Origin of the sequence: Chryseobacterium wanjuense (assembly GCF_900111495.1) — a bacterium.
GTDB classification, from domain to species: Bacteria; Bacteroidota; Bacteroidia; order Flavobacteriales; family Weeksellaceae; genus Chryseobacterium; species Chryseobacterium wanjuense.
In genome coordinates this window covers 230,687-346,029 of record NZ_FOIU01000002.1, presented here as the reverse complement: position 1 = coordinate 346,029, position 115,343 = coordinate 230,687, and the positions used below count along the sequence as shown (strand labels likewise).

Annotated in this window: 97 protein-coding genes, 3 tRNA genes and 2 riboswitches (2 of these 102 running past the window's edge); of the genes, 39 read left to right on the top strand and 61 right to left on the bottom strand. The window is 35.5% G+C overall.

All coding sequences use genetic code 11. The features are described 5' to 3' along the window. The 21 genes from BMX24_RS13305 to BMX24_RS13205 all read right to left on the bottom strand — a co-directional run. A protein-coding gene (locus tag BMX24_RS13305) for a glycosyltransferase family 2 protein (protein ID WP_089793482.1) crosses the window boundary here: on the bottom strand, positions 1 to 375 show its 5' end (the start). It extends 567 nt beyond the left edge of the window; 375 of the gene's 942 nt are visible here — the first part of the coding sequence; it begins with the start codon at positions 373 to 375; its stop codon lies off the left edge, out of view. Positions 376 to 377: 2 nt separating this feature from the next. After that, positions 378 to 1,313, bottom strand: a complete 936-nt coding sequence (locus tag BMX24_RS13300; RefSeq protein WP_089793480.1) for a glycosyltransferase family 2 protein — start codon at positions 1,311 to 1,313, stop codon at positions 378 to 380. Continuing rightward, positions 1,313 to 3,109: an asparagine synthase (glutamine-hydrolyzing) gene (gene asnB / locus BMX24_RS13295; RefSeq protein ID WP_089793478.1), complete on the bottom strand. Its 1,797-nt coding sequence runs from the start codon at positions 3,107 to 3,109 to the stop codon at positions 1,313 to 1,315. The genes BMX24_RS13300 and asnB overlap by 1 nt, the downstream gene beginning before the upstream one ends. Position 3,110: 1 nt before the next feature. Further along, positions 3,111 to 4,709, bottom strand: a complete 1,599-nt coding sequence (locus BMX24_RS13290; protein ID WP_089793476.1) for a hypothetical protein — start codon at positions 4,707 to 4,709, stop codon at positions 3,111 to 3,113. Between the two features lie 7 nt (positions 4,710 to 4,716). Next, positions 4,717 to 5,502 (bottom strand): class I SAM-dependent methyltransferase, encoded by a 786-nt coding sequence (locus BMX24_RS13285; protein WP_089793474.1) that lies wholly within the window; start codon positions 5,500 to 5,502, stop codon positions 4,717 to 4,719. Between the two features lie 24 nt (positions 5,503 to 5,526). Then, the gene (locus tag BMX24_RS13280) at positions 5,527 to 6,450 is read right to left on the bottom strand and encodes a glycosyltransferase family 2 protein (protein ID WP_089793472.1); all 924 of its coding nucleotides are present in this window, start codon (positions 6,448 to 6,450) and stop codon (positions 5,527 to 5,529) included. A 36-nt stretch (positions 6,451 to 6,486) separates the two neighbouring features. Beyond that, positions 6,487 to 7,407, bottom strand: a complete 921-nt coding sequence (locus tag BMX24_RS13275) for a glycosyltransferase family 2 protein (RefSeq protein WP_089793470.1) — start codon at positions 7,405 to 7,407, stop codon at positions 6,487 to 6,489. A gap of 12 nt (positions 7,408 to 7,419) precedes the next feature. Then, positions 7,420 to 8,088: an NAD-dependent epimerase/dehydratase family protein gene (locus BMX24_RS13270; protein WP_089793469.1), complete on the bottom strand. Its 669-nt coding sequence runs from the start codon at positions 8,086 to 8,088 to the stop codon at positions 7,420 to 7,422. A 27-nt stretch (positions 8,089 to 8,115) separates the two neighbouring features. Beyond that, positions 8,116 to 8,988: a glycosyltransferase gene (locus BMX24_RS13265; protein ID WP_089793467.1), complete on the bottom strand. Its 873-nt coding sequence runs from the start codon at positions 8,986 to 8,988 to the stop codon at positions 8,116 to 8,118. A 6-nt stretch (positions 8,989 to 8,994) separates the two neighbouring features. Further along, a complete protein-coding gene (locus tag BMX24_RS13260; protein ID WP_089793465.1) occupies positions 8,995 to 10,158 on the bottom strand; it encodes a glycoside hydrolase family 99-like domain-containing protein in 1,164 nt (387 codons plus the stop codon). Between the two features lie 19 nt (positions 10,159 to 10,177). Next, entirely contained in the window at positions 10,178 to 11,674 is a 1,497-nt protein-coding gene (locus tag BMX24_RS13255) for a glycosyltransferase family protein (protein ID WP_089793464.1), read from the bottom strand. 2 nt (positions 11,675 to 11,676) lie between these two features. Then, positions 11,677 to 12,777, bottom strand: coding sequence for a DegT/DnrJ/EryC1/StrS family aminotransferase (locus BMX24_RS13250; protein ID WP_089793462.1), 1,101 nt, complete (start codon positions 12,775 to 12,777; stop codon positions 11,677 to 11,679). 3 nt (positions 12,778 to 12,780) lie between these two features. Continuing rightward, entirely contained in the window at positions 12,781 to 13,713 is a 933-nt protein-coding gene (locus BMX24_RS13245) for a hypothetical protein (RefSeq protein WP_089793460.1), read from the bottom strand. Position 13,714: 1 nt separating this feature from the next. Further along, entirely contained in the window at positions 13,715 to 14,581 is an 867-nt protein-coding gene (locus BMX24_RS21485; protein WP_089793458.1) for a GNAT family N-acetyltransferase, read from the bottom strand. Continuing rightward, positions 14,571 to 14,972, bottom strand: a complete 402-nt coding sequence (locus tag BMX24_RS13235) for a sugar 3,4-ketoisomerase (RefSeq protein ID WP_089793456.1) — start codon at positions 14,970 to 14,972, stop codon at positions 14,571 to 14,573. The genes BMX24_RS21485 and BMX24_RS13235 overlap by 11 nt, the downstream gene beginning before the upstream one ends. Next, positions 14,969 to 16,228, bottom strand: a complete 1,260-nt coding sequence (locus BMX24_RS13230; protein ID WP_089793454.1) for an ABC transporter ATP-binding protein — start codon at positions 16,226 to 16,228, stop codon at positions 14,969 to 14,971. The genes BMX24_RS13235 and BMX24_RS13230 overlap by 4 nt, the downstream gene beginning before the upstream one ends. A gap of 35 nt (positions 16,229 to 16,263) precedes the next feature. Next, complete coding sequence (locus BMX24_RS13225; protein WP_089793452.1) at positions 16,264 to 17,112, bottom strand: ABC transporter permease; 849 nt, start codon at positions 17,110 to 17,112, stop codon at positions 16,264 to 16,266. Positions 17,113 to 17,291: 179 nt separating this feature from the next. Continuing rightward, positions 17,292 to 18,155 carry a glucose-1-phosphate thymidylyltransferase RfbA gene (gene rfbA / locus BMX24_RS13220; RefSeq protein WP_089794683.1) on the bottom strand — a complete coding sequence of 288 codons (864 nt, stop codon included), beginning with the start codon at positions 18,153 to 18,155 and terminating at the stop codon, positions 17,292 to 17,294. Between the two features lie 40 nt (positions 18,156 to 18,195). Then, positions 18,196 to 18,576 (bottom strand): GxxExxY protein, encoded by a 381-nt coding sequence (locus BMX24_RS13215; RefSeq protein ID WP_089793450.1) that lies wholly within the window; start codon positions 18,574 to 18,576, stop codon positions 18,196 to 18,198. 18 nt (positions 18,577 to 18,594) lie between these two features. Beyond that, positions 18,595 to 19,686 (bottom strand): dTDP-glucose 4,6-dehydratase, encoded by a 1,092-nt coding sequence (gene rfbB, locus BMX24_RS13210; protein WP_089793448.1) that lies wholly within the window; start codon positions 19,684 to 19,686, stop codon positions 18,595 to 18,597. A 93-nt stretch (positions 19,687 to 19,779) separates the two neighbouring features. After that, a complete protein-coding gene (locus BMX24_RS13205; protein ID WP_089793446.1) occupies positions 19,780 to 21,093 on the bottom strand; it encodes a UDP-glucose dehydrogenase family protein in 1,314 nt (437 codons plus the stop codon). A 217-nt stretch (positions 21,094 to 21,310) separates the two neighbouring features. Between BMX24_RS13205 and rimP the strand changes: the two genes are divergently transcribed. The 3 genes from rimP (at position 21,311) to infB (ending at position 26,121) form a co-directional block, all read left to right on the top strand. Further along, entirely contained in the window at positions 21,311 to 21,778 is a 468-nt protein-coding gene (rimP, locus tag BMX24_RS13200; protein ID WP_089793444.1) for a ribosome assembly cofactor RimP, read from the top strand. Between the two features lie 17 nt (positions 21,779 to 21,795). Continuing rightward, a complete protein-coding gene (nusA, locus tag BMX24_RS13195) occupies positions 21,796 to 23,031 on the top strand; it encodes a transcription termination factor NusA (RefSeq protein ID WP_089793442.1) in 1,236 nt (411 codons plus the stop codon). A 78-nt stretch (positions 23,032 to 23,109) separates the two neighbouring features. Beyond that, complete coding sequence (gene infB, locus BMX24_RS13190) at positions 23,110 to 26,121, top strand: translation initiation factor IF-2 (protein ID WP_089793440.1); 3,012 nt, start codon at positions 23,110 to 23,112, stop codon at positions 26,119 to 26,121. Between the two features lie 57 nt (positions 26,122 to 26,178). Here infB and BMX24_RS13185 read toward each other — a convergent pair whose 3' ends face one another. Beyond that, positions 26,179 to 26,757, bottom strand: coding sequence for a hypothetical protein (locus tag BMX24_RS13185; protein ID WP_139176845.1), 579 nt, complete (start codon positions 26,755 to 26,757; stop codon positions 26,179 to 26,181). 297 nt (positions 26,758 to 27,054) lie between these two features. On the opposite strand from BMX24_RS13185, the gene BMX24_RS13180 reads away from it, so the two are divergent. The 8 genes from BMX24_RS13180 (at position 27,055) to pckA (ending at position 40,609) form a co-directional block, all read left to right on the top strand. Further along, the gene (locus tag BMX24_RS13180; RefSeq protein WP_089793436.1) at positions 27,055 to 29,856 is read left to right on the top strand and encodes a SusC/RagA family TonB-linked outer membrane protein; all 2,802 of its coding nucleotides are present in this window, start codon (positions 27,055 to 27,057) and stop codon (positions 29,854 to 29,856) included. Positions 29,857 to 29,870: 14 nt separating this feature from the next. After that, entirely contained in the window at positions 29,871 to 31,343 is a 1,473-nt protein-coding gene (locus tag BMX24_RS13175) for a RagB/SusD family nutrient uptake outer membrane protein (RefSeq protein ID WP_089793434.1), read from the top strand. 136 nt (positions 31,344 to 31,479) lie between these two features. Beyond that, on the top strand, positions 31,480 to 33,417 hold the full coding sequence (locus BMX24_RS13170) for a putative porin (protein WP_089793432.1): 1,938 nt from the start codon (positions 31,480 to 31,482) through the stop codon (positions 33,415 to 33,417). Between the two features lie 15 nt (positions 33,418 to 33,432). Continuing rightward, the gene (gene bshC, locus BMX24_RS13165) at positions 33,433 to 35,019 is read left to right on the top strand and encodes a bacillithiol biosynthesis cysteine-adding enzyme BshC (protein ID WP_089793430.1); all 1,587 of its coding nucleotides are present in this window, start codon (positions 33,433 to 33,435) and stop codon (positions 35,017 to 35,019) included. Between the two features lie 37 nt (positions 35,020 to 35,056). Beyond that, positions 35,057 to 36,994 carry a LysM peptidoglycan-binding domain-containing protein gene (locus BMX24_RS13160; RefSeq protein ID WP_089793429.1) on the top strand — a complete coding sequence of 646 codons (1,938 nt, stop codon included), beginning with the start codon at positions 35,057 to 35,059 and terminating at the stop codon, positions 36,992 to 36,994. Positions 36,995 to 37,064: 70 nt separating this feature from the next. Further along, positions 37,065 to 37,940: an ACP S-malonyltransferase gene (gene fabD / locus BMX24_RS13155; RefSeq protein WP_089793427.1), complete on the top strand. Its 876-nt coding sequence runs from the start codon at positions 37,065 to 37,067 to the stop codon at positions 37,938 to 37,940. Between the two features lie 15 nt (positions 37,941 to 37,955). After that, positions 37,956 to 38,861, top strand: coding sequence for a GYDIA family GHMP kinase (locus tag BMX24_RS13150; protein ID WP_089793425.1), 906 nt, complete (start codon positions 37,956 to 37,958; stop codon positions 38,859 to 38,861). A 128-nt stretch (positions 38,862 to 38,989) separates the two neighbouring features. Continuing rightward, positions 38,990 to 40,609, top strand: coding sequence for a phosphoenolpyruvate carboxykinase (ATP) (pckA, locus tag BMX24_RS13145; protein ID WP_089793423.1), 1,620 nt, complete (start codon positions 38,990 to 38,992; stop codon positions 40,607 to 40,609). 241 nt (positions 40,610 to 40,850) lie between these two features. Here the strand turns inward: pckA and BMX24_RS13140 are convergent, their stop codons facing one another. After that, positions 40,851 to 41,261 carry a type II 3-dehydroquinate dehydratase gene (locus BMX24_RS13140; RefSeq protein WP_089793421.1) on the bottom strand — a complete coding sequence of 137 codons (411 nt, stop codon included), beginning with the start codon at positions 41,259 to 41,261 and terminating at the stop codon, positions 40,851 to 40,853. Between the two features lie 490 nt (positions 41,262 to 41,751). Next, positions 41,752 to 41,848: riboswitch (SAM riboswitch) on the top strand. Positions 41,849 to 41,931: 83 nt separating this feature from the next. Here BMX24_RS13140 and BMX24_RS13135 point away from each other — a divergent pair. From BMX24_RS13135 to BMX24_RS13070, 14 genes are all read left to right on the top strand, one after another. Next, positions 41,932 to 44,841 (top strand): SusC/RagA family TonB-linked outer membrane protein, encoded by a 2,910-nt coding sequence (locus BMX24_RS13135; protein ID WP_089794681.1) that lies wholly within the window; start codon positions 41,932 to 41,934, stop codon positions 44,839 to 44,841. 17 nt (positions 44,842 to 44,858) lie between these two features. Further along, positions 44,859 to 46,352: a RagB/SusD family nutrient uptake outer membrane protein gene (locus tag BMX24_RS13130; protein WP_089793419.1), complete on the top strand. Its 1,494-nt coding sequence runs from the start codon at positions 44,859 to 44,861 to the stop codon at positions 46,350 to 46,352. A 116-nt stretch (positions 46,353 to 46,468) separates the two neighbouring features. Then, positions 46,469 to 46,792, top strand: coding sequence for a DUF6660 family protein (locus BMX24_RS13125; RefSeq protein ID WP_228404843.1), 324 nt, complete (start codon positions 46,469 to 46,471; stop codon positions 46,790 to 46,792). 263 nt (positions 46,793 to 47,055) lie between these two features. Beyond that, positions 47,056 to 51,420, top strand: a complete 4,365-nt coding sequence (locus BMX24_RS13120) for a CusA/CzcA family heavy metal efflux RND transporter (RefSeq protein WP_139176866.1) — start codon at positions 47,056 to 47,058, stop codon at positions 51,418 to 51,420. A 1-nt stretch (position 51,421) separates the two neighbouring features. Continuing rightward, positions 51,422 to 52,645, top strand: coding sequence for an efflux RND transporter periplasmic adaptor subunit (locus BMX24_RS13115; protein WP_089793415.1), 1,224 nt, complete (start codon positions 51,422 to 51,424; stop codon positions 52,643 to 52,645). Positions 52,646 to 52,656: 11 nt separating this feature from the next. After that, positions 52,657 to 53,076 carry a Fur family transcriptional regulator gene (locus BMX24_RS13110; RefSeq protein ID WP_089793413.1) on the top strand — a complete coding sequence of 140 codons (420 nt, stop codon included), beginning with the start codon at positions 52,657 to 52,659 and terminating at the stop codon, positions 53,074 to 53,076. A gap of 45 nt (positions 53,077 to 53,121) precedes the next feature. Further along, a complete protein-coding gene (locus BMX24_RS13105) occupies positions 53,122 to 55,074 on the top strand; it encodes a heavy metal translocating P-type ATPase (RefSeq protein WP_089793411.1) in 1,953 nt (650 codons plus the stop codon). A 296-nt stretch (positions 55,075 to 55,370) separates the two neighbouring features. Further along, positions 55,371 to 55,733, top strand: a complete 363-nt coding sequence (locus BMX24_RS13100; RefSeq protein ID WP_170835712.1) for a hypothetical protein — start codon at positions 55,371 to 55,373, stop codon at positions 55,731 to 55,733. Between the two features lie 211 nt (positions 55,734 to 55,944). Further along, a complete protein-coding gene (locus tag BMX24_RS13095; protein ID WP_089793409.1) occupies positions 55,945 to 56,217 on the top strand; it encodes a YHS domain-containing protein in 273 nt (90 codons plus the stop codon). Beyond that, positions 56,204 to 56,884 (top strand): SCO family protein, encoded by a 681-nt coding sequence (locus BMX24_RS13090; RefSeq protein WP_170835711.1) that lies wholly within the window; start codon positions 56,204 to 56,206, stop codon positions 56,882 to 56,884. Before BMX24_RS13095 ends, BMX24_RS13090 begins: the two co-directional genes overlap by 14 nt. Before the next feature lie 124 nt (positions 56,885 to 57,008). Continuing rightward, a riboswitch (cobalamin riboswitch) is annotated at positions 57,009 to 57,193 on the top strand. A gap of 111 nt (positions 57,194 to 57,304) precedes the next feature. Beyond that, complete coding sequence (locus BMX24_RS13085; RefSeq protein ID WP_089793407.1) at positions 57,305 to 59,323, top strand: TonB-dependent receptor plug domain-containing protein; 2,019 nt, start codon at positions 57,305 to 57,307, stop codon at positions 59,321 to 59,323. Next, the gene (locus BMX24_RS13080; protein ID WP_089793405.1) at positions 59,320 to 60,456 is read left to right on the top strand and encodes a YncE family protein; all 1,137 of its coding nucleotides are present in this window, start codon (positions 59,320 to 59,322) and stop codon (positions 60,454 to 60,456) included. The genes BMX24_RS13085 and BMX24_RS13080 overlap by 4 nt, the downstream gene beginning before the upstream one ends. A 13-nt stretch (positions 60,457 to 60,469) precedes the next feature. Then, positions 60,470 to 61,666: a cell surface protein gene (locus BMX24_RS13075; RefSeq protein ID WP_089793403.1), complete on the top strand. Its 1,197-nt coding sequence runs from the start codon at positions 60,470 to 60,472 to the stop codon at positions 61,664 to 61,666. A 32-nt stretch (positions 61,667 to 61,698) separates the two neighbouring features. Continuing rightward, on the top strand, positions 61,699 to 63,336 hold the full coding sequence (locus tag BMX24_RS13070; protein WP_089793400.1) for a T9SS type A sorting domain-containing protein: 1,638 nt from the start codon (positions 61,699 to 61,701) through the stop codon (positions 63,334 to 63,336). Positions 63,337 to 63,719: 383 nt separating this feature from the next. Here BMX24_RS13070 and BMX24_RS13065 read toward each other — a convergent pair. The 7 genes from BMX24_RS13065 to BMX24_RS13035 form a co-directional block, all read right to left on the bottom strand. Next, positions 63,720 to 63,791: transfer RNA gene (locus BMX24_RS13065), tRNA-Glu, on the bottom strand. 89 nt (positions 63,792 to 63,880) lie between these two features. Continuing rightward, positions 63,881 to 63,952: transfer RNA gene (locus BMX24_RS13060), tRNA-Glu, on the bottom strand. A gap of 11 nt (positions 63,953 to 63,963) precedes the next feature. After that, on the bottom strand, positions 63,964 to 64,218 hold the full coding sequence (gene rpsT / locus BMX24_RS13055; RefSeq protein WP_076391798.1) for a 30S ribosomal protein S20: 255 nt from the start codon (positions 64,216 to 64,218) through the stop codon (positions 63,964 to 63,966). Positions 64,219 to 64,285: 67 nt separating this feature from the next. Continuing rightward, complete coding sequence (locus tag BMX24_RS13050; RefSeq protein WP_089793399.1) at positions 64,286 to 64,606, bottom strand: hypothetical protein; 321 nt, start codon at positions 64,604 to 64,606, stop codon at positions 64,286 to 64,288. Between the two features lie 602 nt (positions 64,607 to 65,208). Continuing rightward, positions 65,209 to 66,219 (bottom strand): hypothetical protein, encoded by a 1,011-nt coding sequence (locus BMX24_RS13045; protein WP_089793397.1) that lies wholly within the window; start codon positions 66,217 to 66,219, stop codon positions 65,209 to 65,211. A 594-nt stretch (positions 66,220 to 66,813) separates the two neighbouring features. Next, positions 66,814 to 66,885, bottom strand: a tRNA-Glu gene (locus BMX24_RS13040). 56 nt (positions 66,886 to 66,941) lie between these two features. Continuing rightward, positions 66,942 to 68,228: an N-acetylmuramoyl-L-alanine amidase family protein gene (locus BMX24_RS13035; protein ID WP_089793395.1), complete on the bottom strand. Its 1,287-nt coding sequence runs from the start codon at positions 68,226 to 68,228 to the stop codon at positions 66,942 to 66,944. Positions 68,229 to 68,293: 65 nt separating this feature from the next. Here BMX24_RS13035 and BMX24_RS13030 point away from each other — a divergent pair, with 65 nt between their 5' ends. The 3 genes from BMX24_RS13030 (at position 68,294) to BMX24_RS13020 (ending at position 71,783) form a co-directional block, all read left to right on the top strand. After that, positions 68,294 to 70,882, top strand: coding sequence for a putative LPS assembly protein LptD (locus tag BMX24_RS13030; protein WP_089793393.1), 2,589 nt, complete (start codon positions 68,294 to 68,296; stop codon positions 70,880 to 70,882). A 68-nt stretch (positions 70,883 to 70,950) separates the two neighbouring features. After that, on the top strand, positions 70,951 to 71,331 hold the full coding sequence (locus tag BMX24_RS13025) for a RidA family protein (protein ID WP_089793391.1): 381 nt from the start codon (positions 70,951 to 70,953) through the stop codon (positions 71,329 to 71,331). After that, a complete protein-coding gene (locus BMX24_RS13020) occupies positions 71,331 to 71,783 on the top strand; it encodes a hypothetical protein (RefSeq protein ID WP_089793389.1) in 453 nt (150 codons plus the stop codon). The genes BMX24_RS13025 and BMX24_RS13020 overlap by 1 nt, the downstream gene beginning before the upstream one ends. Positions 71,784 to 71,936: 153 nt before the next feature. On the opposite strand, the gene BMX24_RS13015 is transcribed toward BMX24_RS13020, so the two are convergent. From BMX24_RS13015 to BMX24_RS12930, 16 genes are all read right to left on the bottom strand, one after another. Further along, positions 71,937 to 72,317, bottom strand: a complete 381-nt coding sequence (locus tag BMX24_RS13015; RefSeq protein ID WP_089793387.1) for a hypothetical protein — start codon at positions 72,315 to 72,317, stop codon at positions 71,937 to 71,939. Positions 72,318 to 72,361: 44 nt separating this feature from the next. Next, on the bottom strand, positions 72,362 to 72,775 hold the full coding sequence (locus BMX24_RS13010; protein ID WP_089793384.1) for a hypothetical protein: 414 nt from the start codon (positions 72,773 to 72,775) through the stop codon (positions 72,362 to 72,364). 2 nt (positions 72,776 to 72,777) lie between these two features. Next, on the bottom strand, positions 72,778 to 73,893 hold the full coding sequence (locus BMX24_RS13005) for an RHS repeat-associated core domain-containing protein (protein ID WP_262485645.1): 1,116 nt from the start codon (positions 73,891 to 73,893) through the stop codon (positions 72,778 to 72,780). A gap of 373 nt (positions 73,894 to 74,266) precedes the next feature. After that, the gene (locus BMX24_RS12995; RefSeq protein ID WP_089793378.1) at positions 74,267 to 74,509 is read right to left on the bottom strand and encodes a hypothetical protein; all 243 of its coding nucleotides are present in this window, start codon (positions 74,507 to 74,509) and stop codon (positions 74,267 to 74,269) included. 5 nt (positions 74,510 to 74,514) lie between these two features. Continuing rightward, the gene (locus BMX24_RS12990) at positions 74,515 to 75,552 is read right to left on the bottom strand and encodes an RHS repeat-associated core domain-containing protein (protein WP_262485644.1); all 1,038 of its coding nucleotides are present in this window, start codon (positions 75,550 to 75,552) and stop codon (positions 74,515 to 74,517) included. A gap of 182 nt (positions 75,553 to 75,734) precedes the next feature. Then, positions 75,735 to 76,142 (bottom strand): hypothetical protein, encoded by a 408-nt coding sequence (locus BMX24_RS12985; RefSeq protein WP_089793374.1) that lies wholly within the window; start codon positions 76,140 to 76,142, stop codon positions 75,735 to 75,737. 362 nt (positions 76,143 to 76,504) lie between these two features. Continuing rightward, positions 76,505 to 76,783, bottom strand: a complete 279-nt coding sequence (locus tag BMX24_RS12975; RefSeq protein WP_089793370.1) for a hypothetical protein — start codon at positions 76,781 to 76,783, stop codon at positions 76,505 to 76,507. Between the two features lie 21 nt (positions 76,784 to 76,804). Then, positions 76,805 to 77,884 carry an RHS repeat-associated core domain-containing protein gene (locus BMX24_RS12970; protein ID WP_262485643.1) on the bottom strand — a complete coding sequence of 360 codons (1,080 nt, stop codon included), beginning with the start codon at positions 77,882 to 77,884 and terminating at the stop codon, positions 76,805 to 76,807. A 151-nt stretch (positions 77,885 to 78,035) separates the two neighbouring features. Continuing rightward, positions 78,036 to 78,509 carry a DUF6896 domain-containing protein gene (locus BMX24_RS12965; protein WP_089793366.1) on the bottom strand — a complete coding sequence of 158 codons (474 nt, stop codon included), beginning with the start codon at positions 78,507 to 78,509 and terminating at the stop codon, positions 78,036 to 78,038. Between the two features lie 10 nt (positions 78,510 to 78,519). Then, positions 78,520 to 78,831, bottom strand: coding sequence for a ParB N-terminal domain-containing protein (locus BMX24_RS12960; protein WP_139176844.1), 312 nt, complete (start codon positions 78,829 to 78,831; stop codon positions 78,520 to 78,522). Next, positions 78,753 to 78,959, bottom strand: coding sequence for a hypothetical protein (locus BMX24_RS21520; protein WP_089793362.1), 207 nt, complete (start codon positions 78,957 to 78,959; stop codon positions 78,753 to 78,755). Before BMX24_RS21520 ends, BMX24_RS12960 begins: the two co-directional genes overlap by 79 nt. A 28-nt stretch (positions 78,960 to 78,987) precedes the next feature. After that, complete coding sequence (locus BMX24_RS12950; RefSeq protein WP_089793360.1) at positions 78,988 to 79,470, bottom strand: hypothetical protein; 483 nt, start codon at positions 79,468 to 79,470, stop codon at positions 78,988 to 78,990. Position 79,471: 1 nt separating this feature from the next. Then, the gene (locus BMX24_RS12945; protein ID WP_170835710.1) at positions 79,472 to 83,569 is read right to left on the bottom strand and encodes a DUF6443 domain-containing protein; all 4,098 of its coding nucleotides are present in this window, start codon (positions 83,567 to 83,569) and stop codon (positions 79,472 to 79,474) included. A 10-nt stretch (positions 83,570 to 83,579) separates the two neighbouring features. Continuing rightward, positions 83,580 to 86,567, bottom strand: coding sequence for a hypothetical protein (locus BMX24_RS12940; RefSeq protein ID WP_089793358.1), 2,988 nt, complete (start codon positions 86,565 to 86,567; stop codon positions 83,580 to 83,582). Between the two features lie 9 nt (positions 86,568 to 86,576). After that, positions 86,577 to 88,121 (bottom strand): T9SS type A sorting domain-containing protein, encoded by a 1,545-nt coding sequence (locus BMX24_RS12935; protein WP_089793356.1) that lies wholly within the window; start codon positions 88,119 to 88,121, stop codon positions 86,577 to 86,579. Between the two features lie 459 nt (positions 88,122 to 88,580). Further along, positions 88,581 to 90,113, bottom strand: a complete 1,533-nt coding sequence (locus BMX24_RS12930) for a trypsin-like peptidase domain-containing protein (protein ID WP_089793354.1) — start codon at positions 90,111 to 90,113, stop codon at positions 88,581 to 88,583. A 373-nt stretch (positions 90,114 to 90,486) separates the two neighbouring features. Here BMX24_RS12930 and trhO point away from each other — a divergent pair, with 373 nt between their 5' ends. Both trhO and BMX24_RS12920 read left to right on the top strand, forming a co-directional pair. Continuing rightward, the gene (gene trhO, locus BMX24_RS12925; RefSeq protein ID WP_089793351.1) at positions 90,487 to 91,863 is read left to right on the top strand and encodes an oxygen-dependent tRNA uridine(34) hydroxylase TrhO; all 1,377 of its coding nucleotides are present in this window, start codon (positions 90,487 to 90,489) and stop codon (positions 91,861 to 91,863) included. Positions 91,864 to 91,898: 35 nt separating this feature from the next. Next, the gene (locus tag BMX24_RS12920; protein WP_317040890.1) at positions 91,899 to 92,444 is read left to right on the top strand and encodes a 5-formyltetrahydrofolate cyclo-ligase; all 546 of its coding nucleotides are present in this window, start codon (positions 91,899 to 91,901) and stop codon (positions 92,442 to 92,444) included. Here the strand turns inward: BMX24_RS12920 and BMX24_RS12915 are convergent. Continuing rightward, a complete protein-coding gene (locus BMX24_RS12915; RefSeq protein WP_089793348.1) occupies positions 92,393 to 92,974 on the bottom strand; it encodes a hypothetical protein in 582 nt (193 codons plus the stop codon). The genes BMX24_RS12920 and BMX24_RS12915 overlap by 52 nt on opposite strands. Then, positions 92,958 to 94,139: a hypothetical protein gene (locus BMX24_RS12910; protein WP_089793346.1), complete on the bottom strand. Its 1,182-nt coding sequence runs from the start codon at positions 94,137 to 94,139 to the stop codon at positions 92,958 to 92,960. The genes BMX24_RS12915 and BMX24_RS12910 overlap by 17 nt, the downstream gene beginning before the upstream one ends. 184 nt (positions 94,140 to 94,323) lie before the next feature. On the opposite strand from BMX24_RS12910, the gene BMX24_RS12905 reads away from it, so the two are divergent. Then, entirely contained in the window at positions 94,324 to 94,662 is a 339-nt protein-coding gene (locus BMX24_RS12905; RefSeq protein ID WP_089793344.1) for a hypothetical protein, read from the top strand. A gap of 136 nt (positions 94,663 to 94,798) precedes the next feature. Here the strand turns inward: BMX24_RS12905 and BMX24_RS12900 are convergent, their stop codons facing one another. The 7 genes from BMX24_RS12900 to BMX24_RS12870 form a co-directional block, all read right to left on the bottom strand. Next, entirely contained in the window at positions 94,799 to 95,566 is a 768-nt protein-coding gene (locus tag BMX24_RS12900) for a TrmH family RNA methyltransferase (RefSeq protein WP_089793342.1), read from the bottom strand. Positions 95,567 to 95,641: 75 nt separating this feature from the next. Then, entirely contained in the window at positions 95,642 to 97,174 is a 1,533-nt protein-coding gene (gene rmuC, locus BMX24_RS12895) for a DNA recombination protein RmuC (protein WP_089793341.1), read from the bottom strand. An 83-nt stretch (positions 97,175 to 97,257) separates the two neighbouring features. Beyond that, positions 97,258 to 98,013, bottom strand: coding sequence for a DUF5995 family protein (locus BMX24_RS12890; protein WP_089793339.1), 756 nt, complete (start codon positions 98,011 to 98,013; stop codon positions 97,258 to 97,260). 31 nt (positions 98,014 to 98,044) lie between these two features. Further along, complete coding sequence (locus BMX24_RS12885; RefSeq protein ID WP_089793337.1) at positions 98,045 to 98,644, bottom strand: hypothetical protein; 600 nt, start codon at positions 98,642 to 98,644, stop codon at positions 98,045 to 98,047. A gap of 2 nt (positions 98,645 to 98,646) precedes the next feature. Beyond that, a complete protein-coding gene (locus BMX24_RS12880; protein WP_089793335.1) occupies positions 98,647 to 99,111 on the bottom strand; it encodes a YciI family protein in 465 nt (154 codons plus the stop codon). A gap of 5 nt (positions 99,112 to 99,116) precedes the next feature. After that, positions 99,117 to 100,295, bottom strand: coding sequence for a nicotinate phosphoribosyltransferase (gene pncB, locus BMX24_RS12875; protein WP_089793333.1), 1,179 nt, complete (start codon positions 100,293 to 100,295; stop codon positions 99,117 to 99,119). Positions 100,296 to 100,390: 95 nt separating this feature from the next. Continuing rightward, on the bottom strand, positions 100,391 to 100,867 hold the full coding sequence (locus BMX24_RS12870; RefSeq protein ID WP_089793331.1) for a Dps family protein: 477 nt from the start codon (positions 100,865 to 100,867) through the stop codon (positions 100,391 to 100,393). Between the two features lie 111 nt (positions 100,868 to 100,978). On the opposite strand from BMX24_RS12870, the gene BMX24_RS12865 reads away from it, so the two are divergent. The 6 genes from BMX24_RS12865 (at position 100,979) to BMX24_RS12840 (ending at position 107,140) form a co-directional block, all read left to right on the top strand. Continuing rightward, entirely contained in the window at positions 100,979 to 102,568 is a 1,590-nt protein-coding gene (locus tag BMX24_RS12865) for a hypothetical protein (RefSeq protein ID WP_139176842.1), read from the top strand. A gap of 109 nt (positions 102,569 to 102,677) precedes the next feature. Beyond that, the gene (gene rpsL, locus BMX24_RS12860) at positions 102,678 to 103,091 is read left to right on the top strand and encodes a 30S ribosomal protein S12 (protein WP_002983146.1); all 414 of its coding nucleotides are present in this window, start codon (positions 102,678 to 102,680) and stop codon (positions 103,089 to 103,091) included. A 23-nt stretch (positions 103,092 to 103,114) separates the two neighbouring features. Beyond that, positions 103,115 to 103,591 (top strand): 30S ribosomal protein S7, encoded by a 477-nt coding sequence (gene rpsG, locus BMX24_RS12855; RefSeq protein WP_089793327.1) that lies wholly within the window; start codon positions 103,115 to 103,117, stop codon positions 103,589 to 103,591. A 6-nt stretch (positions 103,592 to 103,597) separates the two neighbouring features. Next, on the top strand, positions 103,598 to 105,715 hold the full coding sequence (fusA, locus tag BMX24_RS12850; RefSeq protein ID WP_089793325.1) for an elongation factor G: 2,118 nt from the start codon (positions 103,598 to 103,600) through the stop codon (positions 105,713 to 105,715). Between the two features lie 17 nt (positions 105,716 to 105,732). After that, entirely contained in the window at positions 105,733 to 106,038 is a 306-nt protein-coding gene (gene rpsJ / locus BMX24_RS12845; RefSeq protein WP_002661363.1) for a 30S ribosomal protein S10, read from the top strand. A gap of 262 nt (positions 106,039 to 106,300) precedes the next feature. Further along, entirely contained in the window at positions 106,301 to 107,140 is an 840-nt protein-coding gene (locus BMX24_RS12840) for a carbonic anhydrase family protein (RefSeq protein ID WP_170835709.1), read from the top strand. A gap of 63 nt (positions 107,141 to 107,203) precedes the next feature. On the opposite strand, the gene BMX24_RS12835 is transcribed toward BMX24_RS12840, so the two are convergent. Next, the gene (locus BMX24_RS12835; protein WP_089793321.1) at positions 107,204 to 108,214 is read right to left on the bottom strand and encodes a terpene synthase family protein; all 1,011 of its coding nucleotides are present in this window, start codon (positions 108,212 to 108,214) and stop codon (positions 107,204 to 107,206) included. A gap of 166 nt (positions 108,215 to 108,380) precedes the next feature. Between BMX24_RS12835 and BMX24_RS12830 the strand changes: the two genes are divergently transcribed. Beyond that, on the top strand, positions 108,381 to 109,205 hold the full coding sequence (locus tag BMX24_RS12830; protein WP_089793320.1) for a GLPGLI family protein: 825 nt from the start codon (positions 108,381 to 108,383) through the stop codon (positions 109,203 to 109,205). A gap of 87 nt (positions 109,206 to 109,292) precedes the next feature. After that, entirely contained in the window at positions 109,293 to 109,787 is a 495-nt protein-coding gene (locus BMX24_RS12825; protein ID WP_089793318.1) for a low affinity iron permease family protein, read from the top strand. A gap of 19 nt (positions 109,788 to 109,806) precedes the next feature. Here the strand turns inward: BMX24_RS12825 and BMX24_RS12820 are convergent, their stop codons facing one another. The 5 genes from BMX24_RS12820 to BMX24_RS12800 all read right to left on the bottom strand — a co-directional run. Next, a complete protein-coding gene (locus BMX24_RS12820) occupies positions 109,807 to 112,512 on the bottom strand; it encodes a hypothetical protein (protein ID WP_089793316.1) in 2,706 nt (901 codons plus the stop codon). A gap of 206 nt (positions 112,513 to 112,718) precedes the next feature. Next, on the bottom strand, positions 112,719 to 113,693 hold the full coding sequence (locus BMX24_RS12815) for a hypothetical protein (RefSeq protein WP_089793314.1): 975 nt from the start codon (positions 113,691 to 113,693) through the stop codon (positions 112,719 to 112,721). After that, complete coding sequence (locus BMX24_RS12810; RefSeq protein WP_089793312.1) at positions 113,693 to 114,106, bottom strand: hypothetical protein; 414 nt, start codon at positions 114,104 to 114,106, stop codon at positions 113,693 to 113,695. The genes BMX24_RS12815 and BMX24_RS12810 overlap by 1 nt, the downstream gene beginning before the upstream one ends. 199 nt (positions 114,107 to 114,305) lie before the next feature. After that, positions 114,306 to 115,106: a hypothetical protein gene (locus BMX24_RS12805; RefSeq protein ID WP_089793311.1), complete on the bottom strand. Its 801-nt coding sequence runs from the start codon at positions 115,104 to 115,106 to the stop codon at positions 114,306 to 114,308. A gap of 18 nt (positions 115,107 to 115,124) precedes the next feature. Further along, positions 115,125 to 115,343, bottom strand: partial view of an MIP/aquaporin family protein gene (locus BMX24_RS12800; RefSeq protein WP_089793309.1) — the end only. 513 nt of this gene lie beyond the right edge of the window; only the last 219 of its 732 coding nucleotides appear in the window; the start codon falls outside the window, past its right edge — the gene reads right to left on this strand; the stop codon is at positions 115,125 to 115,127.

The following is a 115,343-nucleotide window of genomic DNA, read 5'->3' as shown; positions in this document are numbered from 1 at the left end:
AGAATAAAAATGAACGCCCATCGCTCCATAAACACCCTCCACTTTGGGATCTTTGAAAAGTTCTTTTTCCGCATCGAAACGGTTGGGGAGGTAATAATCATCCGCATCAAGAAAAGCGATAAAATCTCCCGTTGATTTTTCGATTCCCAAATTCCTAGAAGTCGAAGCTCCGTGATTTCCTTTGTCCGGATGCTGGAAGAGTTTTACCCGGTCATATTTTTGCGTCAGCTCTTCACAAATGATCAATGCATTGTCTGGAGATTTGTCTTCAATTAAAATAACTTCATAGACCTCCTCAAACTGAAGAGCAGATTCTACAGCCTGGGCAACATATTTTTCCGCATTGTACACGGGAATGATCACGGAAATATTCATCTTTATTTATAATAATTAAAGCGATATTTTGTCTTCAATATTTCCGGGTTTTTGAGTCCTTCCAATACAATATTGCTGTATTTTGCCAATCCTTTTTTCTGAGAAAGGTCAAAAGATTTATAACTTAAATAAATTCTTTTCTGATATTCCGCAGGCAGCCCTTTCGAACTTGCCCAGTCATACAGCGACTTCCAGTAAAGATATTGTCTTTGGTTGTACTGTGGAGAATACTGAACGATTTTTGTAATTCTGTTGTCATCATGAATTCCACGGATTGCAATGGCTTTATCAATAATCCCGGATTTCAAATGACAGTGATACGCCAGCTTGATATTAAAATCAGAATCCTGATGCACCCGCAGATCTTTGTTGAAACGCAGCTGTGCCCGATCAAGGGCAGATTTTCTGATGGTTAATGCATTCAGGTGAAAAAAAGTGCCGAAAGCTTTAGGCGTTAAGCTCAGCAGTCCTCTGAAAACTTCTTCTCCTTCAGCGGGATAATTTACCGTCGTAAGAGCAGCATCTTTAAATTTTGTCTGATACTCCTGCTTGCCTTTTTCTGTAAGATATTCTACACCGATCGCTCCGAAAACGCCTTCAATTTTAGGATCATTAAAAATTTCCTTTTCCGCATCGAATCGGTTGGGAAGGTAATAATCATCGGCATCTAAAAAAGTAATAAAACTTCCTGTTGCCTTTTCTATTCCCAGATTTCGGGTTGCTCCGGCTCCATGATTTCCCTGATCAGGATGCTGAAACAGTTTTATTTTCGGATTTTCGGAAGCTAATTTCCGGCAGATTTCCAATGAATTGTCTGTGGATTTATCTTCAACTAAAATAATCTCCTTTACTTCATCAAAATGTACGGCAGATTCTACAGATTTTTCTAAAAACTGACCTGCATTATAAACCGGAATGATTACAGAAATATCAAGCATTATAAAACATTTTGGTTATTATGAGCCCAAAGGGCCAATTGCAATAGATTCCAGTGCTTGTGATCCTTATTCAGGAACTTTTGTGTGGCTTTAAAATCAATATAATTAAAAACCTTCTGATTCGGATTTTTCAATAAATCGTTGGAAAGACTGATGAGGTTTTCTTCTTCAAACCAACTTTTCACACTCATTCCAAAGCCTTGCTTGTGGCGGTTTCGGATGGTTTCCGTCCAGTAAGACCCCATCGCTTCACGAAGGATGATTTTGTCGTTTTCGTTATCCAGTTTCAACTGTTCCGGAAGCTGGATGCAAAATTCTGCAAAATCGATATCAAGAAAAGGTGTTCTCACTTCCAGTGAATTGGCCATAGCCATTCTGTCGGATTTTACCATCATATTTCCGGGAACATAGCCTTCTAGGTCAACCCTCATGATGTCGTTTAAAGAATGCGGATCCGGGGTGAAACTATAAGGTTGCTCGTAAGCCGCCGTAATTCCCAGCGCATTTTTTTCTTCTTTATTAAATGAATTTCTCACAAAATTCTGATGGAAATCCAGGATATTTTCATGAGCCAGATTCTTTTGGGTAATAAATGAAACCGGCTTTAATTTCTGATATAATTGTAACCCAAACTTAGCCACAATATTTTTATAGCTGAAATGATTTCTTAGCTGATTTTCAACACGATAAAAATTGTACCCTCCGAATAATTCGTCTCCGACATCTCCGGAAAGCACGACGGTAAGGTTTTTCCTTGCATTCCTGCAAATCTCAAAATGCGGAATAAAAGAAATATCAGCAAAAGGCTCATCAAAAAATGGAGAAATCTTTAACAGGGAAGTTGCCAGATCTTCTTTCTTTTCGTGTACTTCAACATGATTGGTCTGATATTTATCGGCAATTTCTTTGGCATATTTTAGTTCGCTGTCTTCATGATCGTAGCCAAAACTGATGGTGGTCTGTCTCGGTAAAAACTCTGCCACCAAAGCCACAATCGAAGAAGAATCCAGTCCGCCACTTAGAAAACTACCCACTTCTACGTCGGCAATAAGCTGTTTCTGAACGGCATTTTTTAATAAATATATAAATTCATCCTTAGCATCAGAAAGGCTTAAAACCCGGTCTTTTGCTGGGAGACTGTAATATCTTGAGATATTAATTTTCCCGTTTTTCCAGATCAGCTGATGAGCCGGAGGAAGGGTGTAAATATTTTCGTAAATACTGTGATAGGTACTCACATATCCGTACTGTAGATAATAGGAAATTGCTTCCTGATTCACTTTCGGCTGAATGAGCCCTGAAGCTAAAATAGCTTTAATTTCAGAGGCGAAAATAAATTCGTTGTTTTTCCCGATGGCGTAAAAGAAAGGCTTTTCACCAAAACGGTCTCTTGCGCAGAATAACTCCTGTTTTTCGTTGTCCCAGATGGCGAATGCAAACATTCCCGGAAGATCATGGATCAGGTTTTCTTTTTTTCTCTGATACATTGCAAGAATGACTTCTGTGTCAGAAGTTCCGCGATAGGGATATTCGGGATATTGGGCTTTAATGTTTTGATAGCCGTAGATCTCGCCATTCAGAACGATACATTCATTTTTTGTACTGGAAAGCATGGGTTGTTTTCCCGTATCGGAAAGATCGATAATGGAAAGTCTGCGATGCCCCAATGCTGCATTTTCATAAAATTCAAAATCGGCAGAATCCGGACCGCGATGTGCGATGGAGTCTGTCATTCTTTTGAGTTCTTCCTGGTAATTTCTAGCGTTATTAGCTATTATTCCGGCTATTCCACACATTTTATTTTTTTTTAAAGTTTGAGGGAAGGTATATTGTAAATCTTCCGGTTTTTACGACTTTGTAATTTTCCGGATGGCTTACGAACTTTAAAGGTACAATTTCTTTAGGATAGAAAGGGTAATCGTTACTTTCAATATAGATAAAATCATCGGGAGTTTTCCCAACTTTTTTGATGATAAACCTGATGTAATCTTTCAGGGTAAAGTAATAATAAATAGGCGGATTTGCTTTTAAAATATACAAATAGCCCATCAGGTGATTGCTAGAGTAGATCACATTGTCCTGATTTTCCAGATAAGGGCGGAGATCTTCAAGGTCTTTTTTTCTTCCTTTATCCAAATATAAATCGTAGCCGTTTACTTTTACTTTTTCGGTTTGCTCGGTGAATACGAAATCTTTCCAGCCTTTGTCGTGGATAATTCTGGGAAAAATGATCGTCATTGTTACAATATGCACCAGATATCCGATCATCCACAAATTATTTTTATAAAGCTTTACCAAACAAATAAAAATAAGAAGGAAATAATAAAATTTATAAGCATTCAATCTTAAATGAAACCATGTCTGTGAGCCAAAAGCCAGACAATAAGGTATGATCAAAAGTAAAATAATAATGTATTTGCTATTCTTGGTTTCAGTCTTCTCGACCCAGAATCTTAAAGCTAATAAGTGAGTAAAGATGATAAAAGAAAAAATATAATATTCATAATAAAAGTAAAATGACAACACTGTAATAATGCCTATTACTGCTAGAATTTTATCTAAAACTTTTAAAGATGACTCAGAAAATTTAGCTCTCCATAATAAAAAATAAGCTATGGCAACGGGTAAAATAGCATTGAGGAAAAGATACACACACCATAAAACCATAAAGGATTTTGAGTGCTGTTTTCTATGGAAGCTAAGATATTCTTTGAGAAATTTAAATTGATAAATAAAATTATCAAAAGTGTCCAGAAAGGTGAAATACACAACAATTCCGGCTATAAATCCCATAAAGAAATACAGTAGGTTTGATCTCCTGTTTTTAGCATCACTTAGTATAAAAAATGCCAGTATCGGAAAAATAATAATACTGTGCGAGTTTCCGTTGAAAAGCACAAATGATAAGACAAAACCCGAAAGTACGATGAAAAATTGTTTCCTGACAATCAGAGAAATAAGCATGAGTGAGACTCCGATATTAACAAGAATTGTATTACCAATGTATTGCTGGATAATCAGATTGCTGATGCTCCAGCTTTCAAATCCTATGAAAATACCCAATAAGCTGTATAAAACAAGATAATTATTGAATCTCAGATATTTAAAGGTAGAATAGCAAAGTAAAAAATTGCTTACAACGAGAGTTGTGATAGAAATAACTCTGAAATGATAAATATTCGGAGTGTATAAAAACCTGAATATTCTGAAAAAATTAGTTCTGTCAAAACTCAGATAGCCTCCATTATTGCTGTAATAAGACAAATAATAGGCTTCGTCGTTGAAAATAAATCCTTTATCGAGATTGCTGTATGTAAGATATGCCAAAAATGCTGTTGCAATAAGAAATATCAGACAAGACAAAAAATAAACAGGATTCTGAAGTACTTTCTTCATAACACTATTATTTTTCACATTCAAAAATAAAGGCAGATGCGATGTTTTTACTCAGAGGGTGATACTGCAGAATAACATCTAAAAATTTGATCGGAAAAGTAAGACACATGACAATGATCAGTAAGATATTATGCAAAGGTCTGATTCCAAAAGAAAATAACATCACAAACCATTCCTGCAAAGGCCAAAGCATTCCGCCGGTCGGACTGATAGAATGGATTTTTAAATTATTAAAATCTTTAAACTGTACTTTTATCCCTTCATATGTATATCTCTGAAAATCATATGGGGAAGCATGGAAAGCCTGCATAAAAGGAATTTCACATAAAAGCTTTCCTCCCGGTTTTAAAACCCTGTGGATTTCTGCGATTACAGCCTGAGGATTGGGAACGTGCTCCAATACGGCGATATTAATGATCTGGTCTACAGAATTATCTTTAAAAGGTAATTTTGTGATGTCACAAAGTACATTAACGGGACTATAAGGAATAAGGTCTACATTAATGATATCATCCCTCAGATCCGTATAACCACTCCCAAGGTTCACTACAATTTTATCCGTATTCTTCGTTTCTTTCAAGACTTTTTTCAGATAGAAATATCTTGAAGGGTAAAGCGGGGCTATGATATAAATGAGCAGCTCATACAGCCAGATGTATTTTTTAAAAAAAGTTTTTATTTTATCGAGAGAGTCGGAAACGATTTCTTCATCAAATTCAAGGAAAACAAATTTTCCGTCTTTGTATTCGTAAGTAAAATGGGGATCGATAATGGACTGGATTTTTTCTTTCATTTTTAGGTGGGATAAGTTTGTGTCTTAATTAATTGTTTTTTCTATAATTGTATGAGGTCTATTTCTTACTTCGTTATAAATTCTGTAAATATATTCGCCAATAATTCCTAAGCTAATCAGCAAGACTGAGCTAAAGAACATCATCAGGATAATAATAGTGGTATAACCTGCCACTTCAATTTCGTTATTAAAATATCTGAAAATAGTGAAGAGCGTGAATAATATTGAAATCAGAAGACCTGTATTTCCGAGTAAGCTGATAATCTGCAGGGGAAGGGATGAAAAAGAAAATATCCCATCCTTAGCTATCTTGATAAGCTTTTTCAGAGAATATCCGGATTCGCCTTCTATTCTTCCGCTTCTTTCGTATTCCAGGCCGATCTGTTTGAAGCCAACCCACGCTCTGATACCTCTTAAATAAGGGTTTTGTTCGTGAAGAGTAAGCATTTTGTCTTTCACATTTTTCGTCATCACACAGAAATCTCCTGAATCCAATGGAATTTTGGTATCACTGATCATATTTAAAAACCTGTAGAAACTTACATAGGCAATTTTTTTGAGCCGGTCTTCCTTTCTTTTTTTTCTGATACCATAGGCAACTTCATAGCCCTGATCCAGCTGCTCAAAAAACCTGGGAAGTAAGGATGGAGGATCCTGCAAATCATCATCAATGATTGCGATATAGTCTCCCGTAGCGTAGCTTAGCCCTGTTCTTACTGCAATCTGATGCCCAAAATTTCTCGATAATTTGATGCCTTTGATGTAATGATACTCTTCTGCAAGTTTTTCGATCACTTCAAAGCTGTTGTCGGGGCTGCCATCTTCAATTAAAATTAATTCAAGATCCCAGTTCGATTCTTTTTTCTGGTCATCAACTGCCTTTACTGTTTTATGAAGGAACTGTGATGAGTTATAAACAGGAATAATAAGGCTTATTTTTCTATCCATACATTTGCTTTGTGATTTTCAAAAATACATAATAAATTATGTTTTTAAGAATGTGGTATCTTTTTTCCTGACCTTGTTTATTATATCTTGGAAAATGTCAGATTTTTTTGATATATCTTGATATTTGCTAAATAATTTTTTCGATTTTTTAATATTTAATAGAATAAAATTCTTTATCATGCTTTGTAATAATGCTTTTTTTTCCAGTTGGAAAGCATTGGGTAAATTAGGATTCATGATATTGGTTTCAATTCTTAAATCTGCATATTTATTGTAATCTACTTTTTGTAAAGACTGCTTCCCATCGTGTACCACCTTGCTTTTGGGAGCCAATAAAACTTTTTTCTTGTGAAAATGTACTCTGTTTACATACTCGTTGTCTTCGCCGTAGTGAAAGAAAAAAGGATTAAAGCCACCCACCGTTTCAATGGTATTTCTCGGTAAAAGCCAGTGTGCAGCATTGATAAAATCAAGTTCGTAGAAAGGTTTCAGGGTCTGAAAATACAGATCGGAAATCAATCTCGTTTTGTCGCAGTTGTAAGAAATGTATTTATCCAGGAAAATATCCAGCTTTTTTTCTGATCCGTCAATATGCATCGGACTGATAATTCCGATTTCATCTTTATTTGGATAGGCATTGAAGGCCTCCAGCAGTTTTTCGAGACTGTCTTCATACAGCCAGGCATCCTGATTCATCAAATAAAAGAAATCTGCCCCCTCTTTGTATGCTTTTTCTATTCCGATATTATTGGCTTTTCCGAAGCCCAGATTGCTGTCGGACTGAATAAAATCTACTTCAGGGAAATGTGTCTTTATATATTCCTGAGTGCCGTCTGTAGAACCATTATCTATTACGATAGAATGCAGGGGGACAGAAGATTGTCTTAAACTTGTAAAACATCTTTCTGCCCATTTCATGGCATTGTAGGTGACGATAATAAAATAAATTTTAGGCATTTGTGTTTTTGTTTAAATATATTTATCAGTCAAAATTTTCAAATATTCATTAGGCTGTATTCCTGTGAAAAACTCATTGGCAGTTTCCTCAAATGCTACCTTATAAAAATCTCCTTCATCGGATTTTTCGTATTGAGCTTTTTTTTCCATTTTAGCTTCAATCGCATTTATAATTTCATTTAAATCATAATAGTAAGGATAAGCGAAATTAATGGTTTCATTTTTTACGGCAGCGCAACTCGATGTCAGAAACTTTGAAATATCGTCAATATCCAGTAATAATCTTCGGGCCTTAGTATGCACGACAAATTTTTTATCTTGCATAATCTGATTTTTAAGAAAATTGAATAAAGTATTCGGGTTTCCGCCTTTTCCTACAATATTTCCGATTCTTAGGATCAGATATTTTTCGCAGTTGTTTTTTATATAGTCTTCAAGGCGTAATTTGTGCAAGACATACGGGCTTTCCTGTTTCGACAGGTCATTTACACTTAAAGTAGAAAAGTAAATAAACTTGCTTCCATTATTGTTTTCAAGGTTATTTTTGAGAAGAGTAAATTCTCTCTCGAATTCTGAGTCTTTTGTTTCAAGGGAATTGGAAACCCCTGAAGCAAAAAAAAGATGGTCTTCAGAATCGATATTTTTTAATGAATTTGCAATAAGTCCGCTTCCTACTATCATATTGTTAAATATTCTGGATAATAAATTTTAATAATTTGTGTTGAATTTTTTATTGATATTGTTGGAATATCTTATATAATTAAAATATTTTTTTACAATTTTTAAATGATCCTTAAAATTAAGTTTTTTAGGATAAAATTTTAAAGTTAACAAAATGTTTTTTCTACTGACAGGATAATGTTGAAAGAAATTATACAAAAACCCCAAAAATACCTTTTTTTCTACTTCAGGATCGATTTGCTTGCCGAATTGAGAACCCAGCTTTTCTTTAACCTTCACATTGGCATCAAACCAGACTTTATCCAGATTTCCTCCCGAAAAATGCTGAATTAAAATATCATCAACAACATAATTCTGATACTTTTTGGATACCCTTAAGCTAAAATCAAGATCGTATCCGTGAAATCCGGGCAGGTTTTCATCAAATTTAAATTGAATAAAATTCTCTTTTTTAATTGCCAGAAAAACACCATCCACGGCAAAGACTTTCGTCTTATTTGCTTTGGTAGATTGGATGTGAAAAAAATCTGTGTTTTGTTTATTTCCCTGTAAAATATTTGCAAAATTATATTTCTCATCCACCGTCCAGCTTGATGGTGCAGCAGGAACATATGAGGATCCTGCTACACCGATGATTCCGGTGTTTTCTTTATCTAGATGGTCTGATAATTTCTCACCCCAGCCTTTAGTATGAAAAACTATATCCTCATGTAGAAACAAGAGATTTTGGAACTTGGATTTTTCTGCCCCCAAATTGTAAGCTTTGGTAATACTCATCAAATTGGGATTCCACATCTGGATAATTTCGTACTGAAAACCATCGCCAATCGTCTCATTAATATTCTTAACAAGCTGATCGTAATAGTTTTGCTGATATGATGAAATGATAATCGAAAGCACAAGATTCTATTTAAAAATGTCTTTAACGGCTTCCAGATATGCGCGTCCCCATTTCCTGTTGGGTTCCATGTAGTTGCCCTCTGCCCACTCATTCCATGCATTGATGAAGAAAAGATTTTCTTCTTCGCTGTAAGGGGTAAACAGTTTTATTTTTTCTTCCACCCAATGTTTGAATAATTCGGGTGTAGAATCTTTTAAAATAACGTAATTTTTAGATTTTCTAGCGGTATTATCAAATCCGGGACAAGCGCATTTATAAAACTTATGGTATACTTTTTCAGATTTACCATGTTCAATATCAAACTCTATAAAATCTGAATATTCTATAATTTTTCCGTCGGAGTTTTCCGCTTCGGCGGTGTTTTTTAGTTTTAATTTTTTAGACCAGTGATCATAGCTTTGTTTAATAGTTGCCATACTGATCTCGTCTCTTAACGATTTATGACTTTGCTTACTCGCCAAAGATTTTTGATATTCTTTATCATTAAAAACCTTTAATCCGGAATGAGGCTGAAATTCTATGCTGGCATCAATGTTTTCAGACATAAACTCTTCTCCTCTTTCTCCAAAGCTCTCAAATCTAGTGATGTACAATTCTACGCCATTTTTTTTTGCTTCCTGTTTCCAGATTTCAGCGACTTTATCAAATTCGGGGATTTTAGTCGTTCGATACACTGCAAAAACGGCTTTCCCATCGATCTTTATGTATCTTTCATCTTTAAAGAAAGGCATTAAATAATTGATATGGGCAATATGATCTTCCATATTGTAATCCTGAGCCATTAAGATATTATTTTCTCCTCCGTCCCAGATTCTCGTCCAGTTTTCGTTTGCCCAGCAAAGCATGAAAGGAAAATCTTCCTTAGGGTTATTTAACTTCTCTTCAAGAGGTCTTTCCATTAAAAGTTTTCCGTTAAACCAATAATGATAATAACAGAACCCGTAAAAACCATATTCTTTGGCAAGCTTTTCCTGCTCCAGCCTGCAATCTGCAAGGCGAAGGTCATAAAATCCCAGATCAGCGGGAAGCTGAGGCTGATAATGCCCTTCGTACAGAGGTTTTGCCTTGGTCACATTCGTCCATTCCGTAAAGCCTTTTCCCCACCATTCATCATTTTCCGGGAACGGATGAAACTGTGGTAAATGTATGGCGATTGGTCTTAATTTCATATTTGGTTTATTTATAATATTATTTGCCTAATAAATAGCCAAGTGTTCTTTTTTTAGATAAAACTTTCACCCAAGAAGGATTATCAAAGGATAAAGCTACAACTTTCAGTTTTGATACTATTCCGAGATTTTCGGTGAATGTATAATGGTTTACATTTTTGATTTCAATTAATGAAACAATTTTTTCATCTGTGCCCTCTACATAAGTTTCATTTTGAGGGATGGCTCTTACCTTGTGTGTCTTGTTTTTTGTATTTTCTTTGCAATTCTTCAGCTTATTTTTCCAGGCTTGTAAAGAAAAATTATTTTTAAGATAAGATTCTTGTTTTGTATTTATTTCATGTCTATAGCTTTCATCGGAAATCATTTTTCCAACAGTTTCGTGCCAGTTTTCTAAATTTTCAGGATAAAAAATGCCGTTTTCTCTGTCTTCTTCAAAGACTTTATAAATATCCGAAGGATTATAATGCAATACAAACGGAATACCCGCCATTGCCGGCTCCAGCAGTGATGTAAACGACGGAACAGGAAAGCCTTCCAGATACAAATCTGTATTTTCTATAAAGCCTTTGATGTCACGTGTTGGCTCTACAAAAACCAGTCTGTCATGTTCATAGATCTTTCTGTTCGGATTATTTTGTGAAATACCAACGATTGTGAAAACAACATGATCGAATTCTTTTACAATATTCAACGCTGCTTCGTAAAAATTGTACTCCACATTCGGCTCGTATTTTGACTCTCTTCCGATGGATAAAATATTAAAAGTTTCTTTTTCTTTTTTATTTAAACTAAAAGATTCGTCGACCGGGATCGGTAGAAAAAATTGATATTCAACGGGAATATTCCTGTTTTTAGAATCTTTTTTAATATTTGATTCCCGGATTTGTAATAAATAATCAATGACAGGAGCTCCAAGCCAATACGTATGCTCAGCATGGTTGAGAAAGAAAACTGGACTTGTCAACCGGTCTGAAGAAAATACTAAAGATGGAATTGCATCATGAGGATGGATATGTAAAACAATTCTGCTGAAATTTTTTTCCGCGAGAATATCTATAATTTTTTGGGCTTTACTCAGATGGTTCGATTCTTTGTTAAAAGTGTACAGACGATCATCAATATTACAATTATAAGATGTTGCAATGTCTGTAATTTCCTTAGCATCCTGCCACGTACTTAGAAGATAATGCTTACTGTCCCGGTCATTTTCTATCCAGTTAAATAACAGCTTTGTATGACCGCCGACCTGATTTATTTCTGAAAAAATATGCAGTGTCGTATCTTCTTTTTCTGAAATAATCTGATCTTTAAAATGTAATGACTTTGCAGCAATATTCCTGATAATGGATTCAAAGTGATTTAATGTATAATATCCTGCAAAATTATACCAGGCTGAATAAGAGATTTTTTCAATATACTTCAGACAATCATCATACTTTCCGCTGTTATACAGAAGAGTAGCGATTTTCAATGTTTTCAGTAAATATTTTTTATTTTCTAATAGCCTGGACATGACTAAAATTTGTTTACAACTTCAATAATCTGTTTAATTTCATCCTCACTCATTACCGGAGAAATCGGGAAGCTTAAAACTTCATCATGAATCTTTTCACTAATAGGGAAGGATAGCTCGTTCCATTCTTTATAAGCCTGCTGCTGATGAGGTGGAATAGGGTAGTGAATCAACGTCTGGATGCCATTTTCTGTAAGGTAAGCCTGCAGCTCATCTCTTTTTTCCGAACGAATAACGAAAACATGCCATACATGCTCATTTTCATCAGAAGGATATTCCGGAAGGACGATCGTGGGATTGTTTATTTCATTAATGAAACGTTTTGCAATCTCTCTTCTGATCTTATTTTCCTGATCGATATATTTAAGTTTAACATCCAAAACAGCAGCCTGAATCTCATCAAGCCTTGAATTTAAACCTTTATAAATGTTTACATATTTTTGATTAGAACCGTAATTTGCTAAAGCTCTAATTGTTTTTGCCAGCTCATCATCATTGGTAGTCACTGCACCGGCATCACCAAGCGCTCCCAGATTTTTACCTGGATAAAAACTGAAACCTGATGCATCTCCCAGATTTCCTGTTTTTTTACCATTCCATTCTGCACCGATTGCCTGAGCATTATCTTCAATGATTTTTAATTGGTATTTTTCAGCAATTTCTTTTAATTGATCAGAAAAAACAACTCTTCCCTGAAGGTGGACGATAAGGATGCCCTTCGTTTTTGAAGTTATCTTTTCTTCAATTTTAGAAATATCGATATTGTAAGTTTCAATTTCCGGCTCTACCAGCACAGGAACAAGCCCATTATCTGATATGGCCAAAATAGAAGCAATATAGGTATTCGAAGGAACGATAATTTCGTCTCCCGGATTCATGATTCCTAGCTCGATATAACCGCGTAAAATAAGACGTAAAGCGTCTAGCCCGTTCGCTACACCAATGCTGTGTTTTGCACCAATATAATCGGAAAGATTTTTTTCAAAATTTGAAAGCTGGCTTCCCATCAGGTACCATCCAGAGCGGAATACTTCTAAAAGCTTTGCTTCAATTTCGTTTTGATATTGTAAGTTGATCTTTTGTAAATCAAGAAATTTAATCATAATTTAAAGTTTAATAGAGTAAAAATCTAAGGCAATTCCTCTTGCTCCCATGTTTTCTTTCTGCTGAATTAATCCTTCATTTAAAAATGTGCCCTGGTTTTCCGTAGAAATTCCAAAGCTGTAATATTTTCTGTCTTCGAACTTGTGTAAGAGTGTATGATTGATAAAGTCTAAAGCTCCCAGCTTTCTTCCTTCCTGAGAAGCGGCCATATATTGTGTATGAACAACATTTTCGAAATCGAAAATGACAATTCCGGCGAAAAGAATATTGTCTTTTCTGGCTTCAAATAATCTTATGTTTTCCGGAAATTTTTCTTTTAATAAAGAGATTTCCGTTACTGTATGTACGGGTTTGGTATCAAACTTCTGAAGAACTTCTGAAAGTAATGTCCAATATTCTTCAAAATTTTCGTTTTCGGAAACGATGATTTGCTTTTCTTCACATTTTCTCACCAGCTGTCTCTTGGTTTCTGAGAATCGAATCGGGCTCGAAAGATCGATGACGGACGAAATATCTCTCCTGAAAAGACTTGCCTGGCTACGGAACAGCGCATATAGATCTTCTTCCGAAGGATATTTATGAAAAATATGCGGAACAGCTTTGTAAATTATCTCATGAAAGGAAAGTTTTTGATAATATTTTTTTATTTCTTCAAAAATTTCTAGCACCTCACTGGCTTTTACATAATGAGACAAAACCAATGAGCCGAAGGTAAGCCCGCCATGAGAAATTATTTCTTTTCCGGACTCATTAGCCGGAAATACGGCTGCAATTTTATTGTTATTAAAAATTAAAAGGGAATGATCCTGAAACCGATCCGAATGATATTCCATGAAATCCCGATCAAAAAAGAAAAGTCCGTTTTTACTTTCTTTTATAAACTTATTCCAATCATCGAAATATTCTTGTGTATATTTTTTGATTTCAAAATTCATACTATAAATTTATTGACATCATCACGTTAGAATCTGTGTTTTCAGATATTGTAAATCCTGCTTTTTCGTAGGCTTTTATTGCTCTGATATTTTCCGGAATTACATTAAGATAAAGGCTTTTTAAATCAAACTGATTTTTTGCAATAGTAAAAATGAGTGTAAAGAGATCTGAGCTTAAGCCTTTTCCCCAATATTCTTTCTCTCCTATATATCCAAAATATTCTGCAGTTTTATTATCTGTGTCGATCTTTTTCAAACCGGCAACACCAATAGTTTTATTATTATATTGAATACCTTTAACCCAATATTTTGTATTATTTTCTAATCCTGAAAACCATTTTTGCTGATCTTCTTTTGAAAAATCCGGAGTACTTGTAAGGTGTTTTATTTCCGGGTCATTCAGCCAGTTCCAAGACTTTTCAAGAATACTTTCGGTATAGTCGACTATTTGTAGTTTGTTGAGGCTTAAAAAGTCGTCATAATTCCTTACATAATCCTCTTCATTGTAAGTATGAGAGGCTAAAACCAAACATATGGCTCCTGATGAAAAATTAATTTCCGAAGCCCAGATTCCCGGAGGAATATGTAACCCGATATCCGGACGATTAAGAAAAACCTGTCTTTTGAATTTTCCATCATCCAAAGAAACTTCAAAGCTTCCACTTGCTGCAATCAAAAATTGGTGGCATTCTTTGTGCGAATGTGCTCCTCTGCTTTCTCCACCGGCAATGTCGTATAAGTAAAAAACTCTTTTTACATTAAAAGGAAATGAAGAATTGTTTTCAACTACTGTAAGATTTCCTTCATCGAAACTGATTTTACCCAAATCGATGACGCTGCAATCGAATACAGAAATGCTATTTTTCATTTGCGAGAGTTTTAAATTCTTCAAAGTCTCTTATATAATCATTCTCATTGTATGGCTTATCAGATACAATAAGGGCTAATGAATTGGTGGAAAAATTTTCTAACCTTCTCCAATACATTTTCGGTACATACAATCCATAATATGATCTGTTCAGCGAAAAAGATTTTTCTTCCTTACCATCATGAATGATCACATCAAAACTTCCTGAAAGTGCAATGATAAATTCCTGCTGCTCTTTGAAGGCATGACTGCCTCTTTTTTCACCGCCGGGAACGTCATAGACCCAATATGTTCTTTCAATCTCAAAAGGAAGATTGGAAGGATATTGAAAAAAGGAGAGATTTCCTCTTTTATCATATATTTTTGGAAGTTCTATTATTTTTGGAATCATGGTGTTTGTATATTGTAATCAAAATGAGGTCTTGTAACTCCGGGGTAAATATGCATTTTGCTTCCAACTTTTACATTTTCAACCTCAAAGCCAACGAAATTGTCAATACCATATAAAAGTATGGTCTGATCTTTTCCAAAGAATAATTTGAAATAATAATTTCCGGCATTCAGTAATCCGGCCGGAATATCATATTCTACAGTGTATTCTCCTACTTTCGAATTATTACTATCTGCTACAAAAGTCCCCACATGGAAAATGACAAGTTCTTCATAGTTTTTTAACTCAAAAGTTGTATCTAAAGTAATATCCGGACAGTAATTTTCAAAAACCAATTTCACATGTACTCCCGAATCTATATCGAGGAGGTCTCCGTGAATCGGAGTTACGGAAAATTCTTTTATTCTGATATTTTCGTTTCCTAAAGCTTCATTAATATTACCATTATAACGATAAGAGCTTGCAGTAGCGCTGCTTTTTTGATATTCAATAATAGTACTCAGCATATCACCCTGATATTCTAGCATACCTTGATTGAGAAGAATCCCTTTGTTGCAAAGTTCCTTTACAGCGGTCATATTATGACTTACAAAAAGAATAGTTCTTCCTTCTCCTTTTGCAACGTCATTCATTTTTCCCAAACACTTTTTCTGGAAATCTGCATCACCAACCGCCAAAACTTCATCTACGATTAGAATTTCAGATTCGAGGTGGGCTGCCACAGCAAAGGCAAGACGTACGTACATCCCCGAAGAATATCTTTTTACGGGAGTGTCAATATATCTTTCAACACCGGAGAAGTCGACAATCTCATCAAACTTACGTTTAATTTCTTTTCTTGTCATTCCTAAAATGGCACCGTTCAGGAAAACATTTTCGCGACCCGTCATTTCAGGGTGAAACCCGGTTCCGACTTCCAACAGAGAAGCAATTCTTCCGTTGGTGTATATCTGTCCTGTGGTAGGTTTGGTTACTTTACTTAAAAGTTTTAGAAGAGTAGATTTTCCGGCACCGTTTCTTCCGATAATTCCTATGGCATCTCCTTGTTCGATTTCAAAATTGATATCGCGAAGCGACCAAACGTATTCGGAGGTTCCTTTTTTAGTCCTGTCATTAGCCTCTCCGATTTTAAGATAAGGGTCTTCTTTACCTCTTACTCTGTGCCAGAATCTGTTGAGGTCATGAGACAAAGTACCTGTACCGACCTGTCCCAGACGGTATTGTTTTGATATGTTTTCTGCTTTTAAAGCCAGCATTTTTTTAATTTAATTAGGGAAATTAATAAATTTTTTTAAACTGTATCCATAAATGTTTTTTCAACCTTGTTGAAAATAACGGTACCAATGGCTAAAAGTATTAGGATAATAGCGGTACTTATAACCAGCATCATAGGAGAAAAATCTCCCACGCCAAGCCATGCATATTTGAAGCATTCAAAAATACCTGTCAATGGGTTATAGAAAGCCAATTTTTTAAAGAATCCCGGCAAAGCTGAGGTTGGATAAATAACAGGTGTTGCATACATATATAAACTTACACCAAATCCCAAAAGCATGCTCAGGTCTTTATATTTTGTTGTGAGTGCCGAGAAGATCATTCCCACTCCGAGAGCGAATAAGGCCATTAATATAATTAAAAAAGGTGTTGCCAAAATCCAGATATTCGGCTGGATGTCTCCCTGTGAGTAATAATATGCCCAACCAAGAATGAATAATAAAAACTGTACCCCAAAACGCATCAAGTTCGAAAGAACAATGGATAAAGGAGAAACTAATCTGGGAAAATATACTTTCCCGAAAATACTGGCATTTCCTATAAATGTGGAAGATGTTCCCAGAAGACATGCAGAAAAGTAATTCCAAAGGGTCACTCCGGCAAGATAGAAAAGCAATGGCGGCGCTCCGTCTGTAGGGAGATTAGCAATTCTTCCGAAAACTATTAGATAAACAATAGTTGTAAGAATGGGATTTACAAAAAACCAGATTGGTCCTAAAATCGTTTGCTTAAAACTGGAGACGAAATCTCTTTTTACAAACATGTAAACTAGATCTTTGTATCTCCATACTTCTTTTAGTTTTAAATCGAATAAAGAATGGTTGGCTTCAATTGTTTCAGTCCACTTTTGTTGTGGTTCATTCATCTGTGTGAAAATTTTAATGCAAATTTATAATATTTAATCTATTTGATATTTTCTGTGTTATGAATTATTATTCACATAAAACAGGAAAATAACAACTAATATATTAATATTTGTTGTTACAAACAAAAACTATTAGTCATAAAGGTAATAGTTTTAAAATTTATTAATATTAAGGCTGCTTATTTGTTAATTAATTGTTTTAAGTATTCACCGTATCCGCTCTTTCCATATTTGGTAGCAGTTTCCAGGAGCTTTTCTTCATTAATGAATTTATTTCTGAAAGCGATTTCTTCAATACATCCGATTTTGAAGCCTTGCCTTTTTTCAATGACTCTTACAAATTCTGAAGCGTCGTTCAGGGAATCGAAAGTTCCCGTATCGAGCCAGGCCGTACCTCTGTCGAGAACGCCCACTTCCAGTTTTCCTTTTTGAAGGTAAACGTTGTTTACATCAGTGATTTCGAGCTCTCCTCTTGCAGAAGGCTTGATGTTTTTAGCGATTTCCACTACTTCATTGTCGTAAAAATAGAGTCCGGGAACGGCGTAATTTGATTTTGGTGTTAAAGGTTTTTCTTCAATAGAAACAGCCTTAAAATCATCATCAAATTCCACAACTCCATATCTTTCCGGATCTGAAACGTGGTAGGCAAAAACAACGCCTCCATCAGGATTTGTTTTGTCTTTAAGTAAAGTTCCCATTTCGGAACCGTAAAAAATATTATCACCCAAAACCAATGCCGCAGCATCGTCACCAATGAATTTGTCTCCCAAAATGAAAGCCTGCGCGAGACCATCTGGACTTGGCTGAACTACATACTCAATATTGCAGCCGATTTGGGAACCGTCTCCTAATAATTTGACGAAACCGGGCTGGTCATGCGGTGTGGTGATAATTAAAATGTCTTTTATTCCCGCTAACAATAAAGTTGACAACGGGTAATAGATCATGGGTTTGTCGTAAACAGGCATTAATTGCTTGCTGACTGCGATGGTAAGAGGGTAAAGTCGGGTTCCGGAACCTCCGGCTAATATTATTCCTTTCATTTTTTTTTCAAATTTCACGAATATTTCGAATTCGCGGTGTTTATAAATTTATGATACGCTTGTATTTTAATGACTTTTCTCCAAAGTTAATAAGAATGCCTAGTTTTTTATTAGTTGCTTTCAGGTAATTAAGAAGCTGACTGGAAAAATTATCGTGTAAAAATGTTGCTGATTTCAGTTCTATTATAATTTCATTATAACATACATAATCAGCCTTGTACTTTTTACTCAATTCTTCACCTTTAAAAAATATTTTAAGCAATTTTTCTTTTTCGTAAGGAATATTATTTTTTATAAATTCCTTTTCAAGAATTTCACTATACACTGCTTCTGCAAAACCATTTCCTAATGTGTTGTGGATCTCCATACAAATTCCGATTATTTTATAACTTTCGTCTTTGTAAAGAATTTTTTCGTTCATTAATTAGTAAAATTCGTTTTAATTCGGCTCATTTGTATATTGCGAAGCATAATATTTCTGATAATCTCCGCTGGTTACATGCTCAAGCCATTCCTTGTTTTCAAGATACCAGTCGATGGTTTTTCCTAAACCTTCTTCGAAAGTTACAGACGGTTTCCAGCCTAACTCTTGATTTAGTTTTGTGGCATCAATGGCGTAGCGTTTGTCGTGACCCGGTCTGTCTTTTACAAAGGTGATCAGTTTTTCAGAATAGCCTTCCGGTCTTCCTAACTTGGCGTCCATCTGCTTGATCAATTCCTTTACCAGATCAATATTCTGCCATTCGTTGAAACCTCCGATGTTGTAGGTTTCACCGGTTTTAGCTTCATTAAAAATTTGGTGAATACCTTTTGCGTGATCGATTACAAATAACCAGTCTCTTGTATATTTTCCGTCACCATAAATAGGCAAAGGTCTTTCATTAATGATATTTGAAATACAAAGCGGAATCAGTTTTTCAGGGAAATGATTCGGTCCGTAATTGTTTGAACAGTTTGAAATGATGAACGGCATTCCATAAGTATTTCCGTACGCTCTCACCAAGTGGTCGGAAGCCGCTTTTGAAGCCGAATATGGAGATTGCGGATCGTAAGAAGTCGTTTCTAAAAAGAATCCCGTTTCGCCTAAACTTCCGTATACTTCATCGGTCGAAACATGATAGAAAAGATTTGTTCTCTTCTCATCCGGAAATCTTCCGTGGGTGTGATCCGGATTTAATGTCCAGAATTCTTTACAAAGATTCAAAAGATTGGCTGTTCCGTTTACGTTGGTATTAATAAATGCCATCGGATCTGTGATGCTTCGGTCTACATGACTTTCGGCAGCCAGGTGTACAACTGCATCAGGATTATATTTTTCGAATACTTTTCTTAATTCTTCAGGTTTTGTAATGTCTGCTTTTTCGAAAACATAATTGGGTTCGTTTTCAATGTCCTTTAAGTTTTCAAGATTTCCTGCATAAGTAAGAGCGTCAAGATTGATGATCGTTGTATTCGGATTGTTTTTTACAAATTCTCTTACAACGTGGGAACCAATGAATCCTGCTCCTCCTGTAATGATTATATTTTTCATAAATTATGCTTTTGGCCATCTGCTCATAGCTTTTGGCTTTTGGTTAAAGTTTAAAATTAATGATAAATTTTTAAAGCTAATAGCAAATCGTGTTTATCTGCCAATTGTTCTTCGCCCGATACTCTTATAAAAGAAGCCATTTTGTTCCGGAATTTCCAGTGGATACATATTTCTTCCGTCAAAAATAACCTTATTCTTCATTTTTTCAGCCATCAGACTAAAATTCGGGTTTTTAAATTCAGGCCATTCTGTTGCAATGAATAGAGCATCTGCATTTTCCAATGCTTCGTACATACTTTTTGCATACTGGATTTTATCTCCTAAAATCTTTTGTACATTGTCTTCTGCAATGGCGTCGTACGCTACGATTTTTGCTCCTTTCTTTAATAAAAGATCAATATTGTCTAGTGAAGAGGCTTCACGGATGTCGTCTGTATTTGCTTTAAAGGCCAATCCCCACATCGCGATGGTTTTTCCTTCAATATTTCCGCCGAAATATTTTTCAATTTCAGAAACAAGGATTACTTTCTGGGCGATATTTACATTTTCTGTCGCTTCCAAAATCTGGAAATTAAAATCTTCCTGCTTCCCAGACTTGATCAACGCTTTTACGTCTTTCGGAAAACAGCTTCCGCCATATCCGATCCCCGGAAATAAAAATCTGTGCCCGATTCTGTCGTCACTTCCCATCCCCAGTCTTACTTTATCTACGTCTGCACCTACTTTTTCGCAGTAGTTGGCAATTTCATTCATAAACGTAATTTTTACCGCTAAGAATGAATTGGCAGCATATTTTGTAAGCTCAGAAGATTTTTCGTCCATGAAAATAATCGGAACACCGGTGTTGGTAAATGGCTGATAAATTTTTGCCATAATCTCTTTTGCCTTGTCAGAGCTGCATCCTACAACGACTCTTGCAGGATTCATAGAATCTTCCACAGCAAAACCTTCCCTTAAAAATTCCGGATTGGAAACTACGTCAAAAGGAATTTGAGTCTTTGAAGCAATAACTTCTCTTACTTTGTCTGCTGTACCTACGGGAACTGTACTTTTGTTGACCACAACTTTATATCCGGTCATCATTTCTCCGATATCGTTGGCTACCTTTATCACATAAGAAAGGTCTGCAGATCCGTCTCCTCCCGGCGGAGTAGGCAAAGCCAGGTAAATAACTTCGCTTTTGTCTAATGCTTCTTTTAAATCAGTAGTAAAGAATAATCTTTCTGCCTGAATGTTTCTCAGGAACATTTCTTCAAGGTTCGGCTCATAGATGGGAACAACGCCGTTTTTCATACCTTCTACTTTTTTCTCATCAATATCTACACAGTATACTGAATTGCCAAGTTCTGCTAAGGTAGTTCCTGTAACTAATCCTACATAACCTGTTCCTACAATAGTAATATTCAAAATGTATGTTTTTAAAAATTCATGACAAAAATAATAAAAATACCATCACAACGACTTTTAATTTAATGTAAATAAAAATTAACTTATCCGCTTGATAATAAGATGATTTTGCTTTTTTAATAAAAATTCGTATATTTGCATTGGATTTACGGTAAAACATGCGAAGGCCTTCGGAAGAAAGCCTTTTTTCGTACAGTAAATCAAGATTAAGTAAGATATGGAGTTTAGAAAAAGAATTGAAGAATTATTAAATGAATTCCTTGAAACCAGAAAAGATTTATTTCTTATAGATTTAAAAATTTCTGCGGGGGATGACATCACAGTGATTTTAGATGGTGACAACGGGGTTTCTTTGCAGGACTGCCTGGATGCAAGCCGTGCAATAGAATTCAATATGGATCGTGAAGAGCACGATTTCAGCCTGCAGGTAATGTCTGCAGGATTGAGCGAGCCTCTTTCAACTCCGAGACAATTTGCCAAAAATATGGGAAGAGAGATTGAGGTTTTACTCAATGACTCTACGAAAATTGAAGGGGAACTGGCAAAAATAGATGAAGAAAAAATCACGCTTATCCTGCGTTATCGCAAGCCGAAAGATATTGGCAAAGGAAAAGTAGATGTGGAGGAGGAAAAAGAAATTCCGTACTCTGAGATTAAGAAAGCACTAGTAACAATTAAATTTTAAAAAAGAAAAAAGAATAAATGGACAATATAGCGTTGATTGAATCCTTTGGTGATTTTAAAGACGAAAAAGGGATCAGTAAGATTGATCTTATGGCAATTATTGAAGATTCACTGAAGACACTTTTGAGAAAAAGATACGATTCGGATGATCATTTTGATGTGATTGTAAACCCTGATAAAGGAGATTTTCAGATATTTTTAAATAAAACGATTGTAGAAGACGAGATGTCGGAAGATGATGATTTGGAAATCGAAATCTCTGAGGCTAAGAAAATCGACCCTACTTTTGAAGTGGGAGAAGACTTTACAATGGAAATTCCTGTTGCTCAGTTGGGAAGAAGAAATATCCTTACTTTGAAACAGATTTTAGCTACAAAACTACAAGAGCACAACAATGCAATGTTGTACGAGCAGTTTAAAGACAGAATCGGGGAGATCGTAGTGGGAGAAATCCACCATATCCGTCACAAGCACGTGATTTTGCTGGATGATGAAGGAAATGAATTTATTTTGCCTAAAGAAAATCAGATTCCATCCGATTTCTTTAAAAAGGGTGAGAATATCAGAGCTATTGTGGAGACAGTAGACTTCAAAGGTTCAAAACCGCAGATTATTATTTCCAGAACTGCACCTAAATTCCTAGAGAAATTATTAGAGCTGGAAATTCCTGAAATCCAAGATGGTACTATCATGTTGAAAAAGGTAGTGAGAATTCCTGGTGAAAAGGCGAAGATTGCAGTAGATGCTTACGACGACAGAATCGATCCTGTAGGTGCTTGTGTGGGTGTGAAGGGATCAAGAATTCACGGCGTGGTAAGAGAATTGAGAAATGAAAACATCGATGTTATTCAGTGGTCGAAAAACCCTGAGATTTTGGTGAAGAGAGCTTTAGGAAATGTGACGATCAATAAAATTGATATCAACGAGCAGCAAGAATATGCTTTGGTATATACGCCTGTTGAAGAGATTTCTAAAGTAATCGGAAAACAAGGTCAGAATATTAGACTTGCTTCTTGGTTGACAGGTTATGAAATTGATGTGCATAGAGAATCCAACGAAGATGACGATGTTGAACTTACAGAATTCAACGATGACATCGAAGAATGGATTTTGGATGAGTTTAAGAAAGTAGGTCTTACTACTGCGAAATCAGTATTGGATAAAGAAACGGAGAGTCTATTGAATATGGTTGACCTTGAAGAGGAAACTATTGAAGAAGTTAAGCGTATTCTTAGAGAAGAATTTGAAGATTAAGATTTTTAAATAAATTTTAATAAACAGTAAAAAAGAAATACTTTAATTTTAAGAATTAAAAAACAGTAAATAATATAGATGCCAAAAATTAGATTAAATAAAGCGGTAAAGGAATTCAACATTTCGATGTCCAGATTAGTAGAGTTTTTACAATCAAGGGGTTTCGAGGTTGAAAGCAATCCTAACGCTCAATTGGAAGAAGCGGCATATTCTGCATTGGAAGCTGAGTTTGCTAAAGACGGCGAACAACGCAAGGCTTCCCATGAGGTGGTGATCACAAAAGTTCCCGAAGAAAAACTGGAAATTGAAGAAAAGAAAACCCCTGAAGTAATAAGAGCTAAAGCAAATAAACCAGAAACTAAAATTTTAGGTAAAATAGACCTTGAGCCTAAGGCACCTGAAGTGGAAGAAACTCCTGCTCCTGAACCTGCTCCACAACCAAAACCAGAGACAACACCGGTAGTGGAAGAGAAGAAAGAAGAAGCAGCGCCTGCTCCTGAAGTAAAGGCGGCTCCTGAAAAACAGGAATTCAAAGTTCTGGATAAAATAGATTTGTCTCAAATAGAATCTAGAAACAGACCTGTGAAAAAAGACAAACCAAAAGTAGAGGAGAAAAAAGCAGAGGAAAAACCAACTGCAGAGCCTGTAAAAGAAGCTCCAAAACCGGTTGTGGAAACTCCGGCTAAACCTGTAGAGGTAAAAGCTGAGCCTGCAAAAGCTGAGGAAGTATCTCAGGAACCTCAAAAAATTGAAACAGTTTATCAGAAACTAGACGGCCCGAAAATCGTCGGTGAAAAAATTGACTTAAGCCAATTTGCTGATAAATCTAAAGGCGCCGGTGCTAAAAAGAAAAGAAAGAGAATTGAAAAACCTGGAGGTCAAAACAACCAACAAGGTGGTAACAATAATCAGCAAGGCGGAAATAACAACAATAACCAAGGTGGAGGCCAAGGAAACCGTCCGAATAACGGTGGACAAGGCGGAAACAGAAACCAGGGACAAGGCGGCCAAGGAAACCGTCCTCAAGGTCAGGGTGGACAAGGCGGCGGAAACCGTTTTGGAAATAATAACCAAGGAAACCGTCCACCAGGTCAGGGAGGAAATCGTCCTCCAGGACAAGGCGGCGGAAACCGTTTCGGAAACAACAGACCGGGGCAAAGAACCATGCCTGTTGAATTAACGGATGAGCAAGTTAAAAACCAGATCAAGGAAACCCTTGAAAAATTAACCAATAAAGGAGGTAAATCTAAATCTGCTAAACACAGAAAAGATAAGAGAAACTTCCGTAGAGAACAGGACGAACGCCAGCAAGAGCTTGAAGCACAAGACAGAACGCTGAAAGTAACGGAATTCATCACGGTTGGTGAATTGGCGAGCTTAATGAACGTTTCTCCGACAGAAGTAATTTCTGCTTGTTTCTCACTGGGTGTAATGGTTACGATGAATCAAAGACTTGAAGCTGATACCTTATTATTAGTAGCTGATGAATTTGGATATAAAATCGAATTCTCGGATGCTGATCTTGAAGAAACAGACGCTGAAGAAGAAGTTGATACTGAAGAAAGCTTATTGCAAAGAGCTCCTGTAGTTACTGTAATGGGACACGTTGACCACGGTAAAACCTCATTATTGGATTACATTAGAAAAACTAACGTAATTGCAGGTGAATCCGGAGGTATTACTCAGCATATCGGTGCTTATAACGTGAAACTGGAAAATGGACAAAGAATTACATTCTTAGATACTCCAGGTCACGAAGCGTTTACAGCGATGAGAGCCAGAGGTGCTCAGATCACGGATATTGCAATTATTGTAATTGCTGCTGATGATGATGTGATGCCACAAACAAAAGAAGCTATTGCTCACGCTCAAGCTGCACAAGTTCCAATGATTATCGCAATCAATAAAGTTGATAAACCTAATGCGAATCCTGATAACATCCGTCAACAGCTTTCAGGCTTAAACCCTCCGGTTTTAGTAGAAGAGTGGGGTGGAAATGTTCAGGCACAAGAGATCTCAGCTAAATTCGGTAATAATGTAGATGTATTGTTGGAAAAAGTTCTATTACAAGCTGAAATGCTGGAATTAAAAGCAAATCCTGAGCGTTCAGCAAATGGAGTTGTTATTGAAGCATCTTTAGATAAAGGTAGAGGTTATGTGGCAACAATGCTGGTACAAACCGGAACTTTAAGAGTTGGAGACTATGTGGTAGCAGGTAAAAATCACGGTAAAGTAAAAGCTTTGCTTGATGAAAGAGGAAAAAATCTTACAGAAGCGGGTCCATCAATTCCTGCAACGATCTTAGGATTGGACGGGGCGCCTACTGCAGGTGATAAATTCCGTGTATATGCTGATGAAAGTGAAGGTAAGGCTATTGCCAATAAGAGAGAACAATTACAGAGAGAATTATCAATCAGAACTAAAAAACATACGACACTTGAAGAATTGGGTAGACGTATTGCTTTAGGAGAATTCAAAGAATTGAATATTATCCTGAAAGGAGACGTGGATGGTTCTGTAGAAGCTCTTTCTGATCAGTTACAAAGATTATCAACAGAAGAAATCAGTGTTAAAATTCTTCACTCCGGAGTAGGTCAGATTACTGAATCTGATATCAACCTGGCTGCAGCGTCAGATGCAATTATCATCGGATTCAACGTAAGAGCTGGTGCTAATGCAAAAGAACTTGCAGACCGTGAAGAAATTGAAATCAGAACATATTCTGTAATCTATAAAGCAATCGATGAAGTAAAAGAAGCGATGGAGGGAATGCTTTCTCCGGAAATTCAAGAGCAGGTAATTGGTAACGTGGAAATCAGAGAAGTATTCAAGATTTCTAAAGTTGGAACAATTGCAGGTTGTATGGTTCTTTCAGGAAAAGTAACAAGAAATTCTAAAGTAAGAGTACTAAGAGACGGTATCGTAAAATTCGACGGAGAGCTGGAAAGCTTGAAGCGTTTCAAGGACGACGTTAAAGAAGTAACAAAAGGTTACGAATGCGGATTGAACTTGAAAGGATACAATGACATCGAAATCGGAGATATTCTTGAAGTATATGAAGAGGTAGCTGTTAAAAAGAAATTGAAATAACTCTACTTTTTTGAGATAAATAAAACCCCACTTGTTTTTTAAGTGGGGTTTTTGTTTTTAGTTTTGATTTATAAAGTTTGTTAATTTTATTAAATCTTCATCTCTATCAAATTTAATTTTATTAGATTTAAAGAAAGTACTTAAAACTTCTTTTTTATCTGGAAACTGTTCAAGGGTTTCTTTTTGATTTTTCAATTTCTTAATAGAGCCATCTTCTTTTTTTATGAAATAAATGGGATCTTGGGTTTTAAAAGAAGCGGGGGTATCGCTCGCATAGGAATTTGCTGCAGAAACAAAATCTTTAAAAACTGTTTTTATTTTTTTGTAAAGCGAGTTTTTTCCATTTACAAGTTCAATAGAGTATCCACCTAAATCATCTTTGTTTTCGAACAATATAAAAGTCTGTTTTGGGGACTTTATTTCAATTCTCGAAAATTTGCTTTCTTTTGGAAGGACAAGTATTTTCCCTTCTTTTTGAAATTCAATTTCGTCTTTATAGCTATTATATCTTACGGGAACTTCTTCATAATCATTAGCTACTTTTGCTTTATAAAAAGCTTTATCAAGATACGGGGAGCCTTTTATCTCATCATAAGTAAGGCTTATGAAATTGAATATTATATGTTTGTCAACCAATTTATAACATGACAACATTGTTGATTTAATTTCTTCCTTTTGTTAAGATTGATTCAAAAAATACGTTAAATTTAGAATTGTTATAAATAATTAAAAATTTAATAATTAAAATTAGTTAAATGACCATTAGATAGTAAATATTTAATTGTTATTTAAAAATAATTTTTGATATTGTTATTTTTTACTATAAAGAGTTAAATTTTATTTTAAATGTAATATAATTTAAAGGTTAAAAAAGTTGCTAGTGTTAATATTTATTAACATATTTGCTTTCTTAAAATATTAAAATTTGTTAATATGAATGTGAAATTACGTGTATTGAGTGCTGGAGTTTTGTTCTTCTTAGGACAAACAACTTTTGCACAAAAAACAAAAACAGATACTCTTCCAAATGAAAAACAAATAGAAGAGGTTGTAGTTACTGGTTATCGAACTAAAAAGGCGGATGAAATTACTCAAGCCCAATCTGTTATTGGTAGCGAAGAGATGAAACAACAGTCGAATACTTTGTCTTTAACAAACATGTTACAAGGGAAAGCTCCGGGTGTATTTGTCCAAACACTAAGTGGCCAACCTGGTAGTGCTGGGTCAATTACAATTAGAGGATTTTCAAACTTTTCTAATACAGGTGCTTTAGTTGTTATTGATGGTCAGTATTCATCCTTTGCACAATTAAATGCTTTAAATCCTAGTGACGTAGAATCACAAGTAATTCTAAAAGATGCTGCTGCAACTGCTCAATATGGTTCTAGAGCTGCTGGAGGGGTTATTGTAGTAACTACGAAAAGAGGAACAAGAGGAAAAACTAATTATAGTTTTGAATCGAGATACGGAACATCATGGAAGGTTTCAGATAAAGAGATGAATTTCCAAATGATGGATGCTGGTCAAAAACTAGCATGGGAAAATGCAATAGCCCCTCAGGTAGGTAATACTCCATGGACTGATGCTGAAGTAGCTGAATTGACTGCATTGAACCATAATTGGGAAAAGGATGTTCTAAGAAACTCTAGTGAAGAATCATATTTCTTTACTGCAAATGGAGGAACGGATAAAAGTTTATTTTATTATTCATTAGGATATGATAGTAATACAGGTATCATCCAACATTTGAATGCCTTGAAAAGATATAGTGCAAGATTTAATTTTGAAAACCAATTGAGTGATAAAATTAGAATAGGAATTAATTCTTCTGTGCAGTATCAGCAAACTCAAAATCAAAGAGATTTAAATAATGCTCAGAATCCATTCAATTTTATGTATTCTGCGAATCCTTATGAACCTGTTTTCTTAGCAGATGGTAGTTATAACCCTACAAGTGCGGGCTTCCCTGTTCTAGAAGCGCTACAAAGAAACAGATCTAACAATAGTAATCTTAGGATAAATGCTAATATTTTTGGAGAATATAAATTTACTGATTGGTTGAAATTTAGATCTTCATTATTCAATACATTCGCACAATTAAAGGGTAAATCAATATTAGAACCAGGTTCATATCTAGATGTTATTTTAGGTTTGAATGGTCAGGTTAGCCAATCTAACAATGATTTATACTATCTTACAGCAAATCAAAGATTAGATTTTGATAAGAAATTTGGATTGCATAAAGTTAGTGCAACAGCATTCTTTGAATATAGTACTGAAGATACTAACACAATGACGGCAACAGGCAGGAATTATAGAACTCCTGGTCTAGATATTTTAAGTAACATGGTTACTCCTTTCGCAACAACTGGTGGAAGAACTCAGACTAGAAGAACATCTTTGGCAATGTTAGCTGATTATAATTATGATTCAAGATACATATTAAGTGGATCTATTAGAAGAGATGGTAGTTCAAGGTTTGGTTTAGATAACCAGTATGGTGTTTTTTGGAGTGCAAGTGCTGCATGGAATATTGCTAAAGAATCATTTATAAATATTCCTAATTTAAATGCTTTGAAGTTGAGAGCTTCTTATGGTATTGCCGGAAATGATGCTCCAATTCCTGACTATGTAAATCAACCTTATGTAGGATTTGGGTTATATGGTCCTGGAGCAACTACAGTAGTGCCTACAACTGTAGGGAATAAATTATTGGAATGGGAAAAAGTTAAAATCACAAACTTTGGTTTAGATTTTAATTATCTTAATAGATTTAGAGGATCTGTGGAATACTTTATTAATAAAAGAAGTGATTTCTTACAGCTAATTCCAAATGCAACAGTACAGGGTAGTTATACAGTATATGATAATGCAGGAGAGTTAGAGAATAAAGGTATTGAAGTAGATCTTTCTGCAGATGTTATTAGAAAACAAGATTGGGGTTTCCAATTAAGAGGAAATTACTCTAACATCAAAAATAAAATTTTAGCACTAAGAGAAGGTGAGACGTCTAGAAATATTGGAAATAACAACAAACTTGAAGTAGGTGAAATGCCATATTACTTCAGAATGGTAAGAAATGCTGGCGTTAATCCTGATACTGGTGAGGCATTATATTATACAACTCGTACTACAGCCAATCCTGGTGAAACTTTCTATGATTTGCCGGGAGGTAGAGCTACAAACGTATACTCAACAGCAGATATTCAAGATATTAAAGATAAATCACCTTATCCTAAATATTTTGGTGGATTTGGAGCAACATTTACTTATAAGAAGTTTAGTGTTATCGCAGACTTTACATATAAATTTGGAGGATATGCTGTAAATAATGAAGCTCTTAATAGACTTGATCCATCGCAGTATAATACTAATAAGTCGGTTGATGCTATAAACTATTGGAGAAATCCAGGAGATACGAATGTTCTTCCTGCTCCTACTCCAGATGGAATATGGATGACAGATTATTTCTTACAAAAAACAGATTATATCAGATTTAGAAGTTTAAATGTAGGATATACTTTTGATAAAGATTTTCTAGGAGAAAAAATTCCATTAAACTCTATTAGAGTTTATGCTCAGGCCCAGAACTTAGTTTTGTGGACAAAATTCCAAGGCGATCCGGAGGTTGCTGTAGGTTCTGGAGAAGGTAATACAGATGTGCCGGGATCTTATACATTATATACATATCCAACTCAAAAAACTGTAACTTTTGGTGTTGAATTACAATTTTAAACTTAGTTAAGATTATGAAAAATAAAATATTAAAAATAACAATATTAAGTGTTTTTACATTAGGAATTTTGTCTTCTTGTGAAAGAGAGCTAGACCAAGCATCTTATAGCCAAATTCCACTTGATGAAGCGATGGATGGTAGTAGCCAAGCTAACTTTACTCAGGCTATTAATGGTGCATATACTGCAATTAAAGGGACAGGTTATTTTTCAGTAGATACTGGAAATCAAATTATTGTTCCTGATTTAACAACTGATAATTTAATTTATAACCCACAGGGCAGATCTTCAAACTTTACTGCATATAACTGGAGTTTTTCTCCAAATAACGGTTCTGTAACGGGATTATTCACTCAAGCATATTTTGTTATTTCTAGAGCAAATATGCCATTAAGTTATATAAATAATCTTCCTGTTGGAGCATTCAGAAATAATATTGAAGGTCATGCTAGAGCAGTAAGAGCAGCAGCTCATTTTGATTTAGTAAGAGCATATTGTAAAATACCTACCCAATCTGCTGATGCAAATACTTCTTTAGGAATTCCTTATATCACACAGTTTAATCCTCTTGATAATTCTGTAACAAGAAACCTTACTGTGGCGCAAGTTTATGATAACATTATTAATGATTTGAATTTTGCTGTAAATAATATTACTGATACACCTGCTGACAAGTCTAAATTTTCTAAAGCTGCGATTTACGGACTTTTATCTAGAGTATATCTATATAAAGGAGACTATAACAATGCGGTTTCTGCTGGAAACTCAAGCATTGCTTTGTCACCAAGCGTTGGCGCAATAGGAACATTTACAAATATTTGGGCATCTAATAATGTTGATGGAGTTCTTTTTAAAGTTCTTAATTCAACTCAGGAAAATATTACCGTAGGTGTTGCTTATCAACAAGGAGCAACCGCAACAGGAGGAAACATAAGATCTGAATATGTAGTGCCAAAATCTTTAAATGATTTGTACACGGCAAATGATATTAGAAAAACAGCTTACATTAGAACAAGTGCTTATCAAGGTGTTCAAAGAAATCACGTTATTAAATGGGCGTTTAATACTGGAGGAGCTACTCCTTTAAATGTTGTAGAAGTTAAGTATTTAAGAACTGCTGAAGTATATTTGAATGTTGCTGAAGCTGCTTACAAATTAGGAAATGAGACATTAACAAACACTGTATTGAATACATTGAAAACTCAAAGATATTCAGGATATGCTCCTGTAACATTAACAGGTACTGCTCTTTGGAATGAAATTATGTTGCAAAGAAGACTAGAATTAGCTTTTGAGAATGATAGATATTATACTTTCAAGAGATTAGGCCTTACTATGCAGAGAACGGGTGAAGGACCAAATATTGATGGTTCTGGTACAGCTTCTGTTGTTCAGACTATTTTGCCGAGTGATACAAGATGGCAATGGCCAATCCCTCAGTCAACAATTAATGTTACTCCAACATTCCAACAAAACCCTGGTTACTAATTAAAAAACAACCATACAACAACCCCGTCTCAAGACGGGGTTTTTTATTCCCCATTATTTCTTATTTTTGCTTTACAAAATTTGATAATGAAACCTTTGGGTTGCATGTGATCTTTTGGATAATATAAATTAGCGCATGAAGTACATACTTTCAATAATACTCTTCCTCAGTCTCACGGCTCAAGCACAGGTTGTAAACAAAACAGACTCCAACAAGCTTCCAAAAGAAGGGGATACTTTGGTGATTGATTCCGGGAAAAAAGACTCTCTGAAAATATTTAAACCAACTATCAATGACTATCAGTATCAGACACAGTTTTCTGAAAAAAAGGTGTTTGATACGGTGATGACATTTGATAAAACCTATATCTTTTCACAGTACAACAACAAAGACAACTTTGGGAAAGCCCAGGTTGCCAATATCGGGGCAGGCTTCAATCCACTGTCGTATGAAGTGAATGCTGAACAAAATTTAGCATTATTGCCAACCAATAAATCGTATGGGATTTTAGGCGTTAATGACATTCATTATTATGATGTAAAAACACCGACTGCCACATTCATTTATCATAATGCGATGAAAAACGGTGCGGCTTTAAGGTCTTCATATACTCAGAATATCGGAAAAAGATTCAATTTTGCGTTGGAATATATGGGATTACGTTCTCAGGGGATGTACAGAAATTCTTTGGCTTCTAATAATAATACGTTGTTTTCCGGGCATTATGTTTCAAAAAGTGGCAATTATGAATTATTTGCACATTACTTACATCAAAACGTAAACAATCAGGAAAACGGGGGGATTTCGGTTGACAGCTTGTTCCAAAATGGCGACAGCAATTCCAGAAACAGGCAGAATATGCAGGTAAATCTGGCAGGGTCAAGTTCCCAGTTTTCTTACCGGAGATATTATTTGACGCATCAGTTTGCTCCATTTAAATCAGAAAAAATACCTTTCAAAATCAGACATACCATTTCTCATCAGGGAAATAAATATTATTACACAGAAAATTCACCCGAGCCCTATTGGTATAATACGCCCGCAGAGTTGATCAATACAGGGTCGGCACTTCCAACCAAAAAATATTCCGATAATTTTAGCAATACCGTAAGTTTGGTTTGGGACAATGAAAAGTTCAAACTGGACGCGGGAGTTCGTTATCAAATGTTAAAATTCGGGGCGACTGAAGTTGCAGTTCCGAACCTTACAATTCCTGCAGAAATTAAGGAAAACAGAATCGGAGCGGTGGGAAATCTACAGATTAAACTTTTTGATAAAGTTCAGGTAAACTCATTCTTGGAATTTTCAAACGGAAGCGAATTTGGAACCTATTTAAAAACAACAAACAATTTGAAATTCGAGCCCATCAAAGATTATTTTGTAAATGCTAAAGTGAATTTTCAAAGCGTTTATCCGTCTTTCAATTACCTGATTAATACTTCAAATTATACCAATTTCAACTATTATCTTCAAAATGCCAAGAACCAGGCAATTACAGAAATTGGAGGAAGCATCAACTTAAAATGGTTCAAAACAGAGTTATTTGCCAATTATTTCAGAATCGACAATTATACGTATTTTGATGCGATGGCAATGCCGAGACAAAGCGATAGTTCAGTCAATATTTCTCAAATCGGAGGTGACGCGACATTCAGTTATGGGAATTTTCATTTGAATACAAGATTACAGTTCCAGAATGTACTCACGAACAAAGATCTTCTTCCGATGCCGGATTTTATCGGTCGTGCGAATATCTTCTATCAGTCTAAAGCGTTTAAAAATGCTGCCGAAATTCAGGCGGGGATAAAGGTGTATTATTTCTCAAAGTTCGCTTCGAGAGAATATTTCCCGATTCTTAACGAATATATTTTACCAAATGCCAATTCATTTTCTATTGGCGGACAGCCGATGATTGATCTTTATTTTAATATGAAGGTTAAAAAAATGTTCTTCTTCATCGAAGGACAGCAGATCGGAACTGTTCTTTCACATAATAAAGCTTACGCATTTCCAAGTTATCCGGTCTATGATTTTAGATTAAATATTGGAATTGTGTGGTATTTGTTCAACTAAAATTTTTAACCAAAGTTGAAAACAATTAATAAAATTTCATTTCACGGTATAGAAAGCATTCCTCAATTAATTAAGGATTTTTTGAATCACAACATTGAGGGATTTGAAGAAAGCACATTTTCTTTAGAGCATTTTAGAAAACAGATTCATGTAAAGCAAAATTCTTTCACTTCAGGGCAGAGGAATATTTTGGCGGATACTTTTGAAAGCCAGCTTTCGGGTCTTAAACTTTCTTCCGGGCAAAAGGAAAATATAGAAAATCTGAGGCTTCCCAATACGTTTACCATTACAACAGGTCACCAGCTGAATTTGTTCTCGGGTCCTGTTTTTTTTGTCTATAAAATTTTACAGACGATTAAAACGTGTACTTATTTAAAGGATAATTTTCCGGATTTCAATTTTGTTCCGGTGTATTGGATGGCGTCGGAAGATCATGATTTTGCCGAGATCAATCATTTTAAGACCGAAAATAATTATTACGAAATTAATGAAAAGTCAGGGGGAGCCGTTGGTAGAATCCAGATAAATGATACTTTTTTCATCTCTGAGTTTGAAAAAGAGTTTAAAGATTTTGTTTTCGGAACGGAGCTGATTTTAATGGTTAAAGAAGCTTATAAAGCTGGAAATACATTGACGGATGCTATTAAAACATTAGTCAATAGATTGTTTTCCGAATTTGGTTTGCTGATTTTGGATGGAGATTCGAAAGAGCTTAAAAATCAGATTAAAGAAACTTTTAAAGATGAACTTTTAAATTACAGTCTGCAAGAAAATTCTAAAGAGAAAGTAGATTTTCTGACCAAGAAATACGGAAAAGTTCAGGTAAATCCGCGTGAGATCAATTTATTTTATTTGTCGGAAACGAGAGACCGAATTGATTTTGATGGGAAAAATTACATTATTGTAGACAAAAATATTCAGTTTACTCAGGAAGAAATTTTGCATGAATTGGAAAATCATCCTGAAAAATTCAGTCCGAATGCTTTGATGCGCCCTGTGTATCAGGAAACGGTTTTGCCGAATCTGGCTTACATCGGAGGCAACGCAGAAATCATGTATTGGCTGGAGCTGAAAGATTATTTTTCTAAAATCAATATTCCTTTTCCGATCCTGATTCCCAGAAATTCAATGTTGTTTTTAAAGGAAAAAACGATAGGAAAAATTGATAAATTAAACCTTAACATTGAAGATTTTTTCCAAAACTTTACGACAATCACCAATGCTAAAATATTAGAAGATAATACCATTTTTAATCTTTTGGAGGAAAAAGAAAATCTTTTAATTAATAATTTCTCTGAACTGAAAACAGCTGCCGAAACCACGGAAAAATCTTTTGGAAATATGGTAAAAGCAGAAGAAGTAAGACAGTTGAAGTCTTTCAAAAGAATGAAAAAACGTCTCCTTCATGCAGAAAAAATAAAACAGAGCGAATTGTTAGAAAGACTAGAAAATTTGTTTTTAGATGTACATCCTTCTAAGACTTGGCAGGAAAGGGTTTATAATTTTAGCGTATTTTTTGCAGATTATGGATATTCATGGCTCGAAACTTGTTTAGAAGAAATGGAAATTACAGAGTCAAAACTAATAATAGTTGCCATTTAATTTTAAAGAAGTATTTTTGTAAATATAATTATCGAATATGATAAAAAGGTTTTTTATTCTATCCAGTTTATGTATGGTTTTGGGCGTGTCTGCTCAGAAATCGCACACCGTTGTAAAAGGTGATACACCTTATAATATTGCTAAAAAATACGGACTGACTGTAGATGAATTGCTGAAACTCAACCCAAAGGTGAAAGACGGCAAACTGGCTGTTGGTGATGTTTTGACAGTGAAAAATGACAAAACTTCCGCATCGGTTCCAAAAGCTGCTGTTTCAACAAAACCGGTAAACAATTCCCAGGTTGGAAAAATTGTTCTTCAGCCAAAACAAACGATTTACGGAATTACAAAACAATACAGAATCTCAGAATCAGATCTTAGAAAGTTGAATCCTGAATTGGATTCTCACATGAAAATCGGAGACGAGATTACATTACCTCTTGAAAGCATTAAAAAATATGGAGGCGATCAGCAGCAGACCGTTGTAGCATCTACTACAACTGTAAAACCTGTAGAAACGGCAATTGAGACACCGGTTGCAGCAACTGTTTCTGAAGGAGAATATATCGTTCAGGCAAAAGATAATTATTACAGAATTTCAAAACAATTCGACATCACCAAAGAGGAACTTTTTGCTTTAAATCCTGGATTGGAAGATAAAGGACTGAAACCTGGTGAAAAAATTTCAGTTAAAAAATCAAATAAAAATACCGTTTCCGAATCTGTTGTTAATTCAAAAGAAAAAATGGATTCCGGAAATGAAAAATCGTCTGCTTCTACGAACGTTGTGGCAGGAGATGATTATGTAACATATACCGTTCAGCAAGGTGATACGGTTTTCTCCATTGTCAATAAATTCGGGATCACGATTGATGAATTAATTGCTTTAAACCCGGATTTATCTCACGGTTTGAAAACAGGGATGGTTTTAAAAATTAAAAAACTTGATCCTGCTTACGTCAAGAAAAGTGGAGATGCATTAAGCGTTGTTTTAATGCTGCCTTTCGGATACAGTACAAACGAAACGCAGTACAGAACTATGGCGTTGGATTTCCTTACCGGTGCAAAGCTCGCGATTGAAAGAAATGCGAGAAACGGACAAAAATTAGATATTAAAATCGTGGATTCCGGAAATGAAGCTTCATTCCAGAATTCATTGACACAGATAAATCCTGATAATACAGATTTGATCATCGGGCCATTTTTCAAGTCTAATGTGGTAGATGTGCTGAACTTTACTAAAAATCAGAAAATTCCGATTGTGGCGCCTTTTGCAAACTCTCCGGAATTGTACAATTACAGCAACCTGATTATTGTTGAAACCAGCGATAACACCTATGCAGACAAGATTGTAGAGGAAGTAAAAGCTGCTTATTCTGATCAGAAAATCTACATCGTAGCAGATTCTAAAAAAGAAAATGCAGGCTACATCAAAGCAGGCCTTGAAAAGATAATTAAAAATCCAAGCGTAGTGATCGTGGATTCTCCGGCAGATATTAAGCTTGATCAAAATATGATGACGGGTCAGTCTGCTCCGGTCATTGCAATATTGGCAAGCGACAACGATGCAATAGGCGAAGCATTTGCCAATAAAGTGATTGCGCTGTCAAAAGAAGTACAGGGAGTAAAGGCTTTCAGTATGCATTATGTTCCTGTTTTTGAGAAAAAAGTAGATGATCTCAGCCAGGCAAATCTGGTTTATCTAATGGACAGAAAGATCAATACAGAAGGAAGTTTCGAGAAAGAAATTCTTGCAGACTATAAAAGTAAATATTGTAAAACTCCTCCAAGATATGCGATCGTAGGTTTTGATGTGGTAAATGACATGCTGACCAGGGAGAACAAAAAAGGAGAGATTTTTAAACAAATGAATAAAGTTCAGACTCAGTTGGCAACTAAATTTGAGTTTGTAAAATCTAAAGCAAACGGAGCTTATGTAAATACAGGTTATAGAGTTATTAGATTGGTTCCATAAATGATTTGAGTCAGTTTAAAGAATATTGTTAACATTATATTTATATTTGCAAAATATTTTAAATTAATACATGAAAGCACTTGTATTTCCAGGGCAGGGTTCTCAGTTCGTAGGGATGGGAAAAGAATTGTACGATTCTAGAAAAGACATTAAGGATCTGATGGAATCTGCCAACGAAATTTTAGGGTTCGATATCCTTTCGGTTATGTTCAACGGAACGGATGAAGATCTGAAGAAAACAGAGGTTACTCAACCTTCAATTTTTATACATTCAGTAGCTGCGTTGAAAGCAGTAAACGGTCTTGGAGCCGAGATGGTTGCAGGACATTCTTTAGGAGAATTTTCAGCATTGGTGGCCAACGGCGTTTTGTCTTTTGATGACGGTCTGAAACTGGTTTCCGAAAGAGCAAAAGCAATGCAGGCGGCTTGTGATGCCAACCCAAGTTCTATGGCAGCGATTTTAGGATTAGAAGATGCTAAAGTTGAAGAAATCTGTGCACAGATCAGCGGAATTGTGGTTCCTGCCAATTACAACTGTCCCGGACAATTGGTAATTTCAGGTGAAACAACTGCTGTTGAGGAAGCTTGCATAAAATTAAAAGAAGCCGGAGCAAAAAGAGCTTTATTATTGCCTGTAAACGGGGCGTTCCATTCCCCATTGATGCAGCCTGCACAAGAGAGATTGGCTGCTGCGATCGAACAGACGAAATTCAGAAAAGCAACAATTCCGGTGTATCAGAACATTACGACTACTGCAATTTCTGATCCTGACGAAATTAAGAAAAACCTGATTGCGCAGTTAACAGGTCCTGTAAAATGGACGCAGTCGGTTCAGAATATGATTAAAGACGGTGCAACGAACTTCGTAGAAGTTGGACCTGGAAAGACGTTACAGGGATTGATCAAGAAAATTGATTCTTCTGTAGACGTTGCTTCTGCAATCTAATCTAATAAAAACATCATGGGCGAGATATTTTCACCGGGAAAGCTGATGCTTACTTCAGAATATTTCGCAATGGACGGAGCTCTTGTCTTAGCGGTACCTACCAAGCTGGGACAAGAGTTTTCTTTTGAAGAAAAAGACGATGAAAAGTCCCTGATCTTCTGGGAAGCTTATCATCAAAACAAATTATGGCTAAAAGCTGTCATCGATTACAAAAACTGGCAGATTTTAGAAACCAATATTCCTTCAAGTGCTGAATTTATTTTAAAAACACTAAAAAACGTTCAGTCACTTTCTACGATTAAATTCAAAAATAATTTTACTTATCATCTTACGACCAACCTTCAGTTTCCTGCAGATTACGGGCTCGGAAGCAGTTCTACATTAATGAACAACCTTGCAGAATGGGCTGAAATCGATCCTTTTCATTTAAATTCCATCAGTTTGGGAGGCAGCGGCTATGATATTGCCGTGGCAAAAGAGAAATCTGCCGTCCTTTTTCAAAGTAAACCGGAAATCAGATATGAAAGGGTAAATTTTAATCCTTCTTTTAAAAATGAGCTGATTTTTATTCATTTAAATCAGAAGCAGGACAGCCGTGAAGGAATCAATTTTTACAGGTCAAAAAATAAGTCTCAAAAACTGGTCGACGAATTTTCGAATCTTACAAGAAATATTTTAGTATGTAACGAATTGGAAAATTTTTCCGAACTAATGTTAATTCATGAGCAAAAAATATCAAATTTTCTTGAAATTCCCACAGTTAAGGCTAGATTTTTCGCCGATTGCCCTGTTTTTGTTAAAAGTTTAGGAGCTTGGGGTGGAGATTTTGTCATGAGCTCAAAATTTGACGGCTTTAGGGACTATTTTTGGGGAAAAGGTTTTACTACAATTTTTAATTGGTCTGATATAATTAATTTGTAATCAATATTTTACAAAGTTCTTTTTTTATTTGCCATTCTGACTTATATCATTATATTTAAACCACCTTTAACAATTAATTAATATTAATTTTGTTGAACCGCAAAAAAGAAATAGAAAATATAAGTAAAATGAAACACGCTAAAATCATCCAGGATTTAGAAAAATTAGGGATTAAAGGAAATTACGAAGTCGTTTATAATCCTTCATACGAAGAATTGTATCAGGCGGAGGTTTCTCCTGAAAATCAGGGCTTTGAAAAAGCTGAGCTTACGGAATCTGGTGCAGTATCAGTAAAAACAGGAATTTTCACAGGTCGTTCACCTAAAGATAGATACATTGTAAAGGATGATGTTACAAAAGACACAATTTTCTGGGATGGTAAAGTAAATTTGCCTACAACTCCGGAAATTTTCCAGTCTTGTAAAGAATTAGTGCTGAACCAACTTGCTACAGCAAAAAAAATCTATGTAGTAGATGCTTTCTGCGGAACAAACGCAGATACAAGACTGAAAGTAAGGTTCATCGTTGAGGTGGCGTGGCAGGCACATTTCGTTACGAATATGTTCATCCGCCCTTCTCACTATGAATTGGAAAACTTCGGAGAGCCGGATTTTGTTGTAATGAATGGTTCTAAAACAACAAACCCGAATTGGGAAGCTCAAGGATTGAATTCTGAAAACTTCGTCATGTTCAACCTTACAGAAAAACTACAGATCATCGGAGGAACTTGGTATGGTGGAGAAATGAAAAAAGGAATGTTCGCAATGATGAACTACTATCTTCCATTGAAAGGGATGGCTTCTATGCACTGTTCTGCAAACGTAGGAGAAGAAGGGGATGTTGCTCTTTTCTTCGGTCTTTCGGGAACAGGAAAAACGACTTTATCAGCTGACCCGAAAAGATATTTGATCGGTGATGACGAGCATGGTTGGGACAACAATGGTGTATTCAACTATGAAGGGGGTTGCTATGCAAAAGTAATCGACCTTTCTGCAGAAAAAGAACCAGATATTTTCAGAGCGATCAAAAGAGATGCACTTCTTGAAAACGTTGTGGTAAATAACGGAATTGCTGATTATACTGACGGATCTATCACAGAAAACACAAGAGTTTCTTATCCGATTTATCATATAAACAAAATCGTTTTGCCTTCAAAAGCGGGACACGCGAAGAAGATTGTTTACCTTTCTGCAGATGCGTTCGGAGTATTACCTCCGGTTTCTATTTTGGATGAAAACCAGGCTCAATATCATTTCCTTTGTGGATATACTTCGAAATTAGCAGGAACTGAAAGAGGAATCACAGAACCAGAACCATCGTTCTCACCTGCATTTGGTGAAGCTTTCTTAACATTACACCCAACAATGTACTCTAAAACATTGATCGGAAAAATGAAAGAACACGGTGCAAAAGCGTATTTGGTAAACACAGGTTGGAACGGTACAGGAAAGAGAATTTCTTTGAAAGATACAAGAGCAATTATCGATGCAATCATCGACGGTTCTATTGAAGATGCTCCAAAAACAAGAATTCCGATCATGAATCTTGAAGTTCCTACAACATTACCAAATGTTTCTGAAGGAATTTTAGATCCTAGAAATACGTATTCAGATGTTTCTGAATGGGAAGAAAAAGCAAAAGATCTTGCTGCAAAATACATCAAAAACTTTGATCAGTATTGTAATACGGAAGAAGGCAAAAAACTTATCGCCTGCGGACCTCAATTGCAACAGCAGACAACAAACTAAAAATAGAAATCCTCATCAATTGATGAGGATTTTTTATGAAATATCTTTTAAATGCTTCGACAGGCTCAGCATGGCATTCCTAATACTAACTGTTTACTTCTAACAGCATATTTTTAGCGATGTCATGCTGAGGTTCTCGAAGCATATGTTTTTAAATAAATTTTAAGTTGATTTGAAAATTTTTACGTTCAAAATATGCACAAACATCTGTGTAAATCTGCATAATCTGAGGGAAATAAAGTTAAGATTTCAAACTCAAAATCGCCAATCGATACCCATCCATTCCAAATCCGGACAAAACCGCATCCGTATTCGCCGCTGTCACAGATTTCTGACGAAATTCTTCTCTTTTATAAATATTACTAATGTGAACCTCCACTTTTTGCTTCTGGATATTCTTTAAACAATCTGCAATTGCATAAGAATAATGCGTAAAAGCTCCCGGATTAATGATCAAAGCATCAAAATCATCTTCTTGAAGCTTGTTGATAATTTCCCCTTCAATATTGGATTGATAATATTTCAGTTCATGCGAAGGAAATTCAGATCTTAAATTTTCTAAATAATCTTCCATTGAAGTTGTTCCGTAAATTTCTGGTTCTCTTGTGCCTAACAAGTTCAGATTGGGGCCGTTTACTATTAAAACTTTCATTCTATAAAATTAAAAAGTTTTTTGAATTATCCTACGTCAGTTCGAGTGTTTTTCGTAATGAAATGTAGAAAAATGTATCGAGAACTCTTTATTATATTGAATTCCTTTTAAGAAAATAGAAAGAATTTTTCTAATCGCCGTGTAAGCAAAGATTTGATGTATATCGCAAATTTTTTTTCGTTCGCAACGGTGTTTCATCCGGTTAAAATTTATGCTATCATTTGCTGAACAAAGTGCCTTTGCGAACAAAAAAATATAAACACAAATTGAATTATACCTTGCGCTCGTTGTATCTAAATTAAAATTTCCTCATTACATTATTTTTAATGATATTTCTCATATTTGAAAATTTAACATTTATCCGTAACTGTTTATTTTATTGGATTTTAAAATAAAATTAACTTAATTTTTAAAAAATTATATTTAAAATTTTAAAAGTCTACTTGTTTTATAGACTAATTGTTTTTAGATTTGCACCCATATTTCGATCGGCTTATAAAGAAAGATGGAGGGAACTGACCCTGTGAAATCTTAACAACCTGCGGAAAGCAAGGTGTTACATTCAGCCTTTAAAGGAAAAATAAGCATTTGGTTAATCGTATTTATCGATGCCCTTTGCTGTCTTTTCTGCAAAGGGTTAATTTTTAATATTTGATAAATGAAATTGATTATGGTTAACAAAAATTTAATTAATTCTAAAAATTGGATTCCGCCAGTCGCTGCATTTTTCTTAGGAATTGCTCAGGTGAACGGACAGGAAACTAAAAAAGATACACTTCAGGAAAGAGAAATTGATGAAGTCGTAGTAGTTGCCTACGGAAAAGCTAAAAAAACAAGTTATACAGGTTCGGTAGCAACAATTTCGAGTGAGAAAATCAACAACAGACCGGTAACCAACATTACAAAAGCATTGGAAGGTCAGGTTCCGGGACTTCAGGCGGTGAGTTCTTCTGGACAGCCGGGGTCTACAGCATCCATCAGGATTCGTGGAATTGGTTCTGTCAGCGCATCGAGCAATCCATTATTTGTAGTAGACGGAATTCCTTTCGACGGAAACATCAACTCGATCAGTCCCAACGATATCGAATCGATCAGTGTTCTGAAAGATGCCACGGCAAGCTCATTATACGGTTCCAGAGGTGCAAATGGTGTGATCATCGTTACCACAAAATCCGGTAAAAAAGGTGAGGCGAGAGTAAACTTCAATATAAGCCAGGGTTTCTCAAGCAGAGCGGTGAAGGATTATGAACAGGTAAGCACAGATCAATACTACGAATTGTATTGGGAAGCGTTGAGAAATGGGTATAAATCCGGCCAGATTTCTTCTCAGCAGGCGGCGCAAATGGCAACGGATAATTTGGTAAACGCTTTGGGAATCAATCCATACGGAACCAATTATGCAAAACCGGTCGGAACAGACGGAAAACTTTTGCCGGGCGCAACTCCTTTATGGAATGACAACTGGAAAGATATTTTACAGCGGGTAGCATCAAGAAATCAGGTCGATCTGGATTTCAGTGGAGGAAATGAAAAAAGCAATTATTATTTTTCCTTAGGGTATTTGGATGACAAAGGAATCGCGATAGAATCAGGTTTCAGAAAATACAGCACGAGATTGAAAATCAATTCAGAAGTCAAAAAATGGTTGAATGTCGGAGCAAATTTAGCTTACACGAATAGCCTTCAGGAAGCACCGCCTTCATCGGATTCGAGAACAGATAACGTGATTAATGCAGCGAGAGTCATTCCGTCTTTTTATCCTTATTACGAAAGAAATTCTGATGGAAGCTATAAATTGGATGCCAACGGAAATTACATCTACGATTTCGGAAAATACAGACCTACAAGCGCTTTACAGAATGAAAATGCCGCAGCAACATTGCCTTTAGATAAAAATGAAAACAGAGAAGATAACTTTTCAGGAAAAGGTTTTGCAGAATTTACTTTCTTGCCGGAATTAAAATTTAAAACAAGTTTCTCTGTTGATTTAGTGAATTATAACGGTCATTATTACACCAACCCATTGTTGGGTGAAGGTGCTGAAATCGGAGGTTCGGTTACGAAAACCAATTCGAGAACGCTGTCTTACACGACAAGTAATATTTTAACCTACGATAAAAAATTCGGACAGCACCACATCAATATTTTGGGTGGTCAGGAGTTTTATCATTATGAATATCAGACCATTTCAGGAAGCAGAAGCCAGTTTTCGCTGCCGTATTATTATGAGCCTGATGCCGCAGCTTTACTAGGTGGTTTCAGCGGAAACAGTGACAAATTGGGATTATTAAGTTTCTTAGGAAAAGCAGAATACGATTATCAGAACAAATATTTCGTTTCGGGATCGGTAAGAGCAGACGGTTCATCAAGATTTTCTCCGGAAAACAGATGGGGAACGTTCTGGTCTGTTGGTGGTTCCTGGAAAGCATCGAATGAAGATTTTATTAAAAGTTTAAATTTTTTCAATCAACTGACGCTTCGTGCAAGTTACGGAGGGCAGGGAAATGATAAATTGAGCACGTATTATGCTTATCAAAGTTTGTATGCTTTTTACAATAATTTGGGTGAAGGCGGAACGGTTGCCAGTAAATTACCCACTCCCGATTTGAAATGGGAAACCAATTTAAACTTAAACGTCGGTCTTGAATTTGCGATTTTAAAAAACAGAATTAAAGGGAATATAGAATATTTCCAACGTCAGAGCAAAGATCTTCTGTTTGATATGCCTTTGGCTCCGTCGCTTGGTTTTAGTGGTTTTCAGGCCAACATTGGTGAATTAAAAAACACGGGGTTTGAGTTTTCGTTATTTACAACACCCATTAAAACAAAAGATTTTGAATGGAATGTGGATGTTAATTTAAGCACCTTAAAAAATGAAATTACCAAACTTCCGAAAGGTTCAATTGTAAGCGGAACAAAACTATTACAGGTCGGCGGTTCGATCTATGATTTCTTCATTCCTGAGTGGGTTGGGGTAGATCCAAGCAACGGAAATCCGCTTTGGAAAACCATTACAACCGATGCCAACGGAAATACAGTAGAAGGGACGACTTCAGAGTATGCAAAAGCCACAAAAACGCTGCAGGGTTCATCGCTTCCAAAAGTGATGGGAGGCTTGACGACAAGTTTGGCGTATAAAAACTTTGATTTTTCAACCTTAGTATCATTTGCAATCGGTGGAAAAATTTTAGATACCGATTACACGATGATCATGCATAACGGAAGTTCGGCAGGACGTGCCTGGAGCGCAGAAATGCTAAACAGATGGACGCCTGAAAATACAAATACAGACGTTCCAAAATTAAGTACAACAACCAATAACTGGACTTCAACATCCTCAAGATTTTTATATTCCGGGACGTATGCAAGGGTGAAAAATGTGAGCTTGGGTTACACGCTTCCATCAGATTATTTTGAAAAAATTGGATTAAAAAAGTTTAGAATTTATGTTCAGGCTGAAAACCTTTTAACCTTCTATAAACATAAAGGAATGGATCCGGAACAAACATTGGACGGAACAACCTATTACAGATATCCTGCGATGAGAACGATCACTTTCGGTTTACAGGCAACTCTTTAACATTTAAATTTAAAACAATGAAAAAATTAAAATATTTATCTTTTGCATTCATCACAGCATTGTCTTTAATCAGTTGTGAAAATGATCTGGAAACTGCTCCGACCAACCAGGCAAACGAAGCGGAAGTTTTTAAAACAGCTGAAAGTGCGGAAACAGTAATCAACGGAACGTGGGCTAAATTTAATGATGACGGAACAACTTACGCAAACATCGGATATTCAACGGTGTTGAGAACAAGCGATGCAATGGGAAGTGACGTGGCGGTTTTGACCAATAAATATGGTTTTCCGGGAGCTTACGCCTTTACAGATTTGGTGAATAACACGGGAAGCCGGCCACTTTTCATCTGGAGCCTGCTGTATTCTACCATTAATAACATGAATAATGTGTTGGCAAGAATTGATAGTGTTGAAGGAAGTCAGGAGAAAAAAAATCAGGTGAAAGGTCAGGCAAAAGCTTTGAGAGCATTTTGTTATTTTAATCTGGCGAGTTTTTACCAGTTCAGTTATTTGAAAGATAAAGATGCATTGACGGCCCCGATTTACACAGAACCAACCACGACAAGCTCAGTTGGAAAGAAAAAGGCAAGTCTTGAAGAAATTTATACTTTAATTAAAAGTGATCTGACAGATGCAGACAATTTACTTCAAAATTATTCAAGAAATAATAAAGATAAAATCGACAGATCGGTTGTAAACGGTTTATTAGCAAGAGTTTATTTGAATACAGGAGACTGGACAAAAGCTATCGTTTCCGCAAAAATTGCAAGAAACGGCTATGCTTTAATGACCGCTGAAAAATACAAAGAAGGTTTCAACGATATCAGCAACGGAGAATGGATTTGGGGGCACGGACAAACGCAGGAACAGTCGGGTGAAAGCTATGCCTTCCACTTTTTGGATGTTTCGTCTTCGGGAAGTTATTATTACAGCTTCATGGCAGATCCTTATTTCAAAGATTTGTTTGATACCAATGATATCCGTTATTCCCTGTTTTCATGGGATGGAAACCCAGGAAGGGAAGGGCTTTTGAGATATGCTAAGTTTAAATTTAAGGCCAATTTAATTGCCGATATCGTTTACATGAGAGCTGCGGAAATGTATTTAATCGAAGCCGAAGCGGAAGCCAGAAATGGGAATATTACAAATGCGGTAACGGTTTTAAATCAATTGAAATCTGCAAGAAATGCCAATCAATATTCAGGTTCTTTAGCCCAAAATGATGTGATTAAAGAAGTTTTAATTGAAAGAAGAAAGGAATTGTTCGGGGAAGGATTTTCGTTATCAGATATCATCCGAACGCAGGGAACGGTCGTAAGAAAGCCTTACACCAATGCAAACGGACAACCGATTCAGGTGCAGATTACGACTCCGGATGGTATTGTGAAAAACGTTAACGGAAGAGGGCACACTATTTTTGCTTTCCCGGATCAGTCGGCTTTTGTAGCGAACAGCAGATATTATTTGTTCTCGATTCCGCAGAAGGAGGTGGAGAATAACCCGAATTTATAGTGATAGTTTTTTAAATTTCTCATGGGGAGTCACCGCTTTTGCGGTGGCTTTTTTGTTTTAAGTTAAAATTCTATAATATCCGGAACGGTTTCACAAAAATATTTATCTTTGTCAATATGAGCCTGTTCAGATTCATTTTAGCGCTATATTTCATGGTATTAACTGTAATGCCTTGCAATGACGTGCATCAACAGTCGGGTTCATCAAAAACAGAACAGTTTTCCAATATTGAAGAATCTCATTCTAAAGATAAAGGAGATATCTGCTCGCCGCTTTGTATTTGCAATTGCTGTCAGATTACAGTTACGGCTTTTAAAATAGAGCCTTTAATTGCATTCCCCGAACAGATTCAATTTTATTTTTCAAAAAAAATTCTTTTCCAGAAGAACAATTTTGCCTACCAGGTTTACGACCACATCTGGCAGCCTCCTAAGATTTAATTATTGATTTTAAATATTCTATGAAACTTTGCAATACCGTTGCAGAGGTCTTCATGATATTTTTGCATTTCAACGTTAGAGGGAATTAATTCCTATTCAAACAAGAAATGTAAAATATTCTCAATTAAAATTAACAGATTGTCTGTCTTTGCATCTTTGCTAAGTGAAACACCTTTGCGAGCTTAAAAACAGCTAGTTGTCAAAAAAACTTAGCGCCTTTGCGTTAAAAAATGAAGACAGACAATCACAAATTAAATCTCAATTTGTTAGATAAAATCATAAAATTCAGTATTAAAAACAAAATCGTTATCGGTATAATGACTTTGTTGCTTATCATTTGGGGAGTCTGGAGTGCCACGAAACTCTCCATTGATGCGGTTCCTGATATCACCAACAATCAGGTACAGATTATCACAGTTTGCCCGACATTAGCCGGACAGGAAGTGGAGCAGCTGGTAACTTTTCCCATCGAGCAAAGTATCGCCACCGTTCCGGATATTGAAGAAACAAGGAGCATTTCACGCTTCGGATTGTCAGTGATTACGGTAGTTTTCAAAGATAAAGTTGATGTTTATTTTGCCCGCCAGTTAATCAATGAAAGATTAAAACAAGCCGAAGAAAATATCCCGAAAGGAATCGGAACTCCGGAATTAGCACCTGTCAGTACAGGTCTTGGAGAAGTTTATCAATATATTTTACACCCTAAAAAAGGGAGCGAAAAAAAATACAATGCGAAAGATCTCCGCACCATGCAGGACTGGATTGTCGCAAGACAATTAAACGGAACAGAAGGCGTTGCTGAGGTCAATAGCTTTGGAGGAGAGCTGAAACAATACGAAGTTGCCGTAAATCCTGACCGGCTGAAAGCAATGGGAGTGAGTGTTTCCGATATTTTTTTAGCGCTCGAAAAAAACAATCAGAATACAGGTGGAGCTTACATAGATAAAAAACCGAATGCCTATTTCATTCGTGGAATTGGCTTGGCGACTTCCCTGGAAGATGTGAAAAATATTGCGGTAAAAAATAGCGGAGTTGTTCCGATTTTTATTAAAGATGTCGCTGACGTCCGTTTTGGGCATGCAACGCGATACGGAGCCATGACGTACAACGGACAAACCGATGCGGTGGGTGGAGTGGTAATGATGCTAAAAGGAGCCAACAGCAACGATGTTGTCAATAGAATCAAAGAAAAAATCCCGACCATTCAGAAATCTCTTCCCGAAGATATTGTCATTGAAGCGTTTTTAGACAGAACAGATTTGGTCGATCGCGCCATTGGAACGGTGGAGAAGAATTTAATTGAAGGAGCGCTGATCGTTATCTTCGTTTTAGTCTTATTTCTAGGTAATTTCAGAGCAGGTCTCATCGTGGCGTCAGCAATTCCTTTATCGCTTTTATTTGCCTTAGGAATGATGAATGTTTTTGGAGTGAGTGCCAATTTAATGAGTCTCGGAGCCATCGATTTTGGATTAATTGTCGACGGAGCCGTTATTATTGTGGAAGCAACTTTGCATCATTTAGGCTTAAGAAAATCAATACAGAAGCTTACACAAAGTGAAATGGACGAAGAAGTCTTCTTATCGGCTTCAAAAATCCGGGGGAGTGCGGCATTTGGCGAAATTATTATTTTAATTGTCTACATTCCGATTCTTACATTAGCTGGAATCGAAGGTAAAATGTTTTCTCCTATGGCTAAAACAGTAGGTTTTGCCATTCTCGGAGCATTGATACTTTCCCTGACTTACATTCCGATGATGTGTGCGCTTTTTCTTTCTAAAAAGATTTCGCATAAAGAAAATTTTTCAGATAAATTGATGAACAGGCTTCAGAAAATATATCAGCCGTTATTGCAGAAAGCCATTACAATTAAATATTTCATTGTCGGAATTACCGTTATTTTATTCTCGATTTCAGTATTAATTTTCACTAGAATGGGTGGTGAATTTATTCCTCAGCTGCAGGAGGGGGATTTCGCATTCCACTGTATTTTACCGCAGGGAAGCTCATTAAGCCAAAGTATTGAAACTTCGATGCAGGCTTCCAGGATTATTAAACAGTTTGATGAGGTGAAAATGGTCGTTGGAAAAACAGGTTCTGCGGAAGTTCCTACTGACCCAATGCCGCCGGAAGCATCGGATTTAATTATTGTTTTAAAACCTCAAAACGAATGGAAATCTAAAAAATCTTACACGGAATTATCCGAAGAAATGCTGGAAAAACTGGAGATAATTCCCGGAGTTTTTTTTGAAGCCAATCAGCCGATCCAGATGAGGTTTAATGAATTAATGACAGGAATCCGGCAGGATGTAGCCGTGAAAATTTTTGGTGAAAATATGGATTCGTTGTCTGTATATGCCGATAAAGTAAGCAAAGTGATTCAAAATGTTGAAGGTGCAACTTCTCCACAGGTTGAGAGGGTCGGCGGATTACCCCAAATCAATGTAACCTACGATCGAACAAGAATTGCCAATTACGGTTTGAATGTAGAAGATGTGAATGATGTCCTGAGCACAGCTTTTGCCGGGAAAACAGCAGGACAGATTTTTGAAAATGAAAGGCGCTTTGACTTAGTGGTAAGGCTTGACAGTGTGTATAGAACAGATATTGATGATGTAAGCAATCTGATCATTCCTACCAAAACGGGAACTCAGGTGCCGTTGTCACAAATTGCTAATATTGAATATAAACTAGGCCCCGCTCAAATCAGCCGTGAAGCAGGAAAACGCAGGATCGTGATCGGTTTTAATGTGAAAGGCAGAGATATTGAAAGCGTAGTGAAAGATATTCAGCAAAAATTGGAAAAAGAAGTAAAACTTCCATCCGGGTATTATTTTACTTATGGCGGACAGTTTGAAAATTTAAAAGAAGCCAGTCAGCGGTTGACGATCGCAGTTCCTGTATCGCTTTTGTTGATTTTTATGTTGCTGTATTTTACCTTTCATTCGTTTAAACAGGCTGCTTTAATATTCACTGCGATTCCAATGAGCGCAATTGGTGGAATTTTTGCGCTTTTATTGAGAGGAATGCCCTTCAGTATCAGTGCGGGAGTAGGATTCATCGCATTGTTCGGAGTTGCGGTGCTGAACGGAATTGTATTAATCGGAACTTTTAACCAATTGGAAAAAGAAGGCATTTCCGATGTGTTGAAAAGAGTGATTGAAGGAACAAAAACCAGGCTTCGACCGGTTTTAATGACTGCAACAGTGGCGTCTTTCGGGTTTTTACCGATGGCAGTGAGCACAAGCGCCGGTGCGGAGGTTCAGAAACCTTTGGCAACGGTAGTTATCGGTGGTTTGATTTCGGCGACTTTCCTTACATTATTTGTATTGCCAATGTTGTATATTATTTTTAATTCTAAAATTAATTTAAAAAATAAATTTTCCGGAAAACCTTTAACAATCGTTGTTTTAATAGGCTTTTTATGTTTAAGTCAAAATGTTGAAGCGCAAAATTCAAGTGAGATTTCTTTGCAGGAAGCAATAGAGATGATGCAGAAAAATAATCCTTTAATAAAATCAAAAGAATTAAATATTCAGTCATCAGAAGCCTTGAAACCAACCGCCAAAGAACTTCCAAAATTGGATTTCAATGCGCAGTTGGGACAATACAACAGCCCGAAATTCGATCAGTCGTTTGCGATTTCTCAAAGTATTCCGTTTCCAACTTTATTTAAAGCCAGAAAAGAATTGATTCAGGAAGAAATTAAAAGTAAAAAACTGGAAAAGCAATTAACGGAAAATGAGCTCATCAAACAAATTCGAAGTTATTTTTATCAGATTGAATATCTGCAGTATAATCAAGCCAAACTTCAATATCTGGACAGTTTGTATGGTGATTTTATAAGAATTGCAACGGTAAGATTCAAAGTCGGAGATATCAAAAAAATTGAAATCAATACAGCGGAAACTCAGAAAGGGGAAATCAATTTATTGTTTCAGCAAAATAAAGTGTATTTGAATAATGCCTATAAAAATTTAAAGGTTTTATTAAATATTGATGAAGAAATTTCTGTTCCGTTTTCTCAGAATTATGAACCTTTAAAAATTGAAAATCTTTTAGACCATGCAACCGTTGCCAATCACCCTTCCATTCAGATTTTTAAACAAAATATGGAAGTGCTGGAAAAAAATAAAAATGTTGAAAAAGCACAAGGTTTACCGGATTTCAGTATTGGATATACAAATCAATCGTTGATAGGATTTCACACACTGAACGGCCAGGAAAAATACTTCGGAGCCGGAGACAGGTTCAATTCTGTAACCGTGGGAGTCGCAATTCCTCTGACTTTTGGGGCAACCAAAGCAAGAATTAAATCGTTGGAATTGCAAAAACAGATGGAGGAAAGCAATGCGAAGTTTCAACAGCAGCAACTGGATGCTCAACTAAAAAATTCGTTGAATCAGTATCAGCAGGATGTCCAGCAATACCAATATTATCTGAATCAGGCAGTTCCTAATGCTCAAAGAATTGTAAAAGCGGCTCAGTTGGGCTATAAAACTGGTGAGATTTCTTATGTAGAATACCTTTTTGCTTTACAGACCGCTACGGATATTGAGCTTAAATATCTACAGTCAATTCAACAGGTAAACCAAACCGTTGTCAACATCAACTCTTTAATTAATCAATAAAATGAAGTTAAAATTAAATATCATCATACTTATTCTTCTGTCAATTTTTCTAGCAAGCTGTAATAAAAGTGAAAAAGCGCAAGAAGCTAACGAGAAAACAGAAGAGCATTCAGAAAATGAAAACTCCACCACAGCTTCATTAACAGAAGACCAAATGAATGCCGTGGGAATATCGCTCGGACAAATCGAAATGAAGGAGCTTACCGCTACCATCAAAGCCAACGGGGCGCTCAGTGTTCCTAATAACAATAAGGCTAATGCGACTTCTCTGTATGGTGGTGTCATTAAAACATTGAATGTGCAGGTCGGAGATTTTGTGAAAAAAGGCCAGGTAATTGCTACAATCGCCAATCCGGAATTTATCCAGTTGCAGGAAGAATATCTGACGGCAGGAAGCAGAATTACTTTCGCCGAACAGGAATACAGAAGACAGCGCGAACTTTTTGACAATGACGCCGGAGCGAAAAAAAATCTACAAAATGCTGAAGCGGAGTTAAAAACATTACGAACTAAAAGAGCTTCTCTTCAAAGGCAGATTCAGATGATGGGAATCAATCCGGGAAGTGTTTCGAACAGGAATTTGAAATCCGGACTGGTTGTAACTGCGCCAATCAGCGGAACGATCAGTAATATTTTGCTGCAGATCGGAAGTTATATCGATGTTTCGTCGCCTGTTGCGGAAATTGTCGACAATAGCTCATTACATCTGGATTTACAGGTTTTTGAGAAAGATTTACCTTCGATAAAAGTAGGACAGAAAATTCATTTTACACTGACGAATAATCCTGTGGAAGAGTATGATGCGGAAGTTTACAGTATCGGAACCGCTTTTGAAAATCAAAGCAAAACCATTCCGATTCACTGTAAAGTAAAAGGAAACAAAAATGGGTTGATTGACGGCATGAATACCACTGCTGTTGTAAGTTTAAATAATCAATTAATGCCTGCAGTTCCCAATACGGCAATAACCAGTGCAGACGGAAAAGATTATATTTTTATTGTGATTGCTCCAAAAGAAGAAGAACATACAGATGGGAAAACTCAAGAAAAACACAACGAAAAAACCACTAACTTTGAGAGGGTTGAGGTTGTAAAAGGAACTTCCGAGATGGGATATACCGCGATCACTCCCGTGAAATCTATTCCTGAAGGAGCAAAAATTGCCACAAAAGGAGCGTTTTTTATTAATGCAAAGCTGACGAACTCAGGAGAACATGAACATTAATCTTCCAAATCATGAAAAAAGATATTGAAAATAAATTAATAGATAAAAATACCAAACCTACAAGCATGAGGATTTTGGTGTATGATTTTTTGAGCTCTCAGGAAGCGGCTTTGTCTTTGTCTGAGATTGAAAATCATTTTGAAAATGCAGACCGGACGACTATTTATAGAACATTGAAAACTTTTGAAGAAAAAGGAATTGTTCATAGCATTCAGGAAAATACGACAACAAAATATAAGCTTTGCCACGATGGTTGCGACGAAAAAACGCACAAAGACTGGCATCTTCATTTCTACTGTAAAATCTGCAAACAGACGACCTGTAAAGAAGATATTTCCTTTCCTGAAAATATTCAGACCAATTTCAGGATTGATGAGATAAGGCTTTTTGCTAAAGGAATTTGTGAGAGTTGTCTGGAAAGTTTGCAATAGCATTGCATTGGATTTAGGTCTAGTTTTGATTAAAATTTTTAAGTTATGGAAGAATGCTGCAGTACAAAACCGAAAAAAGAACACGATCACAATCATGAAGGTCATGACCACGACCATTCTCATGAAATCGGGGACAAATCGACATTTCAGATGTTTCTTCCCGCGATCATTTCTTTTGCGTTATTATTAATAGGAATCGCTTTAGATTATTATATAAAACCCGATTGGTTTACCGGCTGGATTCGTCTGGTTTGGTATTTAATCGCTTACATTCCGGTTGGATTGCCGGTTTTGAAGGAAGCTTATGAAAGTATCGTTCATGGCGATGTTTTTTCAGAATTTTTCTTGATGGGAATCGCGACTGTCGGTGCTTTTGCCATCGGAGAATATCCGGAAGGTGTTGCCGTAATGCTTTTTTATTCTGTTGGCGAGGTTTTTCAGGGAATGGCGGTGACGAGGGCAAAAAGGAATATCAAATCTTTGCTCGACCAACGTCCCGATGAGGTTACGATTATTAAGGACGGAAAACCAGAGACCATAAAAGCTGAGAAAGTAAATATTGGTGAGATTATTCAATTAAAATCCGGAGACAAGCTGGGTTTAGATGGTGAATTATTGTCTGAAACTGCTTCGTTCAATACAGCTGCACTCACCGGTGAAAGCAAGCCCGACACCAAAACAAAGGGTGAAACAGTCTTAGCGGGGATGATCAATCTGAATACAATAAGTCAGGTGAAGGTCACGACAGCATACAAAGACAGTAAATTGAGTAAAATTCTCGAACTGGTTCAAAATGCAACGGCTCAAAAGGCCCCTACAGAACTTTTTATTAGAAAATTTGCAAAAGTTTACACCCCGATTGTCGTATTTCTGGCGGTAGGAATTACTTTGTTGCCCTACTTTTTCGTTGAAGATTATCAGTTCAGGGATTGGCTGTACAGAGCTTTGATTTTCCTGGTAATTTCTTGTCCGTGTGCATTGGTGATTTCTATTCCGCTGGGATATTTTGGTGGAATCGGAGCGGGAAGCCGAAACGGTATTTTATTTAAAGGAAGTAATTTTTTGGATGTTCTAGCGAATATTCAAAACGTGGTAATGGATAAAACCGGAACCATGACGGAAGGTGTTTTCAAAGTGCAGGAAGTAGATTTTAAATCAGAATTTGATAAGAATGAAATATTAAAATTCGTTAATGCTTTAGAAAGCAAAAGCTCGCATCCCGTGGCAACCGCAATCCATGAATATGTAGGAGAAATTGATCACTCCATCCAATTGGAAAATGTTGAAGAAATTGGAGGGCATGGTTTAAAAGCGATTATTAATGGGAAAGAATTATTGGTGGGAAATTTTAAATTGCTGGATAAATTCAACATCAATTATGATATTAAACCTGAAAATATTGTCTATACTTTAATTGCCGTTGCTTACGATAAAAAGTTTGTCGGGTATCTCACTATTGCCGATTCTATCAAGCCTGATGCACAATTGACAATTAAAAAATTAAAATCATTAAAAGTTAAAACCACAATGCTGAGCGGTGACAAAACATCTGTGGTAAAATACGTTGCCGATCAGTTGGGAATTCAAAATGCTTACGGAGACTTACTTCCCGAAGATAAAGTAAATAAGGTCAAAGAAATTAAAGCTAAAAATCAAACTGTCGCTTTTGTCGGAGATGGTGTAAATGATGCTCCCGTTATCGCGTTAAGTGATGTCGGAATTGCCATGGGCGGACTTGGAAGTGATGCCACCATTGAAACGGCAGATGTGGTCATTCAGGATGATATGCCGAGCAAAATCCCAATGGCGATCAATATTGGCAAACAAACTAAAAAAATAGTTTGGCAGAATATTATTCTCGCATTTGCAGTGAAGGCTGTTGTTTTGATTCTCGGAGCAGGAGGTTTAGCAACCATGTGGGAGGCTGTTTTTGCTGATGTCGGTGTAGCTTTACTCGCTATTTTAAATGCTATCAGAATCCAGAAAATGAAGTTTTAATTTGAAGAATGGACGATGGAGGTTGGAAGCTTGAGGTTTACAAATTGTGTTAACCCATTCAAAAATAAAAGATTTTCTTGTTTTTTTCATGCAAAAAATCCTTGTCAAGGTTTAAAACCTTGACAAGGATTATCAGAGTCCTAAAATCAGCGGGAAACAAAACCCTCGGTTAATTTTTTTAACTGACCTTTATTTCAATCAACCATCAACCAAAACCATCAACCAGAAAATGACTTTCATCATAAATTCACCACATACACAATTTCAGTAGTATATTTGTACCATAGAATTATCAATTGAAGTTTTTCATTTCCATATTCATTATTTTCACGATTGCAATACGACCGGTTTTGCCATTGGTTAATTATGCGATTAATTATGATTACATTGTAAAAAACCTTTGTGAAAACAGAAATATTCCACAATCAACATGTAAAGGGAAATGTTACGTCGAAAAAGAATTGGCAAAAACAGAAAAACAATCCAACAATTCTCAAACGATAAAAATTTCTGGACTGGACGTCTTTTTATCCAACGAAATCCTTTCATTTTCAGATAAAAACCAGTTTGATATTCCAATAAAAAATCCAAATTCGGCTTATATCAATTTTCATACTTCAGAATATTCTTCCCGAATATTTCATCCACCTTTAGCTTAATTTTTATTTTAAACTAATTTTTTAGTTGAATTTAATATTGAAATAACCTTTGCTATCAATTGCTGAGTGTTAACGCCCTTGCGAACGTATAAATATGAAGTTTTCGAAAAACTTTGCGAACCTTACGTTTAAAATGATTTCAATATTAAATTAGTTTAAAAAAGTCAATCAATTTCATTCAATACTATCATTAATTTCAATTTAAACTAAAATGAAATCTAAAATCATTTTGACAGCATTTCTGTCTATATCATTAATGGCCTGTGCTCAGGAAACTCCTAAAGTAAAGCATAAAAAAAATACATCTTCAAAATCAAATACAAAAAAAATAAAATTTGCCAACGCAGAAGATCCGATCTGCCATATGCCGACGGAACCGGATATGAAAGACACAGCGGTGTATAAAAATAAAACTTACGGTTTTTGCAGTGCTGGTTGTAAAGATGAATTCAAAAAAAATCCTGAAAAATATGTCCAAAAATAAAAAAACCAACAATACAAAGAGTAAAGTGATCATTCCCATTGTGATTATCGCTTTGCTTTTCGTCGGAATCGGTGTCGGAATGGGATATTTTAAAAAGAATTTGTACACCGTCATGAAAGTTCCGGATTTTGAACTGACCGATCAAAACAACAAAAAAATCACCAATAAAGATATGCTCGGAAAAGTCTATCTGGTCGAGTTTTTCTTCAGCAGATGCCCGACGATTTGTCCTGTGATGAATACCAATATGAGGGCGATCGAAGATGAAATCAACAGTCCGGATTTTGGCATTATTTCCATCAGCATTGACCCTAAAAATGACACACCGCAATTATTAAAAGAACATGCTAAAAAAATCGGCGCTAAGTCTCCAAACTGGCATTTTCTGACAGGAAACAGAGATTATATCGGAAAAATTGCAGATCAGTTTAATATCTATGTTGGCGATAAAGAAGATGAAGGCGAAAGTCTCAACCACAGCGGAATGATCGCCCTTGTTGACAAAGACGGAAACATCCGTTGCAGATACAACAAAGACAATATGCCGATTCTGTATTACTCTGGATTGAATTATGAAGATCAGGAAGGAAAATCTCCAAAACTGACCGGAAAATACCATCCTGACAGAGAAATATTAATTGAAGACATCAAAAAATTATTAAAATAAATTAGGTAGGAAGCTGGATGATGGAAGCTTGAAGTTCTTTGCTTTTCGCTTGTAATTTCAAAATCCTGATTTCCAGCTCTCTACCAAAATAATTATCCTTCCATCATTTATTCTTAATTATTTTCTATCTTTGCCGAAATCTGGTGAGCCATAAAAAGCGCTTAAAAGGGAATCCGGTGAAAATCCGGAACAGACCCGCTGCTGTAAGCTCCACAAAAAAAGTTTTTGAAGATTATATCCACTGTTTTTAATGGGAAGGATTTCAAAAACGGAGTAAGTCAGAAGACCTGCCAGAAGATTTAACGTTTGACGCTTTCGTGGAATAAAGCTTAGGACATCAATGATTCTGTGCAGTTTACGGCTGTGCTTTGTCGTTGTATTCTTATATCCATTAGCGTCATCATTATTCTTAATGAGCTAATGGTGACAAAATTTTTTACATCTCAACTTCATAAGGTGGCTATCACAGTTTTTGTGTTGGCTGCTCAGCTTATATTTTCACAATCTAAGGACAGTCTTAAGGAACATACAATCATTCCTGTCAATATTCAGAAGAAAAATTTTAAAGAAATTCTTCCTGCACAGGTGTTGTCGGGTGAAGAGCTGGAACGGCTCAACAGTCAGTCGGTTGCTGATGCGTTGAGGTATTTTTCGGGAGTCCAGATTAAAGATTATGGCGGAATTGGCGGCTTAAAAACAATCAATATCCGAAGTATGGGAAGTCAGCATGTTGGTGTTTTTTATGATGGAATTCAAATCGGGAATGCCCAGAATGGAGTCGTGGACTTGGGAAGATATTCTTTGGATGATCTGGAGGAAATTTCTCTCTACAATGGTCAAAAAAGTGAAATTTTTCAACCTGCAAAAGATTTTGGTTCGTCGGGTTCTATTTATTTACAACCAAAAATTCCAATTTTTAAAGGAAACAGAAAAACAAATCTCGTTGTAAGATTTAAAAATAGTTCCATTGATTTATTTAATCCGTCTTTTCGTTTAGAACAGAAAATTTCGGAAAATATTTCAGCAAGCTTCAGTTCAGAATTTATCCAGAGTGATGGCGTTTACAAATACCGTTACACAAAAAAATACCCCGACGGAGAAATTGCTTACGATACAATTGCCAAAAGAATGGATTCTGATATTCATGCAAAACGTTTTGAAACAAGCCTTAACGGAACAGTCAATAATGGAAGCTGGAATGTCAGAGGATACGGATATTTATCAAATCGTGGAATTCCTGCAGCGATCGTGAACAACCGTTTCGACGGAAGAGGTCAAAGACAGGCCGATGAAAATTATTTCGTACAAGGAACTTTTAAGAAAAAAATATTCCCAAAACTGGAAACTCAATTAAAAGCCAAGTTTGCTTATGATTATACCCATTATGTTGATACGGTCTCGTCCATAAAAATTCAGAATCAATATATACAAAGAGAACTGTATGTGTCTTCCTCCAATTTGTATTCCATCACTCCGAATTGGGATATCAGTGCGAGTGTAGATTTTCAATATAATAATCTGAACGCAGACTTGGTTAATTTTTCTTTTCCGACGCGATACACGACACTGGCTGCTTTTGCAACGACGTATGAATGGAAACGGATTAAATTTTTAGGAAGCGTTTTAGGAACTTTCGTTTCAGAAGATGTCGAAAAAAATTCAAAATCTCCTGACAGAACAGAATGGACGCCCGCAGCTTTTCTTAGCTATAAACCTTTCAATGCTCATGATTTTACGGTAAGAGCTTTCTACAAAAGGATTTTCAGGATGCCGACTTTCAATGATCTGTATTATACGATGATCGGAAATGTGGCTTTAAAACCGGAATTTACCAATCAATATAACTTTGGATTTACGTATCAAAAAAGATTTAAAAGCGAAGTTTTCCAGAGAATTTATGCTAAAGTTGACGGGTATTTCAATAAAGTGGAAGACAAAATCATCGCCGCCCCCAACGGAAGTATGTTCCGGTGGACGATGCTGAATCTGGGAAATGTTGAAATTTTGGGGACGGATGTGAATATTCAGGGAGATTTTAAATTCGGAAATGTTAAAATAAGACCATTATTAAGCTATACTTTCCAGAGAGCAAGAGATTTTTCAGATAGGGAAGAATCCTATTTCGGGCATCAGATTCCTTACACGCCGTGGCACAGCGGAACTTTTTCTCTGATGTCTGATTACAAAGACTGGAGTTTCAATTACAGTTTTGTTTATGTGGGCGAACGTTATGATGTCAATCAGAATAATATCCAGTACAACTACATCCAGCCCTGGTACACCCATGATTTATCGATTCAGAAAAGATTTAATTTAAAATCACATCAGTTTAAAGCCAGTTTTGAGGTCAATAATATTTTCAACCAATATTATGATGTGGTTTTGAATTATCCTATGCCGGGAAGAAATTTTAAACTTATTGTAAGCTTTACCTTATGAAAAAATTAAACTTTTATCTTATAATTTTTGCTTTTATTTCACTGATTTCATGCAGAACGGATGAATACATCACTCGTGAAGAAACAGAATCAGGATTGGCAGCACCGGAAAATACGGCGATCAAAGGATTTTATTTGTTGAACGAAGGAAATATGGGAAGCAACAAAGCAACACTGGATTTCTTTGATTATACCACAGGAACTTACCACCGAAATATTTATGCTGAAATTAATCCGAATGTTATCAAAGAACTTGGCGACGTTGGAAATGACATTCAGATTTATGGAAATAAACTGTACGCTGTCATCAATGTTTCCAATAAAATTGAAGTGTTGGATGCAAAAACGGCGAAGAGAATTAAGACGATTAATCTTGAAAACTGCCGTTATATCACTTTCAAAAACGGAAAAGCTTATGCAACAAGTTATGCCGGTCCTGTGGTTCTCGATCCGAATGCACCGCTTGGGAAAGTCGTGGAAATTGACACCGCTTCTTTAGCGATTCAAAGACAGGTGACGGTTGGATATCAGCCGGAAGAAATTGAAGTGGTCGGAAACCAGCTTTTTGTCGCCAATTCCGGAGGATATAAATTCCCGAATTATGACAGAACCGTTTCTGTGGTTGATTTAAATTCCTTTACGGAAACCAAAAAAATAGACGTTGCTATTAATCTTCATCGGATTAAAAAAGACAATTACGGCGATCTGTACGTGACTTCAAGAGGTGATTATTACGGCATTCCTTCAAGTTTATTTTTACTTGATGCAGCAACAGGAACAGTAAAAAAAGATTTTCATGTTTCGGTAAGTGAAATGACCGTCGTGAACGACAAACTTTATTATTACGGGAATGAATTTAATTACACAACCCATACTTACAAAAAATCTTTCGGGATCATTGATGTGAAAACCGAAGAAATTATTTCTAATAAAATCATCGATCAGGAATATGTAGATATGATCAAAACACCTTACGGAATTGCTGTCAATCCCATCACGGAAGATATTTACATAACTGATGCGAGAAATTACGTCTCCACCGGATTTGTCTATTGTTTTGATAAAAACGGACACTTCAAATGGAAAACTGAAGGCGGAAACATCCCGGCACACTTTACTTTTTTATACAAATAAATCAAATTTAAATATGAAAAAAGATTCTATTAACATGATGAAAATCGCTCTTCTTTCAACGGCTCTCGTGGGAACAATTGCCTGTAAAAGCGACAGAGACGAAGAAGAATGGAGCTTCAGCGGACTGGAAGAATCATATACGATTGATCGTTTTAAGGTATTAAATATCGATACGAAAGGTGAAGGAAATTTTACATGGAGCATTAATGATTCCATTATTTCCCAGGATTCGCAGCTGGATTTTATCAGTCCGGTGGTGAAAACGTATCCTTTACGATTAAAAATAGAAATTAACGGATCGGTAAAAACATACAATTCATCCATTATCGTAAAACAGGAAGCAGAAACCTACAGCAAATATATTTCCAATGTTTTTGATTTTCGACCGGCGGTAGGGCAATTTACAAACGAAATTCCCGAGTTTCAAAACGGAGATTCTTACAGCCAGATGCTTCAGAAGGCTAAAGAATCTTTGATAGGAGGGAGTTCTTCAATGCTTACCCTTGGAGGTTTTGGTGGTTACGTTGTTTTCGGTTTCGATCACACCATCCCGAATATGAATGGCAGGGATTTTAAAATTCTTGGAAATGCCTTTTGGGGAAATGATGCAAGCCAGCCACGCGCCGGATCTTGTGAACCCGGAATCGTTATGGTGGCCTACGACAGAAATAAAAACGGAAAACCTGATGAAAACGAATGGTACGAAATCGCAGGGAGTGAATATTTTAAAAATACAACCATAAAAGATTACAGTATTACTTACTTCAAACCCGATGAAAATAAGCCTCCCGTGGCCGGAAGTGAATTTTGGGAAGCTGATGTAGAATATATAAAATGGCAGGACAATCTGGGGAATTCAGGATATAAAACAAAAAATGCCTTCCATGCACAAAGTTACTATCCATTGTGGCTGAGTGATACTTCTTACAGTTTTACAGGAACAAAACTTCAGAATAATTTTTATGATCAAAGCGGAACGGGAGTTTATTGGATCGGGAAATCCTATGACTTCGGATATGCAGATAATGCTCCTAATAATGATGAAGCTTCCAATATCGATATTTCTTGGGCAGTCGACAGAAACGGGAAATATGTAAAACTTCCCGGGATTGATTTTGTGAAAGTATACACAGGAATCAACCAGGAAGCGGGATGGGTAGGTGAGGTTTCGACTGAAGTGGCCGGAGCTTATGATCTACATCTTAATTAAAATTCAACAATAAAATATATAATTAAATTAAAATGAAAAAAGTTTATTTTTTAGCAGCGGTTTTTTTGTCCACGTGTTTTGCAAATGCTCAATCGGTCTTTACGGACGGTTTTTTTATGGTCAATGAAGATTGGTTCGGACATACCAACGGATCGGTGAATTTCATCAATAACAATGGAAATGTTAATTACAGAGTATACAGCACTGTGAATAACAACCAGGCTTTTGGAGCGACGACACAATATGGCGCGATTTACGGAGATAAATTTTATTTTATTTCAAAACAAGCTGCAGACGGGGGAGATACCCAATATACTCCGGGAGGAAGACTGGTGATTGCTAATGCTCAGACCATGCAGAAAATCGCTGGCTTCAATACGATCGGTGGAGGAGATGGAAGATCTTTTGTCGGTGTGAATGAGCATAAAGGGTATATCGGAACATCCAACGGAATTTATGTTTTTAATATTGATAATTTGCAGGTCGGAAGTTTGATTCCTACGACAGGAGGAGGAAGTCAGTACGCCGGGCAAATCGGAAATATGATCAGAACTTCTCAGTATGTTTTTGCCGTAAAGCAATCTGCGGGAATTTTGGTGATCAATCCAAATACGGATACGGTGGTTACTACGATTTCAGGCTCGTTTCACTCGATTGTTCAGGCGAAAGACGGAAGTGTTTGGGCTATTCAGGATCAGAAAGTGGTGAATATTAATCCTTCAAATTTTGCTACAACAGCCTACAATATCCCTACAACAAAATACCTGGGATCTTGGGGCGCCTGGAATGCAGGAAGCTTTAGTGCAAGCAATCAAAACAATACATTATATTGGATCAATTCTGTGAATAGTTTCGTTTCAGGAACCCAGATTGTTAAATTTGATGTGACCAACAAGACTTTTAATGAAAATTTTGCAGTTATTCCGGGACAGACAGGAACGTACAAACAAATTCCTTACGGAGCTGCTTTGAGGGTAAATCCTATCACCGACGAATTGATTTTGAATACTACTGAAAGTGGTTTTGGAGCACACTATCTCAACAACTGGATTCATACTTATAATAACAGCGGGGTGTTAACCAATACAAAAAAACTGGACGATTATTATTGGTTCCCTGCGATGGCGGTGTTTACGGATAATGCGGCACCTGTTGTCAGCAATGCATTTCCTGCAGAAGTAAATGTAAACAGTGTGACAACAATTGATTTGAAAACTGTTGTTTCCGATACGGATAATCTGGCGGCGGCGGTTGTGAAATCTGTAAAATCAAATACGAAGCCTTCAATTGTTTCGGCAGCGATCAACGCAAACGATGAATTGGTTCTTACGCCTCATGGAAACGGAAATTCAGAGATTGTAATTGGTTTTAATTCCAATGGAAAAGTGGTTGAAAAAACGATAACAGTGACAAGCTTAAGCTCAGTCTTGTCCACAGCTGAGGTTAAAAAATTAGAATTCAGTATTTATCCGAATCCGGCGACTGATATTCTCAATATCCGAACTCAGGAGAAAGTTTTAAGTATTTCTGTATACGATATGGCTGGTAAATTAGTGAATGTTCAGTTCAGCAATGGGCAGATCAATGTAGGGATGCTTCCGAAAGGAGTGTATATCCTGACAGCAAAAACTGATAAAGCAGTGTATCAACAGAAATTGATTAAAAACTAATCTTTAGTAGCATATCCAATTTTGTTTGCCTCCACCTTTTGCCTTTGGTGGGGGCTTTTTTTGTTAATTTAATTGATGGCTCTAGAGAATAGAACAAGGCGTTAAAAACCATATTTTTTTACTGTTGAATGATAAATTGATTAAGTAGTATTTAGAACAATTTTAACCAAAATCTTACTTATCAAGAATATTCTACGAGACAAATACTTAGGAAATGTGAATGAATGGGCAAACTGAAATACCAAATAAGGGGTCTAGATAGAGAAATTGATTAGAAAATTAAAAAATTATGATATTTAAATTTGAAAATAAATGACGGTAAAACTAATTCACCATAAAGAGAAATAAAAAAAGAGATCCAAAAAAATGAATCTCTTTTTAAGTAGCCCGTAGGGGAATCGAACCCCTCTTACCAGAATGAAAATCTGAGGTCCTAACCGATAGACGAACGGGCCATCTACCAACGTTAAAATAACGGGTTAGTTTTTTGTTTTTATAAGTTTACAACTCTTATAACAACCACTTGGTTAGCAGTGATTATTTGTAGCCCGTAGGGGAATCGAACCCCTCTTACCAGAATGAAAATCTGAGGTCCTAACCGATAGACGAACGGGCCAACTATACTTATTAAGCTAGTTTATTAACGTGCTTAGTTAATTTGCTTTTCAAGTTAGCCGCTTTGTTTTTGTGGATGATATTTTTCTTAGCTAATTTATCCAACAAAGAGATAACCTTTGGCAATTGCTCTGCAGCAGCAGCTTTATCTTCTTCATTTCTCAATACTTTCATTGCTGTTCTAGCAGTCTTGTGGTAGTATCTGTTACGAAGTTTTCTTACTTCGTTTTGTCTAATTCTTTTTAATGCTGATTTATGATTTGCCATATCGTTCAAATGTGAGTGCAAAAGTATAAACTTTTTTTTTATTCACCAAATTTATCTTAAAAATTTTTTAATTTTCTTCTGATAAATATTTTCTCAGTTTATCAATCGCTTGTTCTATTTTAAAATTCTCTTCTTCTCTTTCTATTTTCTTGATCGTACTGGTGAGCATGATCATAGCGTTGTTCCATTCTCCAGTAGTATTGGTGAAGGTAAGTCCGTCAATCGTTACTTCAAAAGCGACCCTTTCTCCGGTCCTGTAAAGTCTGAAACTTATTTTATCATCTCTGCCTGTTATCCCATCTTCATTGATTTTTAAATCGTAACTTTTTGGGTTAGAGTGGATTTTCTTAAAAAGCAATTTCGCTTCTTGTATTTTTAAATCCGGCATGATATAAAATTTAATGTCCTTTTTGAGGAATTATTCCGATTCCAAATCTCTTTAAAAGCTTGTAATCCCCTTTAAGGAGGTGCAAAGATAATATTTTTTTCTTTGAAACAAAACAATAATTTATCTTGGAATGAAAATTATTTATAGGTCAATTACTGACAATTTTTACTTCAATTGTAGGGTGAAGTTTTTTTCATATTAAAAAATTAACGAATAATTTAGCTGTCGGTTAGGTTATATTTATTAAAATAATCAGTCCCAAATTAAAATTTGTAGGGGAGAAGAAGTACAATGAATACTGGAAAACAGAATTCAGTACCACTATGTGCAAATGTAACAAGCCTAGAGATACTATCATTCTTTTCTGTTTGAGAAGCAAGTAAGTTTACAAAGCTTGAAGATATTTATAATCTCCAGTGAAAAAGCACTGGAGATTTTTTATGCTGTAAATGTAACAACAAAAAATACCAAAGGAGGGAAACCTCTGGTATTTATTAGAAGGAAATTTTACATTCTATGATTCATTTACGCAAGATTTAACAAGCTGAATAAACTTTTTCTTCACTTATTTATTTTTATGTTTTTAAAATCGATATCCTTAATTATTTCTGGTATTCCACAAAAATATAGCCTTGTCCTCCGAAGCCTAAAGAATCTCCGTCAGCTATATGATAATTGATTCTGTAATAAGTCTGGTCAGTGTAGGAAAAGTACATGAACTGACTATGACCATCATTGTAACAGTCAATATATGTTGCTGGAACAGTTGAGAAAGAAGTTCCTACTGTAATAGGATAATTGAGTTGGAACCCACCTTGACCAGTAGCTTGTGATGTGCCATATTGCCCATGAACAATTCCAATATTATTAGCTCCAGTAATTGATCTGGCTTGTATTGTTGTATAGGGACCTGTTCCTGGTGAAGAACATTGCCCCGGTATTACTTTAAATTCTAATGTTCCTATCTGAAGCGTTGGGCTTTCTGTAACCGTAGCATTAACAGGGTATGAAACAAATCTTGTTTGTATTGGTGCAGCACTCTGAACCACTACATTTCCGGCAGCATCTATCCCTAAAGCAGAAGCGTTAGCTGTAGCCGCAGTAGAATTGTTGATGTTAGAAAATTTCAATCCTGAAGTACCGTTTGTACCCGATGCTATTTCCAGTTTTGCCGTTGGAGTAGCAATACCCACCCCTACGTTTCCGGTTCCTGTGAATCCTAAGTTGTTTCCGTTTAAGTTTACATTTCTTACGCCTGCAAGGCTTCCGTCGGCATTGTAAATGTTAACTCCGTTTCCTGTAGCCATTTTCACCCATACTGTTCCATCAAAATAGTAAAATCCTATGGTATCTACATTGGCGGTTGTTCCTGTAGCACTTCCTGTAGCAATGTTGTTTACATAAATCATTGTAGAAGTGGGTACTGAGGTCATGCTCTGAGCACGCTGTCTGTCGACTCTCGGAACTAAAACGCCATCTACTGTAGTGGACGTTCCGGTAGGTTCTTTAGCTGTAATGTCAAAAGAAGCGGAAGGTGCTGTGGTATTGACGCCTACTTGCGCGAAGATCTGCACAGAAAAAGATACCATAGCAAGTACAAATAATTTTCTCATTGTATCAAGGTTTTAAAATTTAATTAAAATAGGATAAGAAGACCATACTCGTTCTGGTTATAGATATACCGTTATGTTCTTAACGATGCCAAAAGTTGTTTTCTGCAATTCTGGTTTTTGTGTATTTGGTAAATTGGTGTAGAAGATATTTTCTACTGGTTAAGTAGAGTTATTTATTAAGAATTGTATGAATTAATTATTAAGTAATTCTGGTGATTTCCTATAAGCAGTATGGTTATGAGTCTTTTTGTTATTATGTTTTTTTATTCCTGTACCAAAATTATACTAATTATTATTGTTAAGATCATCTTGTTTGTACCAATCATACTATATGTTTGTACTAAAAATACTACAAGAAAGTCTCTACGTGTATAGTTTTTATTGTAGTGATCTTATGACAGGTTTGTGGTATAGATGCTAGAAGGTTGAGAATGTCAAAATCTAAGGGAAGAGATAAATTTGTGAAATCAAAAATAAAAATTCGGAATTCGTCTTGTCCGAATGTTCTTTTAAATCCGTGGAGATTCCGCTGCCTTTTGGAATAAAAAAATCCCTGAACTTTGTATTGATCAGGGATTGGGTGGTGTAGTTTAGTAGCCTATAGGGGAATCGAACCCCTGTTGCAAGAATGAAAATCTTGAGTCCTAACCACTAGACGAATAGGCCGAATTTTGAGGTTGCAAAAGTAATAATTAACTTTTTAACTTCAAAATTATTTTATATTATTTAGATACTTTTTGAATCACGGAATTCTTAATTCCCTTAGCTTCAATATCTTTTTGTAGCTTCACTGCATCTTCCAGAGTATACACTTTTCCGTAGGTATAGTAGAATACGCCGTCTTCTTTGTTTCTTTCTACATCTTTTAAGGTTTGCAGGATAAACGAATTTCCGTTCAGTTTGTCACCGGCATAGACCTCTAAGGTGTAGTAGCCGCTGTTGAATTTTTGATTAGGCATAAATCCTACGGCATACGCATTTCTGAAGCCTGCATCTTTCGCAGTTTTAATATTGATATCTCTTACGGAAGCAAGATTCGTTACTCCGTAATAATATTTGTATTGTCCGTTTTCTTTGATAGGAAGAATATAATTAAGTCCTTTCAATGCAGGATCTCCTTCATTATATTTTGTCGGTGAGCTTAAAAGGAGGATTCTGAAATCATTTTTCAAAGCAATTTCAGCTAATCTGTCCGGTTCAGGTTTTTTCGTTATCACAGGACCTCCTGATTTTCTGTCTACCGCTTTTTTATAATCAATAATTGCATTGAAGATACTTTCTGCAATTTCGGTCTGCCCTTTATCAGATGCCAGATAATGGCTTTCTTCCGGATGGTTGATGAATCCGGTCTCAATAAGTACCGAAGGCATCGCATTCATACGAAGCACGTGTAAGTTTTTCTGAAAAACGCCTCTTGAAAATCTTTTGTCTTTATTTACAAAATTATCTTCAACCAATCCTCCCAAAAGCAGACTTGATTCCAGATATTTGCTTTGCTGAAGTTTCAGGGCAATCAAAGATTCCGGAGAGCTCGGGTCGTAAGATCCAAAGGTCTGTTTATCTTTTTCGTCTAAAAAGATCACGTCATTTTCCCTTTTTGCCACTTCAAGATTGGTATCGTTCTGATCCGGCCCCTGTACATAAGTTTCCGTTCCGTACGCTGAATTTCTTACTGCAGAATTACAGTGAATCGATACAAAAAGATCCGCTTTGCTTCTGTTGGCAAGATTGGTTCTATCCGAAAGTGATGGATATTCGTCGATTTTTCTGGTATAAATTACTTTAAAATCTTTATTTTTCTCAAGCATTGCCCCAACTTTAAGGGTAATAGCAAGAGTAACATCCTTTTCAGCAATCCTCCCGATATCGGCATAAGTTCTGTTTGCTCCATGATCGCTTCCCCCGTGTCCGGCATCTAAAACAATGATAAATTTCTTTTGCGAAAAAATAAAGTTGCTAAGAAGTATGAAGAGAAATGATAAAATTATTCTAAAATTTACTTTGTGCATCTTACAGTTTTAAAAATTATATTAATTTTGAGCCTTAATTATATACATTAAATATAAACAAAAAATTGGTCAAAACCGTCTTCAAAAATATATTACAAATTTTAATTATCCTAATTTTTAACAATTTTTTAGCACAGGAAACGCCTGAAAAATTGCCTAAAAATGCGGTGAATGATACTATTTCCAAAAAGGATACCATTGTTCTGAAAAAAGAAGCTTTGGATGATGTTCTTCAGACGAAAGCAGATTACAACCGTAGAGATTTCCAGAAAAAGATGATTTATCTGAACAAAAATGCGCAGGTAAAGTATCAGGATGTGCAGATAGACGCAGATTATATCTCGATAGATGAAGAGAAAAATCTCATGTTTGCAAGAGGAAAACAGGATTCTTTAGGAAAATTTATAGAGCCTGCAGTGATCACTCAGGCAGGGAAAAAGTACGAAACAGATCAGTTTCAGTACAACACAAAAACCAAACAGGCTATTGCATTCAATGCCCGAACGGAGGAAAGTGAAGGGGTGATTGTTGCCGAAAAAACAAAAAAGTATAATGATTCTGTCTTTGCTATGAGACGGGCCATCTATACTACAGACGATTATTTTATCAAGAAAAAAGATACGGCAGCAGATTATTATCTAAAGGCTTCCAATATCAAATTGGTAAAAACAAAAAATAAATCTTCAATTATCTCAGGACCTATCCAGATGTATATTGAAAATGTTCCGACTCCTTTGATCATGCCTTTCGCTATTTTGCCGTTTTCGGATAAAAGATCGGCAGGTATTCTGATTCCGAGTTTCGGGGAAAGACAGGATGTTGGTTTCTTCCTGAATGGTTTAGGATATTATCAGCCGATCGGAGAACACTTTGACCTTAAAGTACTTGCAGACCTTTATACCAAAGGAAGCTGGAACCTGAGGCCGGAAATGAATTATGTTAAAAAATATCGTTATTCCGGGAATTTCTCAGCCGATTTTGGGACGATGGTTCGTGGGATCAAAGGATTGGATGATTACAGCAAGACAGGAACTTACCGAATTGCATGGAGACATACCCAGGATACGAAAGCAAATCCTTTCCTTACCTTCTCTGCTTCAGTGGATATTGTAAGTACAAAATTCTATAACAATACGCTGAACAACAATTATATTTTAAATCAAAACGTATTAAACACTCAGCAAAACTCGACCGTAACTATTACCAAAAGGTTTTTAAAACTTCCTATAACCATCACGGGAACGGCTTCTTATTCTCAGAATTTTGCAACAGGATTGTCTGATCTTCGTTTGCCACAAATGAATATTGCGATCAATCAGTTTTATTTATTTAAATCTAAAACAGGGGTAAGACAGGGGTTGCTGGAGAATTTAACGGTAAATACGGGAATTAATTTAACGAATTACGTTCAGACCGACGAAGGCGAACTTTTCAAAGCAGCAATGTGGGACAAAATGCAGACAGGACTGAAAAATAATATCGCTTTAGGTACCAATACTACAATTGCGAAATATTTCACATTCAGTTTAGGAGCTAATATTGATAATGCTTTAACAACGAAAACCGTTAATAAATTTTATGATCCTCTTCAGAATAAAGTCGTGACAGAAACTGATAAGGGGGTTACGGGATATTCTACATTCTCCACGACAGCAAGTATTCAGACCACTTTATATGGAATGCTGAAATTCAGAAAAGGTTCTACAATTGAGGCAATAAGACATATGATGACGCCGAGTATCGGCTTTACTTATTCTCCTGATTTTGGAGGTTCAGGGTTTGGATATTACAGAAATTACTATGACGCGAATGGTGCTTTGACGCCTTATTCAATTTTTGAAGGAGGAATCGTAGGAAGCCCGTCAAGCGGAATGGTGGGAGCTTTAGGATTCAATATCGGGAACAATATCGAGATGAAAGTAAAGTCTAAAAGTGATTCGACAGGTGTGAAAAAAATTAAAATATTTGAATCATTGGGGCTTTCGGGAAGCTACAACTTTGCAGCGAAAGATCATCCTTGGTCGATTTTTACCATTAATGGGCAGTCTTCTTTCTTTAATAATAAATTAAGTGTTAATACAAGTTTATCGCTTGATCCGTATAAAATTATTTACCTTCCGGGGCAAGAGACGGGAATCCGTACGGAAGAGTTTGGATATTTTAGTATTCAGGGATTCAATGTACAACTGTCGTATCCTTTGAGCAGCGAATTGTTTGGTGAGAAAACCGATTATGCTAAAAAATATAAAGCGAAAGGGGAGATCAGGAATGAAAATTATTATTTTGATGATGATAATTACGCTCACTTCGATCAGGCATGGACTTTAAATGTAAATGCCAACTACGCCTATACGAGAAGTACAGCATCAAGAACACCGACAAGACTGGCTTCAATTGGTCTGGACGGAAGTCTTAAGCTGACTCCTTTCTGGAATATCAACGGAAGCACACATTACGACCTGGTGACCAAAGAATTGGCATATACGAGAATTGGTTTTTCGAGAGATCAGCGAAGTTTTACCATTAATTTCAACTGGGTTCCGTTCGGTCAATATAAGGTGTATGACTTCTTTATTGGTATCAAAGCCAATATCTTAAGTGATGCCCTGAAGTACAAAGACAGAAGTTTTACTCAACCAAATGCACCATTCTAGCATCAGATTTGATATTTGATTATAGAAATAGAATATAAATTTTATATTTGCACCCAAAATAAATTCTAATGAAAAAAATAATCAACACTGTAAATGCTCCTGCAGCTATCGGACCTTATTCACAAGCCAATATGGCAAATGGTGTTTTGTACATCTCCGGTCAGATCCCTGTAGATCCTGCAACAGGTAAGTTAGTGGAAGGAATTGAAAAAGAAACGCATCAGGTAATGAAAAACCTTGAAGCTATTCTTACAGAAGCTGGAATGACTTTTAAAAATGTTGTAAAAGCAACGATCTTCCTTAAAAATATGGATGATTTTGCTGTAATGAATGATATTTATGCTTCTTATCTAGACGCAGAAAGTTATCCTGCCCGTGAAACGGTACAGGTTTCATGTCTGCCAAAAAACGTTGATATCGAAATTTCTATGATTGCACATCAGGATTAATGAACTTTTTTAGAAATACATTGGCGGTTATTGTAGGTCTTGGGATCGCCGGACTTATTATTACTCTTGGTATAAGAGTGTTTCCGCAATGGGTTACTTTCGAAGCTTTTGCTCCGTTTGAGCATTGGCAAAGATTTCTTCAAAGTATGCGGAATAATGATGCTTTCTTTGGTTTTCTTTTGTTTATTTCCGGATTGGGAACTACAATTGGAGGAGTTGCAACAGCAATGATCGTTAAATACGCTAAAGTAGCTTACGCTATTCTTATCGGTTTCATTATGCTTTTCATAGCCATGTTGGATGTGATTGTTTTCCCGTATCACCCTACATTCTATAAGATCTCTATTTTCCTTACATTTTTCCCATTTTCATGGATTGGAGGTAAAATAGTATCAATCATCTATGAACGGAAAAGAAAAAGAAGAATCGCTGAAAAAATGAATAAATCATAAATAGAAACGCTGCAAATCTGCAGCGTTTTTTGTAAGTAGCTTGTCCTTTCGTAGGATCTAGATTGTTGATATTTAGCTTGTTGGGATTTTTATCAAAAGATTATTTTGTCTAAACTTTTGGGTGCAGTCTATTAGAGATTATCCGTTATTAATTTATTTTCTGCAATATTTTTTATACGAAAGTCCCGGTATAGATTTTAGATCTGTTATTGGAACTTCTTTATTTGATGGATCATCAAGCTTTTGAACTGTACCATCTCTCCAATGAGTAATTGAGGTTTTTAAAATACTTGCTTTTGCTTTACAATCAATTTGTAGGTAAAACTCTGTAAATGCTATTCCTGGGCTATTTTCTAGAGATTCTTCTACTTTATGCCAAAGGTTAACTTTATCTCCATCTTTAGTTTCAAATTTTTCATATATTTTACTATTATACTGTCCTTTAGTTAGAAATTTATACTCATTTGTTTTTTGAGCATATATTGAGAAGGATGTAAAAATGCCTATCACAAATAATTTATGTTTGCTTATCATTTAACTTATACTTTATTCATTATTCATTATTCATAGAGATTTGATTATCTCTCTAAGATTATATTATTAATTTTGGAACTATCAACCTTAATAGGTAACTCATTAATTTTCCACCCATTTAAAGGAACTAAAGAGAAGCTGTTTATGGGATAAATATCTAAAAGAACATTATTTTCAGGTATTATTGAATCAAAAACTAATAGATATTTTTGACCTTTTTTTAAATCTAAATTTATTGTATTAGAATACTTTATACTATTGACAAAATATTCATAATCAACACCAATTCCATTAGTATCTTTATGATGCCAATCACTTACTGTTAGTGCTATTGTATATTTTTTTCTTTTTGATATATCTTTGAGTCCATCTGACGAACTTAAATACCAGTACCCAATTACAATAATAACTAGGGAAATTAGAATCAAATGAAAGTTTTTATCAATTATCTTTTTCATCCTTATTTTTTTATCTTATTTTCTATAACAACATCTGTTGTATTAAAATAAACTCCAGGTAATAAGACCGTACCAAAATAGCCATTTAAAGAGCCATTTGTTAATCCATTATAATTACCTACTCCCATTCCAAAAATACCCGTTAACGCTTTCATACTATTTATACCAAAATCATTCATAAATCCTTTTTTCCCACCATCATAATAAGAAGTTCCAAAATTATTTACCATATTTCCTGTATAATTTAACCAACCAACTTTAATAGCTCCAAAACCTTTTCCTCCTCCTATAAAAGCATTGATTCCAGTTTGTTTCCAGTCTATACTTCCTTTTATAGTTTGTTGTAATGCCATGTCAGTGACACCTCTTATTAAAGCTCCTTGCAAATAACTAGCAACAGTTTCACCTCCAAGTGTTGCAATATAAGAACCTGCAAACGGTGCAACTAAAGCGCCTCCAAACATTAAATAAAAATTTCTTTCTATTTTATCTGCACCTGTTCTTGTTACTTCACTGTAATAAAATGCTCTGTTTTGTTGTAAGTTCCAGTCCATTTGTGCACCTGTAAATAAGCTCATCATAAGAAATTGATTGAAATCAAGATTATTCCCTATGTTCCATGTGTTTTTATTTCCTCTGGCATTAATGGTTACTTCTGGTACTATTGCATCTATTCCCCCAAAATTATCCCAAAATGACATATTATCACCTACAAAGTTGCCTCCTCCTGTCTCCCAAGAAGACAAAGCATTTTCTAGATAGCTTAGTTTCCCACCGCCCTGCATATAGGAAAAAGCTCTTTCTGCATCTGATCCGTTAAGTGACCAGTTTTCTCCTTCTCTGTGAATATCTCTTCCATCCGGATCTGTGAAAGAAATGGGATTATTCAGCACATAGGCATAAGGACTTGCAGCATGAAACTTCTCTGAAAGCTGATCTATTCCGTTCCATCTTGCAATATCGGGCATATAATCTCTCCAGCCGTAGCTGTACATACCTGTTTCCTGAAGCTCTTTACTGTTATATTTATTGTTTTTATAGCTTCCCTGCCCAAAAAATGCAGTTCCGGTTTTCAGATGATTCATTCCGAAAGGATAATAATCATTAGAATCTGTGATTTCAAGAGCGCTTGCGCTGTTTCTTGCGAAACATTTTTATTTAAATTAGGGTATTGATTTCAATACCCTAATTCTTTATAACACTCTCACAACTTATAGAGTATAAGGAGTATAAAACTTTTGTCCTAAAAAAGGTAGCAATTCCACTCCTCCAAAAAATGTTCTAAAACCTATGAAGTGCATTTAACAAGAAAAATAACAAATGCAAACATTACAAACATTCCTGTACCGTATCTCCATCCATCTTCTTTCTCGCTATTAACAATTTCTTTATAGCTGCGTTTATCACCGATAATCTTTCTCACCAGGTAATAAATGTTATTTCCTATTAAGGTGGTAAAAATAATCTGAAAAATAACTTCAAAAATTTCCATTAAAGAAGATCAAAAACATACAGTATAGAGACAATACCATACGCCAAAATAGAAAATACAAAAAGACCAATAAAAAAATTATAAAAGCCTTGGGAAAAACTGGCGCCTATATCCTCCTGATCGGTTTCAAAATCCTTCTTTTTTACATTTTTATTAAAAATCCTGAAAAAATAATATCTAGTATTCACACCAAGAAAGCCTATTACTAGACCCCTGATGAATATTTCAAATAAAATCTCCATAATTATTATTTTTTATCTTTAGATTTAAACATATTTCCAAAAAATTTAACAATTGCCGGTGCTTTCATACCGCTTTCCACCTGACCATTTACATAGCCAATTCCTTTATTCAAATTTCTGTTTAGCAGGCCTCTTGTTGCAGGAGTTGCTCTTGCTATTGCAGTTCCTTTAAATACACGTGAAAATTGTGCTGCATTCATCTTACTTGCAATATTAAGACCTTCTACTGCAAACTCTTTTACTACTTTCAAACTTCTCACGGTAGAATAAATTGTTGATAGTGTATTGGCAAAGCCTTCTTCCTGGTGGTAATTCGGAGTCCCATCTAAATTACCATAATTTCCTCCAAACGGACTTTCCCATTCAGGGCGTTCCATTAATCCTCCATCAAAAACCTGTGCGAAAGTATAAGCATCATTTACCGTCTTATATGAGAACTTTAACGCAAAATTATCAGAGTTAGCCCATTGTTCAACTTTATCTAATTTGTGTTCGCTAAAGGTAGTCATTACACCAATATGCTTATTTAAATGATTAAAAATAGCATTTTTGTCACTATTAAAAAAATAATCACCGGTAAAAGCATGCTTCAATTTTGAACCTTGTATTGTAAGCTCGGGAAGATTCTGTGTAAGAGAATAATCATTGGTATTGGTTTGTATTTCGTTGAATACACTGCCGATAGGACCATTGATGCCATTTTTATATTTCTTAAAGAAAGCTCCAAACTCACTAGGGTCGAGGTCTATCCTGTCACCTCCCTGAGAAACGCTGTACAATCCCGTAGGATCGGCATAATTGGCCGGATTATTCATTGCAAAATGGAAAGGTGTCTGGTCTGCATAATCTTCCGCAAGGGCATCCATTCCTGCAAATCTACCTATATCAGGCATATATCCACGCCAGTCTGTTGCATAGATCCCCGTTTCCTGAAGCTCCACCCCATTATATTTATGGTTTTTATAGCTTGCTTGTCCAAAGAACGCTGTTCCCGATTTCAAATGATTCATCCCGAAAGGATAATAATCATTAGAATCTGTGATTTCAAGAGCGCCTGCGCTATTTCTTGCGAAACATTTTTATTGAAATTAGGGTATTGATTTCAATACCCTAATTCTTTATAACACTCTCACAACTTATAGAGTAAGGAGTATAAAACTTTTGTTCTAAAAAAGGTAGCAATTCCAATAAAGGAGTGTCCAAACTTTTTGGACACCATCCTTTATCAACTTTGAAACAATATTTTATCATGTTTAAGATTAGAATCATAATTGAAAATCCTATCTTGGTTAATCCATTTATTTTCACCAATTAATATTCCTCCTGCAATTACATAATATTTAGATTCGTCTGACTTAAGCTCAAATATTCTCATATCAAATATTAAAAGATCTTTATTAATTTCTTTAGGTAATGCTTCTGATGTAATCTCTCTGATATTTATGCCTAAAAGGTCAGACGGTAAATTAATGTAACTCACTGCCCAAAATTCTATATCTATATTAGACGAAATACTTTCGGCATAATCATCTTGATCAGGATATTTCATTTCACTACGCAAAATCAGAGAAGAATGACTTACCATATAAGCCCATATTCTAAATTTTCTGTTCGATTTATAAAGTGTTTTCATAATATTGTATTATAAATTAATAACCATATGGTGAAAAATTAGATAATATTTCATAATTGTTTCCAACTTTTCTGTAAAATTGTGTCTTATTTAATAGGGTGGGATTACTAAATACTTCGTGCATCTCCCAATTAGTCACATTCCTATTTCCTACAAAACTGCCAGCTTTAAACTTTGAGAATTGATATTTACTAAATCCTGTCACATTAAAATGAAGTTTATCATAAGAATGCATAGCTCCCAATATTTTATCTTGTTGTAAACCGGTTGAAAATGCTTTGTAAGTATCAAAATTATTGATAAATAGAGCATTGAAAAATCAATACTCTATTTATTTAAAATGCTATTGTTACATATTCATATTAAGCGTCATTTATTCCATATTCATACAATCTTTTAGCAATGTCTTCTATTGAAGGTGAATAATCTAAGCTATCTATCCAATCAGATATAAATTCTTTTGCTAAAAAGACTTCAATAAGATAGTAATATTCAGTATCATTCTCTTTTTTAATCCCATTATCTCCGTCTTCCGGATATGACAGAATTATATCTGATTTATAATCATTCAGATCTTTTAAAAAAATGATTGAATCTTCATCAACCTCGTCAATGTTACTTATTAAATCAATTAAATTCATAAATATTATTTTTAATTTTTCTTATTTTCCCCAAATTGAAAAACCTCCTTTATTTCCGGGATGCATAATACTCCAAAATGAGCTTCCAACAGTATGTTGTGGTTTAGGAACTAGCTGCATTATACCTTCATCCACGTGATGATGCCAAACCCAATTCGTTGGAGATTTCCCTAATATAGACCCTGCTGGTGATCTTGGAATAGTAATTCCAAGATTTTCAATGCCCGAAGCAAATTTTGCATCTGATACCATGGCAGCTTCAAGTGCTTTATTTGCTTCACGAAAATGACCTCCTCTATATATCCCAGGATAAGAACCTTCAGAAAGTTTCATTTCATAAGCAACTGAATAATAGGTAGCTTTTTCTTCCGCTAAGGCTAACTGTGGTTTCTTTAAAGCAACCGCCGCCAGAATCCCTACGCCCATCGCAAGGTATCTATTTTCAGGCTCCCAGTTACTCATTATTTGTCCTGCTATATCAAAAATACCAATGGGATCATTAAGACCTCCAATCATGTCAACTCCTCTATCATTTCTCACCCATGCCATTCGATCAAAAGGTTGCTGTTGCATTCCCAAATAGGTAGACAGGTGCTGCTGAATCCCAAAACTCAACGTTAAACCAGTAAGGGCGGCATTTCCCTGATAGCTTTTAGGGGCAGAAAGCACAAGCTCGGGAAGATTCTGTGTAAGAGAATAATCATTGGTATTGGTTTCTATCTCGTTGAATACACTGCCTATAGGACCATTGATACCGTTTTTATATTTCTTAAAGAAAGCGCCAAACTCGCTGGGGTCAAGATCGATCCTGTCTTTCCCTGGAGACTCGTAGTACAATCCTGTAGGATCGGCATAATTGGCCGGATTATTCATTGCAAAATGGAAAGGCGTCTGGTCTGCATAATCTTCCGCAAGGGCATCCATCCCTACAAATCTACCTATATCAGGCATATATCCACGCCAGTCTGTTGCATAGATCCCCGTTTCCTGAAGCTCTTTACTGTTATATTTATGGTTTTTATAGCTTGCTTGTCCAAAGAACGCTGTTCCCGATTTCAAATGATTCATCCCGAAAGGATAATAATCATTAGAATCTGTGATTTCAAGAGCGCCTGCGCTGTTTCTTGCGAAACATTTTTATTGAAATTAGGGTATTGATTTCAATACCCTAATTCTTTATAACACTCTCACAACTTATAGAGTATAAGGAGTATAAAACTTTTGTCCTAAAAAAGGTAGCAATTCCAAACTTTTATTGATAATTATTTTTAGAAAATTCTAATTGTGGTATATAATAACTCAATACATTTTCATGGATATTAATGAGAAGTCTCTTCTCGACTAATTGATTGATAACAGCCGTAAAATCATTATGACTCATTTTCGTATAAACTAGTGTAATATAATCATAAAGTGATGATATAGAAAAAACAGGTAGAACACTTTCGTTTATTGGTTCAATATTAAATGAATATTTTATTTCATTAATAGTAAAAGTTACGCCTGTTCCATGAATATGATATTCAACATCTTCATTTTCTAAAATAAAATTCCCTTCATGACTTATAATTTTTAATTTACTAGCTCGTAGCGGTAAAATAAAGTGATTGATATCTTGTAAATCCAAAATCTCATTTAATTTAAAATTGGAGATGAGTGCAAAATTTAGTTTAATACATTTTGCTCCGTATGATTGTATAAAATTATATATTTTCGAGTTATCCATTTTTTATTTTTTAATGTCCAAACGCTTTAAGAAGTTCACTTATATTACTAAACCCTGAATGTTGGGAAATTTGACTTGCAGGTATTCTTTGATATGGAATAGAGCCTTCATATCCCATTTTGATTGCTGCTTCTATTCTATGGTGACCATTCAAAATGAATGTTTTACCTTCTGCTTGAACAACTTTTATTGGCTGAGAAAATACAAAAGGATCATTTTTAGCTAATTTGCCTGCTATGTCATCTATTGCTTTAACGCTTTGCATTCCAAGTTCGGTAGAAATCCAATTTTTAGCTTGACCAACTGTTGCCTCTCTAACCATTCACAGTTATTATGCACTAAAATCCCTTTCTCAGAAACATAATAATTATGGTTGCCTTCAACCTCAAAGTTATAAACTTTTACTTTTCTAATAAAAAGAGATTGATCAAAAATCAATCTCTTTTTCATTGTTTATTTAGTTATCAAAATATTTTTACTAATACATTCTGTTCCTTGGATTTAAAAACCATCTTCCTTCTTTCTTATATAACATAATATTATAAATTAATATTTTAGTAAAAAAAGCAGGATAATTAGAATCTATTTTTAATAGAACTTTAAATCCATCTATTTTCTGAATACATATAAAATTAGTTTTGGGATAATTACCTTCTTTTTTATAATTAAACTTTTCATAATCATTACAAAGTTCATAAAAATCATTTGGATAAATCTCATCATATTTATTATTGATAATGGAAATAACCCTATCTGAAGTTACAAGTAAATAAGAGTCATGTAAATCACACTCTAATATTGGTAATTCATTTGACAATAGAGATGCTTTTGTTGGGACATAATTATCCTCTAATAAAATTGTGTGCATTTTATCATTAAATGTTGTCCAATCTTCAGGTTTTTTATCAACACTTCTAAGAGTAATTTCCAAAACCTCTTTTTTAAATTCTTTTGCTTTCATACTAATGTAAAACTTTTTCCCAAAAAACTGTATCTCCCTCTCTACTAAAATAATATCCCAGTTCGTCTGCCCATCCTCCATGCTTAAGGAAAGAATTATGAACCATATTGAACTGTATACGAACTTCACTCATTCCATGTTTTCTTGCCATACCTTCAGCCGTTTCTGTTAATGCTTTCATTACACCATTTCTGGGGGCACTTGAGCTTCGTAATATAGCATTAACCTGCAGTTCCATAACATCTCCTGTAAACCATCCCATATTAATACTAGCATCGATGTTTGAAACGTATTTACCGAAATGACCCATAAATTCAGTCATTAAAGAACAATCATTATGCACTAAAATCCCTTTCTCAGAAACATAGTAATTATGGTTACCTTCAACCTCAAAGTTATAGACTTTTACCTTTTTATCCAAGAATTTGATAGATTCTACAGGAGAAGTTGTTCCGTCTAAAGTAGTTAGAAGTGTACCTTTTGTTAGGTTTTTGGCTTCTACCCAGTTTCCGTTTACATAGAAAGGATGTTCCGGCGTACAGGTAATTTCCGTGCCGTTTACAGAGATTTTCACTAATGAAGAAGAAGTATTGCGGGATAACTCAACTACTTTTTTCAGTTCTTTTTTGCCTGTTTCTTCATTGTAGCTCCATACAAGATCGCCTTCTTTGATGTTTTCAATCTTTTTACTGCCTTTTTCTGTGGCTACCAGAGTTCCTTCTGTGAAGCATATTTTTAATAATCCGTTGCTTACTCTTCCTAATGGTCCACATAGATAGCGACTCAATCCTGCTGCTCTCCAACCTGCTGCCAAAAATTCCCCACCAACCATAGATGCCGGCAACTCCAAAAATAAGAAATTCTCCGCTGCAGAAACAGATTGCCCTACTTTAGTGTCTTCTATTGCGCCATAGAGTCTTGTTCTGGCTTCACTTAGATTTTGATCGGCTTGCCAGTTTTTCATAAAGGAGTTATAATGGCTCTGCATCTGGCTTCCCCATCCGGAACTGTTTCCTGTAAGTACAAGCTCGGGAATATTCTGGGTAAGAGAATAATCATTGGTATTGGTTTGTATCTCGTTGAATACACTGCCTATAGGACCATTGATGCCATTTTTATATTTCTTAAAGAAAGCTCCAAACTCACTAGGGTCGAGGTCTATCCTGTCACCTCCCTGAGAAACGCTGTACAATCCTGTAGGATCGGCATAATTGGCCGGATTATTCATTGCAAAATGGAAAGGCGTCTGGTCTGCATAATCTTCCGCAAGGGCATCCATCCCTACAAATCTACCTATATCAGGCATATATCCACGCCAGTCTGTTGCATAGATCCCCGTTTCCTGAAGCTCCACCCCATTATATTTATGGTTTTTATAGCTTGTTTGTCCAAAGAACGCTGTTCCCGATTTCAAATGATTCATCCCGAAAGGATAATAATCATTAGAATCTGTGATTTCAAGAGCACCTGCGCTGTTTCTAGTGTAAGAAACCCTTACATTTCCTAAATGGTCAACGTACTGGTAAATATACTGATCTTTTTGATAGTCATAAAACCCCTCTGCCGTAGGGAAAAATTGAAGATCAGGAGTTTTCAGAGCAAAAGTACTTCCGTCAATAGGCTGAATCGTTGGGTCCTGCACCGTAATCGGAGTATCAATGCTAAATGCTTGTGGCTGCATTGCCCTCATGGAAAACATGTCAAAACCTCCACTTGGTGGCGTCAAAGTACCGGAAGAGAAATACTGGAAGCCATCCAGATAATCCGTAACGCTTACTGTCGTTGTACTGCCGCTAAAACCTGTCGTAACGGTTGTATTCTCTTTTCTTAGCTTGGTTCCATCTGCTCTGTATTTGGTACTGATGGTAACATCTTCATTTCCATATCTATTGAGATGTAAATTATTAGGCAGATTCAGGTAATTGTACTGGATAGAATTGATTCCTTTATCCGGCATACTCAGCATATTCCCGTTCTGGTCATAAGTGATGGTATTTCCGCCGCCTTCATATCCTGTCGGGTTCTGGGAAGCATCATTGATTGTTTTTACCTGATTTCCTGCGTAGGCATAATTCAGATTGTCGATTACCGTTGCGGTGTTGCTGCCAAATTCCGTTACGGAAGTTCTGTACAGGTTGCTGATATTTCCATTCAGATCATATGATAATGATTCCGTACTTTCTTTGCTGTATGGGTTATTCGGGTTTTGGTAATAACCAGCCGTCAATCTGTTTAACGAATCATAGGCATAGCCATATCTTTTTGGGGTAGAAGACGGATTAACGCCTAAAGTTTCCACGGCTCTCCAATCTACTTCTGTAATGTTTCCGTTATATCTGGCTTTTACATCTTTTCCTGAGAATAACGTATTATCAGGATTGATGATTCCATCTTTTTGAGTGTATTTTATTTTGTAAGAAAATAGTTTTCCACCCAAATCAGCTAAAGGCATCTCGTTTTTATTAATATCAGTGAGCCACCCTCTGATATTATAGGCATAATCAATACTTTGCAGGTTGTTTCCAACTTTTTTGCTTTTGAGCTGAGAAAGTTCGTTATAGGTATTATCAGCCAACAATTCTTCAGGCTTGTCATCTACTTTGTGATAATGTTTTAAAAGCCTGTTTTGAGAATCATATACAAAACGTTCTTGTACTGTTACCCCGTTTTCACCGTTTTTTCTTGCATAATAGGTGTTCATTCTCTGAGGAACTCCGGCAAAATCAAGCTCGATTTCGGTTTTGGTATAGCCTCCTAAATGATTAATGGAATGAGTTCCGATTACTCTTCCTTTGGTGTCGTAGTAAGAGTAGTTTTTTGTCCAGATGTCATCTTCGATATTCTTTACATAAGAGGCTGTCGGCAAGCTCTTGGTACTTATCGATGAATTTTGAGCATCCTGAGATAAAATCTCTTGTCCAAAAATTGGGAGTGGCATTGCAGGTGCCCCTGCGGGATAAGTATCGTAATAATTAACGGTTAGTGCTTTTTCAAAAGAAGGAAAAAAATCATTGCTGTAATAAATCTGCATTCCATTTTTAGTAAAACCATTTGAGTTGGGAGATTCTGTTATTATTCCATTACCGATCATTGTCTGCATATTGGTTCTAGTGCTGCCCGCGACAATTCCTGTAATAATTACTCTCCCTAACTTATCATATTTGGTAAAAAACCATTTACTAGAAGGACGCATAGCTTCATCCTGAGTGAAAATTAGCCTGTCTGCATTATCATATACCATATGCTCCCAACCTTTTCCGGGAATCTTTTTTTCGACCAGACGATTCCTTCGGTCATAGCGGTATAGGTAACATAATTCTTCCTGTCTGTCAACACTTGTGGCAATATCTCCACGGATGCTTGCCAATGGAGGAATGACATAAGCCTGTTGGTTGTATTTGTTGTACACATAATAGGTGTCTGCATATTCATCATTGGCTATTACTTTTCTTACTAATATGGTTTGTCCCTGTCCGTTTCTAAACTCTATGGTTTGATTTCCGTCTTCATCTTTTACAGAGTTTTTATACAGCTGGGCATCGGCATACAGCCAGTTTTCCCCTAACGTGGTTTTAGTTGCTCCGTTTTCCCAAATGGTAGTAGTCGTGAATTTTCTTACCTTGTCTGCGGCCGTATTGAATTGATAATCAAATTTTACAGGCTTACCTGTCCAGTCATTTCCGACCTGAATCTGCTGTTGGATCCGGTCTAATGGTGAGTTTTCCAATACTTTCTCAGCAAAGATCTTTTCTGAACCGTAAGTGGAGAAAGCATTACCGAGTGGGGAGGTGTAGATCTCCCCATTCTGTGTTCCCGATTGGGGAATAGGAAGAAAGTCTTTGGTCTGCCTTCCATACTGATCATATTCGATATGGGTAACAATATCTTTTCCCAAAGGAGATGTTTTTATGCTTATCTCCTGTTTGGGTCTTCCCAACCCGTCAAAATACTGAACGTTTTCTGCTTTCTTTACACAGTCTGCATCTAAACAGGTTTTGGACTGCACATAATTTTCAGTATTGGTTTGTGCATATCCCATTTTGCCTACAAGCAATAAGCCGGCTATCGATAATGCTTTTATTATTAAATGTCTTTTCATGGGGATGTGTTTAGTGTTTGTAGTTGTACTTTAATTGATTCAGCACTTTTCCGTTGATATCTAATACTTTTTCCGGCCTGCCGGCAGAATCATACATACGGATCTCTCTGATCCCTGAAGGAGGAGTGGTAGTTCGTATGCCTATCAACGGATCATAGGTATAAGTTGTTACTATATAATTTGAATTATTCTTTCTGAATGAATCCAAAACAGCCAGGAATGAAGTTTCATCATTATTTGCTGCTGCTGTTGCATCAGCATTTGAAGAATTTACAATACTATCAATCATTGATTGCTGAATATCCGATAGTTTTGCTCCCTCTATTTTTGCAATAGGCAGAGTCTGGTGGTAGCCCCATATTATTGTTGTGGAAATACCTTCTTTTGTAGTATACTGAACAATGTTGCCTTTGCTATCATATTTCTCGAAAGTAACTTCTGTGGACATATTGTTGCTTTGAAGATCAAGAGAAAGCATTGAGGTTGGAAAAAGGTTCGCCGGATTATCATATTTAATTTCGGTTTTACTGACAAGCTCTCCATTATTCTTTACTTGGGTCTCCAAGGGGGTTGCTATCATATTGGCAGCCAGCAAATGCACTATGTTTTTGTCTTTTGCATATTGATAGCTGGTTTCCACATTTGTTCCATCGGAAAATGTTTCTTTCATTAAAGTAGGAGCAAGGTTTACTGTACTGTTTGTACTTTCTGATATTTTATTGATGAATGCACTGGTAGCCGTATCATATGTTTTTGTAATTATTTTCTTTTGCTTTATAATAGAGGGCTCAGCAGTTATATCTCCCACTACTTTATATTTCCTTGAAACATCTCCAGCTGGGAGAGAAGCAAATACATAATCACATTCTATACTCTCTAATAGTTTATTGTCAGAGTCGTAAATTTCTTTTTTGTCTAAAATACCTTCCTTTATCAAATCATACATAGGATAATTACTATCGTTTGGATAAGAATTGAAATTATTTAAATTTATAATAGTTCCTGTTTCATCTTCAAAGTATTTTAAATTATCAGCTGTTGTTTTAAAATAATATTTGATATGACCTTTATTGTTTTCGGAGATTTTCACATTTTTATATAGAATATGAGGGGGTATTCTGGAATCATTATTGTAGTTATAAATCCCATAATCTTCTCGTTTGAACTCCTTTCCGCTGGAATTCATTGAGTTATTAAATTCCGTATATTCATAGTTTAAAGATTTAATGGGAGTAGAAGTGTTGTTATTTTCATAAAATTCAATGTTTTTAACTCTTACCCCTGAATTGTTTGTGCTTACCGCATTTTTATAAGGAGGTAGAATTCTGTCTATGTATCTTAGAGTGGCACCACCTTTGCCTCCTTTTAACAAAAACTTATTGTCAGCTTGGCTGGGGATATTATTATTGTCATTATCTATTGTATATTCTAATTGCTGGGGCAAAATAATTTCTAATGTATATTGTCCAGGGGCTAAAGAATAATATTTACTCCCAGTTTGAGCTTCATATACAAGAGCGTTGTTCGAATTTAAAATTCTAAATTCAAACTTCGGTTTTTGTCCTAAGAATTTTGAATCATAGCTTAATGTCGTAAATTCTTTCATTCCCCATATTCCCGGATAGGGTGGGTCAAATAAGTAACCTTGAAATTCATTTATATAAAATTCTGGAATTTTAACCATTGTTGGTTTTCCATCTGATGTTACAATATTAAAGGGATACTTCAATTGAGCCGTTGAGGACGGATTTTGTTGACTATTAAAGGATAGATTTATATATTTATAAAACTGTACTTCAGGATCTCCAATATTACCTTCGCTTCCACTATATAAAGCATAATTTAAGCCATAATCACTTCCACTTTTATCTCGAAAATATTGATTTGCCTGAAATGTGTATTTTATGACTCCTCCCGTAGGTAAAATTACCTTTTTAAGAAGAAAATTAGAATTAGGATCAGTCCATCCTGGAATAGCTCCTGCCGGAAAATAACTAGGTTCAGTTGTAAGGCCATACTCAAAAGATGTTTTTTCTATGATCTGGGAATTCTTATCAGTTTTTTCTAAAGCTTTAAGATACTCTGAATCATACACTAAATTGGAAGATGATATAACATGATTTTCAGTATCTGTTAAGGTGAATTTTAATAGCTTGTATTCATAAGGCTCGTTAGGAGCTCCTTGATTTGGAGAATAGGCATAGTTTAATGAAACGGTTCCGTATGATGGAGAATAAGCTTTCTGAAGTTCACAGCTTGTATATTTTAATTTCGTAGTATACGGTTCATTATGTATGTTTTTTTGATATGTAAAATTTAAAAGTTCATTATTTAAAGCATCGGTTACTTTACTTAAATAAAAAGCAGATTTGTATTCTTTTCGTTTTTCATTAGCAGTACCTTTATCGGTGACTAATACGGAAGTAGAATAATCACTAAATGTATATCTTATTCCATCGTCATCTGTAATGATGAAAGATGAAATGTTATTTATTTTAGAACCATCACCTGTTGTGAGATATTCAAATTTTAAATTGTTGGGAGATAAATTTATTAACTGAAATGCATTTGTAGTTGCACTTTTTGTGAATTTAAATTTTCCTGATTTTCCTAAAAAACTGTAAAAATAAATATCACGATAACAGCTCGCTGCGTAGCATGAAGAAGTATCATCAGACCAACCGTCAAAATACATATAGGGCGTTTCTCTTGAGATGACTCCTCCTCCAAACAATTTCCAATAATCTCCTATTATATCATTTTTGTAACTGCCATTGGCATGATTATTCACCTTATAGTCTAATGAAAATTCTAATCCAATATTTTTATTTAAAGTTGGCAATTTGACAACAGGAAAATTTATATTCGGTTCCCCGCTTGCTATAGAGGAAGGGTCATCTATATACGCAGACGTCGCTGCTGCTGAAGGGACAGAGTTTTGAGTATAGAACTTGCTATAAAAGAATAAAAAAGGGAGTAGTAAAAATATTTTTTTCATAATTTGTTTTTATTTTTTTATTAATTTTGCACTAGCTGTTTTATTCGTATCAGTCTTAACAGTAACCAGATAAGCCCCCTGAATCAAAGACTGCGTATTAATCTTCGTCACTTTATTCTTAGTTTTTAAGCTTTGCAATTGTCTTCCCGACATATCATACATCAAAATATCAGCTTCCTTAAAATCAAATCCGATTTCCACATAAGCATAATCTGATACTGGATTCGGATAGATCTTAATATCCTGTTTTTCGATCAACTGATCAATTTGCTTATCACCCAGTTTTACAATCTTCCAGTTTTCTTTTCCTAATTCCTCTGCACTGGTTCCGGCTAATACAATTGAACCGTCTCTGTTTAATTTTATATCAGATAGTCTTTCCTCTTTCTTTCTGGACTCACCTTTTATATGTTTTCTCCACTGCTCATTACCATTTTGATCCAGATAAAGCATCCAAAAAGTTTCATCGTCATTTTCAATCCTTCCTTCTGCCTGAGTGTAGCCTCCCAGTAAAATTCCTTTTGAAGTCTTATCATCCGAAGAATGCAAAACGCTCATTCCCATTAAAACATCCCTGTTTTTGAAATTGTAAGATTTCTGCCAGATTTCTTCTCCTCTTTCATCGAGTGAAATCAACCATAAGTCTGTTCCTTCTTCAATCCCCACAGATTTATTTCCAGACCTTTCCGATCTTGATTCTCCTCCGATTAAATAACCTGTAGATGTTAAAGCCAACGTTCTCAAATGATCATCACCTTTTCCTCCGTAGTTTTTCTCCCACTGAACCTTATTATTTTTATCCAATTTGATAATATAATAGTCCCCTTCGCCATAATTTTCAGTCTTCTTTGAGCCTCCAATGCCACCTCGTGAGTATATCCCTAGCAATGCACCTCCATCTCTTGTTGGGATCATTCTTTCAACCTCGTCTAGCCCACGTCCACCAAAAATAGTTTGCGATAATTTTTTTCCGTCCTTATCCAGTCTTACGATGAGAACATCCTTTGATCCGTAGTTTTTAGGTGAGTTTTGAACATTACCCGCAACAAAGAATCCTAAGTCGGTGGTTTGAATAACAGATCTTACTTCTTCATCGGCTGTAGAGCCAATTGTTTTCTGCCAGATTGGGTCTCCAAACTCGTTTAAACGGATCAACCAGAGATCTGATCCTCCTTTAGAATCCTCCTTTTTATCAAATCCTTTTCCTGAGTAAGAAGTACCTGCTAACAAAAATCCTCCTTCCTGAGTAGCTACTGTTGTAGACAAGAAATCATGGTTCCCGCCAACGAAATATTTTTTCCAGATTTCTTCGCCCTGTTGGTTTAATTTTATTAATTTGAAATCGTAACCATTATTCTGCTTACTACCTGAAGCCTGAAGTTTATCACTTTGAATACTGCTTCCTGTAATTAGATATTGCCCGTCGATAGTCGTTGTAACCTGACTTAAAAAATCCTGAGTATCGGATTTAATATCACGTTGCCAAACCACCTCCTGGGCGGATAGGCTAACAAATGTACCTACAAGAAGTACACTCAAATAAAGTTTTTTCATACATTTTTGTTTTTATTAATTGTAATATTGATATACATCATTGAAATATGATGTGTATAATACCTTTAAATTTTAATCGGATTATTTTTCAGAGATAAACCCTGAATTGTGCATATTAGGAAATGCACCCATGGTAGAGTATTTTTTTATTCATCGTTGTGTTTTTTGTGTTGTTTACTTTTGCAAATTTAAAATATTTTAATTTCACCACAAAATGATTTTTTATATTTTCTTTCATAATCTGTTGGTTTATAATTGTACAATACAAATCTAACCCCCTAAAGCGACAAACAATGTCGTATTATAATAAGGATGCAATTTTATTTCTTTAGGTTGGAATTTTAAAATTAAAACAGAAAAACATAAGCTATTGTAACAACTGTTTGTTTCAATAACAAAAAAAACCGTCCTCAATAGAAGACGGTTTTTTTTGATATGAAGTTTAAGTTTAGATTTTTTCTAAGGCATTTTAAATCCTCTCGTATAAATCTGTCCATAAGCATCCACAAATTTCACGGATACATTTCCTGAATATTTATCAAGGATTTTTTCAACGTCTTTTTGTGAATTGACAGGTTTACCATTTATTTCAATAACGATATAATTATCTACGATTCCGATTTTAGCGATCTCGCTTCCTTCCGATACATTTTTGGCAATTACTCCGCTGTTCAAGCCGTAATCGGTTTTAAATCTGTCGCTCAACGGTTCAAACTCGGCTCCGATTTTCTCAGTTACGCTAAGGTCAGCCTTAGTTCTTGTCGAAGTTCCGCCTTTCTGGTCTTTTAAAGTAACAGTTGTCGTTGCTTCTTTACCGTTTCTCTGATAGGTTACAGCCACTTTATCACCCGGACGTTTGCTGCCCACTGCGATCGACAGATCTGCAAAATCTGTTACCGGCGTATTGTCGATACTCGTAATGATGTCTCCTTTTTTCAAGCCTGCGTCTTCAGCACCGCTGTTTTCTCCGAATCCTGTAATATAAACTCCGTTACCAGTTTTTATATTGGTTTTATATTGTTTGTTGTAAGATGCAACTAATTGATCGTCAGAAAGGTCGATTGAAGTAACTCCTAGGAAACCTCTTTGTACGATACCGAATTTCTTAATATCCTCAACAATTTTTCTTGCCAGATTGGAAGGCACTGCAAATCCGTATCCTTGATAATATCCTGTAGTGGACTGAATGGCAGAATTAATACCGATCAAATCACCATTCGTATTTACCAGAGCTCCTCCCGAGTTCCCAGGGTTGATCGCCGCATCGGTTTGGATAAAGCTTTCAATTGGGTTAGCCGCTTTTCCTTGTGAACTTAAAATTCCGATTCCTCTTCCTTTTGCAGAAATAATCCCTGCCGTTACGGTAGAATTCAGTCCAAGCGGATTTCCTACTGCAAGAACCCATTGTCCGACCTCGATATTATCAGAATTGGCAAAATTAAGATAAGGCAATCCTTTTTCTTCGATTTTTAATAATGAGATATCTGTATTCGGGTCAGTTCCTACCAATGTCGCGATATAAGATTTTTTATTGCTTAAAACCACTTCAAGCTTATTGGCACCTGCTACAACGTGATTATTCGAAATAATATAACCATCAGGCGAAATGATTACCCCGGAACCCATTCCTGAAGGCATATTATCCGGAGCTTGTTGTTGCTGTTTCTGTCTTTGCTGTCCTCTTCCTCCAAACGGATCTCCAAAGAAGAAATCAAACAGATCCTGCTCAGATGCTCTGTTTGTTGATCTAGATTGATAATTTTTGATGGTCACTACAGCCGGAACCGTCGTTTTAGCTGCTTTTACAAAATCGTCTCCTACCGCTGCAGAATTCATTCCTGCAAATGTGACATTAGATGCTGATTTTGTGAAGTATGATTGGTCTCCGCTGTTGGAATCATGTCCGAAATATTGTAATGTTCCAACGGTAGTAGCTCCTGAAATAACGCCTACTACTGCAAATGGTAATAGTTTTTTTAAAGTACTCTTCATTGTATATCTTTCTTTGTTATTTATTGGTTTAATTTTTCGTTTTAGTCTAAACAAATTTAATGCTAAATAGGTATGCAGTTAGTATGTAATGTTTCAATTTTAACTAAAATTTAACAGGAATAGCAATAATTTATGCATTATGTCATAATTATTAAAACCCTAATTAACGAATCTTAAAAAATTATTAAAGACAAAATGTCATATATAAGATGTGTTTATAATGACAAAAGTTAAATATAATGGTTAATAAATATAGTGAAATTTAAATAAGCGCAGTATTTCCGTTCTTATTACGATTACAGATGTAATTTTATTTTTATTGAAAAAAGATTATCTTTGCAAAAATTTTTTTCTCACTTAAAACGTTTATAGCATGCAACTGTATAACACCTTAAGCGCAGAAGAAAGAGCTCAACTTATTGATGAAGCCGGTAAGGAACGTCTTACTTTGTCTTTCTATGCGTATGCCAAAATTGAAGATCCCAAAAAATTTCGCGACGAATTATTTATAGCCTGGAATGCCCTTGATGCACTCGGCCGTATATATGTGGCGCATGAAGGAATCAATGCTCAGATGAGTGTTCCTGCAGACAATTTTGAAGCTTTCCGCGATACGCTGGAAGCATACGATTTTATGAGAGGCATCCGTTTGAATGTAGCCGTTGAGCAGGATAACCACTCTTTTTTAAAATTAACCATAAAAGTCAGACATAAAATCGTTGCCGACGGATTGAATGATGAGACTTTTGATGTTACCAATAAAGGAACTCACCTGAAAGCACAGGAATTTAATAATCTCCTTGAAGATCCCAATACGATTGTAGTAGATTTCAGAAATCACTACGAAAGTGAAGTAGGGCATTTTGAAGGAGCCATCACTCCGGATGTTGAAAATTTCAGGGAAAGTTTACCGATTATCAAGGAACAGTTACAGGATTTTAAAGAGGATAAAAACCTTTTGATGTACTGTACAGGAGGTATTCGTTGTGAAAAAGCCAGTGCTTATTTCAAACACCAGGGCTTTAAAAACGTTTACCAATTGGAAGGCGGAATTATTGAGTATACCCGTCAGATAAAGGAAGAAGGGATTGAAAGTAAATTTATAGGTAAAAATTTCGTCTTTGATCATCGATTGGGAGAAAGAATTACAGATGATATCATCGCGCAGTGTCACCAATGCGGAAAACCTTGTGATAACCATACGAATTGTGCTAATGATGCGTGTCATTTACTGTTTATTCAATGTGATGAATGTAAAGCGGCGATGGAAAACTGCTGCTCAACGGAATGTCTGGATATCATCCATTTGCCTGTAGAAGAGCAGGTAAAACTGAGAAAAGGCTTACAGGTTGGAAATAAAGTTTTCAGAAAAGGAAAATCGGAAGCTTTGAAGTTTAAAAAATCCGGTGACCTGCCAAATAAACCTTTAGCAAAAGCGACACCGGCGGGGTCGAAAGATATTCGCCAGAAAATAAAAGTTAAAAAAACTTTGATCGGAAAGGCGGAACATTATTATTCAAAATCAAAAATTGCACAGTTTTTAATTGAAAATAAAGAACTTTCTGTGGGTGATAAAGTTTTGATTTCAGGACCAACAACAGGAGATCAGGAAATTACAATTACACAGATTTTTGTAAACGGAGGTCCTTGTGAAACGGCAAAACCTGGTGATCAGATTACTTTTGAGCTTCCGTTCAGAGTTCGTTTGTCTGATAAATTATATAAGATTCTGCAAAGCGAAAACGCATAATCATCATGTTAAAAGCTGAGATCAGAAAGAAATATATGCAAAAAAGAAAAGCCTTGTCCACCGATGAGGCTTTCTTGTTATCTGAAAAGATTTTTAAAAATTTTATTAATTATTTTCAGCCAAAAGAAGGGGAGAAGGTACATGTTTTCATTCCTATTTTAGAAAGAAATGAAATTAATACCCAGATTTTTATTGATTATTTTTTGAAGCAGAATATTCGTGTTTTTGTGCCGAAAATTGTTGCGGATGAATTAATTAATATAGAAATTTTTGCAGATACTCTATTTGAAACCAGTGCATGGGGAATTCCTGAACCTGTTTCAAATGAAGATTCCGGAGAGAGTTATTTTCATTACGTGATTACCCCTCTTTTATATTGTGATGATAAAGGCAACAGGGTAGGCTATGGCAAAGGTTTTTATGATGCTTTTTTCGAAAGTGTTTCTTCGGAAGTGAAAAAAATCGGAGTTAATTATTTTAACCCCGATGAAATGATCGACGATGTCTGGGAAAATGATATTCCGCTGGACTATTTGGTTACGCCCACAGACGTACTGTCTTTTTTGAATGGATTGGAATAAAAATCTAAAAAGAAAAATTTAAATTCATTATTCGTATTCGGAGTAGAAACTAAAATGTATTGGGCGTTTTTCTCGAAAGATCCCAATGATTTGTTTTTACTGTCGAAATATTCTACATTGAATTTTGCAAAATCCAATGTGTCCTTTTTATAAAAATCTTTATAAACTTCCAGACTGTTCACTTTTACACTTTTTACTTTCAAACTATCCAGTTCATGAAATAATTTTTTAAAAGTAAGGCTATCCGGTTTATGAAAATAACTCTGCATCTGAGAATAGATAACGGTATCAATCTCCGTATTTCTATTTCCCGAAAGATATAAAGTCGAAAGATCCAGCAGCTCCTGCACTTTTTGTTTGGTGATGAGATTGATCGCCTGTGCGCTGTCCATCTTTACGGCAGGATAAGACGCTGTGTTATTACTGTTTCTAAGTTTATCAAGGTCGCTTACTTCTGTTTTTTTATTATTACAGGAAACAAATGCAAGAAGTAATAGGGTAAATAGTAAAAAATTAATTATTCTTTTCATCTGTGGTTGCAATTTTAAATTTAATAGAGATGATCTTTCCTTTACTATCCTTTTTCATTTCAATTACACTTAAATTTTTTAAGGATGTAGTAGGAGTGGTTACTAGTGTGATATATTTTTGTTTGTCAAGTCTTTCGATACCATACGTATTGTTGTCATATACCTGGTAAATGACTGCATTATTGCTGATTAAATTCTCCAGCTGGTTTCTTTTCTGCTTGATCAGAGACAATTGTTCCTCTTTCGGAGCGCCGGTTACATCTTTTATGGAGAAATAATAAGCTGCCATCTTATAATCATCAGGCTTCAGCTCGATCATTTCTTCATCCGGAGCGTTTTCTAAGCTTCGGTTTACCTCCAGATACTCGTAGAATGGCGCACTGATCTGCATTTTCAGGTTTTTATCCTTGGTGGAATAATAAAAACACTCGCCGGGTTTTATTTTAAAAAGGATAGGAGATTCGTTTTCTTTAATAACTTTTATTTCCAGTGTATTGATAACCCCAACACCTCTGTCGGCATCGGTGAAACAATATTTATACGTTTTGGAAAAAATTTCATCCTTGAATCCTAAAATACCGGTAATGATTATCAAAATGGAAGTTACGATCGCCCAAGCGTTCTTTCTGAAGAAATTTTTCTTAGGTTTTGAGCCCTCGGAATTAAGATTTTGTGATAATTCTGATTTTTGGTTAACTGTTTGGCTTTCAGTTATTGATTTTTGTAAATCAGTATTTTCAGGGGCTTTAAATTCTATTTTTTGAGGCAGAATTTCATTTTTTGGTAGTTCAGGAGAATTTGAAACTGTTTTCTCCAATTCCTGTATTTCTTCATCGCTTAAATCGTCATCATCCGTCAGTAATTCTCCGGCAAATAGGTGCTGCTTTTTGAATTCGTACCATGAGTCGTAACCCGCATAAATACTCAATAAATTGAGCATATCAATTCTTGGCAATTTGGTAACGGGAGAAGTTTTGAAATAAGTGTAAAAAGATTTTTCGCTGATGTTTCCTTTAGCCTTTTTGCGAAGATCTTCCTGGAAATATATAATATCTATCCCTTTCCATTTTGATATATCATCATAGGAAGGAGTGTATTCTTTCAAATATTGAGCCTGTACATCCCTTTTCAGCTGCTCAAAGTGTAATATATCTAAATCTGTCAAACTTTTTAAAAGTAATTAATTTATTGATTATCAGTTGTATTAATTTGTAAAACAATTTTACAAAGGTATTACAATTATTTTTCCTAAACAAATTTTCTATCTGCTATACCTTTGTCTTGTTCAAATAACCGAACAGAGAAAAGATTTTATAAAACAATATTAACAAAATTAAATTTAATTTATTATGAAAAAGTCATTATTCGTAGCTGCTATCGCTGCAATCTCTCTAGTTGCTTGTAAAAAAACTGAAGCTACTGCTACAGAAGGAGCTGATTCAGCTGCTGCTGCTACTACTGATTCAGCTGCTGTTGTAGTTGATTCTGCTGCTAAAGTTGTTGATTCTGCTGCTACTACTGCTGTAGATGCTACTAAAGATGCTGCTGCTGCAACTACTGCTGCTGGTACTGAAGCTGCTAAAGACGCAACTAAAGGTGCTGCTGACGCTGCTAAAGGAGCTGCTGATGCTGCTAAAGGTGCTGCTGATGCTGCTAAAGATGCAACTAAAGAAGCTGCTAAGAAATAATTTTAGCTTACGCTTTAAAAATAAAAGAACCGCTCACCCAGTGATGCGGTTTTTTTATGCGCGTAATTTTAATTATGAGTAATTAGTAATGGGTAATAAGTAATGAAAACTATCAACTACTAACAACAAACAACAATTATCCTTTTTTCTGCCTCAAAGCTTCGTAGCAAGTAATCGCTACAGCATTACTCAAGTTTAGAGAGTCGATACTTCCGGCCATTGGAATCAACGTATTTTTCCCTTTTCCGATCCAGAAATCACTTAAACCTGAATGTTCTGTCCCGAATAAAACTGCAGATTTTTCTTTAAAATCTCTTTTGTAAAGATCTTCCGCCGTTTCATCCATGATCGTTGTATAAATATTAAAATTATTTTCCTGAAGAAATTCCAGCGTTTTTTGATTATCCGCCTGAAAAACCTTCATCCCGAAAAGGCAACCGACACTTGATCGTATCACATTTGGATTATAAAAATCAGTTTTACCATCAGAAACAATTAAGGCATCAATTCCGAAAGCTTCGCAGCTTCTTAAAATAGCGCCTAAATTACCGGGCTTTTCAACGCCTTCAACAATAATTACTGTAGAATTATCCTGAGGTTTAAAAGAACTTAAATCTTCCTCCTTAGTTTTATAAACACCGATGATCCCTTCCGAGCTTCCTCGGTAAGCGATTTTCTCGTACACTTTCTCACTCACCAAATGGACTTTCCCTTTTGGTAGTTCTTTTTGAAAAATATTTTCAGAGATAAAGAATTCAACGGGTTCGAAACCAAATTTCTGAGCCCTTTCATTTTCCTGCTGTCCTTCTACGACAAAAACATCTGATTTCTTGCGAAATCGGTTATCTGCAAGAAGTTTGGTAATGTATTTTACTTTTTCGTTCTGGAAACTTTCTATTAACATTCCGCAAAATTATGTAAAATTTATCTTTAAATCCATTAAATAAAAAACCTCAGAGAGGTTCTGAGGTTGTAAAATTTATTCTTCTTGGAGTTCAGATGTATCTTTTGGATTGTCAATTAATTTTAATTCTGAGATTTCTTCATTAGCTTTTGCTCTAGTAATTAAATTTTCAGGAAGATTTTTTGTTGCTTTAGCTCCCATTACTTTTAATCTCTGTGCAGCCGTGACTAAATTTCCTCTTCCATCAATAAGTTTATTCATTGCTCCTTCATATTCAGATTTAGCTTCTTCCATCTTTTTACCAACCTTTAAAAGATTTGCTACGAAACCCTCAAATTTATCATATAGTGCACCTGCTTGACGAGCTATTTCAATAGCATTGTTTTGCTGTTTTTGATTTGTCCACATGCTGTCGATCGTTCTTAAAGTGGCTAATAACGTGGATGGAGTAACAATAACTATATTTTTTTCAAAAGCTTTATTGTATAGTTGATTATCATCGTTTATAGCAATTGCAAAGGCTGGTTCTATTGGAATGAAAAGTAGAACGAAATCAGGGCTTTCCATTTCATATAGATTATGATAGTTTTTTGTTCCTAATTGCTCAATATGTCTTCTTAAAGAAATTATGTGTTCTTTTAAAAATTGAATCTTTATATCGTCATTTTCTTCATTAATATATTTTTCATATGCAACTAAAGATACTTTAGAATCAATAATCATTTTTTTTCCATCAGGAAGATTTATAATAACATCTGGTTGAACACGATTCCCTTCTTCTGTTAAATGGCTCTTTTGAATTTCATATTCACGTCCTTTCTCAAGCCCAGATTTCTCTAAAACTCTTTCTAAAACTAATTCGCCCCAGTTTCCCTGTATTTTGCTATCTCCTTTTAGTGCTTTAGTCAGATTTAAAGTTTCTTTACTCATTTGAGCATTTAAATCTTTCAATCCTATGATTTGTTCTCTTAAAGCAGCATGGTAATCAATACTTTCCTTATGAGTAGTTTCTACCTTTTTTTCAAAATTATTGATTTTCTCTTGAAGTGGGTTTAACAAGTTTTTGATATTCAATTGATTTTGTTCAGTAAATTTTTCAGATTTCTCTTCTAAAATTTCATTGGCCAGATTTTTAAACTGCAACTTGGCTTCCTCCTGAATTTTTGTAATCTCTTCTTTCTGAGTTTCTAAAGATTTCTGCAGACTTTCATTGATAGCGGAAAGCTCAGAATTTTTGGCGAAGATATTTTGTTTCTCCGTTAAAAGACTTTCAATCTGAGCTGTTTGTTTGGAATTGATTTGTTTTTGTTCTAAAAACTGGGTGTTTAAAGATGAGTGTTCTGCAGATATTTTTGCAAATTCGTTCTTTAAGTCATTCAAAAGATCCGTTTGCTGAAGACTGAGTTCTTTTTCTTTATTAATATTCTGAGTAAGTTCCTGAATTTTCAGATTAGAATTTTCTAAATCAGAATTGTTTTTAATGTGTAAATTGTTCAGTTCATCATACGAACTTCTTGAAACCATTGATGATTTCAAGGCGAAATATAGAATAACCGCCCCAATAACTCCTCCGGCAATACATCCGATAATTAAATATGTCATCTCCATGTTTCAAAATTACAAAAAGGAAAGTGGATTTCTTTTATGGGAAACCGTAAATTTTTTATTTGGAAGATTTAAATCCAAAACCTTTAAACATTTTTTGTACTCGATAAAATCTCAATATTCTTCACCACATCACTGCTCTCGCATTTTTTCAATTCCTTCGTTAAAGCAGGAGTGAGGATTTTCGGATTTAAAATTTGTGTGGCAACTTTTGCAGCGGCGTAATCGACAATCCCAATGACAGATTCTCTTAAAAAATTGGGAGTATTTGAAGCGATAACTGCCGTTGCCCAAGATGTATCTCTCGCTTTTGAAATGGCAAAATCTAAAACGGCATTATCTTTTCCATTCGAAATTTTATCAATCAAACCCACCGGATAACAGATTTTATTCAGAGAATCCTGAACTTTCTGGTTGATGGAAGCAATGACATTATTAATATTTTCAAAATCTTTTTTCAGAGGATTGATTTTTCGGTATGGCATGACTGATGCCGCAGAAATTCCCAGGTCGAGATTGATGTGGGCGTTCATTCCCAAGAAAATGTGCTGTAAGATCAGCAGGTTTTTATTTTTTGTTGCTTCAAAGGCAAGATACCAGGAATTTGTACACTTTTTCCCTTTGGAATAGGCGTCCCAGGCTTCAAGATACCGTTGAGCGAAAGCAATATCAAGTTGGGTCATTCTGGGATTGTCCTCAAATTTTTTCTGTTGAATACCTTTTAAAACCTGTGCCGTCATGATTCGGTAAGTGCATGCAAAATATCCTGCAGGACTTTGGTTTTCTTTAGCCCAGATAATGATTTCATCAAGCTTTTTCAGAACTTCTTCTATGGTTTTCATGGTGTTTTTTAGTTTTTATAAATCTAATTATTTATTCACTAAAATATATAAAAAGAAAAAAATATATACAATTTAAAATTGTCGCCATAAAAGTTGCGATAAAAACGGCCAAATTATCTCTCGTTTTATTCGTGAAAAATTTAATAATGAGATAATTAATAATATATATTGGTATTAGTAAAAAGAAATTAAATACTAGTAGAGAATTAATTGATGCAAGAAGTAAAAACATAATCATCGTACTCACAACAGATGCTATTATAGCTCCAAAAAAACTGTTTATTACCGTATTGGAGTCGACTTTTAAATTCTCGGTTGTATAATGGATATCCGCATACTTTTCTTCGACAAGAATTCTTATTTCCTGTCTCGATAATATATCCGAACTTAATAATGAAAGGGCTTCTTCTTTTGAAGATTTATTTAAGTAATGCTGATGAATTTCCCGGATAATCTTATTGCGTTCGTTCAATATTTGTTTTTGATTTTCAATTTCTTTTTTAAAATCATCGATAGAACCTCTTTTTGAAATTTCTTCTAAAAGTTCATTGCTCGGTTTTCCTTGATAATCAACCTGATTTTTATAAGATTCAATTAAATCATTATGTGAAAACTTACTGTAAAAGCCCATGATTACGGATTCTCCTTCGCAATCTCCTTATGATGCTCCAAATATGTTGGCAACGCTGCCGAACCATACCAAGGGAAAATTTCATATGAAAAAACGCCAGCCTGAACTGCCGGATCTGTTTTTACCCATTGCTCGGCTTCCTCTTTGGATTTGGTATTGAAAATAAACATACCGCGGTAGTTTTCTTTATTTTTTTCAAGAAATGGGCCTGCAACAACTATTTTTCCTTCGTCTGCCAGTTTTCCAATATTTCCTAAATGTCCTTTCATCAGTTCGCCCATTTTGGCTTTGTCCTCTATTTTTGTTGGTCCGGTTGTGAGCATGACGATGGTGTAGGCTTTCATTCCGTATTTGTCGGCGCCCTGTTTTGTGGCAAGCTCCTGATTGTATTTTGGCTGTTCTGTTGTCTTTTGTGCTAATGAAAATGTTGCTGCGAAAAGCCACACTATTAAAATAAATTTTTTCATCTTGATTACTCTTTTATTCTTAAAAATTCTTTTGCCAGTTCGATCATTTTTGGATCTCCCGTGTATTTTCCACGCTCGTCGGAAAGTTTTACCGTTGGAATCCATTCGTGGTTCGGAGCCTGTACTCCGATTAATTTCATTACGATATTCATTGGTTTTAAACCGACATCATTGGTAAGATTGGTTCCGATTCCGAAAGAAATCCCGATTTTTCCTCTGCAGTAGTTGGTAATTTCCTCTACTTTTTCAAGATTTAAGGCATCGGAGAAAATGATATATTTAAATAACGGATTGATTCCGTGTCTTTGATAGTGGGCAATCGTTTTATCAGCAAATTCCAAAGCGTCACCGCTGTCGTGGCGAACACCGTCGAACAGTTTGGCAAATTTTTTATCAAACTGCTGGAAGAAAACATCCGTTGTATAAGTATCTGAAAGGGCAACTCCCAGATCGCCTCTGTAGACATCAACCCAATGTTCGAGTGCCAATTCATTGGCCATTTTGAAACCATATTCCGCAGCGTGGAACATAAACCATTCGTGAGCGTGAGTTCCGATGGGCTTTACACCATACTTCATGGCAAAATGTACGTTGGAGCTTCCGATGAATGTAGATTCTTTTTTATGTGTTAATGCTTCCATTACCAGATTCTGAACTTTATAAGAATGTCTTCTCCTTGTCCCGAATTCTGCGAAATTCACACCCAGCTTTGCTAGAGAATCGGCTTTTTCAAGTGTTTTACTCATGACAACCTCGTTGGAATCTCTTTCCATATGGTTCATTTCATAATGCAACTCACTGATTAAGGCCAATAAAGGCACTTCCCAAAGAATCGTTCTGTACCAAAGCCCTTCCACTGTGACGGAAAGTTCGGTTCCATCCTGATGAATTTTTACTTCAGACGGATCGTAATGGTATCCTTCAAGAAAATCCAGATAGGGTAGATCGATGTAAGGGCAGGTTCTGGCCATGAATTTTTTTTCATCTTTCGTTAATTTAAGTTCGGCCATTTTGTTTACGGCTTCTCTTAAAGCAACATCAAAACCTTCCGGAAACTGATGTTTCCCCCTGTTGATAAATTCGTATTTTACTATAGAACCAGGGAATAATTTTACTACCGCATTCTGCATAGTAATTTTATAAAAATCATTATCTAAAATGGAATTCAACCGTACGTCGTGCATAATTGTGTATTTTATACGCAAATATAATAATTAAAAATAAAATCGCCTAAATGTAAGGCGATTTTTTTAATATTTTCAGATGAATTTTTTTATGTTTACTTACCCAGGTAAGAGTTATACATCCATACTTCTTTTTCCTGTTCCGTGATGTAGTCGCTCATCTGAGAGTTTGTACCCTCGTCACCGGCCTGATCTGTGATGTCTAAAAGCTCTCTCTGCAGATCGATCACCACTTTGAAAGAACTCAAAATATTTTCAACGCTTTTTGTAGCGTCGGTTACTTCCTTGCTTTCTTTAATGGTAGCCACCTTCAGATAATCGGAATAATTGTGTGCCGGTGTCGCTCCCAATGTCAGAATTCTTTCGGCAATTTCATCAATTTTTAAAACAAGACTATTGTAAAGTTCCTCGAATTTCGGGTGAAGTGTAAAGAACTGGTCACCTTTGATATTCCAGTGAGAACCTCTTGTGTTTTGGTAAAAAACAGAATAGTTTGCCAAAAGAATATTCAGTTTTTCTGCAATTTTCTTGCAGTCGGTTTCTTTAAGACCGATGATATTCGCATTTTTCATATTATATGGTAGTTTATTTTTATACCACAAATTTAAATAAATATTATGCCGAAAATATGGTTGGATGATTGATGATACTTATCTTTGAGATTTTTATAATGTATTTAAAATATGAGTTTTTCATCAAATGTTAGTGTAAAGAGTTTTCTGATGTCGCTCATCATATTCTTTGCTGTCTGTTTAGGATATTACCTTAATGTGCTGGCGAAAACGGACGGGCATTATGTGTATCTTATAGATGATGCTTATATTCATTTGGCGATGGCTAAAAACTTTGCGCTGTACGATGTTTGGGGAATTACGAGATATGAATTTTCTTCCACTTCATCGTCACCTTTATTCACTTATCTTTTGAGTGTTTTGATTCAGTTTTTCGGGAATAATGACCAGCTTCCGCTTTATTTTAATGCGATTTTCGGGCTGGGAATCGTTTATTTTCTCAATCAATATTATTCGGAGTTTTTTAAAAATGTAAAAAATATTGTTGCTGCAGTCTTATTTACGCTGTTCTTTGCCGTACTGCATTTGCAGCTTCTGTCGGGGATGGAACATGTTTTCCATGTTTTTTTATTGGTTGTAAACATTTTCTGCCTCTCCAATTTTAAAAATAAAACGGCTGTTTTCGGATTTTACTTTTCTTTATTATTAATGGGAGTGGTGCGTTTCGAGAGTATGTTTTATTTCGTAAGCCTGGCTTTTGGTTTTATTTTAATTAAAAAATGGAAGGAAGCAGCTGCTGTTTTATTAATCGGGTTCATTCCGGTTGCCATTTTCTGTTATATTAATTATCAGCATGACGGCTATCTTTTTCCAAATTCGGTAGTGGTGAAGGGAACGAAATTTACTTTTGACTCGAATCTTCCCCATCAATTAAAATCAATGTTGCTGGATAATTTTTTATTCAATAAAAGTTTCTACAAAATCGGATTTCTTCCTATTATAATGTGTGCGATCTTTATTGTAAAAGATTTTAAAAAGAAAAATTATAATGATCTTGTTAAAGACAATTTTCTGCTGATTGTAATTTCATTATTAATGATCTGTCATTCTATGTTCGCTGATTTAAGGGGGAATTTTCGGTATGAAGCTTATATTCTGACCGGTTTTTCAATGGCTTTGATCCCCAAAATGAAAGCTTTATTTGAAGATTTTAAAAATTATATTAAAAAGGAGAAATTAATTTCTGTTTTGGTTTTAATGAATATTTTCCTGCTGATTTACAAATTTTCTTTTGCGCATCAAATGCTGGATAATGGCGGGAAGAATATTTATGAACAACAAATTCAGTCTGCAAAATTTTTGCATACCTATTATAATACCAGTAAAGTTGTCGCGAATGATATCGGGGCTATTACCTATTTTACCAATATTCATCTATTGGATATCGTCGGTTTGGGATCGAAGGAAATGATTCCTTTTAATGAAAATAAAAAACAGCTTGATCAGCATTTTGAAGATTTTCTGACAAAATATACGAGTAATAAAAAATACGATGTTGCAGTAATTTATGATGAATGGTTTCAGGGATACGTTCCGAAAACCTGGAAAAAAGCCGCTGTTTTAAAAATAAAAAACCGCATTACCGTTTCAAAAGATGAAGTTTCTATTTATTCTGTAGATGCCGATAATTTTCAACAGCTTAAGCAAAATATCAGACAATTTAAGTGGAACAGAAATGTAGAGGTTCTCACTGTCGATTAATTGTAAGTGCCTGTTAATTAATTTTTAATAAAAAAGATTATTTCTACACAACCATTTGTAGATTAAAAAATTATTACTATTTTTGCACCCTAAAATAAAAAGCAATTAAATGCCTACTATTCAACAATTAGTAAGAAAAGGAAGAGCCACGCTTGCCAAGAAGAGCAAATCGGCTGCCCTTGATTCTTGTCCACAAAGACGTGGTGTATGTACGAGAGTATATACTACTACACCTAAGAAACCAAACTCTGCACTAAGAAAAGTTGCAAGGGTAAGACTTTCTAATGGTAAAGAAGTGAACGCCTACATCCCGGGCGAAGGACATAATCTTCAAGAGCACTCGATAGTATTGGTAAGAGGCGGAAGGGTGAAAGACCTACCGGGAGTACGTTACCACATCGTAAGAGGTGCATTAGACACTGCAGGTGTAAATGGAAGAACACAGAGAAGATCGAAGTATGGAGCTAAGAGACCTAAGCCAGGTCAAGCTGCAGCTGCACCAGCAAAAGGAAAGAAAAAATAATCATTAAATAAGGTACAAAAACAATGAGAAAGACAAAAGCGAAAAAAAGACCGTTGTTACCAGATCCAAAGTTTAATGATCAATTGGTAACAAGATTCGTAAACAACCTAATGCTTGACGGTAAAAAGTCAATCGCATTCAAAATTTTCTATGATGCATTGGATATCGTAGAAACTAAAAAAGGTGATACAGAAAAAACATCTCTAGAAATCTGGAAAGATGCCCTTACTAATGTAATGCCTCACGTAGAGGTACGTTCTAGAAGAGTAGGTGGAGCTAACTTCCAAATCCCAATGCCAATCAGAGCTGATAGAAAAATTTCTATGGCAATGAAATGGTTAATCAAATATTCTAAAGCTAGAAATGATAAGTCTATGGCTTTGAAATTAGCTAACGAAGTTGTAGCTGCTTCAAGAGAAGAAGGTGCAGCTTTCAAAAAGAAAACTGATACTCACAAAATGGCGGAAGCTAACAAGGCTTTCTCACACTTCAAATTCTAATCTGAAATGGGAAGAGATCTTAAATTTACAAGAAATATTGGTATTGCTGCTCACATCGATGCAGGTAAGACTACCACTACAGAAAGGATTTTATTCTATACAGGTGTAAACCACAAAATTGGAGAGGTTCACGATGGTGCTTCTACAATGGACTGGATGGAACAGGAAGCAGAAAGAGGTATTACCATTACTTCTGCTGCAACTACTTGTAACTGGAATTTCCCAACAGATCAGGGAAAAAAATTACCTGAAACAAAACCTTACCACTTCAACATCATCGATACACCGGGACACGTTGACTTTACAGTAGAAGTTAACAGATCTTTGAGAGTATTAGATGGTTTGGTATTCCTTTTCTCTGCAGTAGACGGAGTAGAGCCTCAGTCTGAAACAAACTGGAGACTTGCTGACAACTACAAAGTAGCAAGAATGGGATTCGTAAACAAAATGGACAGACAAGGTGCTGACTTCTTGAACGTTGTAAAACAAGTAAAAGAAATGTTAGGATCTAATGCAGTTCCAATCGTTTTACCAATCGGTGCTGAAGAAGATTTCAAAGGGGTTGTAGACTTAATTAAAAACAGAGCTATCATCTGGGATGAAGCAGGACAAGGTGCGACTTATGAAGTAGTTCCAATTCCTGATGACATGAAGGATGAAGTAATGGAATATAGAGAGAAATTAGTAGAAGCTGTAGCTGATTATGATGAAACTTTGATGGAGAAATTCTTCGAAGATCCGGATTCAATTTCTGAAGAAGAGATCAACGAAGCGCTTAGAAAAGCTACTATCGACCTTTCTATCATTCCTATGACTTGTGGTTCTTCTTTCAAAAACAAAGGAGTACAGTTCATGCTTGATGCTGTTTGTAAATATCTTCCTTCTCCACTAGATAAGGATAATATCGCAGGTACAGACCCAAGAACTGACGCTGAAATCGAAAGAAAGCCATCTGTTGAAGAGCCTTTCGCTGCATTAGCGTTCAAGATTGCTACTGACCCGTTCGTAGGTAGATTAGCATTCTTCAGAGCTTATTCAGGAAGATTGGATGCTGGTTCTTATGTTTTGAACACAAGATCTGGAAACAAAGAAAGAATTTCTAGAATCTATCAAATGCACGCTAACAAGCAAAATCCGGTTGAATATATCGAAGCTGGAGATATTGGTGCTGCTGTAGGATTTAAAGATATTAAAACAGGAGATACTTTATCTGATGAAAAGAACCCAATCGTTCTTGAATCTATGATCTTCCCAGATCCGGTAATCGGTATCGCTGTTGAGCCTAAAACTAAGGCAGACCAGGATAAAATGGGTAACGCTCTTGCTAAATTGGCAGAAGAGGATCCTACTTTCCAGGTGAAGACTGACGAGGCTTCTGGACAAACAATTATCTCTGGTATGGGTGAGCTTCACTTGGATATCATCGTAGACCGTATGAGAAGAGAGTTTAAAGTAGAAGTTAACCAAGGTCAGCCGCAAGTAGAATACAAAGAAGCTCTTACACAAAAAGCTAACCACAGAGAGGTTTACAAAAAGCAATCTGGAGGTAGAGGTAAGTTCGCGGATATCGTATTCGAAATCGGTCCTGCAGACGAAGGTAAAACAGGTCTTGAATTCGTTAACGAAATTAAAGGTGGTAACATTCCTAAAGAATTTATCCCTTCAGTTGAAAAAGGATTCAGAGAAGCTATGAAAAATGGTCCATTAGCTGGATTCGAAGTTGAATCTATGAAGATTACATTGAAAGATGGATCTTACCACCAGGTTGACTCGGATCAGCTATCTTTCGAACTTGCTGCAAAGTTAGGTTTCAAAGAATCTGGTAGAGCTGCTAAAGCGGTTATCATGGAACCAATCATGAAACTGGAAGTAGTAACTCCTGAAGAGTACATGGGTGATATCGTAGGAGACCTTAACAGAAGAAGAGGTACAGTAAACGGTATGGATGACAGAAATAACGCTAAAGTTATCAAAGCTTTCGTTCCGCTTTCTGAGATGTTCGGTTATGTAACTTCTCTTAGAACATTATCTTCAGGTAGAGCAACATCTTCTATGGAATTCGAAAGGTATGAAGCTGCTCCTACAAACGTTGCTGAAGAAGTAATCGCTAAGGCTAAAGGTTAATATTAAATTAGATTAAAATGTCACAAAGAATCAGAATAAAACTTAAATCTTACGATTACAACTTGGTAGATAAATCTGCAGAGAAAATCGTAAAAACGGTAAAGGCTACAGGGGCTGTTGTAAACGGACCAATTCCATTGCCAACAAATAAGAGAATCTTCACTGTGTTGAGATCTCCACACGTAAACAAGAAAGCTAGAGAACAGTTCCAATTATCAGCTCACAAGAGACTAATGGATATCTACTCTTCTTCTTCTAAAACGGTGGATGCTCTAATGAAATTAGAGTTACCAAGCGGTGTAGATGTAGAAATTAAAGTGTGATAACGAGCACTTAAGCCGTGATTATATAAAAATCCGTTCCTTTTTGGGACGGATTTTTACTTTTTATTCCATTGTTTTATTTTTAATGAATAACTTGGAATACTGCATTATTATTTCTTTTATTTTAATTAAAATTTTTCGTCATTTTAACAAATTTTGTGATCGATTAAAAGGTTATTAAAATGCTGACATCCTGTTTGTTAGAATTAGAATTGTATTTAAATTTGCTTGTATAAAAACATAAATAAAAATTTAAATGCAAATGAGAAAAAAAGAAAACAATGCATTGGGCTTCAGATCCAGTGTGAGAAAAGCTGCTATCGCTTTTGGACTTATTCCTTTATTGGCGATTTCATGTCATAACGACAGTGCAATAATGGAATTGAATTCCTATCCGTCGAATATCATCAGTACACCCATTATTACGACAAATATTCCGGCAGCAGTTGCAGAATCCCAGACACCGATTAATATTGAGCCGTCAAAAGCTGTTCCTTTTCGCAGTATAGATCCTACGATCCATTACGGTGCGGTTACTTTGAATTCGGTAGTGAATAATGCCGGTGAAAACCTTAAAGTAAACGTAAGTGGTGCAGATAATTTTAATAACTATATTACTGTAGGAGGGAAAAAATATAATTTGGTGAATTTTCACTTCCACTACAGCAGTGAACACACGGTCGACGGGAAATACAGCACCATGGAAATTCATTTTGTGAATGTTGCTTCTGATAATTCTTATGCAGTAGTGAGTGTTTTGGTAGATCTTGGCAGTGGTAATTCTTCACTTCAGAATTTATTTGCCCTATCTCCAACAACAAGCAATGGGGTTAATTCTCCTAACACGACTTACGATATTTCGAATTTGTTGCCTAGCAATACCAACCAGTATTTTACGTACAGCGGTTCGCTTACTACGCCTAACTTTGGTGCAAACTCATCTACTCCAAACGGAGGTCCGGTGACATGGTTTGTATTTAAGAATAAACAGCAGTTGTCTACTGACCAATTCAATTCTTACAAATCAATCTATGCTGAGCCAAACTTCCGCGCAATTCAGCCTTTAAATGGAAGAACGGTATATGTAAACCCAGGTTTTTAAAACAATATAAATAATTAAGAGAAAAAGGAATCATTGCGATTCCTTTTTTTATTTTCCAAAAGATTATGTAGGTTTATATTCCCCTTCCACATATCCGCCATTCACATAGCGTGAGGTATCATTTGTATGCCATGCAAAAACTCCTGCTACCATGATTCCTAAATCTTGTACATAATTATATGTCATATCTTGCCATTTTCCAAATTGAGGTAAATTTTCGTGTAATAATAAAAATTCATTCAGATAGCTGTCATGAAGCTCAAGTGCATCCATATATGCTTCTTTTAAAGTGATTTTATTTTCTTGTTGGAGAACTTTTACAAGATTCATGGTATCTCCTTCCCGGTGAAGTTCTTTGGGTAAAGAGATAATATCATTATGGATACCGATCATCAGAGAGCAAAGTGTATGTAAACGCAGAATATAAGGATCTTCTAATATTTCATCGGGTAAAAGGCGGTAATCTTTTTGCATAGCGACATATTTGCAAAAAGGCAGAGCGCCGCTTGTATTGTTCCTGATTATTAAATAAATGGACAGTGGAGGAATTGCATTTGCCCTGTAGTATGCTCTTTCATGTGAATATCCAGTAAGAATCCCAAATATCGCCTGCAAGAATTTTTGATATAATCGATCGGGCATTTCACGTGTAATGGTATACTGTCTCAAAGTCCAAAACTGATAAAATATACCATTTTCGGTAGGTTCATTGGGTTCTTCTCCTGTGAGGATTGCAATAATACGGTTATTTATCTTGTCCATTTCATCAGGAGTACAGAGATCCAGATAATCATCCATCATTGCTCCATTGGCTGCATAGCAGGCTAAAGGTCGCAGCTCAGCCAATGTTTTTAAAAATGGACAGCCTCGTGATGCAATATCGACCAAATTATGCTGTTTGTGTTTTTGGCGAGCCATCTCACTATGAAAAAAATAATCTTTATCGATCATTTCGTAATATTCTTCCCGTTGTTTCTGGAAATCGGGATGTATAAAATCCGGAAAAGGGTACTTAGGTTGTGGAAGTTCCTGTAAGCCGGCATAAAATTCTTCATTTGAAATTGGTGTTTTCATGATAATAAATTTTTATGATTAAAGTTTTTTAAAATTAATTCAAAAAAATGAGATATAAGTTTTCAAAAAAAAGATGTAAAATTATTTTATTTAAAGTTGTTTGAAATTAATACTATTATGTATTGCAAGGTTCTATTTATTTTATATATTTGTAAAAAATATTACTATGAAAAGAATTCTATTAATAATGGTATTGATGAGTTTCTGTTTTAATGCACAGACGAACCGATTTATTTATGAGCTTCAATTTAAAAGAGATTCAACGCAGACGCAGCTTGATAAACTAAACTTTGTACTGGATGTCAATCCAAAAGATGTGAAGTTTTATGAATACTATTATCTTGAGTCAGATTCCATCAATAAAGTACATGGAAACTACGAAAATCAATACGGTGGTGAATTTCCGACTTTGAAACGTGAGCGAAATTCTTTTAAAAACAAGAATTATGAACTGATCAATTTCGATATGTTCACCTACACGACAGAAGATAAAATCAATTGGAAATTATCCGATGAAACTAAAAAAATGGGGGACTACACTTTACAAAAAGCAACGGCAGATTTTGGAGGTAGAAAGTGGACGGCGTGGTTTAATAAAGATATTAATATCTCGGAAGGTCCTTACAAATTCAATGGTTTGCCGGGATTGATCTTTGAGCTGCAGGATTCGAAATCCAATTTCATTTTCACATTGGTAAAAAACAGAAAATTAAAAGAAACTTACGACACTTCCGGAATTGTTGAATCTTTCTATGGAAGAAAACCTCTGGAAATTTCCGAGAAAATCAGGCAAAAGAAAAAGAAAGAGTTTTTCAATGATCCGCTGGCGAATATGAGAAATAATTTTAAGGAAAATATGCAGGGACAAATGTTTGTGATGGGAACGAAAATTACCAACATAGAGCAGTTTAATGACCTGAGCAAAAAACTTCAGGAGATGCTCAGAAAAATCAATAATCCGATTGAGCTGGACAAGGCCATAAAATATTAAAATACAATAATCAATTAATTAAAACCTTAAAACTCTGCCTATTTCGGCGGAGTTTTTGCTTAATTTGTTGTATAAAAAACTGATAAAATGGATAAATCAACTAAAAGTATTTTCGAAAAATTTTCAGACTGGGGAACAAAATTTACCGGAAGCTCTTACGCATTTTTCGGGGCTACAACCATTGTCGTAGCATGGGCGCTTACAGGACCTATTTTTGATTATTCTGAAACGTGGCAGCTTATCATTAATACGGGAACAACCATCATCACTTTTTTGATGGTTTTTCTTATTCAGAAGGCTCAGAACAAAGATTCTAAAGCCATTCAGATAAAATTAAATGAACTCATTGCCGCCAACGAAAAAGCCAGTAACAGAATTGTAGACATAGAAGACCTGACGGAAAAAGAACTCGACCAGCTGCATTGCTATTATGAAAAACTTGCTGATTTTGCCGAAGAAGATACGGATATACATTCTTCACATTCTATCGATGCTGCAAAGAGAAATCAAAATTCGAAACACGAAAGCTTCAAAAGAAAGCATGAAGAATGGCTGAGACAACAAAAAAAGGAATCACATTGATTCCTTTTTTATTTTAAAATTATTTCATAAAGTAACTGAAGTAAGAACAGCTTCCCATAAGATTTTTCGCTGTTTCTGTCTCTGCATACTGGGTTTTCAGCATAGCAAAATAGGTTCTGTATTTTTGATTTTTAATCTGATCCAATTGTTTTTGGTAAGCATCACTTTTCTCACTCCATTTCGGATCCGAATAATCAACTTTTGAAGGGTTTTTGGCTTCGTACTGATAATATTTTCCTTGCTCGGCGCTGGCCATCTGGAAAAGAACCCGTGCTTTTTGTTCTTTACTCATTGAAAGATCCAAAGCTTTTTTATAATAATTAATGGCAAGATCAAAATTATCCGGTTCGATATAAGACCTGTCGAGGAAATTTTTATAATAATATTGATAAGGATTTTTTTTGTCCGTACTCCAGAAATCATATTTTCCGCCGTTGGTATTGTCTATATCCATCACAAACAGCTCTCTGTAATATCCTAAGATCGAAGTATTATACAGTAGATTTCCAATAAGCTGATTGGCTGTTGCCGACTTTTCATCTTTACCGGCTCCGATTTTTTTTAGTTGAATTAAAGCTTCCGCCAATTCCAGTTTATTCATCGTTGGCTTGATAAACGGAAACGCAGAATAATCTTCTTTTTCCATGCTTTCATCCGGGGTACTTTGGTAGCTTTCCCAGACATTGTGCCCGAAAACCAGATCGGAAATATTGCTGAAACCATTATAGCTGGTAGCAGCATACTGAAGCGGAGTTGCTTTTTTCTCGTCATAGTTCCATTCTGTTCTTGGTATTCCTGAGAAGTTTTGAGCTTTTGCGTAATACGATTTAGCTTTTTCAAAATCTGCCTGTCTCATGGCTCTGTCACCGTAGATTACGGCAAAGAAGGCATCAATATTTCCGACATCATTAATGTTTTTGGCGATAATCTGCTGCTCAAACTGGGTTTTATTAGGCTTTCTATAAAAATCTTCCACACTTTTCACCAGGCTGGAGTTTGGATTGTATTGAAGATCAGAAAGTTTATTATTCATTAAAAAAGATTTTCCATCCTCGCCCTGAAGGAAATAACGGTTGGCCAAAACATCTTTCAGAAAATCTTTCGTAGACGGAACTTCACCGTAATAATCATATTCATTCGTTTCGGTACTGTCTTTTTTAGGTTCCGGTTTATCCACAAAATATTCGGCGTAGTCTTTCATGAGATGATCTTCGTACTCGGCATCAATTTTTGGCTGGGAAACGATATCATTCAGAACTTTCATTCTCTTGATCTCTTCCAGATATTCCGGGTTGGTTGTTTTAATGTCTTCTAAAATTTCTGTGCTCCCTTTATAATCTTTTTTCAAAAATTTAAGGTAAGCGTCTGCGATCTGCCAATATTCGTCTTTAGATTTTTCTTTTGTTTTAGAGGTAAATTTTTCCAGATCATCCAGAAAATCCTTTGTTTTTTCGTCGTAATAATAATTGTTTTGGGTAAAAACAGGAATCCTGTTCGGATTGTCCAGCAATTCATCATCACTTTGATCGGCTTTGCCTTCGGGGGAGTTTTTATCTTTCGAGCCACCAAAAAGGTTTTTAAAGAATCTTACAATCTTTTGCCAGAAAGAAAGTTCTTTTTTCGGTTCGGCGGCAGTCTGGGTTTTATTTTGATCAGAATTTTTATTACTGTTGTTGGTTTGAGCTGTCGAATTATGATCATCGTTATTGTAATAATAGATCGGAAGATAGCTTCTTTCCAGTTCATTAATGCTTCTCACTGCCATTACTTTCAGAATCTCGGAGTCAGGATTGATCTCAAACATTTTTTCCATAGTCGGAATCGGGTTGTTGAAATCTTCGTAGCCCAAAAGAAAATAAGCCATATCTTTTTCGTCGTTCGTTCCGGCTCTTTTTAAAATATTATTAAAAGAAGCGGTATCCGAAAGTTTCATCGATACAAAAGCTGATTCTTTACGGCTTTTGCTGTCTTTGAAAACCTGGAAAAAGTTCCAGTTGGCCTCACTGTTCATCCCCAAACCACGCTGTGCGCCGGCAAGCTGATCGAGAGCCATGAGGTAGGGAGCACCTTTTAATCTGATGGGTGCGACGTATGTTTTGAAAGCCTGAACAGCCGCATCATAATTTCTTGTATAATGATTGAAACGCACCAGCTGATAACCGTATCGTTGCTTGATTTCAGGGTTCTTGGCGGCGTTGTATAAAGATGTTAATGCTGAAATCGTTTTATTATAATCAAGATTTGTGGCATTTTTATCGGTGTTATTTTCTCTGTAATAAAATGAATCCGGGCTTTCAACATAATTGATCTTCATGTAAGGCTCAAGGTATTTTGCCTCAATAAGATAATCAATGGCTTCACGGTATTTTTGATAAAAACCGGCACCCAGTTTTTTTAATAATGCATTGTTCGGATTTCCTTTCTTCAGTTCATTGAGATCATTGATGTTCATTTTGTTCACCAGATAATCCGTTTCAGAATAACTTAATTGATTATTGAAAAATTTCTTCCACGAATCGATATTTTCATCCGGAATCTGGTTGGGTTTGAAATCAGAATAAAATCTTGTCGAATAGCTATGGAGAAATGGCAGGTAAGATTTATCCTTGATAATGCTTTGGGTAAATAAATTGAAATACTCATAATCCGGATCAGACCATGCACAGGCATTGGATTTGGTATAAAAAAGGGATAGAACGGCGAGTGAAAGGAAGTACTTTTTCATTGTATGGTTGGTGTTTTTTTAGTTTATAATTTTTTAATTAATCCTAATTCTTTTCGTCAGTTCGAGTAAAAATTATTGGTAGCAAAGTGAAAAAGAATTTTGTATCGAGAACTTTTTCAATAAATAATAACTTCTCGATACAATTTTTTCCAAAAATCTACTCGAAGTGGCGTTGTGTTTTTAATGGGGACTTATTCGAAAATTAACTAAAAATTAAAATTCTGTCCTATAACAAATTTACTATCTAATTGATAATAAATGATATTAAAATGGTTTATTTTTTTCTCCAGAAAGTCAACAACATCCTGAAGCTGCTGATCAGAAATTTCCTCTACTTTTATCCTGAAACCTTTATTCAGATAGTTTCCAAAGTAGAAACCGTCTTTCTGAATTTCAATTTCATGTTGTGAAATTCTTTTAAAATTGGGATTTTCCAGGTCTTTTTCAGACAACGCATTGATGAGCTTATGTTTTCCTAAATAATTGGTAACAATTCCCCAAGAGTAAATCGGAAGGGCAACTTCAATTTTTTTAATCGGATATTCATCAATTTTTGACAAATAACTTTTCAGAATATTCACATCAAGAATAGAGTTTTTATCCGAATTTTCAAGCGGTGAAGAAGTAGAATAGCACATCAGATAGACTTTTTCCACTGGCGGAATTCCGGTCAGATTTTTATCTTTTACCTGATGGAGACGAAGCGTACAGGTAATTTCTTTTCCCGAAATTTTCTTTAATTCTTTTAAAAATTTAAAATAATCATCGCGGGTTCCGGCTGTCCAGTCGCAGTCGATCTGAATTTCATTGTTGATTTTCAAATGATATTCTGAAGCTTTCTTTTGAATCAGCTCATGAATATTTTTCGCCAAAAATGCAATTTCTTCTTTACTGATATAAAGAAAGGTGCGATTGGTAATGAAAACCGTAGGAACTATTTGCTGCTGAATTTCAAAACTTTTGTCTTTGGTAATCACACCGACAGGTTGAAATTTTCCGCCGGATTTGTCAATGTCAAAAAAGCGGGTGTACAAATACGGGCTCGAAGCTTTATTTAAAACTTTTTTTTCAGTTTCATCTAAAGCCAGCTTAGTTTTCCAGTAATAAAAGGTGTAAGGATGATTCTCTTTTTTCGAGCATGAGAAAATAAAGAAGAGAAATAAAAATGGGAAGACTTTCATTATTGGTATAATGTGCCTTCACAATTGCAGTTGAGTTCCGCCATTTCGGAAACAGGGCAGCAATCGTCGGATTTCATAATTTTCCCTTTTTCATCGGTCAGATAGATTTTTTCTTGATCAAATTTTACATAAAAAGTTTCGTTGTAGGTTTTAAAATGTACCTTCATCACTGTCGGATTGTACTTTCCTGCATTGATTTCTTCTTTTGTTTCCGTTCCGTCTGCCTGATTGATCTGGACGAAACCGAAATGCACATCCCCATTATTTTTTACATCAAGATAATACGCCGGAGTTCCGGATCCGCTCGCCCCCTGTTCGATATTAAAATCTCTCTTTCCGGTAAACGGAGCTTTCGTTTGTGCAAAAGACAAAATACTGATGCATAAAATAAGTACACTTAAAATCTTTTTCATATTATAAATTTTCTCAAAATTAAAAATATCTCAGCAAAAATTACACCGTAATATCACGGAAATTTCTTTTATAAAGGGATTTTAATTTAATAAAATTTTCAAACAGCCAAAATAGAAATTAACCTTTAGCACCTAAAAACAAAACCATCCCGAGAAAGAGATGGTTTACAAATAACTAACAATTTATTTAATTTAATTTTTAAAATACCGTTGCTGCAAGCTGTATTCTTGCAAACTTATTCGAAGGATTCCACATGGCCATCATAGAAACCGGCAGACTGTAATGTTCGGTGATTTTGATTGTTTTGCTTGCTTTTACGCCTACATTTACAATATCAAAACTGTTTTTTCCGTTTCCATACAGGAATGTTTTGTCATTTAAGGCAAAACCTGCTCCGACAAAAGCATCAAGATTCACTTTTTTATTTTTTATCACCGGATAGCTCGCCTGAACATATGTTGAATATTTATTCTTTTTATAACTTCCATCAGGTTCGAGAACAACTTCACCCGCGTTGGCACCTCCGTAAAGCATGATGTCTGCTTCAATATTTAAAGGAAATGAAGGCCCGAAGGTGTAATTAGTTCTTAAATCAATAATATGAGCGGTTCTCCTGTTGGAATAATTGAAAATATCATCCGAAGCAACTGCCGTATTAATGTTCCTGGAATTAAATAAATCCCACAATCCGATATACAATCTTCCATTCGAGTATTGTACATAATAATTGATTTCTTTATAATGCGTTCCGTCTTTATCATCCGTTAAAGCTGATGCTCCCCAGATTCCGACTTTCCATTTTTTATCTTTATCCAAAGCGTAGGAAAGATTTCCCATCACTACAGGTTTATCGGTAATGATTAATCCTCTCCAAAGGTGATTGTTCTGAATATTTGCCGTGAAATCAAGTCTGCTGTCTTCCTGATTTTCTATATTCTCCTGGGCAAAAAGATTCCCTGTGCCTAGTACAACCAGGCAAAAAATGATAACTTTTTTCATTGAGTAAACTTTCTGAGATTAACTTAAAGCTCCATGCAATAAAGCTGCGATGGTTGCTCCTAAAATGGGACCTGCGACGGGAATCCATGCATAGCTCCAATCACTGTTTCCTTTCACCGGAAGGATTGCGTGCATAATTCTTGGCCCTAAGTCACGTGCCGGATTGATAGCATATCCTGTGGTTCCTCCCAAAGACAAACCAATCGCCCAAACCAAGAAGGTAACAGGCAGTGCTCC

Bases quoted from the DNA above. Each gene is read 5' to 3' on its own strand.
- BMX24_RS12975 (WP_089793370.1), bottom strand. From the start codon at position 76,783: ATGAATTTAATTGATTTAATAAGTAACATTGACGAGGTTGATGAAGAT.
- fusA (WP_089793325.1), top strand. From the start codon at position 103,598: ATGGGAAGAGATCTTAAATTTACAAGAAATATTGGTATTGCTGCTCAC.
- BMX24_RS12920 (WP_317040890.1), top strand. From the start codon at position 91,899: ATGCAAAAAAGAAAAGCCTTGTCCACCGATGAGGCTTTCTTGTTATCT.
- BMX24_RS13135 (WP_089794681.1), top strand. From the start codon at position 41,932: ATGGTTAACAAAAATTTAATTAATTCTAAAAATTGGATTCCGCCAGTC.
- rimP (WP_089793444.1), top strand. From the start codon at position 21,311: ATGGAGTTTAGAAAAAGAATTGAAGAATTATTAAATGAATTCCTTGAA.
- BMX24_RS12865 (WP_139176842.1), top strand. From the start codon at position 100,979: ATGAGTTTTTCATCAAATGTTAGTGTAAAGAGTTTTCTGATGTCGCTC.
- BMX24_RS12820 (WP_089793316.1), bottom strand. From the start codon at position 112,512: ATGAAAAAGTACTTCCTTTCACTCGCCGTTCTATCCCTTTTTTATACC.
- BMX24_RS21520 (WP_089793362.1), bottom strand. From the start codon at position 78,959: ATGAAAAAGAGATTGATTTTTGATCAATCTCTTTTTATTAGAAAAGTA.
- BMX24_RS13290 (WP_089793476.1), bottom strand. From the start codon at position 4,709: ATGAAGAAAGTACTTCAGAATCCTGTTTATTTTTTGTCTTGTCTGATA.
- BMX24_RS13035 (WP_089793395.1), bottom strand. From the start codon at position 68,228: ATGCACAAAGTAAATTTTAGAATAATTTTATCATTTCTCTTCATACTT.
- rpsJ (WP_002661363.1), top strand. From the start codon at position 105,733: ATGTCACAAAGAATCAGAATAAAACTTAAATCTTACGATTACAACTTG.
- BMX24_RS12880 (WP_089793335.1), bottom strand. From the start codon at position 99,111: ATGAAAAAATTTATTTTAATAGTGTGGCTTTTCGCAGCAACATTTTCA.
- BMX24_RS13275 (WP_089793470.1), bottom strand. From the start codon at position 7,407: ATGCCTAAAATTTATTTTATTATCGTCACCTACAATGCCATGAAATGG.
- rpsG (WP_089793327.1), top strand. From the start codon at position 103,115: ATGAGAAAGACAAAAGCGAAAAAAAGACCGTTGTTACCAGATCCAAAG.
- BMX24_RS13020 (WP_089793389.1), top strand. From the start codon at position 71,331: ATGAACTTTTTTAGAAATACATTGGCGGTTATTGTAGGTCTTGGGATC.
- BMX24_RS13225 (WP_089793452.1), bottom strand. From the start codon at position 17,112: ATGAATGAACCACAACAAAAGTGGACTGAAACAATTGAAGCCAACCAT.
- BMX24_RS12960 (WP_139176844.1), bottom strand. From the start codon at position 78,831: ATGGTTAGAGAGGCAACAGTTGGTCAAGCTAAAAATTGGATTTCTACC.
- BMX24_RS13050 (WP_089793399.1), bottom strand. From the start codon at position 64,606: ATGCCGGATTTAAAAATACAAGAAGCGAAATTGCTTTTTAAGAAAATC.
- rpsL (WP_002983146.1), top strand. From the start codon at position 102,678: ATGCCTACTATTCAACAATTAGTAAGAAAAGGAAGAGCCACGCTTGCC.
- BMX24_RS12840 (WP_170835709.1), top strand. From the start codon at position 106,301: ATGAGAAAAAAAGAAAACAATGCATTGGGCTTCAGATCCAGTGTGAGA.
- BMX24_RS13280 (WP_089793472.1), bottom strand. From the start codon at position 6,450: ATGGATAGAAAAATAAGCCTTATTATTCCTGTTTATAACTCATCACAG.
- trhO (WP_089793351.1), top strand. From the start codon at position 90,487: ATGCAACTGTATAACACCTTAAGCGCAGAAGAAAGAGCTCAACTTATT.
- BMX24_RS13070 (WP_089793400.1), top strand. From the start codon at position 61,699: ATGAAAAAAGTTTATTTTTTAGCAGCGGTTTTTTTGTCCACGTGTTTT.
- BMX24_RS13105 (WP_089793411.1), top strand. From the start codon at position 53,122: ATGGAAGAATGCTGCAGTACAAAACCGAAAAAAGAACACGATCACAAT.
- BMX24_RS13010 (WP_089793384.1), bottom strand. From the start codon at position 72,775: ATGAAAAAGATAATTGATAAAAACTTTCATTTGATTCTAATTTCCCTA.
- BMX24_RS13085 (WP_089793407.1), top strand. From the start codon at position 57,305: ATGGTGACAAAATTTTTTACATCTCAACTTCATAAGGTGGCTATCACA.
- BMX24_RS12995 (WP_089793378.1), bottom strand. From the start codon at position 74,509: ATGGAGATTTTATTTGAAATATTCATCAGGGGTCTAGTAATAGGCTTT.
- rfbB (WP_089793448.1), bottom strand. From the start codon at position 19,686: ATGAAAAATATAATCATTACAGGAGGAGCAGGATTCATTGGTTCCCAC.
- BMX24_RS12825 (WP_089793318.1), top strand. From the start codon at position 109,293: ATGGATAAATCAACTAAAAGTATTTTCGAAAAATTTTCAGACTGGGGA.
- BMX24_RS13170 (WP_089793432.1), top strand. From the start codon at position 31,480: ATGAAGTACATACTTTCAATAATACTCTTCCTCAGTCTCACGGCTCAA.
- BMX24_RS13215 (WP_089793450.1), bottom strand. From the start codon at position 18,576: ATGAACGAAAAAATTCTTTACAAAGACGAAAGTTATAAAATAATCGGA.
- BMX24_RS13095 (WP_089793409.1), top strand. From the start codon at position 55,945: ATGAAATCTAAAATCATTTTGACAGCATTTCTGTCTATATCATTAATG.
- BMX24_RS13140 (WP_089793421.1), bottom strand. From the start codon at position 41,261: ATGAAAGTTTTAATAGTAAACGGCCCCAATCTGAACTTGTTAGGCACA.
- BMX24_RS13235 (WP_089793456.1), bottom strand. From the start codon at position 14,972: ATGATTCCAAAAATAATAGAACTTCCAAAAATATATGATAAAAGAGGA.
- rpsT (WP_076391798.1), bottom strand. From the start codon at position 64,218: ATGGCAAATCATAAATCAGCATTAAAAAGAATTAGACAAAACGAAGTA.
- BMX24_RS12870 (WP_089793331.1), bottom strand. From the start codon at position 100,867: ATGAAAAATGCGAATATCATCGGTCTTAAAGAAACCGACTGCAAGAAA.
- BMX24_RS12940 (WP_089793358.1), bottom strand. From the start codon at position 86,567: ATGAAAAAAATATTTTTACTACTCCCTTTTTTATTCTTTTATAGCAAG.
- BMX24_RS13245 (WP_089793460.1), bottom strand. From the start codon at position 13,713: ATGAATTTTGAAATCAAAAAATATACACAAGAATATTTCGATGATTGG.
- BMX24_RS13110 (WP_089793413.1), top strand. From the start codon at position 52,657: ATGAAAAAAGATATTGAAAATAAATTAATAGATAAAAATACCAAACCT.
- BMX24_RS13270 (WP_089793469.1), bottom strand. From the start codon at position 8,088: ATGATAGTAGGAAGCGGACTTATTGCAAATTCATTAAAAAATATCGAT.
- BMX24_RS13255 (WP_089793464.1), bottom strand. From the start codon at position 11,674: ATGTCCAGGCTATTAGAAAATAAAAAATATTTACTGAAAACATTGAAA.
- infB (WP_089793440.1), top strand. From the start codon at position 23,110: ATGCCAAAAATTAGATTAAATAAAGCGGTAAAGGAATTCAACATTTCG.
- nusA (WP_089793442.1), top strand. From the start codon at position 21,796: ATGGACAATATAGCGTTGATTGAATCCTTTGGTGATTTTAAAGACGAA.
- BMX24_RS13250 (WP_089793462.1), bottom strand. From the start codon at position 12,777: ATGATTAAATTTCTTGATTTACAAAAGATCAACTTACAATATCAAAAC.
- BMX24_RS13080 (WP_089793405.1), top strand. From the start codon at position 59,320: ATGAAAAAATTAAACTTTTATCTTATAATTTTTGCTTTTATTTCACTG.
- BMX24_RS12900 (WP_089793342.1), bottom strand. From the start codon at position 95,566: ATGTTAATAGAAAGTTTCCAGAACGAAAAAGTAAAATACATTACCAAA.
- BMX24_RS12810 (WP_089793312.1), bottom strand. From the start codon at position 114,106: ATGAAAAAGATTTTAAGTGTACTTATTTTATGCATCAGTATTTTGTCT.
- BMX24_RS12985 (WP_089793374.1), bottom strand. From the start codon at position 76,142: ATGAAAACACTTTATAAATCGAACAGAAAATTTAGAATATGGGCTTAT.
- BMX24_RS12835 (WP_089793321.1), bottom strand. From the start codon at position 108,214: ATGAAAACACCAATTTCAAATGAAGAATTTTATGCCGGCTTACAGGAA.
- BMX24_RS13025 (WP_089793391.1), top strand. From the start codon at position 70,951: ATGAAAAAAATAATCAACACTGTAAATGCTCCTGCAGCTATCGGACCT.
- BMX24_RS13175 (WP_089793434.1), top strand. From the start codon at position 29,871: ATGAAAAATAAAATATTAAAAATAACAATATTAAGTGTTTTTACATTA.
- BMX24_RS13300 (WP_089793480.1), bottom strand. From the start codon at position 1,313: ATGCTTGATATTTCTGTAATCATTCCGGTTTATAATGCAGGTCAGTTT.
- BMX24_RS13015 (WP_089793387.1), bottom strand. From the start codon at position 72,317: ATGATAAGCAAACATAAATTATTTGTGATAGGCATTTTTACATCCTTC.
- BMX24_RS13125 (WP_228404843.1), top strand. From the start codon at position 46,469: ATGAGCCTGTTCAGATTCATTTTAGCGCTATATTTCATGGTATTAACT.
- BMX24_RS12935 (WP_089793356.1), bottom strand. From the start codon at position 88,121: ATGAAAAAACTTTATTTGAGTGTACTTCTTGTAGGTACATTTGTTAGC.
- BMX24_RS13115 (WP_089793415.1), top strand. From the start codon at position 51,422: ATGAAGTTAAAATTAAATATCATCATACTTATTCTTCTGTCAATTTTT.
- BMX24_RS13180 (WP_089793436.1), top strand. From the start codon at position 27,055: ATGAATGTGAAATTACGTGTATTGAGTGCTGGAGTTTTGTTCTTCTTA.
- BMX24_RS21485 (WP_089793458.1), bottom strand. From the start codon at position 14,581: ATGAAAAATAGCATTTCTGTATTCGATTGCAGCGTCATCGATTTGGGT.
- BMX24_RS13285 (WP_089793474.1), bottom strand. From the start codon at position 5,502: ATGAAAGAAAAAATCCAGTCCATTATCGATCCCCATTTTACTTACGAA.
- BMX24_RS12930 (WP_089793354.1), bottom strand. From the start codon at position 90,113: ATGAAGAGTACTTTAAAAAAACTATTACCATTTGCAGTAGTAGGCGTT.
- BMX24_RS12805 (WP_089793311.1), bottom strand. From the start codon at position 115,106: ATGAAAAAAGTTATCATTTTTTGCCTGGTTGTACTAGGCACAGGGAAT.
- BMX24_RS13075 (WP_089793403.1), top strand. From the start codon at position 60,470: ATGAAAAAAGATTCTATTAACATGATGAAAATCGCTCTTCTTTCAACG.
- pckA (WP_089793423.1), top strand. From the start codon at position 38,990: ATGAAACACGCTAAAATCATCCAGGATTTAGAAAAATTAGGGATTAAA.
- BMX24_RS13260 (WP_089793465.1), bottom strand. From the start codon at position 10,158: ATGAAATTAAGACCAATCGCCATACATTTACCACAGTTTCATCCGTTC.
- BMX24_RS12830 (WP_089793320.1), top strand. From the start codon at position 108,381: ATGAAAAGAATTCTATTAATAATGGTATTGATGAGTTTCTGTTTTAAT.
- rfbA (WP_089794683.1), bottom strand. From the start codon at position 18,155: ATGAAAGGAATAATATTAGCCGGAGGTTCCGGAACCCGACTTTACCCT.
- BMX24_RS13160 (WP_089793429.1), top strand. From the start codon at position 35,057: ATGATAAAAAGGTTTTTTATTCTATCCAGTTTATGTATGGTTTTGGGC.
- BMX24_RS13045 (WP_089793397.1), bottom strand. From the start codon at position 66,219: ATGAGAAAATTATTTGTACTTGCTATGGTATCTTTTTCTGTGCAGATC.
- BMX24_RS12815 (WP_089793314.1), bottom strand. From the start codon at position 113,693: ATGAAAGTCTTCCCATTTTTATTTCTCTTCTTTATTTTCTCATGCTCG.
- BMX24_RS13230 (WP_089793454.1), bottom strand. From the start codon at position 16,228: ATGCTGGCTTTAAAAGCAGAAAACATATCAAAACAATACCGTCTGGGA.
- BMX24_RS12915 (WP_089793348.1), bottom strand. From the start codon at position 92,974: ATGAAAAGAATAATTAATTTTTTACTATTTACCCTATTACTTCTTGCA.
- BMX24_RS12965 (WP_089793366.1), bottom strand. From the start codon at position 78,509: ATGGATAACTCGAAAATATATAATTTTATACAATCATACGGAGCAAAA.
- asnB (WP_089793478.1), bottom strand. From the start codon at position 3,109: ATGTGTGGAATAGCCGGAATAATAGCTAATAACGCTAGAAATTACCAG.
- BMX24_RS12945 (WP_170835710.1), bottom strand. From the start codon at position 83,569: ATGAAAAGACATTTAATAATAAAAGCATTATCGATAGCCGGCTTATTG.
- BMX24_RS13150 (WP_089793425.1), top strand. From the start codon at position 37,956: ATGGGCGAGATATTTTCACCGGGAAAGCTGATGCTTACTTCAGAATAT.
- BMX24_RS13130 (WP_089793419.1), top strand. From the start codon at position 44,859: ATGAAAAAATTAAAATATTTATCTTTTGCATTCATCACAGCATTGTCT.
- rmuC (WP_089793341.1), bottom strand. From the start codon at position 97,174: ATGGAGATGACATATTTAATTATCGGATGTATTGCCGGAGGAGTTATT.
- BMX24_RS12950 (WP_089793360.1), bottom strand. From the start codon at position 79,470: ATGAAAGCAAAAGAATTTAAAAAAGAGGTTTTGGAAATTACTCTTAGA.
- fabD (WP_089793427.1), top strand. From the start codon at position 37,065: ATGAAAGCACTTGTATTTCCAGGGCAGGGTTCTCAGTTCGTAGGGATG.
- pncB (WP_089793333.1), bottom strand. From the start codon at position 100,295: ATGCACGACGTACGGTTGAATTCCATTTTAGATAATGATTTTTATAAA.
- BMX24_RS12890 (WP_089793339.1), bottom strand. From the start codon at position 98,013: ATGAAAACCATAGAAGAAGTTCTGAAAAAGCTTGATGAAATCATTATC.
- BMX24_RS12905 (WP_089793344.1), top strand. From the start codon at position 94,324: ATGAAAAAGTCATTATTCGTAGCTGCTATCGCTGCAATCTCTCTAGTT.
- BMX24_RS13090 (WP_170835711.1), top strand. From the start codon at position 56,204: ATGTCCAAAAATAAAAAAACCAACAATACAAAGAGTAAAGTGATCATT.
- BMX24_RS12885 (WP_089793337.1), bottom strand. From the start codon at position 98,644: ATGGGCTTTTACAGTAAGTTTTCACATAATGATTTAATTGAATCTTAT.